This window comes from Streptococcus sp. NSSLK0004 (assembly GCF_059039125.1).
Genome location: NZ_CM180142.1, coordinates 1,757,525 through 1,872,867 on the forward strand (window position 1 = coordinate 1,757,525; position 115,343 = coordinate 1,872,867).

104 protein-coding genes, 2 tRNA genes, 1 other RNA gene and 5 pseudogenes (2 of these 112 running past the window's edge) are annotated in these 115,343 nt (G+C 42.6%); 19 read left to right on the forward strand and 93 right to left on the reverse strand.

The window, feature by feature from the left end; genetic code table 11:
* A protein-coding gene (locus AC4CS8_RS09050; RefSeq protein WP_024412870.1) for an aminopeptidase crosses the window boundary here: on the reverse strand, window positions 1–557 show its 5' end (the start). Its footprint begins 685 nt before the window's first position; only the first 557 of its 1,242 coding nucleotides appear in the window; its start codon is at window positions 555–557; its stop codon lies beyond the left edge, outside the window.
* A gap of 150 nt (window positions 558–707) precedes the next feature.
* Here AC4CS8_RS09050 and AC4CS8_RS09055 point away from each other — a divergent pair, with 150 nt between their 5' ends.
* Genes AC4CS8_RS09055 through AC4CS8_RS09075 form a run of 5 tightly spaced genes read left to right on the forward strand, consistent with a single transcriptional unit; the run spans window position 708 to window position 5,235 of the window.
* Window positions 708–1,409 carry a glycosyltransferase family 2 protein gene (locus tag AC4CS8_RS09055; protein ID WP_493892868.1) on the forward strand — a complete coding sequence of 234 codons (702 nt, stop codon included), beginning with the start codon at window positions 708–710 and terminating at the stop codon, window positions 1,407–1,409.
* The gene (locus tag AC4CS8_RS09060; protein WP_493892869.1) at window positions 1,406–1,744 is read left to right on the forward strand and encodes a DUF2304 domain-containing protein; all 339 of its coding nucleotides are present in this window, start codon (window positions 1,406–1,408) and stop codon (window positions 1,742–1,744) included. The genes AC4CS8_RS09055 and AC4CS8_RS09060 overlap by 4 nt, the downstream gene beginning before the upstream one ends.
* Window positions 1,737–2,990 (forward strand): lipopolysaccharide biosynthesis protein, encoded by a 1,254-nt coding sequence (locus AC4CS8_RS09065; RefSeq protein WP_493892870.1) that lies wholly within the window; start codon window positions 1,737–1,739, stop codon window positions 2,988–2,990. The genes AC4CS8_RS09060 and AC4CS8_RS09065 overlap by 8 nt, the downstream gene beginning before the upstream one ends.
* Window positions 2,983–3,768 (forward strand): glycosyltransferase family 2 protein, encoded by a 786-nt coding sequence (locus tag AC4CS8_RS09070; RefSeq protein WP_493892871.1) that lies wholly within the window; start codon window positions 2,983–2,985, stop codon window positions 3,766–3,768. Before AC4CS8_RS09065 ends, AC4CS8_RS09070 begins: the two co-directional genes overlap by 8 nt.
* 9 nt (window positions 3,769–3,777) lie before the next feature.
* On the forward strand, window positions 3,778–5,235 hold the full coding sequence (locus AC4CS8_RS09075; protein ID WP_493892872.1) for a DUF2142 domain-containing protein: 1,458 nt from the start codon (window positions 3,778–3,780) through the stop codon (window positions 5,233–5,235).
* Window positions 5,236–5,653: 418 nt separating this feature from the next.
* On the opposite strand, the gene AC4CS8_RS09080 is transcribed toward AC4CS8_RS09075, so the two are convergent.
* Together AC4CS8_RS09080 and AC4CS8_RS09085 are read right to left on the reverse strand one after the other, a co-directional pair.
* Complete coding sequence (locus AC4CS8_RS09080; RefSeq protein ID WP_493892873.1) at window positions 5,654–6,256, reverse strand: nitroreductase family protein; 603 nt, start codon at window positions 6,254–6,256, stop codon at window positions 5,654–5,656.
* 148 nt (window positions 6,257–6,404) lie between these two features.
* Window positions 6,405–10,796 carry a PolC-type DNA polymerase III gene (locus AC4CS8_RS09085; protein WP_493892874.1) on the reverse strand — a complete coding sequence of 1,464 codons (4,392 nt, stop codon included), beginning with the start codon at window positions 10,794–10,796 and terminating at the stop codon, window positions 6,405–6,407.
* A gap of 176 nt (window positions 10,797–10,972) precedes the next feature.
* On the opposite strand from AC4CS8_RS09085, the gene sohB reads away from it, so the two are divergent.
* Complete coding sequence (gene sohB / locus AC4CS8_RS09090) at window positions 10,973–11,983, forward strand: protease SohB (protein ID WP_493892875.1); 1,011 nt, start codon at window positions 10,973–10,975, stop codon at window positions 11,981–11,983.
* Between the two features lie 101 nt (window positions 11,984–12,084).
* On the opposite strand, the gene AC4CS8_RS09095 is transcribed toward sohB, so the two are convergent.
* The 17 genes from AC4CS8_RS09095 to AC4CS8_RS09175 all read right to left on the reverse strand — a co-directional run bounded on the left by AC4CS8_RS09095 (window position 12,085) and on the right by AC4CS8_RS09175 (window position 31,797).
* The gene (locus AC4CS8_RS09095) at window positions 12,085–13,944 is read right to left on the reverse strand and encodes a proline--tRNA ligase (RefSeq protein ID WP_493892876.1); all 1,860 of its coding nucleotides are present in this window, start codon (window positions 13,942–13,944) and stop codon (window positions 12,085–12,087) included.
* 529 nt (window positions 13,945–14,473) lie between these two features.
* The gene (gene rseP, locus AC4CS8_RS09100; RefSeq protein WP_493892877.1) at window positions 14,474–15,733 is read right to left on the reverse strand and encodes an RIP metalloprotease RseP; all 1,260 of its coding nucleotides are present in this window, start codon (window positions 15,731–15,733) and stop codon (window positions 14,474–14,476) included.
* Between the two features lie 9 nt (window positions 15,734–15,742).
* The gene (locus tag AC4CS8_RS09105) at window positions 15,743–16,549 is read right to left on the reverse strand and encodes a phosphatidate cytidylyltransferase (protein ID WP_493892878.1); all 807 of its coding nucleotides are present in this window, start codon (window positions 16,547–16,549) and stop codon (window positions 15,743–15,745) included.
* Window positions 16,550–16,561: 12 nt separating this feature from the next.
* The gene (uppS, locus tag AC4CS8_RS09110; protein WP_493892879.1) at window positions 16,562–17,317 is read right to left on the reverse strand and encodes an undecaprenyl pyrophosphate synthase; all 756 of its coding nucleotides are present in this window, start codon (window positions 17,315–17,317) and stop codon (window positions 16,562–16,564) included.
* A gap of 131 nt (window positions 17,318–17,448) precedes the next feature.
* Window positions 17,449–17,763 carry a preprotein translocase subunit YajC gene (gene yajC, locus AC4CS8_RS09115; RefSeq protein WP_493892880.1) on the reverse strand — a complete coding sequence of 105 codons (315 nt, stop codon included), beginning with the start codon at window positions 17,761–17,763 and terminating at the stop codon, window positions 17,449–17,451.
* Window positions 17,764–18,046: 283 nt separating this feature from the next.
* Window positions 18,047–19,339 carry an adenylosuccinate synthase gene (locus AC4CS8_RS09120; protein WP_493892881.1) on the reverse strand — a complete coding sequence of 431 codons (1,293 nt, stop codon included), beginning with the start codon at window positions 19,337–19,339 and terminating at the stop codon, window positions 18,047–18,049.
* A gap of 245 nt (window positions 19,340–19,584) precedes the next feature.
* An RNA gene (ffs, locus tag AC4CS8_RS09125) (signal recognition particle sRNA small type) lies at window positions 19,585–19,681 on the reverse strand.
* A gap of 42 nt (window positions 19,682–19,723) precedes the next feature.
* Window positions 19,724–20,215, reverse strand: a complete 492-nt coding sequence (gene tadA, locus AC4CS8_RS09130) for a tRNA adenosine(34) deaminase TadA (protein WP_493892882.1) — start codon at window positions 20,213–20,215, stop codon at window positions 19,724–19,726.
* Window positions 20,216–20,274: 59 nt separating this feature from the next.
* A complete protein-coding gene (locus tag AC4CS8_RS09135) occupies window positions 20,275–20,874 on the reverse strand; it encodes a CHAP domain-containing protein (RefSeq protein WP_493892883.1) in 600 nt (199 codons plus the stop codon).
* Window positions 20,875–21,130: 256 nt separating this feature from the next.
* Entirely contained in the window at window positions 21,131–23,632 is a 2,502-nt protein-coding gene (leuS, locus tag AC4CS8_RS09140; protein ID WP_493892884.1) for a leucine--tRNA ligase, read from the reverse strand.
* Window positions 23,633–23,773: 141 nt separating this feature from the next.
* Window positions 23,774–24,616 carry a patatin-like phospholipase family protein gene (locus tag AC4CS8_RS09145; protein WP_493892885.1) on the reverse strand — a complete coding sequence of 281 codons (843 nt, stop codon included), beginning with the start codon at window positions 24,614–24,616 and terminating at the stop codon, window positions 23,774–23,776.
* A 374-nt stretch (window positions 24,617–24,990) separates the two neighbouring features.
* The gene (locus AC4CS8_RS09150; protein WP_493892886.1) at window positions 24,991–26,259 is read right to left on the reverse strand and encodes a hypothetical protein; all 1,269 of its coding nucleotides are present in this window, start codon (window positions 26,257–26,259) and stop codon (window positions 24,991–24,993) included.
* A gap of 205 nt (window positions 26,260–26,464) precedes the next feature.
* Window positions 26,465–28,357: a M13 family metallopeptidase gene (locus tag AC4CS8_RS09155; RefSeq protein ID WP_493892887.1), complete on the reverse strand. Its 1,893-nt coding sequence runs from the start codon at window positions 28,355–28,357 to the stop codon at window positions 26,465–26,467.
* Window positions 28,358–28,423: 66 nt separating this feature from the next.
* Complete coding sequence (locus AC4CS8_RS09160; protein ID WP_493892888.1) at window positions 28,424–29,251, reverse strand: metal ABC transporter permease; 828 nt, start codon at window positions 29,249–29,251, stop codon at window positions 28,424–28,426.
* Window positions 29,244–30,104 carry a metal ABC transporter permease gene (locus tag AC4CS8_RS09165; protein ID WP_493892889.1) on the reverse strand — a complete coding sequence of 287 codons (861 nt, stop codon included), beginning with the start codon at window positions 30,102–30,104 and terminating at the stop codon, window positions 29,244–29,246. Before AC4CS8_RS09165 ends, AC4CS8_RS09160 begins: the two co-directional genes overlap by 8 nt.
* On the reverse strand, window positions 30,097–30,861 hold the full coding sequence (locus AC4CS8_RS09170) for a metal ABC transporter ATP-binding protein (RefSeq protein ID WP_493892890.1): 765 nt from the start codon (window positions 30,859–30,861) through the stop codon (window positions 30,097–30,099). The genes AC4CS8_RS09165 and AC4CS8_RS09170 overlap by 8 nt, the downstream gene beginning before the upstream one ends.
* Before the next feature lie 12 nt (window positions 30,862–30,873).
* Complete coding sequence (locus AC4CS8_RS09175) at window positions 30,874–31,797, reverse strand: metal ABC transporter solute-binding protein, Zn/Mn family (RefSeq protein WP_493892891.1); 924 nt, start codon at window positions 31,795–31,797, stop codon at window positions 30,874–30,876.
* A gap of 127 nt (window positions 31,798–31,924) precedes the next feature.
* On the opposite strand from AC4CS8_RS09175, the gene AC4CS8_RS09180 reads away from it, so the two are divergent.
* Complete coding sequence (locus AC4CS8_RS09180; protein ID WP_493892892.1) at window positions 31,925–32,584, forward strand: metal-dependent transcriptional regulator; 660 nt, start codon at window positions 31,925–31,927, stop codon at window positions 32,582–32,584.
* Window positions 32,585–32,790: 206 nt separating this feature from the next.
* Here the strand turns inward: AC4CS8_RS09180 and AC4CS8_RS09185 are convergent, their stop codons facing one another.
* The 13 genes and pseudogenes from AC4CS8_RS09185 to AC4CS8_RS09245 all read right to left on the reverse strand — a co-directional run bounded on the left by AC4CS8_RS09185 (window position 32,791) and on the right by AC4CS8_RS09245 (window position 45,082).
* Window positions 32,791–33,486, reverse strand: a complete 696-nt coding sequence (locus AC4CS8_RS09185; protein ID WP_493892893.1) for an ABC transporter permease — start codon at window positions 33,484–33,486, stop codon at window positions 32,791–32,793.
* Window positions 33,479–34,315, reverse strand: a complete 837-nt coding sequence (locus tag AC4CS8_RS09190; protein WP_493892894.1) for an ABC transporter ATP-binding protein — start codon at window positions 34,313–34,315, stop codon at window positions 33,479–33,481. The genes AC4CS8_RS09185 and AC4CS8_RS09190 overlap by 8 nt, the downstream gene beginning before the upstream one ends.
* A gap of 100 nt (window positions 34,316–34,415) precedes the next feature.
* A complete protein-coding gene (locus AC4CS8_RS09195) occupies window positions 34,416–35,306 on the reverse strand; it encodes a helix-turn-helix domain-containing protein (protein ID WP_493892895.1) in 891 nt (296 codons plus the stop codon).
* A 264-nt stretch (window positions 35,307–35,570) separates the two neighbouring features.
* On the reverse strand, window positions 35,571–35,753 hold the full coding sequence (locus tag AC4CS8_RS09200; protein WP_493892896.1) for a hypothetical protein: 183 nt from the start codon (window positions 35,751–35,753) through the stop codon (window positions 35,571–35,573).
* A 75-nt stretch (window positions 35,754–35,828) separates the two neighbouring features.
* Window positions 35,829–36,272, reverse strand: a complete 444-nt coding sequence (gene dtd / locus AC4CS8_RS09205) for a D-aminoacyl-tRNA deacylase (RefSeq protein WP_493892897.1) — start codon at window positions 36,270–36,272, stop codon at window positions 35,829–35,831.
* 1 nt (window position 36,273) lies between these two features.
* Window positions 36,274–38,475: a RelA/SpoT family protein gene (locus AC4CS8_RS09210; RefSeq protein WP_493892898.1), complete on the reverse strand. Its 2,202-nt coding sequence runs from the start codon at window positions 38,473–38,475 to the stop codon at window positions 36,274–36,276.
* A 157-nt stretch (window positions 38,476–38,632) separates the two neighbouring features.
* Complete coding sequence (locus AC4CS8_RS09215; protein WP_493892899.1) at window positions 38,633–39,406, reverse strand: NUDIX domain-containing protein; 774 nt, start codon at window positions 39,404–39,406, stop codon at window positions 38,633–38,635.
* Entirely contained in the window at window positions 39,399–40,220 is an 822-nt protein-coding gene (gene pnuC, locus AC4CS8_RS09220) for a nicotinamide riboside transporter PnuC (RefSeq protein WP_493892900.1), read from the reverse strand. The genes AC4CS8_RS09215 and pnuC overlap by 8 nt, the downstream gene beginning before the upstream one ends.
* Window positions 40,221–40,228: 8 nt before the next feature.
* Window positions 40,229–41,266: an AAA family ATPase gene (locus tag AC4CS8_RS09225; protein ID WP_493892901.1), complete on the reverse strand. Its 1,038-nt coding sequence runs from the start codon at window positions 41,264–41,266 to the stop codon at window positions 40,229–40,231.
* A 126-nt stretch (window positions 41,267–41,392) separates the two neighbouring features.
* Entirely contained in the window at window positions 41,393–41,893 is a 501-nt protein-coding gene (locus AC4CS8_RS09230; protein ID WP_493892902.1) for a GNAT family N-acetyltransferase, read from the reverse strand.
* Between the two features lies 1 nt (window position 41,894).
* A pseudogene (locus AC4CS8_RS09235) lies at window positions 41,895–42,137 on the reverse strand (sugar phosphate isomerase/epimerase); the annotation flags it as partial.
* Window positions 42,138–42,173: 36 nt separating this feature from the next.
* Entirely contained in the window at window positions 42,174–44,621 is a 2,448-nt protein-coding gene (locus tag AC4CS8_RS09240) for an ATP-dependent Clp protease ATP-binding subunit (RefSeq protein ID WP_493892903.1), read from the reverse strand.
* 2 nt (window positions 44,622–44,623) lie between these two features.
* Window positions 44,624–45,082, reverse strand: a complete 459-nt coding sequence (locus tag AC4CS8_RS09245) for a CtsR family transcriptional regulator (RefSeq protein WP_493892904.1) — start codon at window positions 45,080–45,082, stop codon at window positions 44,624–44,626.
* 282 nt (window positions 45,083–45,364) lie between these two features.
* On the opposite strand from AC4CS8_RS09245, the gene AC4CS8_RS09250 reads away from it, so the two are divergent.
* Window positions 45,365–45,703: a DUF6568 family protein gene (locus tag AC4CS8_RS09250; protein ID WP_493892905.1), complete on the forward strand. Its 339-nt coding sequence runs from the start codon at window positions 45,365–45,367 to the stop codon at window positions 45,701–45,703.
* A 436-nt stretch (window positions 45,704–46,139) separates the two neighbouring features.
* On the opposite strand, the gene tsf is transcribed toward AC4CS8_RS09250, so the two are convergent.
* From tsf to AC4CS8_RS09275, 5 genes are all read right to left on the reverse strand, one after another.
* A complete protein-coding gene (gene tsf / locus AC4CS8_RS09255) occupies window positions 46,140–47,180 on the reverse strand; it encodes a translation elongation factor Ts (RefSeq protein ID WP_493892906.1) in 1,041 nt (346 codons plus the stop codon).
* A gap of 243 nt (window positions 47,181–47,423) precedes the next feature.
* A complete protein-coding gene (gene rpsB / locus AC4CS8_RS09260; RefSeq protein ID WP_493892907.1) occupies window positions 47,424–48,200 on the reverse strand; it encodes a 30S ribosomal protein S2 in 777 nt (258 codons plus the stop codon).
* Window positions 48,201–48,527: 327 nt separating this feature from the next.
* Window positions 48,528–49,787 (reverse strand): transposase, encoded by a 1,260-nt coding sequence (locus tag AC4CS8_RS09265; RefSeq protein WP_493892440.1) that lies wholly within the window; start codon window positions 49,785–49,787, stop codon window positions 48,528–48,530.
* Window positions 49,788–49,960: 173 nt separating this feature from the next.
* On the reverse strand, window positions 49,961–52,471 hold the full coding sequence (locus AC4CS8_RS09270; RefSeq protein WP_493892908.1) for a DUF6287 domain-containing protein: 2,511 nt from the start codon (window positions 52,469–52,471) through the stop codon (window positions 49,961–49,963).
* 65 nt (window positions 52,472–52,536) lie between these two features.
* Entirely contained in the window at window positions 52,537–53,682 is a 1,146-nt protein-coding gene (locus AC4CS8_RS09275) for a hypothetical protein (RefSeq protein WP_493892909.1), read from the reverse strand.
* 432 nt (window positions 53,683–54,114) lie between these two features.
* Between AC4CS8_RS09275 and AC4CS8_RS09280 the strand changes: the two genes are divergently transcribed.
* A tRNA-Cys gene (locus AC4CS8_RS09280) sits at window positions 54,115–54,185 on the forward strand.
* 444 nt (window positions 54,186–54,629) lie between these two features.
* Here the strand turns inward: AC4CS8_RS09280 and AC4CS8_RS09285 are convergent.
* Window positions 54,630–54,824, reverse strand: a pseudogene (locus AC4CS8_RS09285) (transposase); the annotation flags it as partial.
* 181 nt (window positions 54,825–55,005) lie between these two features.
* Here AC4CS8_RS09285 and AC4CS8_RS09290 point away from each other — a divergent pair.
* On the forward strand, window positions 55,006–55,188 hold the full coding sequence (locus AC4CS8_RS09290) for a hypothetical protein (RefSeq protein ID WP_493892910.1): 183 nt from the start codon (window positions 55,006–55,008) through the stop codon (window positions 55,186–55,188).
* A 395-nt stretch (window positions 55,189–55,583) separates the two neighbouring features.
* Here AC4CS8_RS09290 and nusG read toward each other — a convergent pair whose 3' ends face one another.
* The 5 genes and pseudogenes from nusG to pbp2a form a co-directional block, all read right to left on the reverse strand.
* Window positions 55,584–56,123, reverse strand: a complete 540-nt coding sequence (nusG, locus tag AC4CS8_RS09295) for a transcription termination/antitermination protein NusG (protein WP_493892911.1) — start codon at window positions 56,121–56,123, stop codon at window positions 55,584–55,586.
* A gap of 88 nt (window positions 56,124–56,211) precedes the next feature.
* On the reverse strand, window positions 56,212–56,388 hold the full coding sequence (gene secE, locus AC4CS8_RS09300; RefSeq protein WP_493892912.1) for a preprotein translocase subunit SecE: 177 nt from the start codon (window positions 56,386–56,388) through the stop codon (window positions 56,212–56,214).
* Between the two features lie 9 nt (window positions 56,389–56,397).
* Window positions 56,398–56,550, reverse strand: coding sequence for a 50S ribosomal protein L33 (gene rpmG / locus AC4CS8_RS09305; protein ID WP_493892913.1), 153 nt, complete (start codon window positions 56,548–56,550; stop codon window positions 56,398–56,400).
* Between the two features lie 330 nt (window positions 56,551–56,880).
* Window positions 56,881–57,030, reverse strand: a pseudogene (locus AC4CS8_RS09310) (MFS transporter); the annotation flags it as partial.
* Between the two features lie 115 nt (window positions 57,031–57,145).
* On the reverse strand, window positions 57,146–59,341 hold the full coding sequence (gene pbp2a, locus AC4CS8_RS09315) for a penicillin-binding protein PBP2A (protein ID WP_493892914.1): 2,196 nt from the start codon (window positions 59,339–59,341) through the stop codon (window positions 57,146–57,148).
* Between the two features lie 151 nt (window positions 59,342–59,492).
* Between pbp2a and AC4CS8_RS09320 the strand changes: the two genes are divergently transcribed.
* Entirely contained in the window at window positions 59,493–60,461 is a 969-nt protein-coding gene (locus tag AC4CS8_RS09320) for an NAD(P)/FAD-dependent oxidoreductase (RefSeq protein ID WP_493892915.1), read from the forward strand.
* A 1-nt stretch (window position 60,462) separates the two neighbouring features.
* A complete protein-coding gene (locus AC4CS8_RS09325; protein WP_493892916.1) occupies window positions 60,463–61,329 on the forward strand; it encodes an RluA family pseudouridine synthase in 867 nt (288 codons plus the stop codon).
* A 97-nt stretch (window positions 61,330–61,426) separates the two neighbouring features.
* On the opposite strand, the gene purR is transcribed toward AC4CS8_RS09325, so the two are convergent.
* From purR to rsgA, 7 genes are all read right to left on the reverse strand, one after another.
* Entirely contained in the window at window positions 61,427–62,239 is an 813-nt protein-coding gene (gene purR, locus AC4CS8_RS09330; RefSeq protein WP_493892917.1) for a pur operon repressor, read from the reverse strand.
* A 345-nt stretch (window positions 62,240–62,584) separates the two neighbouring features.
* The gene (locus tag AC4CS8_RS09335) at window positions 62,585–63,457 is read right to left on the reverse strand and encodes an aminoglycoside phosphotransferase family protein (protein WP_493892918.1); all 873 of its coding nucleotides are present in this window, start codon (window positions 63,455–63,457) and stop codon (window positions 62,585–62,587) included.
* Window positions 63,457–64,398 (reverse strand): 3'-5' exoribonuclease YhaM family protein, encoded by a 942-nt coding sequence (locus tag AC4CS8_RS09340; protein WP_044674724.1) that lies wholly within the window; start codon window positions 64,396–64,398, stop codon window positions 63,457–63,459. The genes AC4CS8_RS09335 and AC4CS8_RS09340 overlap by 1 nt, the downstream gene beginning before the upstream one ends.
* The gene (locus AC4CS8_RS09345; RefSeq protein ID WP_493892919.1) at window positions 64,388–65,626 is read right to left on the reverse strand and encodes a DNA recombination protein RmuC; all 1,239 of its coding nucleotides are present in this window, start codon (window positions 65,624–65,626) and stop codon (window positions 64,388–64,390) included. The genes AC4CS8_RS09340 and AC4CS8_RS09345 overlap by 11 nt, the downstream gene beginning before the upstream one ends.
* Complete coding sequence (locus AC4CS8_RS09350) at window positions 65,627–66,259, reverse strand: thiamine diphosphokinase (protein WP_493892920.1); 633 nt, start codon at window positions 66,257–66,259, stop codon at window positions 65,627–65,629.
* On the reverse strand, window positions 66,252–66,911 hold the full coding sequence (gene rpe, locus AC4CS8_RS09355) for a ribulose-phosphate 3-epimerase (RefSeq protein WP_493892921.1): 660 nt from the start codon (window positions 66,909–66,911) through the stop codon (window positions 66,252–66,254). Before rpe ends, AC4CS8_RS09350 begins: the two co-directional genes overlap by 8 nt.
* Before the next feature lie 14 nt (window positions 66,912–66,925).
* Window positions 66,926–67,801, reverse strand: coding sequence for a ribosome small subunit-dependent GTPase A (rsgA, locus tag AC4CS8_RS09360; RefSeq protein ID WP_493892922.1), 876 nt, complete (start codon window positions 67,799–67,801; stop codon window positions 66,926–66,928).
* Window positions 67,802–68,249: 448 nt separating this feature from the next.
* Here rsgA and AC4CS8_RS09365 point away from each other — a divergent pair.
* Window positions 68,250–68,331 (forward strand) — tRNA-Leu (locus AC4CS8_RS09365).
* Window positions 68,332–68,381: 50 nt separating this feature from the next.
* Here the strand turns inward: AC4CS8_RS09365 and AC4CS8_RS09370 are convergent.
* From AC4CS8_RS09370 to AC4CS8_RS09445, 16 genes are all read right to left on the reverse strand, one after another.
* Window positions 68,382–69,962 carry an ATP-binding cassette domain-containing protein gene (locus AC4CS8_RS09370; protein ID WP_493892923.1) on the reverse strand — a complete coding sequence of 527 codons (1,581 nt, stop codon included), beginning with the start codon at window positions 69,960–69,962 and terminating at the stop codon, window positions 68,382–68,384.
* Window positions 69,963–70,104: 142 nt separating this feature from the next.
* Entirely contained in the window at window positions 70,105–72,549 is a 2,445-nt protein-coding gene (locus AC4CS8_RS09375; protein WP_493892924.1) for an LTA synthase family protein, read from the reverse strand.
* Between the two features lie 12 nt (window positions 72,550–72,561).
* Entirely contained in the window at window positions 72,562–74,292 is a 1,731-nt protein-coding gene (locus tag AC4CS8_RS09380; RefSeq protein ID WP_493892925.1) for a putative glycosyltransferase family protein, read from the reverse strand.
* 212 nt (window positions 74,293–74,504) lie between these two features.
* Window positions 74,505–75,377: a 16S rRNA (adenine(1518)-N(6)/adenine(1519)-N(6))-dimethyltransferase RsmA gene (gene rsmA / locus AC4CS8_RS09385; protein ID WP_493892926.1), complete on the reverse strand. Its 873-nt coding sequence runs from the start codon at window positions 75,375–75,377 to the stop codon at window positions 74,505–74,507.
* 11 nt (window positions 75,378–75,388) lie between these two features.
* Window positions 75,389–76,021, reverse strand: coding sequence for a tetratricopeptide repeat protein (locus AC4CS8_RS09390; protein ID WP_493892927.1), 633 nt, complete (start codon window positions 76,019–76,021; stop codon window positions 75,389–75,391).
* 10 nt (window positions 76,022–76,031) lie between these two features.
* Window positions 76,032–76,487 carry an 8-oxo-dGTP diphosphatase gene (locus AC4CS8_RS09395; protein WP_493892928.1) on the reverse strand — a complete coding sequence of 152 codons (456 nt, stop codon included), beginning with the start codon at window positions 76,485–76,487 and terminating at the stop codon, window positions 76,032–76,034.
* Between the two features lie 6 nt (window positions 76,488–76,493).
* Window positions 76,494–76,823 carry a type II toxin-antitoxin system RelE/ParE family toxin gene (locus AC4CS8_RS09400; protein ID WP_493892929.1) on the reverse strand — a complete coding sequence of 110 codons (330 nt, stop codon included), beginning with the start codon at window positions 76,821–76,823 and terminating at the stop codon, window positions 76,494–76,496.
* Window positions 76,813–77,100 carry a type II toxin-antitoxin system RelB/ParD family antitoxin gene (gene relB / locus AC4CS8_RS09405; protein WP_493892930.1) on the reverse strand — a complete coding sequence of 96 codons (288 nt, stop codon included), beginning with the start codon at window positions 77,098–77,100 and terminating at the stop codon, window positions 76,813–76,815. The genes AC4CS8_RS09400 and relB overlap by 11 nt, the downstream gene beginning before the upstream one ends.
* Before the next feature lie 89 nt (window positions 77,101–77,189).
* Window positions 77,190–77,756 (reverse strand): ribonuclease M5, encoded by a 567-nt coding sequence (rnmV, locus tag AC4CS8_RS09410; protein WP_493892931.1) that lies wholly within the window; start codon window positions 77,754–77,756, stop codon window positions 77,190–77,192.
* Window positions 77,749–78,522 (reverse strand): TatD family hydrolase, encoded by a 774-nt coding sequence (locus AC4CS8_RS09415; RefSeq protein ID WP_493892932.1) that lies wholly within the window; start codon window positions 78,520–78,522, stop codon window positions 77,749–77,751. The genes rnmV and AC4CS8_RS09415 overlap by 8 nt, the downstream gene beginning before the upstream one ends.
* A 103-nt stretch (window positions 78,523–78,625) precedes the next feature.
* Entirely contained in the window at window positions 78,626–78,763 is a 138-nt protein-coding gene (rpmH, locus tag AC4CS8_RS09420) for a 50S ribosomal protein L34 (protein WP_018368178.1), read from the reverse strand.
* Window positions 78,764–78,934: 171 nt separating this feature from the next.
* Window positions 78,935–79,894, reverse strand: a complete 960-nt coding sequence (jag, locus tag AC4CS8_RS09425; protein ID WP_493892933.1) for an RNA-binding cell elongation regulator Jag/EloR — start codon at window positions 79,892–79,894, stop codon at window positions 78,935–78,937.
* Between the two features lie 18 nt (window positions 79,895–79,912).
* Window positions 79,913–80,725 (reverse strand): membrane protein insertase YidC, encoded by an 813-nt coding sequence (locus tag AC4CS8_RS09430; RefSeq protein ID WP_493892934.1) that lies wholly within the window; start codon window positions 80,723–80,725, stop codon window positions 79,913–79,915.
* Window positions 80,709–81,068 carry a ribonuclease P protein component gene (gene rnpA / locus AC4CS8_RS09435; RefSeq protein WP_493892935.1) on the reverse strand — a complete coding sequence of 120 codons (360 nt, stop codon included), beginning with the start codon at window positions 81,066–81,068 and terminating at the stop codon, window positions 80,709–80,711. The genes AC4CS8_RS09430 and rnpA overlap by 17 nt, the downstream gene beginning before the upstream one ends.
* Window positions 81,069–81,138: 70 nt before the next feature.
* Window positions 81,139–82,533: an argininosuccinate lyase gene (gene argH / locus AC4CS8_RS09440; protein WP_493892936.1), complete on the reverse strand. Its 1,395-nt coding sequence runs from the start codon at window positions 82,531–82,533 to the stop codon at window positions 81,139–81,141.
* Window positions 82,534–82,546: 13 nt separating this feature from the next.
* Complete coding sequence (locus AC4CS8_RS09445; RefSeq protein ID WP_493892937.1) at window positions 82,547–83,740, reverse strand: argininosuccinate synthase; 1,194 nt, start codon at window positions 83,738–83,740, stop codon at window positions 82,547–82,549.
* A gap of 245 nt (window positions 83,741–83,985) precedes the next feature.
* Here AC4CS8_RS09445 and AC4CS8_RS09450 point away from each other — a divergent pair, with 245 nt between their 5' ends.
* On the forward strand, window positions 83,986–84,486 hold the full coding sequence (locus AC4CS8_RS09450; RefSeq protein WP_493893885.1) for an NUDIX hydrolase: 501 nt from the start codon (window positions 83,986–83,988) through the stop codon (window positions 84,484–84,486).
* 54 nt (window positions 84,487–84,540) lie between these two features.
* On the opposite strand, the gene gltX is transcribed toward AC4CS8_RS09450, so the two are convergent.
* The 15 genes and pseudogenes from gltX to AC4CS8_RS09525 all read right to left on the reverse strand — a co-directional run bounded on the left by gltX (window position 84,541) and on the right by AC4CS8_RS09525 (window position 100,530).
* Window positions 84,541–85,995, reverse strand: a complete 1,455-nt coding sequence (gene gltX, locus AC4CS8_RS09455) for a glutamate--tRNA ligase (RefSeq protein WP_493892938.1) — start codon at window positions 85,993–85,995, stop codon at window positions 84,541–84,543.
* 177 nt (window positions 85,996–86,172) lie between these two features.
* Entirely contained in the window at window positions 86,173–87,453 is a 1,281-nt protein-coding gene (locus AC4CS8_RS09460; RefSeq protein ID WP_493892939.1) for an MFS transporter, read from the reverse strand.
* A gap of 86 nt (window positions 87,454–87,539) precedes the next feature.
* Complete coding sequence (locus AC4CS8_RS09465) at window positions 87,540–88,205, reverse strand: LiaF transmembrane domain-containing protein (RefSeq protein WP_493892940.1); 666 nt, start codon at window positions 88,203–88,205, stop codon at window positions 87,540–87,542.
* 4 nt (window positions 88,206–88,209) lie between these two features.
* Complete coding sequence (locus AC4CS8_RS09470; RefSeq protein ID WP_493892941.1) at window positions 88,210–88,656, reverse strand: LytTR family DNA-binding domain-containing protein; 447 nt, start codon at window positions 88,654–88,656, stop codon at window positions 88,210–88,212.
* Between the two features lie 138 nt (window positions 88,657–88,794).
* Window positions 88,795–88,992 (reverse strand): LPXTG cell wall anchor domain-containing protein, encoded by a 198-nt coding sequence (locus AC4CS8_RS09475; RefSeq protein ID WP_493893886.1) that lies wholly within the window; start codon window positions 88,990–88,992, stop codon window positions 88,795–88,797.
* A gap of 57 nt (window positions 88,993–89,049) precedes the next feature.
* Window positions 89,050–91,932 (reverse strand): annotated as a pseudogene (locus AC4CS8_RS09480) (DUF445 family protein); the annotation flags it as partial.
* Window positions 91,933–93,088: 1,156 nt separating this feature from the next.
* Window positions 93,089–93,847 (reverse strand): TIGR00266 family protein, encoded by a 759-nt coding sequence (locus tag AC4CS8_RS09485; RefSeq protein ID WP_493892942.1) that lies wholly within the window; start codon window positions 93,845–93,847, stop codon window positions 93,089–93,091.
* Between the two features lie 121 nt (window positions 93,848–93,968).
* Window positions 93,969–94,463, reverse strand: coding sequence for a beta-class carbonic anhydrase (locus AC4CS8_RS09490; RefSeq protein ID WP_493892943.1), 495 nt, complete (start codon window positions 94,461–94,463; stop codon window positions 93,969–93,971).
* Window positions 94,464–94,587: 124 nt separating this feature from the next.
* Window positions 94,588–95,955 carry a DNA repair protein RadA gene (radA, locus tag AC4CS8_RS09495; RefSeq protein ID WP_493893887.1) on the reverse strand — a complete coding sequence of 456 codons (1,368 nt, stop codon included), beginning with the start codon at window positions 95,953–95,955 and terminating at the stop codon, window positions 94,588–94,590.
* Between the two features lie 6 nt (window positions 95,956–95,961).
* Entirely contained in the window at window positions 95,962–96,495 is a 534-nt protein-coding gene (locus AC4CS8_RS09500; protein ID WP_493892944.1) for a histidine phosphatase family protein, read from the reverse strand.
* A gap of 6 nt (window positions 96,496–96,501) precedes the next feature.
* On the reverse strand, window positions 96,502–96,945 hold the full coding sequence (locus AC4CS8_RS09505) for a dUTP diphosphatase (protein WP_493892945.1): 444 nt from the start codon (window positions 96,943–96,945) through the stop codon (window positions 96,502–96,504).
* 18 nt (window positions 96,946–96,963) lie between these two features.
* A pseudogene (gene rhuM, locus AC4CS8_RS09510) lies at window positions 96,964–97,958 on the reverse strand (RhuM family protein).
* A gap of 18 nt (window positions 97,959–97,976) precedes the next feature.
* Window positions 97,977–98,513 carry a hypothetical protein gene (locus tag AC4CS8_RS09515; protein WP_493892946.1) on the reverse strand — a complete coding sequence of 179 codons (537 nt, stop codon included), beginning with the start codon at window positions 98,511–98,513 and terminating at the stop codon, window positions 97,977–97,979.
* 49 nt (window positions 98,514–98,562) lie between these two features.
* The gene (locus tag AC4CS8_RS09520; RefSeq protein WP_493892947.1) at window positions 98,563–99,825 is read right to left on the reverse strand and encodes a S41 family peptidase; all 1,263 of its coding nucleotides are present in this window, start codon (window positions 99,823–99,825) and stop codon (window positions 98,563–98,565) included.
* 345 nt (window positions 99,826–100,170) lie between these two features.
* On the reverse strand, window positions 100,171–100,530 hold the full coding sequence (locus AC4CS8_RS09525; RefSeq protein WP_024384177.1) for a YbaN family protein: 360 nt from the start codon (window positions 100,528–100,530) through the stop codon (window positions 100,171–100,173).
* Between the two features lie 127 nt (window positions 100,531–100,657).
* Here AC4CS8_RS09525 and AC4CS8_RS09530 point away from each other — a divergent pair, with 127 nt between their 5' ends.
* From AC4CS8_RS09530 to AC4CS8_RS09540, 3 genes are all read left to right on the forward strand, one after another.
* On the forward strand, window positions 100,658–101,260 hold the full coding sequence (locus AC4CS8_RS09530; RefSeq protein WP_024391582.1) for an NADPH-dependent FMN reductase: 603 nt from the start codon (window positions 100,658–100,660) through the stop codon (window positions 101,258–101,260).
* A gap of 15 nt (window positions 101,261–101,275) precedes the next feature.
* Complete coding sequence (locus tag AC4CS8_RS09535; RefSeq protein WP_493892948.1) at window positions 101,276–102,511, forward strand: NAD(P)H-dependent oxidoreductase; 1,236 nt, start codon at window positions 101,276–101,278, stop codon at window positions 102,509–102,511.
* A gap of 83 nt (window positions 102,512–102,594) precedes the next feature.
* The gene (locus AC4CS8_RS09540; RefSeq protein ID WP_493892949.1) at window positions 102,595–103,389 is read left to right on the forward strand and encodes a formate/nitrite transporter family protein; all 795 of its coding nucleotides are present in this window, start codon (window positions 102,595–102,597) and stop codon (window positions 103,387–103,389) included.
* Between the two features lie 82 nt (window positions 103,390–103,471).
* On the opposite strand, the gene AC4CS8_RS09545 is transcribed toward AC4CS8_RS09540, so the two are convergent.
* The 3 genes from AC4CS8_RS09545 to AC4CS8_RS09555 are packed head-to-tail and all read right to left on the reverse strand — an operon-like array spanning window position 103,472 to window position 107,405.
* Entirely contained in the window at window positions 103,472–105,256 is a 1,785-nt protein-coding gene (locus AC4CS8_RS09545; RefSeq protein ID WP_493892950.1) for an ABC transporter ATP-binding protein, read from the reverse strand.
* Entirely contained in the window at window positions 105,257–106,963 is a 1,707-nt protein-coding gene (locus AC4CS8_RS09550) for an ABC transporter ATP-binding protein (RefSeq protein WP_493892951.1), read from the reverse strand.
* Window positions 106,956–107,405, reverse strand: a complete 450-nt coding sequence (locus tag AC4CS8_RS09555) for a MarR family winged helix-turn-helix transcriptional regulator (RefSeq protein WP_493892952.1) — start codon at window positions 107,403–107,405, stop codon at window positions 106,956–106,958. The genes AC4CS8_RS09550 and AC4CS8_RS09555 overlap by 8 nt, the downstream gene beginning before the upstream one ends.
* Window positions 107,406–107,549: 144 nt before the next feature.
* Between AC4CS8_RS09555 and AC4CS8_RS09560 the strand changes: the two genes are divergently transcribed.
* Window positions 107,550–108,566: an NAD(P)H-dependent glycerol-3-phosphate dehydrogenase gene (locus tag AC4CS8_RS09560; protein WP_493892953.1), complete on the forward strand. Its 1,017-nt coding sequence runs from the start codon at window positions 107,550–107,552 to the stop codon at window positions 108,564–108,566.
* A 22-nt stretch (window positions 108,567–108,588) separates the two neighbouring features.
* Window positions 108,589–109,491 (forward strand): UTP--glucose-1-phosphate uridylyltransferase GalU, encoded by a 903-nt coding sequence (gene galU / locus AC4CS8_RS09565; RefSeq protein WP_493892954.1) that lies wholly within the window; start codon window positions 108,589–108,591, stop codon window positions 109,489–109,491.
* Window positions 109,492–109,509: 18 nt separating this feature from the next.
* Here galU and AC4CS8_RS09570 read toward each other — a convergent pair whose 3' ends face one another.
* The 8 genes from AC4CS8_RS09570 to srlE all read right to left on the reverse strand — a co-directional run.
* On the reverse strand, window positions 109,510–110,187 hold the full coding sequence (locus AC4CS8_RS09570; RefSeq protein WP_493892955.1) for a rhomboid family intramembrane serine protease: 678 nt from the start codon (window positions 110,185–110,187) through the stop codon (window positions 109,510–109,512).
* Window positions 110,171–110,713: a 5-formyltetrahydrofolate cyclo-ligase gene (locus AC4CS8_RS09575; protein ID WP_493892956.1), complete on the reverse strand. Its 543-nt coding sequence runs from the start codon at window positions 110,711–110,713 to the stop codon at window positions 110,171–110,173. The genes AC4CS8_RS09570 and AC4CS8_RS09575 overlap by 17 nt, the downstream gene beginning before the upstream one ends.
* Window positions 110,714–110,753: 40 nt before the next feature.
* On the reverse strand, window positions 110,754–111,881 hold the full coding sequence (locus tag AC4CS8_RS09580) for an N-acetyldiaminopimelate deacetylase (RefSeq protein ID WP_493892957.1): 1,128 nt from the start codon (window positions 111,879–111,881) through the stop codon (window positions 110,754–110,756).
* Between the two features lie 9 nt (window positions 111,882–111,890).
* The gene (gene dapD, locus AC4CS8_RS09585; RefSeq protein ID WP_493892958.1) at window positions 111,891–112,589 is read right to left on the reverse strand and encodes a 2,3,4,5-tetrahydropyridine-2,6-dicarboxylate N-acetyltransferase; all 699 of its coding nucleotides are present in this window, start codon (window positions 112,587–112,589) and stop codon (window positions 111,891–111,893) included.
* A 108-nt stretch (window positions 112,590–112,697) separates the two neighbouring features.
* Complete coding sequence (locus AC4CS8_RS09590; RefSeq protein ID WP_493892959.1) at window positions 112,698–113,222, reverse strand: hypothetical protein; 525 nt, start codon at window positions 113,220–113,222, stop codon at window positions 112,698–112,700.
* 167 nt (window positions 113,223–113,389) lie between these two features.
* Window positions 113,390–113,923 carry a hypothetical protein gene (locus AC4CS8_RS09595; RefSeq protein WP_493892960.1) on the reverse strand — a complete coding sequence of 178 codons (534 nt, stop codon included), beginning with the start codon at window positions 113,921–113,923 and terminating at the stop codon, window positions 113,390–113,392.
* Window positions 113,924–114,063: 140 nt separating this feature from the next.
* Window positions 114,064–114,429, reverse strand: coding sequence for a PTS glucitol/sorbitol transporter subunit IIA (locus AC4CS8_RS09600; RefSeq protein ID WP_493892961.1), 366 nt, complete (start codon window positions 114,427–114,429; stop codon window positions 114,064–114,066).
* 34 nt (window positions 114,430–114,463) lie between these two features.
* On the reverse strand, window positions 114,464–115,343 hold the 3' portion of the coding sequence (srlE, locus tag AC4CS8_RS09605; RefSeq protein ID WP_105122274.1) for a PTS glucitol/sorbitol transporter subunit IIB. Its footprint extends 110 nt past the window's final position; 880 of the gene's 990 nt are visible here — the last part of the coding sequence; its start codon lies beyond the right edge, outside the window; the stop codon is at window positions 114,464–114,466.

The window sequence follows — 115,343 nt, forward strand, 5'->3', positions numbered from 1 at the left end:
TCTTCTTCGTAGATACGGCAGGTCTTGAAGATTTGGTCCCAAAGGAGGTCCACTGCCTCTTCGTCAGACGCTGCATTTGGAAAGACTTTTTTAGCCCATTCCAAACCAGAGGCTGCACCAAGTGTCCAACTAACCTTGTTAGCTTGCGTTGCTTGACGCATTGGCTGCAAAGCTTGACTGAGTGCACGAGCGTTGCGGGACAATTTCTCTGGATCCACACCGTCGTAAGCTCCTGGATCTTCAGACAAGACCACCAAACGGCTTGCCTTGCGCTCCAAGAGGTAGTTCATTTCAGTAACACGTTGTGGATGAACTTGTTCCAAGAGTTCCACATCTACATTGACCAGACGCTCACGCGCAATCACGTCGTCCAACCAGTTGACCAATACTTCCTTAGCACCATGAGCGTAAGCTTCTTTGACAATCAAACGTGCCAACTCAGCCTGTTCCACACCGATTGTCAATTGAACCGTGTGACCAGGTTGCACATTGATACCTGTTGAAACCAAAAGTTTAGCATATTTAGCGAGATTTTCTTTAAAATTTGGTAATACCATTTTTTTCTCCTTTGTACTTTGAGATACCCTATTATTGTATCATATTTTTTAAAATTTGCCTTTATCTTATTCAATAAATAGCCATATAAAGTTGCATTCCTTATAGAAAACTTGGTATAATAAGTAGGATAACATTTAGGAGAATTGCATGTGAAAAAGTCTGAACTACTTATTATCATCCCAGCCTATAATGAAGAGGAGTCTATTCAAAGAGTCATAGAAAACCTCATACAAAACTATCCCCAATTTGATTATCTTATCATTAATGATGGCTCAAAAGATAACACCTCTCTTATCTGCCATCAAAAAGGGTATTGTATCCTAGATTTACCTATCAATTTAGGATTAGCCGGCGCTTTTCAAACAGGTCTACGTTATGCTTACAAACATGGTTACAAAAAAGCTATTCAATTCGATGCAGACGGACAACACTTACCAGAGTATATCTCTGACCTCTCCCAGCAAATAGATCAAGGATATGACTTGGTAATCGGTTCTCGCTTTGTAAATCGCCAAAAGAATTGGTCTTTGAGAATGTTGGGTAATCGTCTCATCGCCTGTGCTATCAAACTGACGACAGGAAAGGACATAGCTGACCCTACTTCCGGTATGCGTATGTTTAGCGCACCTCTCATCAAAGAATTTGCCTTGAATATTAACTATGGCCCAGAACCAGATACCGTTTCCTACTTATTACGAAACGGCGTCAAGGTAAAGGAGGTTCAAGTAACCATGCAAGAGCGTCAAGGAGGACAAAGCTATCTCACACTTTCTCGTTCGATTCAGTACATGGTCCATATGTTTGCCTCTATCCTTATCATCCAAAACTTTAGAAAGCGAATGAACAAATGAGTCTATTATTTCAAACAATCCTCATCTCGACATCTCTGGTTACAGGAATTCTCATACTAAGGAGGATTCGAAAAGCCCAACTTCAAATATCTGATTCTTTATTCTGGCTTTTCTTTTCTGCACTCTTACTTATTTTAAGCTTATTTCCAGATTTAGCTGAAGCTGTAACTAAATTGTTGGGCATTGCTTTGCCAGTTAATTTCATTTTTCTCTTTATCATTTTTTTACTGATTATCCATCAATTCCAGCTGACTATTCGCCTCTCAAAATTGGATAACAAACTAAAGGAACTGACACAAACTATTGCAATCGAACGGTTTGATAAAAATGAATAATATGCAAAAATCAGTTTATTTTTGGAATATGATTGGCAATCTAGCTGCTGCTGCCGTATCTGTTCTTTATCTCCTCATTGTATCTAGATTTTCAAACGCCAAAACCGCTGATGATTTTAGCATGGCTTATGCTATCGGGAACCTTTGGGTAGTTATCGGTCTATTTCAAGTGAGGAACTATCACGGAACAGATGTCGAGGAACACCACTCTTTTTCTGCCTACCTCTTAGCACGTGGCTATTCTCTAACCCTTATGGTCGCAACCATTCTTCCTTATCTCAGGCTAACTCATTATCAGTCAAGCTATATCCTTGTTCTATTAATCATTCTTTATCGTTTGGGTGACGTGATTTCAGATTTATTTCAGGGCTTTTTTCAGCAACGTAACCGACTTGATATTGCTGGAAAAAATATGACCATTCGCTACAGCGCTAGTACCATAGTATTGGTAATCTCACTAGTGATAAGCAACCACCTCCCTTTAGCTCTGATACTCATGGCAATAACAAATTTAGTCTTAGTATTCCTGCTAGATAGTAGACAAGCACAAAAACTCCAGTCATTCCATCCTCGTGTTCTTTTTGAAAAAACAGTACACAAAGACGCTTATACTATTTTATGTAACTGTCTCCCTCTTTTTATCAATGGTTTTCTACTGACTTATATCTTCAATGAACCAAAACAAGTCATCGAAGCCGGCTTAGCAAAGGGAAATCTGATGTCAGGTATGCAACGTGATTTCAGCATTCTATTTATGCCTGTTTTCTTCATGAGCCTCTGTGTGCTAATCGTACGCCCTTTAATTACTAATTTAGCAAAACTATGGTATCAAAATGACTACCAGCAATTTCGCCAGATTTGCTATCGTTTGGTACTAGGTTTATTCATTGGAGGTGGTCTAATTAGTCTACTTGCTTTTTATATAGGAACACCTGTTTTGAGCCTTTTGTACGGAGTTGATTTAACAAGCCACAATGCCACACTAGGAATTCTGGTATTTTCTGGTATTCTTTATTCTCTTGCCATTGTCTTTGAAAATCTTATTACTATATTTCGTCAACAAAAAATCCTAGTATTTGTCTATCTCCTTCTATTTGTATTTTCACGAGTCATTACCACCCCACTTATCGCCAATCATCAACTACTAGGAGCTGCTATCAGTTTCTTACTAACAATGATGATATACACCCTAATCATGGGACTACTAACCATCTATCTCTATTTCAAAGGAAAAAAGAATGTCTAACTTATCGTCATTACACACCTTCATTATCTGCGCCTATGGAGACAGTCCTTTTTTGGAAGAGTGTATCCAATCATTGCAGTCTCAAACCGTCTCATCTTCTATTCGTCTTTACACATCCACTCCAAGTCAACATATTCAACAACTTTGTGAGCGATATTCTATCCCTATGTATTCCGCTGTAGGAGGAAGCATTGGAAAGGATTGGAACAATGCCCTCTCTTACGCTTCTACTCCTTATGTGACCATTGCCCATCAAGATGATATCTATCAGCCAACTTATGCTGAAGAAATTCTTACTACTTTCCAAAACAAACCTGAAAATCTCATTGTATTTTCAGACTATATGGAACTCAAGAATGGGCAAATTATCCCTCGCAACACCAACCTAACAATCAAGCGTTTCTTACTAAGAGGATTATCTCTATTTCCACATTCCAGAGCTTGGAGACAATTTATTCTCGGTTTCGGGAACTCCATTTGTTGCCCTGCGGTCACATATAATAGGGATAAATTAGAAGATTTTCAGTTTGATGAGCAAATGCGCACCAACTTAGACTGGTATGCTTGGTATCAAATAAGCCAGTATAACGGAGTGTTTTCCTATATACCAAAAACACTCATGTACCATCGCATTCACCAAGAATCCGAGACTTCACAGACCATTGCTGACAATACTCGGACCAAAGAAGACTTAATGATGTTTGAACTATTTTGGCCCAAACCTCTTGCCCGTCTACTCAATTCTTTTTATATCAAAGGACAAGATTCAAATCACTAGGAGGTTCTTGTGTTACATAAACTAAAACAAAATAAGTGGTACTTACTTACATGCTTTATCGCTTGTTGTTCGGTTTATACCATTTATATACGGGATTATCATGCATCTGCAGCTATTTACCCAGTAGCTTTATTCATGATTATCTTCCTTCTGATGCTCCCTCAAAAGAAAGACTTAGCTTGTTTAATTGTTTTACTAGTATCTGGGGTGGCCTTCTCTATCATTACTCCCGTGTTAAATACCCCAGATGAATATGTTCACCTTTCTCGTGCTATGCATATCGCACAAGGAGATATCAATTTAGACAATAACCCAGAAAATCTGCAAATATCCGAAGACTACTTTGTCATTATTGATGACTATACTATGCCGCCATTGGCTGTAGATGCCTTTGAACATCAGCCTAGCTCTACAGAGGTTCCCTTTAAAGGTCTAGCCGATTTCCGCACAACCAATGCCTATTGGTTTATCGGCTATATCCCCCAGGTTACCGGCATCACGCTTGGACGAATGTTGCATTTAAATGTTGGGGTTATCTATTACCTCGGACGTATTTTCAATGCTATTTGCTACGCTTTACTAGCTTATATAGCTATCAAATTAAGCGGGAACTTCAAGCAGGTAATGATGCTTGTTGTACTCATGCCTATGAATATCTTTCTAGCTGCTTCCTATAATCAAGACGGGATGGCATTGGGACTTATTTATGTTATTGTCGGACTCTTCATTCACTATCTAATAAGACAAAAAACTCTTGGCTATCGGGAACTTGCTATCTTTACTGCTCTTTGTTGCTTAATCATCACATTAAAATTGCCCTACATACTTCTGATGGGACTGCTCTATTTTATCCCTAGAGAACGATTTGCCATAAAGTCCCCTTTCATCACTATACTCTTAGCCACTTGTATAGTGCTTACTTTAACTACTAGCTGGTTTGTTGGTTATCAGCAAATAAAATCAGTAACCACTCTACAAGGAGTTGACTTAATAGGGCAAATCCAACATTTCTTATCCAATCCTATTATCGGATTATTGGCACTATCAAAAGAATTTTTCATGACTCCACACCGTTTAGTTATGTTATTTTACTTTGGAATACTAAACTTACCAATGCGTGAAACTTTAATTCCAATTTTTCCCTTCTACTTGTGTGTTATCGCTAGTAATTTAGGTCAAAAAAACATTGCTCTTAGAAGCCGAATTGGGAGTATTCTCGTTGGCTTAGGAATTATTTGTGGCATTATCCTAGTCATGTATCTAACCTGGACTAAAATTGGCTCTGGGCATGTAGATGGTATTCAAGGACGTTACTATCTGGGAGTTCTGCCTCTTTTTGCACTTACCGTTACTTCTCTCCCTATAAAATCCTTCACTCCCTTCCGTATTTCTGATGATTTTGTAATAAAAGGCAGTTGGATTATCTTAACAATGGTATTGATATTTATAATCTTGTCTACCTACTAAGATTCTTTGAAGATTGAACTCGCTTTATTAATTCAATTTACTGAGCGTCGTCTACGATAGATATTTATTTCCTGTTATAATCAACTGCATCAACCCGCCACGATTCACTGCTGTTTCATTAATTATAAGATACATTTATATAAAAAAACTAGATAATATATCATACTGAAAATGATTATTATCTAGTTTTTTAAGTTAACGGACCTAATTCCACCAATCTGAAGACGAGTGATTAAGTGAACATTCTTCGTATCAACAAGTCGAAGGTAGAATTCTGCTCCTCTCTTGTTTCAAGGGAGCAAGCTGTACTAAAGCTAGCCAAAGCGAGTTCAAACAATCCAGTGGAGTGTTTGAAGTTGGAAATAAGGAAACGAAGTTTCCTCATCTGCCGACGTAATAAAGCAAACTGTAAACTTTATTAGTTACCAAAAACTTTTACACGGTCCCCATCCGCCATGTATTCTTTATCTGCTGCTGGAGCTGCAATGCTACCGAATGGTGCTTGAGCACGAAGTTTCCAGTTAGCAGGGATTCCGTATTTTTCAGTAACTTGTGCATCCACCAATGGGTTGTAGTGTTGCACGTTCATACCGATATTTTTCTCAGCAAAAGCCAACCATACTGCGTACAAGTTGATACCGTGGGCCTGCTCAGACCAGATTGGGAAGTTCTCAGCGTAAAGTGGGAAGCTTTCTTGCAAGCCTTTCACTACATCTTGGTCTTCAAAGAACAAGATCGTACCTGCACCAGCCGCAAAGCCAGCCAAACGACCTTTTGTTCCTTCAAAAGCTTCTGCTGGAGTTACTTTTTCCAATTCGCTGTAAGCAATTTCGTTCCAGAAAGCTTCTGATTCAGCACCGAACAACACAACTGCACGACTTGATTGTGAGTTGAAGGCTGACGGAGATTCTTTCATGGCTTTCTCAACAAGTGCTACCACTTCTTCATTGGATACTGGCAATTCTTTACCAAGTGCGTAGATAGAACGGCGTTTTTCTTGTAATTCTGCAAAGTTTGACATATAAATTCCTCTTTTCTTATTGTTACTACATAGTAGCTTTTATCACTATGTAGAGATTATAACATTATTACTAAATAGTGTCAATTCTTTGGCTTATAAAATTTTCGAAAAAGAAACCACTGCTCCGAAATCGAAACAGTGATCGTATTTAAAACAAATCATCAAAGAGACTCAACTGGTTATCCTCTGGCATTTTTCCAAGAATACCCATTTCATCCATCTTTTCAACAAGCGTACTGGATAGACCGCCTCGTTTGCGGAGTTCAGTCTTAGAAAGGAATTCTCCTTCCGCACGCGCCGCCACAACCTGCTTAGCAACGTTTTCCCCCAAACCATCCATGGCAACGAATGGAGGTATGAGAGTATCATCCTCAATCAAAAATTCTGTAGCGTGAGATTTATAAAGATCTAACTTGCCAAATTTGAAACCACGCTCCAGCATCTCATTGACAATCTCTAGTGTAGTATAGAGATCCTGTTCCACGTTTGAAGCTTCATTGTTTTTCTTCTTAAGGGCGATTTCTTCCATTTTGGCCTTGACACGTTCCAAACCTCCTGACATGGCCGCCAAATCAAATGCCTTGGCACGAATAGAGAAGTAAGCACAGTAGTAATAAATCGGGTGGTGAACCTTGAAATAGGCTACCCGCAAGGCCATCATAACATAAGCAGCCGCGTGGGCTTTAGGGAACATATACTTGATTTTTCCACAGGATTCGATATACCAGTCAGGAACATTATTATCCTTCATGGCTTGGATGTAACCATTTCGCTCATCCTCTGAAATCTTAAGCCACATGCCCTTCCGCACCCGTTCCATAATGTTGAAGGCCATCTTAGGTGGCAGACCAGCGTGCATGAGGTAAACCATGATGTCATCCCGACAGCCGATAACGGTTGATAGGTCGGCAATCCCTGCCTTAATCAAGTCCTGAGCATTTCCCAACCAAACGTCCGTACCGTGTGATAGACCAGACAGCTGCAAGAGTTCCGCAAAGGTAGTCGGCTTTGTTTCCTCCACCATTCCCCGAACAAAGTTGGTTCCAAATTCAGGAATGCCCAACATGCCTGTTGGTGTGCCAATTTGCTCAGGTGTGACCCCTAAAATTTCCGTACCAGAGAAAAGAGCCATAACCCCCTTATCATCTGCAGGAATGGTCTGCGGATCAATGCCTGACAAATCCTGCAACTTCCGTACCATGGTCGGATCATCATGACCGAGGATATCAAGTTTCAACACGTTTTCATCAATATCGTGGAAGTTAAAGTGGGTCGTTTGCCAGCTGGCTGTCACATCATCTGCTGGATACTGTACAGGAGTAAAGTCATAGACATCCATGTAGTCAGGAAATACAATAATTCCCCCTGGGTGCTGACCAGTCGTCCGTTTGACACCAGCCGCGCCAGCAGCCAAGCGTTCTACTTCTACATCACGGTAGAATTTACCATAATCCCGCTCATATCCTCTAACAAAACCATAGGCGGTCTTAGCAGCCACTGTACCAACCGTTCCTGCACGGAAGGCATTTTCTTCACCAAAAATATCCCGAACATCCAAATGGGCAGACGGTTGGTCATCTCCTGAGAAGTTCAAGTCGATATCCGGAACCTTGTCCCCATCAAAACCAAGGAAGGTTTCGAAAGGAATATCCTGACCATCTTTTTTATACTTGGTACCACACTCCTCACAATCCTTATCCGGCAAGTCAAAGCCTGAACCGTAGGAACCATCTGTGATAAATTCACTGTGTTGACAGTTTGGACAGACATAATGAGGTGGCATAGGGTTTACTTCCGTAATCCCAATCATGGTCGCAACGAAACTGGAACCGACAGACCCCCGTGAACCAACCAGATAGCCCCGCTCATTAGACCGATGCACCAACATCTGCGAAGCTAGGTAAATCACGGCGAAGCCATTACCCAGAATAGAGGTCAATTCCTTCTCAATTCGCAGGTCGATAATATCTGGTAGTGGATTGCCGTAAATTTCAAAGGCTTTTTGATAGGTCAACTCAGCGACCGTTTCCTCGGCCTTTTCGATATAAGGCGTGTAGAGGTCTGTCTTGACCACTTGAACATCTTCAAAACGGTCTAACATGGCATTTGGATTGGTAATAACAATCTCACGTGCCAGACTTTCTCCCAAAAAGGCAAACTCGTCTAACATCTCACTAGTCGTTCTAAAGTGAGCTTTTGGCAAGGGAGCTGGTTGGGCATTTTCACCATTGCCGATAGTCCAGTTAATCGGAGCCCCTTGCCCTAGGGCGCGAACAATGATTTCACGATAGATTTCCTCTTCCGGGTCGATATAGTGGACATTCCCCGTCGCTAGAACAGGCAGACCTGCCCTACGTCCTACCTCAATCAACTGCTTGATAGTTTCTTCAATCTCTGCCATGTCCTTGAACTGCTCCTTGGCTATCATGGGAGCATAGAGGGCTGGAGGCATAACCTCGATAAAATCATAATAGGCTGCTGTTTTAACTGCTTCATCTATCCCTTTAGAAAGCAAGTCATCAAATACCTCACCCTCTTGACAGGCAGTTCCCAATATCAAGCCTTCACGGTGGGCATTGAGAACCGTTCTTGGAATCCGAGGAACCCCTTCGAAATACTTGGTGTTGGAAAGAGAGACCAGCTTGAACATATTTTTCAAACCAACCTGATTGACCACATAGAGCGTCGCGTGTTTGACACGGGCTTTCTTGTAGGAATCTTCCGCAATTAACTCCGTATTTAGCTGGTTAAGATTGATCAGATTGTGTTTCTCTAAGGCATCTTTTAGAAAGATGAAGAGCAGGCGACCTGTCGCCTCCGCATCGTAGTTGGCCATGTGGTGATGTTCAAGAGCAACGCCAAATCGCTTGGTCAGAGGACCCAGACCATGACGCTTAAAATCAGGATAGAGGTTTCGAGCAAATTCCAAGGTATCAATGACCGGTTGCTCAATAAGCGGCAAACCAGCACGCTCGTAGTTGACATTCATAAAACCAACGTCAAAGGTCGCATTATGGGCAACCATGACCGAATCTTGGCAGAAATCTTGAAACTCACGCAGGACTTGCTCCAAAGGTTTGGAACCTCGCACATGCTCATCCGTAATCCCTGTCAACTCAGTTGTAAATTGACTGAGCGGATGACCTGGATCGATAAACTCATCAAATTCTGCAATGATATTGCCCTTGTACATCTTGGATGCCGCAATCTGAATCAGGGCATTATTGACCGCAGAAAGACCTGTCGTTTCCACGTCGAAGACCACATAAGTCGCATCAGACAGAACGACATCCGCTTCATTGTAGGCGATTGGGACCGAATCTTCAACGATATTGGCCTCCATCCCAAAAAGTGGCTTAATACCAGCCTTACGAGCAGCGTGGTAGCCATGAGGAAAGGACTGAACATTTCCGTGGTCGGTAATGGCCACCGCCTTGTGACCCCAAGCTGCCGCACGCGCTACTAAGTCCTCAACAGCAGGCAAAGCATCCATAGTGGACATATTGGTATGGGCATGGAACTCGACACGCTTCTCGCCCTCAGGCATGAGGTCTTTACGAATTTCCTTCTTGACCTCTTGGACTTCCTGTACATTCATGGTCAAATCACGAGTGAAATTATTGGTTTCCACATTACCACGCACCCGCAACCAGTTGCCTTTTTTGACCATGTCAAACTTCTGGGCCTCTTCCTCATTCTTAGCCCATCTCTGCAAGGTAAAAGAGGAAGTATAGTCGGTCATCTTAAAATTGATAATGACCCGTCCTGTCTTAGTCGTCTTCTGCTCGACCTCAAAGACCAGTCCCTCAAAGACAATCCGATTCTCCTCGCTATCCACCTCGATCATCGGGGTAATCTCAGCTTTTTCGATATTGACTTTGGCTGGACGATTTTTCTTATATTCTGGGACAAATGGCTGAGCTGCCTCTGGTGGTGGGGCCATTTGAGCTAATTGTTCAAGGGCCGCCAAGTTTTCTTCATTAGCCTGCTGGTAAATTTCCTCATTCTGCGCATGGAAGGCCTCCGCCTGCTGCTGCGTCATCTCCTGACAGACTTCGAGGTCCACCGCAAGATTAGAAAATCCAAATCGCTTGTATTGCTCGACAAGATTTGGCAGATGATTCTTCCGAAAATGAGTCGTGTCAATGGTTTCAGGACCTTTTATCCACAATACACCATCTCGATAAGCCACTTCCAAAGACTGAAAGAGAGCCCTAAAGCCTGCACTCTGGCACAGGTCTTCTGTAAAGGCTTCTGGATAGTAGGCTTCCACCAAAGCAGCATCAAAGGCTTCTGCATTCGTCACAATCGAAAATTGAATCCTATTGCCCACCTTTTCAAACTCCGTTGTCAATCGAGCCTTGAAGAGCTGATAGTCCATAAGCGGCAAAGGATTGTCAAAACGGAAGGTAAATTCCCACAGTTTGCTGACCTTGTGCAAGACTACTTTCTCAATCGTTGCAGTCGAAAAAGCCCCTGATTGTCGTGCATCAAGAGGCATTCCGATTTGTTGTAGCAAGAGTTGAAACTTATCTGACATAATGACTTCCTTTGTAGTTAGTTAAACTTATTTTACCATAAATAGATAATTTTTTCTTGAGCAGAAGATATGGAAAACTATCCTTCCACTACAAATACTCTCAATTTATAGATCTCTATTGAATCAAGCAACCTAAGTGTGATACAATCAACTTATTCTATCAACGGAGGTTAACTATGTGGGAAACAATTTTTATTGAATACGGTGTATTTTTCCTCAAAATAGCAACCGTACTTTTTGCTATTTTACTTATTCTGGTTGCTTCAAGTAAAACACGCTCAAAAAAGATAGAGGGTGAAGTGACCATCACTAATTTATCCAAAAAATTACTAGACCAACAGCACCAGTTTGAAAAGGAAATACTTAGTAGTAGGACTTTTAAGAAACTCCAAGAAGAACGGAAGTTAGAAGTTGTAGCACAAGAAACTGATAGTAAGCCAAAACGATTGTTTGTAGTAGATTTTGAGGGTGATACATTGGCCAAACAAGTGGATGCTCTCCGCGAAGAAATCACTGCTATATTAACGTTGGCTAATACTGATGATGAAGTTCTAGTCCGATTAGAAAGTCCTGGAGGATCTGTCTATGGCTATGGACTTGGTGCCTCTCAACTCCTACGTATCAAAGATAGGCAGATTCCATTGACAATTTCTGTCGATAAAGTCGCAGCTAGTGGTGGTTATATGATGGCCTGTGTAGCCGATAAAATTATCGCCGCTCCCTTTGCCCTAGTTGGTTCGATAGGAGTTGTTGCAGAAATTCCAAATATTCATCGGCTATTGAAAAAACATGAGATTGATGTCGATGTCATGACAGCTGGTAAATACAAACGAACACTTACCGTCATGGGCGAAAACACTCCCGAAGGTAGAGAAAAATTTCAAGAAGAGCTAAATGATGTCCATACTCTCTTCAAAGACTTCGTCCAAGAAAACCGTCCTATTCTAGATATCGAACAAGTTAGCACTGGTGAAACATGGTATGGAACAAGTGCCAAGAATGTTCATCTTGTTGACGAAATTGCTACCAGTGATGACTTGATTTTAAGCCAGATTCAAGAAAAACAAGTTTTATTGGTCAAATACGAAGAAAAGAAATCCTTAGTAAATCGAATTGGCATCCAATTAGAAACTAGCATTTCCAATCTCATCCTAAGTTTAATGAATAAGTCCGGTTCAATTCAATAACTCATTCTTGCTATTCCAATCAAAAAGAGTTTGCAGGACCTCCTCATCCTAGACAAGATATCTAAGGTGAGATGGTCTACACTGCAAACTCTTTTTATTTTCTAATTTTCCTTAGTTAAAATCTGCAAGGTTTCAAGAAGTTGGTCCACATGGACTTCAACTGTATCACCTGTCCCCTTGATTTTTACTTCCACAATACCATCCGCCGCTTTTTTACCAACTGTCACACGAATTGGCAAACCAATCAAGTCGCTGTCAGAGAATTTAACACCGACACGCTCGTTACGGTCGTCAGTCAATACTTCATAGCCTGCACCAACTAAGCTAGTTTCGATGGATTGAGTTAAGGTCATGGCTGCTTCATCCTTGACATTGACTGGAATCAAGTGCACATCAAACGGTGCCAATTCTTTAGGGAAATTGATTCCCCAAGCGTAACGGTATTCACCTTTTGGTGCTTTATTGACAAAAAGACGAGCGTGTTGCTCAAGGACAGCTGACAAGAGGCGGCTAACACCGATACCGTAGCAACCCATGATAATCGGCATAGAACGACCATTTTCGTCTAGGATATTGGCATTCATGCTACCTGAATAGCGTGTACCAAGTTTGAAAATATGACCGATTTCGATACCACGAGCAAAGTTAAGAACCCCGTGTCCATCCGGAGAAGGCTCACCTTCTTTAACTTCACGAATATCGACATACTCTGTCACTTGGAAATCACGACCGGCATTGGCACCTGTATAGTGGAAACCATCTTCGTTGGCACCAACAACCGCATTCTTCACATCCTGCACCTTGCGGTCAGCAATAACTTTAATGTTCTCTGGCAAGCCTACTGGGCCGAGTGAGCCAAAGTTTGCACCAAAAAGTTTTTCAGCGTCTGTTGGACTAGCTGGGTCAAGGAAATCAGCTCCAAGGTGGTTTTTCAATTTAACATCGTTAACTTGGTCGTTGCCGACAAGGAGGGCCACAACCGGCTCACCATCTGCAATAAAGAGCATAGTCTTAATGGTTTGCTCTTCTGCAACATTCAAGAATGCAGCTACTTCATCAATGGTTTTAGCGTCTGGAGTAGCAACTTTGACCAAGTCTTCTTCAACCACAACAGCTGTACTTGGTTTGTATTCGCTAGTTGCCATTTCCAAGTTGGCAGCATAGCCAGACTCGCTAGAGTAGGCGATGGTATCTTCACCAGACACAGACCAAGCCAAGAGTTCTGCTTTAATAGCTTCAAGAACATCCTCTGGGATTTCCTCAAAAGAAGCTACTGATTTGTCCAAGACAACCCAACGGTCAAGATCGGTGCGGTCTGGGGTAATAGCCATAAATTCCTGACTATCCTTACCACCCATGGCACCACCGTCACCGATGATAGCCTTGAACTCCAAGCCTGCACGAGTGAAAATTGCCTCGTAGGCACGCTTGTAATCATCGTAGGTCTGGTCCAAACTCTCGTAGCTAGCGTGGAAGCTGTAGCCATCCTTCATGATGAACTCACGACCACGGAGAAGACCGTTCCGAGGGCGTTTTTCGTCGCGGTATTTTGGCTGGATTTGGTAAATATTGAGCGGTAACTGCTTGTAAGACTGGACCGCATCACGTGCCAAAAGAGTTACTGTTTCCTCGTGAGTTGGTCCCAAGATAAAGTCAGAACCCTCACGGTTTTTGAGTTTGTAAAGGTCATCACCATAGGTTTCGTAACGACCTGACTCACGCCAGATGTCCGCTGATAAGAGTGCTGGTGCTAAAAATTCAATAGCATCAATCTTGTCAAATTCCTCACGCATGATATTTTTTGCTTTTTCAATCACACGGTTAGCCAATGGCAAATAGCTGTAAATACCAGCAGAAATCTGACGGACATAACCCGCACGCAACATCAAAGCGTGGCTAATCACCGACGCATCTGAAGGCATCTCCCGCAAAGTCGGGATAATCATTTTAGACTGTTTCATAATGTAAGATACAAAGGGCGTGGAAACCAAAGCAAAAATAGGAAATCATTGCAGTGTGCTAACACACAAAATGATTTATCTTTTTTGCACAGGTTTCAGCCCGTGTTCAGTTCCTTTCTTAGTTTTTCAGAACGTCCTGCGTTTGCACGCATTCAATTCCTTTCTTAGTTTCATCATCAGGAAATCCAGAGATGTAGCTCTCGATCTATTTTCCGAGTTTTTAGACCGAGTTCAATTACAAACCTCCTCTATTCCTTTCATCGTTTGTTTGACAGGAAGACACAGGTTTCAGCCCGTGTGCAGTTCCTTTCTTAGTTTTTCAGAACGTCCTGCGTTTGCACGCATTCAATTCCTTTCTTAGTTTCATCATCAGGAAATCCAAAGATGTAGCTCTCGATCTATTTTCCGAGTTTTTAGACCGAGTTCAATTACAAACCTCCTCTATTCCTTTCATCGTTTGTTTGACAGGAAGACACAGGTTTCAGCCCGTGCCCTTTCTCTAGTAGCTTCTAATTTCTTTTCCTTCAATTTAGAAGAAAACTCGCATAATATCATTCCAAGTCACGACTAGCATGAGAACAACCATGATGGCAACTCCCGCTAGAGTGATATAGGATTCTGTTTCTGGTTTGAGTGGTTTTCTACGAATAGCTTCTAGAATATTCATAACAATCTTACCACCATCCAAGGCTGGAATTGGAATCAGGTTAAAGATACCGAGGTTGATAGATAACATGGCCATCAATTCCAAAACAGATACAAAGCCATTTTCTGCTGCCTGAGCACTTACCGAATACATGGCAACAGGACCTCCTAGTTGATCAACACTGAAGCTAGCAATTAAGTTACGGAGGGCAGTTACGATTAGCAAGGCCGTGTTCACTGTACGTCGAAAGCCACCAACCAATTTATCCATGAAACCTGTTTTAACGATCGGTGAAACACCTATTCGATAGGCGCCATCCACTTTGGTTGCTGTTACGTCGATTGTCTTTTCTTGGCCATCTTGGGAAACTTCTAAAACAAACGTCGGAGTTGAATTTGCAGAATCTGCTACCGATCCAATCGCAGCTGCAATCTCTGTATAACTATTTGTAGCCTGACCGTTAACAGACAGAATCTTATCTCCTGTTTCTACACCAACAGATTGTAAGGCACCACCATCAACAACCGTCACAGCATTAGACGAAGTATCCGCCACTCCACCTTGTAAGAAAGCAACCAAGATAAACGTCAGAAGGCCTAGTATGAAATTATTCATAGGGCCGGCAAAATTGGTCATCAAACGCCCCAAAACAGTTGCGTGCTGATACTGCACATCCAGAGGTGCAATTCTCACTTCTGTTCCGTCTTCTTCTACAATAGTTGCATCATGGTGCACTGCAAATGTCTTGGTTTCTGACATAACCTCCCCCGTGATTGTCAACTTCTCTTCAAAATCATAGGAAGTCACATTCATAGGTAGAGCAGTCATATCTAATTGTTTTTCAGAAAGATTAATCCGAGTGACAACCCCTTGTTCATCAACTGTCAAAGCTGCCGGACTGCCTGTCTTGATTTCGGTCTTGTCTTCACCCCAACCAGCCATTCGTACATAGCCACCCAGCGGTAAAATGCGAATGGTATAGGCCGTACCATCCGTCCCTATATGGGAAAATATTTTCGGACCCATACCAATTGAAAATTCCCTAACGAGAATGCCTGCCCGTTTGGCAAAGTAGAAGTGCCCAAACTCATGAACAACAACAATGATGCCAAATATAAAAATAAAGGCTAAAATTCCTGACATAGATTCTCCTTAGTAAAGTCCGAAAAAGTGCATAATCGGAAAGACAAAAATTAAACTATCAAAGCGGTCTAGAATACCTCCATGACCGGGTATAATCTTACCTGAATCTTTAAAACCAAAATGGCGTTTAATAGCACTTTCAACCAAATCTCCAAACTGAGCAAAGACGGAAAAGAGAGCCACCAAGAGCAACATAACCCAAAACGGGTATTGCGTATTAACAGTTTTATCAACTAAAAGAAAAATCGTGGCCACAACAACTGCTGATAGGATACCTCCAAAGAACCCCTCGACTGTCTTATTTGGTGAAACCTTCGGAATCAGCTTACGACGACCAATTTGACGACCAATCATATAGGCACCAATGTCTGTAGCCCAAACAATAAAGAGAGCAAAAAGAACCTTATTTAAGCCATCCATACGAGCTAAAACAAGATTATGAAAACCGATTCCCACATAAAAACTGGAAGCAATTGGAAAGACCACTTCAGAGTAAGAATAAGTCCCTAAATTAAAGACTGTTGATCCGAGAAGAATAAAAACAACAATCGCGAAGGCTGTATAGTTGCCATCCGTAGGTAAGAAGGGAAGATAATTTTCCAACGGTAAAGTCAGAACCAAGCTCGCTAACATAGCTAAGCCACCTTCAATTGAACTTGGAGAAAGTCTGTGCATTTTAATCAATTCTGCAGTAGCTATCATTGCCAATAAACCTGCAAGCAACTGAAAACTCACACCTCCTACCCATACAAATGGTAGAAAAATAGCCAGGGCGATGCCCCCAAAGATAACTCGCTTCTGTAAATCTGTTGTCATATTCTCTCCTTTTTAAACGCCACCAAATCTTCTATGGCGTCTATTGTATTCTTTTATAGCTTCTTGCAAAGCATTCCCATCAAAATCTGGCCAAGCGGTATCTGTAAAATACAATTCACTGTAGGCAGTCTGCCAAGGAAGGAAATTGCTGAGACGAAGTTCGCCACTGGTCCGAATAACCAGGTCTGGATCACGTAATTGAGGTGGTAAGAAACTGGTATATAAATAATCTGAAATCAGCTGTTCATCTATATCTCCAGGATTAAATTTCGCATCTAAAATGTCTTGAGAAATAGCTCTGACAGCATCCCTTAATTCTGCACGCCCACCATAATTTAATGCAAAATTCAAAATTAAGCCGGTATTACCTTTGGTCTTTTCTTCTGCTTTACGCAAGGCGCTCAAAGTCGCCTCTGGCAACCGACTATGCTCACCAATCATCTGGATTTTAACATTATTCTCATGGAGTTCCGGTACATACTTGTCATAGAATTCCACAGGAAGGTTCATAATAAAAGATACTTCCTTCTCTGGTCGAGACCAATTTTCTGTAGAAAAGGCATAGACAGTCAAAACCTTAACACCTATGTCAGATGCTACCTTCGTTACCTTTTGAAGGGCATCCATTCCTGCCTTATGCCCCATAACACGTGGCTGCATTCGTTTCTTAGCCCAACGACCATTCCCATCCATGATAATGGCAATGTGTTTCGGCACTTCGATAACTGTTTCTATCGTTTCTTTTTTCTTAAAACCGAAGTTAAACATTACTTTTCCCTCATTACTATAATCAGCTCATTATACCATATTTTGAAGGAATTGAAAAAGCAGGACCCCTATACTTTGACCAATATGCTGACAAAATCTCGCCCAATGGACGAGATTCCTACTAATTATTCTTATTCTGCCGATTCTTCAATAGCGGAATCAGTCACTTCGTTACTTTCTTTAGCAACTACATCAGTAGACGCTTGGCTGACACGATTGCGAATTGCACCACGCTCAAAAGTCAAGAAAACTCCATCTACATCCAAGACAACCTTTTGCTCGTCAATCTCATCAACGATTCCAAACAGACCTCCAATGGTCACAATTTCATCACCTTTTTGAATCTGATTAAGTGTTTCTTGACGCTGTTTCTGTTGTCTCCGCTGCGTAAACATCATAAAACCAATCATTGCCACCATTACCAATGGTAAAAACAAACCTTCCATACGGAACACCTCATTCAATTTTTGATAGGTCTGATTATACCAAATTATTCGCCAGAAAGCAAAAAGGAGCCAATTCCCTACGAAACCAACTCCCTTTTCCTAAAATTATTGTGTTCAATATTCTCAATGTGAGAAACAACATCATGGCAATGGCCGTTCTCTCTAACTATTTTCTACTTAGCTGTATTTAGTAGAACGAACTGGCCACAACCAAAAAGCCATATTGATCCAAAAGAATATATTCAAAATTGATAATCCGAAGCAAGAGGAAGGGCCCCTATGCCTACTTTGAACTCCACACGCTCTCAAGGATATTAGTCTGTTCACGACCTGGTCCTACTGAGAAGGTAGAAATACGTACACCAACTAATTCGCTGATACGACGAACATAGTTACGAGCTGCCTCTGGCAATTCATCCAAGCTACGCACACCTGTGATGTCTTCTGACCAACCTGGCATTTCTTCGTAGATTGGCTTGCAACGTTTGAGTTGCTCCAAGCTTGCTGGGTAGTGATCAATCCGCTCTCCATCCAAATCGTAAGCCACACAGATTTTCAAAGTCTCAAGCCCTGACAAGACGTCGATAGAGTTGAGGGACAGGTTTGTAATGCCTGATACACGGCGGCTATGACGCATGACAACAGAGTCAAACCAACCAACACGACGCGGACGACCTGTTGTTGTACCGTATTCTTTACCAACCTCACGGATACGGTCGCCAATTTCATCATGCAACTCTGTAGGGAATGGACCATCACCAACACGGCTAGTGTAGGCCTTACATACACCCACAACCTTGTCAATCTTGCTTGGACCGACACCACTACCGATGGTCACACCCCCAGCAACTGGATTTGAAGAAGTAACAAATGGATACGTACCTTGGTCAATATCCAACATAACCCCTTGCGCACCCTCAAACAAGACACGTTTACCTTGATCCAGAGCATCGTTCAGGATAACAGATGTGTCTGTCACATATTTCTTGATTTCCTGACCGTAAGCATAGTATTCTTCAAAGATTTCATCAAACTCAATCGGAGTGGATTCATACATTTTCTCAAACAAACGGTTTTTCTCAGCCAAGTTTGTCTTCAAACGCTCCGCAAAAATGTCCTTATCCAAAAGGTCTGCAATACGGATACCGACACGCGCAGCCTTGTCCATATAGGCAGGTCCTATTCCTTTATTCGTCGTACCAATCTTGTTTTCACCTTTGGCTTCTTCTTGCAACTGGTCCAATTTGATATGGTAAGGCAAGATAACGTGAGCACGGTCTGAAATCCGCAAATTATCAGTTGTCACACCAGAATCATGAAGATAGTTGATTTCTTTCACTAAGGATTTTGGATTAACAACCACACCATTACCGATGACCGAAATCTTCTCTGGGAAGAAAATTCCCGATGGAATCAAATGTAATTTGTACTTGGTACTATCAATTACGATGGTGTGACCTGCATTGTCGCCACCTTGGTAACGGGCAATTACTTCTGCATTTGCAGATAAGAAGTCGGTGATTTTTCCTTTTCCTTCATCTCCCCACTGGGTTCCAACTACTACTACTGAAGTCATACGTTCTATTTCTCCTTGGCCTTGATAGGCCCTTATAAACTATGGCAGGAATCTCACCTGCAAGTTTGTCTTACACCTTATTATAATGGAAAACGAACCTTTTATCAAGATATGACCTGTATATTATAAAATACGAATATTCCTTTCATTTTTTAGAACATTCTTCGTCTTTATAATGAAACACTAGCAATCCACCTTTTCAACAGAGAAAAACCCTCTGAAAGCTTGATTTCAAAGGGTTTTTAGACTGCACGCAAAAAGAGCACACAATCGACCTCGCTTAGGGCTGCTGGATTCCTCCCCTGACCCGCTTCACGCACGACTGTTGCTCCTTCACCATTATAACACAAACTGGTCAGATTGCAAGTAATGATTTTCACCTGTCTATTTTTGATTTTTTTCCATCTTATGTGTCACTCTACGTTTCCTGAAAAAATCTTGCATAATTCCCGCACAGTTATTTTCTAAGATTCCCCTTTCAACTTCTACTCGGTGATTGAGGCGTTCATCTGTCAGTATGTCATATAGACTCCCCGCAGCACCAAATTTTTGATTAGGAGCTCCATAAATAACACGAGGAATACGGGCCAAACCAATAGCTCCACTACACATGACACACGGTTCAATCGTCACAAATAAGGTAGTCTCCAAGAGTCGCCAGTTGCCAACAGTCTGATTCGCTTCCTGAATAGCCATGATTTCTGCGTGTAAAATCGCTTGCTGTTGCTCTTCTCTAGCATTGTGCCCACGGCCGATAATCACTCCTTCATGGACAATGACACAACCAATTGGAATCTCATCCTTTAACAAAGATTTTTTCGCCTCTTCCAGGGCTGCTCGCATAAAAAATTCTTTTTCTTCTTGAGTGTAGTTCATGTTTTCTATTATATCAAAAAATACCGAGAAGATTGAACTTCTCGGCCTACTTAGCCACCTTAAACTCCCTCTGGAGCATAGATGTAAGAAATTTGTGCCGACTCATTAGCTGGATTGAACCACCCACGGTAATCTGCCAACGCTGTATTCCCAGCATAATTGGATTCGACAACTTGGATTTCTCCCGTTTCAGATACTGCAGTTACCACAGCGACATGACCATAGCCACCATCTGTCCAAACCATAACTGCTCCCACTTTGGGGGTCGCTCCCACCTCATAGCCAAGAGATGCTGCCTTTACAGCCCAATCATTCGCATTGCCCCAATAGTTTCCAATCCAAGGCGCAGCTTCCTTCGCACCCCAGGTACATTGACCGACAGGATAGGTATTAGCAGTATACTCTACCGCTACTTCTGAAACCATATTGGTAGCCTTGGCAGCTTCCGCTGCAGCCTGTGCCGCAGCTTTTTCAGCTGCTTTTTCAGCCGCTTCCTTTTCTGCCTCATCCTCTAGTTTCTGCGCCAATTGTCCGATAGAAGGAAGGTCTAAACTATCTCCCGTATCCGCACTTGCAATCGGTTGATTCAAAAAGAATAAACCAGCCAATCCCATCAATAGAGTAAATTTTATTTTTCTAATAGAATATCTGTTCTGCATCTTTGCTCCTTCTGACATTTATAGTCTTTTTAATTTTAATACTAGGCAACAAGCCACAGGTGCAACTGAAGTTAGGCAAGGCGAGTTAACGAAGTAAAAAAATAACGATATCATGCTCTCTATCCTACTAGACTAAGCTTGCAAGAAACTTAAGGTTTTGTTACAACTATTACAGTTACCTTACAGTATGATGCCTTCTCATAAAAACAAACAAAAACGACCTCCTCTACAGAAGTCGTTTCTTGTTATTTAACAATTATTTCACAACGATATTGACGAGTTTGTTTGGAACTGTAATCACCTTCACAACTGTCAAACCTGCAATCTCAGCTTGGACTTTTTCGTCTGCTAGGGCCACTTTTTCAAGCTCGGCTGGTGCTAAATCTTTAGCTACGGTCAAGCGAGCTTTTACCTTACCTTTGATTTGGACAACGATTTCCACTTCGCTTTCTACCAACTTGCTTTCGTCATATCTTGGCCATGCTACATAGCTGATGGACTCGCCCGTATTTGCCAGACCTTGCCAGAGTTCTTCTGCCAAGTGTGGTGCAAATGGGGCAATCAATTGGACAAAGCCTTTGGCGTAGTCAACATAGAGCTTATCTTCTTTGTTAGCAGCGTTGACAAAAATCATGAGCTGGGCGATAGCCGTGTTGAATTTCAAGTCTTCAATATGCTCTGTCACCGTCTTCACAGTTTCATGGTACACTTTATCAAGCGCTCCGCTATTTCCCGAAGAAATTTCCTTCGTTGTAAGCAGGCGATAAACACGGTCCAGGAACTTACGGCTACCTTCGAGGCCTTCTTCTGACCAAGCGATTGACGCGTCAAGTGGGCCCATGAACATTTCATAAACGCGGAGGGTGTCCGCACCGAACTGCTCGACCACATCATCTGGGTTGACCACGTTTTTAAGAGACTTAGACATCTTAGCTGGTGCCTGCTCCAACTCCTCACCAGTTTCGATGTGGAAGAAAGAACCATCACGTTTTTCAACTTTATCTGTCGCTACAAGGGCACCACGGCTGTCACGGTAGCTTGTTCCCAAAATCATGCCCTGGTTAAAGAGTTTTTGGAAAGGCTCTTTGGTCGGCACAACGCCAAGGTCATAGAGGAACTTGTGCCAGAAGCGAGCGTAGAGCAGGTGAAGGACTGCATGCTCGGCACCACCGATGTAGATGTCCACTGGCAACCAAGCTTTGAGAAGTTCCTCGTCTGCCAATTTTTCATCGTTGTGTGGGTCGATATAGCGGAGGTAGTACCAGCTAGAACCCGCCCATTGTGGCATAGTGTTGGTCTCACGGCGACCTTTGACACCATCTTCACGTGTCACTTCCAACCAGTCTGTCAGGTTAGCAAGAGGTGACTCGCCTGTGCCTGAAGGCTTGATGTCTGAGGTTTTTGGCAATACCAGAGGTAACTCATTTTCTGGTACGGCTGTGGAAGTGCCGTCTTCCCAGTGGATGATTGGAATTGGCTCGCCCCAATAACGCTGGCGGCTGAAGAGCCAGTCACGGAGGCGGTAAGAAATTTTCTCTTGACCGACACCATTTTCTTCCAACCAAGCTACCATTTTGGCAATAGCTTCTTCCTTGTTAAGACCGTCTAAGAAGTCAGAGTTGATATGAATGCCGTCTTCTGTATAAGGGGCTTCTTCTACATTGCCACCTTCCAAAACTGGAACGATGTCCAAGTTAAACTGCTTAGCAAATTCCCAGTCACGCTCGTCATGGGCAGGAACCGCCATGATAGCACCTGTTCCGTAACTTGCAAGTACATAATCAGCAATCCAGATTGGTATTTCCTTGTTGTTCACAGGGTTGATGGCGTAGGCACCTGTCCAGACACCTGTCTTGTCTTTGGCAAGGTCTGTACGGGCAAGGTCTGATTTGAGAGAAGCTTGGCGTTTGTACTCTGCCACAGCTTCTGCCTGCTCAGGCGATGTGATGCTATCCACCAAATCATGCTCAGGAGCAAGAACTGCGTAGGTGGCACCGAAAAGGGTGTCAGGACGAGTTGTAAAGACTGTGAAGTCCTTGTCTGTGTCCTTAATCTTGAAAGTCACATTGGCACCTGTTGACTTGCCGATCCAGTTGCGTTGCATATCCTTGATCGACTCTGGCCAATCAACTTCTTCTAGGTCGTTGAGCAAACGCTCTGCATAGGCAGTGATTTTCAACATCCATTGACGCATTGGCTTGCGGACAACAGGGTAGCCACCACGTTCAGATGTTCCGTCAGGAAGGACCTCTTCGTTGGCGATAGCTGTTCCTAATTCCTCTACCCAGTTTACAGGCACTTCTGCCTCGTAGGCTAGGCCTTTTTCATACAACTTAGTGAAAATCCACTGGGTCCACTTGTAGTAGTTAGGGTCTGTCGTATTGACCTCGCGGTCCCAGTCGTAAGAAAAGCCAAGGGCGTTAATCTGACGTTTGAAGTTAGCAATGTTTTCCGCTGTAAAGTCTGCTGGATCGTTACCAGTATCCATAGCGTACTGCTCTGCTGGCAAACCAAAGGCATCCCATCCCATTGGGTGAAGAACGTTATAGCCAGCCGCACGCTTGTAACGGCTGAGAATATCTGTCGCAGTATAACCCTCTGGGTGACCAACGTGAAGGCCTGCACCAGATGGATAAGGGAACATATCTAGGGCATAAAAGTTTGGCTTAGCCGCATCTGTTCCCGTCTTAAAAGTGTGATTTTTCGCCCAAAATTCCTGCCATTTGGGCTCGATTTCCTTGTGATTGTAGAAGCTCATGTCATTTCTCCATGTCAATAAATTATCTTTACTATTATATCACGAAATAAGGAAAGAAAAAAGGTAGAATTTAAAGAGAGAATCTATAGTTTTGGGGAAGAATATTCTCAAATGACAAAGCAAGTTTAAAATAAACTTCCTCTACTTCTCCAAATACGCCTCTAAATCTTCAATTGCTCTTTCCCCATCTTGAAGCCCAAGCCGATAAATCTCGTCAAATTTATCTGGATTCTTTTCTAAACGACCAATTTGTAATGCCTGATGAGGTCTGATAACAAAAACTTGCTCTTCTTTTTCAAGTTGAATGATGTTTTCAACAGCCTGATTATAGTGTTGATACCGTTTTGAAGCTACTTCTACAAACTTAGGATATTTTCTATAGAGCATACGGTATATCCGTCCACTAGATGGTTTTTTACGGTAATCAATCGGCTGAGTCAGGATAACAATCAGCTTGTCAAAACCGAGGCTCTGTGCAAATGCAACAGGAATAGAATCTGAAAGTCCACCATCTAGGTATTTCTTGCCCTCAACTTCGACAATTTTCGATACAAGAGGTAAGGCTGAGCTGGCACGTAATAATTCCATTTGTTCAAAGACATGATCGATTTTGTGGTATTCTGGCAGACCAGTTTCAATGTTAGTCACCGTCACGTAAAAAGGTACCTGTGACTGAGCAAAGGTCTCTTGGTCAAATTTATCCAATTCCATCGGAACTTTATAATAAGTAAAATCCTTGTTTACCATATTTCCTGTTGTCAACCAAGACCGCAAGCCCATATAGCGCTTATCCTTGATAAATCGCTTATTATACCGTATTGCTCTGCCCCTTTGCTTGGAAAGATAATTCACTCCAAAAAGCGCACCTGCCGAGACACTGACAACACCATCAACCTTGATGCCTGCACCCAAAAATACATCCAAAATCCCAGAGGTATACAAGCCCCGCATACCACCGCCTTCTAAAACTAGACCAACTTTCATCTGCAGTACCTCCTAAAAATTAACTTCTATTGTAGCAAAAAATCCCGCCGAAACGAGATTTTTGCTATCTTATACTTAATGAAAATCAGACTAGACAAAGCAGGTTGAGGGCATTAGATTCGCAAAATTTGACACAAGAAAAACACTCCTGTTGAAATCTAGCAAACTAGAAACGGGAGTGTTTTGTTATAGCAAAAAGCGTATTCGGTAGAAACCAAGTCTAAGTTAGCCTGCATAGAGATAAACTAGGATATAAAAATTCAGCAAAAATTAAACAGCCAACATTCTGTCCAACGCAGAAACTACTTTCCTAAAAATATTTTTATTACTTCGTTGCTTTGGGAGGCAACACCAATCATTCGCTTTTATTATATTTAAGGATTGTAGAAGGCAAACTGCCCTTTAGTGTTATTTATCAACATATAGTGGGTCAAGACGCCTCTTGAATTGATATTATTGAAATCATAAACCCAGCTTTTCGCCAAGTCGGTTATATCTTTTGTAGGCCGTCCAGGTAAATAGAGTAGGAAGTTTTTACCACCATACATTCCATATGGAGTTGCTGTCGTATATTTGTAATAACCCTTATAATATACCTTGTCAACAGCAGGATATGTTAATTTTTCAACTGTAAAATGATATTCGTAAGAACTTGCTTTAGTCGGTGCTGAAAACGTACCTGTAAAATCTGAAATATAAACATCGCGATAGTCATAGTCTGTATATTGGCCAGAGAAAGTTCCATCCGGTTTCACCCTTAAATAGGTTCGCCACCCTCCAACACCAACAGAGAAAATCATTTCTTGCTGGCTAAGCAGTTCAAATGCATAATATTGGGTCCGTATAGGACTACCATTTTTCACACCAGCAAACTTCACACCTTCTTGGGCCCAACCGTGTTTTGGCAAAGTATTGTATTCATTCACATCTGTAGTCCAATGGTGAAGGCCCCGAAGTTTGGCATTATAGACGCGGTAAATCTTGACATTTCCTCCTGAATAAAAGACAGGACGACCATTGTTATCCGAGGTCCAACCGTGGCGACTAGTCAAGACACGCACTTCATTGGTATCGGTAGTATAAAGATGATTCTGTAGCTTGGCATTGTAAAGTCGATAGACAGCTGTCCCTTTAGAAGGGGCGTACCAACCAATACCTTCGTAGCCCCAATTATGTTTGGTGTATAAAACTTTTGCTTCATTCAGATCAATTGTATACAGATGCTCCCCATTACTAGGATTGTAGAGGCGGTAAATAGCTACCTGACCACTCGCTGATTCAGCTACACCAACAGCCGTACTTGGTTGGGTCTGGCTTTCTTCTGTCGACTCACTTGTAGAAGTCCCTGAGGGCTCATCTCCAACAACTGACGAGCTGGAAGTTGAGGAAGCATTTGATGATGATGTACTGGAATCTTGACTTGGCTCAGTTCCTCCAGGTGTTTCTGTACTGGACGGGAGGGACGTTGTACTAGACGAAGGAATGACTTCCTCTGATGAGCTGGAGGAAGAGATAACCTCGCTAGAACTAGCCATGACCTCTTCTGAAGAGGAAGTAGGGGACTGAGCAGCAATATGTATCAAATCTAGTTGTCCAAAGCATAAGATTAGAAAAATAGGAAAAATAAGAGACTTCTTTTTCATTACAACCTCCAGATAGCGCTTTCCTTTATTGTATCGTCTTTTCTTAAATTTGTCTATCTTATTATATAAATAGACAAGAAGCGTTCGGATATCGACTTTCAATCTAAAAAAACGAATTTATAGGACACAAAAAAGCAGATAATCGTTAAACCAACAATTATCCGCAAAATGAATTTTAAAACTTAGCTTTAAGAATCATCATATGTTACCAAATAATCACACGGTCTTCTTTTGCCCGCCACATGCCGTCGCCTTCTTGAACTCCAAAGGTTTCATGGAATTCATCAAAGTTTGGCAACTGGATATTGGTGCGAAGATGACCTGGTGCATGGACATCCACACTTGCCAACATCTGCATAAACTCAGGACGGGCCTTCATCCGCCAAATACGAGCAAAGTTGGTGAAGAATTCTTCCGCAGAGAAATCTGCTTCTGACTTGGCTGCTTCAAGAGCTGCTGCAATACCACCAAGGTCAGCGATATTTTCTGACACGGTTAACTTACCATTGATTTTCGCACCATAAGAATCCTGACCTTCAAACTGGTCAATGACCTGTTGAGTACGGGCTTCAAAGGCAGCATAATCTTCTTCCGTCCACCAGTTATTAAGACTACCATGCTCATCAAAGGCTGCCCCATTTGAGTCAAAGGCATGAGAAATCTCGTGGGCAATAACCGCACCAATACCACCGTAGTTGGCTGATGAAGATTGTTCCAAAGAGTAAAATGGTGCCTGCAAAATCGCTGCAGGAAAGACAATCAGATTCTTCTGCGGATTATAGTAGGCATTGACCATATGGGCTGGCATGCCCCATTCCTTGATATCGACTGGCTTGTTCCACTTGCTCCAAACATGAGCAATATCAATCTTGTTGAGCTCAATCGCATTTTCTACCAAGGACTTGCTTGGGTCTACAATTTTTTTATAATAACGTTCAGGCAAGGCTTCTGGATAGCCAATGTAAGGCTTGATGACATTGAGTTTGATAATAGCCTTGTCACGTGTTTCTTGAGCCAACCAGTCCGCTGTTTCCAAGCGAGATTTATAGACTTCAATCATCTTGGCAACTTTTGTTTCCACATCCGCCTTGGCTTCTGGTGAGAATTTCTCTCCAGCATACCAAAGACCGAGGGCTTGGTTAAAGTAGCCTTGAGCCAAGTTGTAGGCTGCTTTTTCTTGGTTTTGAGCCTGCGGTGTACCAGAAAGGGCACGGCTGTAGGCACCTGCAAGAATACGGATTTCATCTGACAAGAAGGCTGTATAGGAACGAGCCGCAGCAAAAATCAAACTAGCCTTGAGTAAATCCCAGTTTTCAGGGCTGTAAATCTCATTAGCAGCCTGCCAAAAACGCTCCTCTGGTACGATAATCTTGTCTGGCACTTGCCCCAAAATCTCCTTGAAGAAATCTGTCAAAGGCAGGTTTGGTACCAAAGCTACAAAATCTTCCCATTTGTAAGGGTGATAAAGTTTAGCATACTCAGATCCTTCCTCGTTAGAAAGAACATACTTGGCAACGATAGCATCCAAGGCCAATACCTTATCCAAAAGCTCTGCAATTTCCTCATCGCTAAAGTCAAACTTAGCCAAGAGAGCTTCCTGACACTCCCGCCAAGTCTTGAGCAATTCTGCTCCCTTCTCATGCCCTTCTTCATAATAGGTCGTATCTGGCAAAATGGTTGCAATACCAAAAGCCCAAAGGACATTGGTTGTCGCATCCATATAGTCAGGCGACACTCCAAATGGCATCAGGTTTGGTTTACCTGCCAATTCATATTCAGCCAACTTGCTGGTAAATTCTTCAAAAGATCCCAAAGCCTTGTACTCTGCAATCAAGGCCTGGGCAGGTTCTGCTCCCAAACGATCACGGGTTTCAAAATCAGCTACTTGCTTGTGGAACTTAACAAAGTTTTGCAAAACGCTATCTTCTGGGACATTCTCCCCTGCCAACCAAGCATTCGTTGTATCAATCATGAGTTTTTCAATCTCATCAGCCAAGTCTGAAAAACCACCTGTTCTTGGCTTGTCAGCGGGAATTACGGCTGTTTTTGCCCATTCACCGTTGACGTATTCGTAAAAATCATCTTGTAAACGTGTCATTGTTTTCTCCTTTACATTTCTTAATGACTATCATAACAAAAAAGTCTGACAATTTCATTTGCCAAACTAAATTTTTAGGGTATTTTTTACCAAGGTACTCAGACAGACCATGACCAAACTAAGAACGGCACAGGTGCCAGACATGGTCAAGTCAAACCAACTAGCACATAAAAAGCCTAGAAAAACGGTCAGAATGGCGAAGCATTGCCCAAAAACCAAAAACTGAAAGAAATGCTTAGACCAGGGCAGAGCTGCCATACTCGGTGCCAATAAAAAGACAATAACCGTCATCGAACCAACGACCTCAAAGGAGAGAACCGTGGTTAGCGAAACGAGAAAAAGAAGACTCAACTCCAACGGTCTGGTCCGAATTCCCTGTAGCTTGGCTTGTTCCTTATCCAAAAGATAGAACTTGAGAGGCTGAAAGTTAAGGAAAAAGAAGACGACCAAGACCAACAAAAGCCCGACAGACTTGACCAAGGCAAGTGGTAGAGAAATACCAAGCAAATCGATACGATTCAAGGGTGCAAAGAGCACCTCACCCATCAAGACCATATCCATGTCCAAATGGACATTACGGGCAAAGAGGGAAATCAGAATGACTGCGATGGCAAAGAAAAACGTGAACAACAAGCCCGTTGCAGCATCCTGAGCCAATTTACGAGTATGTAAGCCGTCAATCGCTACAATGGTCAGCAAGCCAAAAATCGCAGCTCCAAGCAGGAGCAGGGGCGAATCCAAATTCTGACTAATCAAAAATCCTAGGACAATCCCCAAAAGAACCGAGTGCGACAGGGCATCTGCCAGCATAGACTGATTGCGAACCACCAAGACAGACCCAATAAATCCACAGGAGCATCCGACTACGAATAAAATCACTAAGACTTCAAGCACGCGCATTCTCCTTTCGAACATAGGTCACATAGGCAAAAGCCACTAGGGCAAACAGGCTCAGGTAGACAATGATGGTCGGTCCAGTCGACAAACCTGTCACTACCGAACTCAAGTAAGTCCCCACAAAAGCTGAAAATGTTGCGACCACAGCCGCCAAGCCCAAGGTCTGCACATAGGATTTTCCTAAAAGCAAGCCGAAAACGGCTGGTGCTATCAAGAAACTACTCATTAGAACAGCTCCAACCACTTTCAAACCAACAGCTATCAGACTAATCATCAAAAACATGGTCAATCGGTCTAACCTTTCCACCGGAATTCCGACTAGCTTGGCAAATTGCCGATCAAAGAGATAGAGTTTAAAAGACTGGTATTTCCATAAAAAAATCCCAAATGCTAGCATAGAAACCAAACCAATCAAGACCGCATCATCCAACTGAATAAAGGCGGCCTGACCAAAGACATAATTCTCCAAACCAGCCTGAGCTGACCCTTGAAAGGCTTCATTTCCTTGAACATACTGTTTCAAGACTAGACCAAGCCCAAAGAAAGAAGCTGAAACAAGGGTTAAGGCATTGACAAGACTATGGCGACCTTTTTGACTGAGCCAGATGACCAAACCATAAGACAGGTAGCCCGATACAACTGCACCTAAAAGTAAGAGGAGGGGGTGACGAGATTGAAAAACCATGTAAGACAAAATAATACCTGGATAGGCAGCATGCCCCAAACTATCACCAATCAAACTCTGCTTGGTTAAGACACTAATGGTTCCAATCTGGCTACTGGCAAGGGCTAGAACCACTGTTCCAAGAGCAACTGTCCAAAAGGAATAATCTTGCAAAATATCACTCATGCCCTGCCCCCTCACCGTAAAAGGAAGACAATTCTTGACCATAAGCCATCCGATAGGAGCTAGCACTATCTACCTGATCTATGGGACCAGCCGCCACCAGCCGCTTGTTCAGCCAAATAACATGGTCAAAATACCGCTCCAATGTCAGCAAATCATGATGGATGACCAAGGAAGTCTTTCCTTGTTTTTGAAAGGTCTTCAAGCAATCCATAATCAAGTGTTCTGTGGCCTGGTCAATACCTGCCAAGGGCTCGTCCATCAAGTAGAGTTCAGCTTCCTGCGCCAAGGCTCTGGCGAGAAAGACCCGTTGTCTTTGACCTCCTGATAACTGATCAATCTGCCGATGCCTTAAATCACTGATGTTCATCTCCTCCAAGGCTTGCTCTACCATTTCTCTATCATGAGAACTCGGTTTACGGAAGAAACCACTGGTGTGGGCAAAACGTCCCATCAGAACAATGTCAAAGACAGTCGCAGGAAATTGCCAGTTGACCTGACTCGCTTGAGGGATATAGGCTATTTTTTTCTGAATGACTTGGTCTAAAGGCTGAGTTTGGCCTAGCACCGTAACCTTTCCTGTCACTCCCTTTTCCAATCCCAGAATCGCCTTCATCAAACTTGATTTTCCAGCACCGTTTGGACCCACCAAGGCAGCTCTACACCCCTTTGGTAGAGAAAAACTGACTTGGTCTAGAGCCTTGACTTGACTTGCACCATAGCTCAAGGACAAGTCTTCGACTCTCAGTGTTTCTTCCATCTTATTACCTCTCTACTTCAAATATTGAACCATCAAATTGATATTATGCTTATACATATCAATAAAGGTTGCTCCATCTTCACCTTCTGGTGCTAAGGAATCTGAGAACAACTCCTTGCCCTCACCCGTCACAACCTCAACCTGACCACCCTTGGCTTTGACTGCTTCCTGCAATTTCTCCATCCGTTCTGGGCTGGTCGTTGACTCTGTGAAGATGGCCTTGATACCATGCTCTAAAATCATATTCACTGTTTCAATCATATCGCTATTGGCCACTTCAGACTCTGTGCTAATGCCTTGCGGTGCATAGAGAGTAAAGTCATAGCTAGATGCGAAATAGTTAAAGGCATCATGTGGCGTTACTAGGTAACGACTCTCCGCAGGAAGGACGCTCAATTCTTTCTCAATCCAAGTATGCAAGTCATCCAACTGAGCTAAATAAGAGTCCGTATTCTTCTGAATCTGCTCTGCTTTTTCTGGAAGGATCTTTTGCAATTCCTCTGACGCCACAGCTACAGCAGATTTATAAAGCGGAATCGAAAACCAGAAATGCGGATCCACGATTTGCTCACCATCCTCATCCATAGTGGTCAATTCCGATGGCGAAAAATTTTTGGATACTGCGACACCAGTTTTTTCCAGGGCTTCTACCATCTTACCCTCAAAGTGCAATCCGTGATAAAGAACCAGGTCAGCGGACTGTAATTTGGACAAATCACTCGATTTAGCCACATATAGATGAGGGTCCTCACCAGCAGGAATCAAGAGTTCCCTCTCCACTTCATCCCCTGCCAACTGGTAAACCATATCATTGAGGAAGGAAGTGGTCACTGCCACTTTTGGCTTGCTGGTAGCCTCTTGGCTTTGCGATGAACGACAAGCTACTAGTCCGAAGAGGGACAATAGCAGAGCGAAACTAAGTACTAGTTTTTTCATATAGGTTCTCCTTTTTGTTTTGTTAGGTATGCTTAACTTTTATTTTAATATATATTAAAAATATCTTTCTGTCAATCATTTTTATAATTTTTTGGTATAATGTTCTTAATTTAGAAAGAGAGAGAATATGACACCGAACAAAGAAGATTACCTGAAAGTCATCTACGAACTGGGGCAGACCGAACAAAAAATCACCAACAAACAAATTGCTGAAAAGATGAATTTTTCTGCCCCAGCCGTTTCAGAAATGGTAAAAAAGATGGTGGCAGAAGGGTTGATTGAAAAAGACAAGACCGCAGGCTACCTCCTCAGTCAAGTCGCTTTGGAAATGGTGGCCAACCTCTACCGCAAACACCGCTTAATCGAGGTATTTCTGGTAGAACAACTAGGTTATTCTCCGGAAGAAGTCCATGAAGAAGCTGAAATCTTGGAACATACTGTTTCAGACCACTTTATCGACCGCTTGGACAAACTCCTCGGTCAGCCTCAAACCTGTCCGCACGGAGGCACCATTCCAAAAGCTGGACAAGCCTTGGTCGAACGCTACCAGACACGCCTTTCCCAACTGACAGAAACCGGCAGCTACCAACTGGTCCGTATCCATGACTTCTACCAACTCCTCCAATACCTTGAACAACACGACCTTGCTGTCGGTGACCTGTTGACCGTTACTGACTTTGACCACTTTGCCCAAACCATCACCATCCAGTACAAAGACAAGGAACTAGCCATCCCGACAACCATCGCCCAAGAATTATTCATAGAAAAAACCAATCGCCCAGCCTAAACAAGCTGAGCGATTGGTTTTTCTATATTTTGTACTCAATGAAAATAAGACCAACTTTAACTATCTGGGAAATAGAGCGAACTTGCATTCATCAAATCAAGTTAAACTCTTCGAAAATCAAAATCAGACGTTGTTGACTTGATTCGATGAACTTCAGTTCTATCAGCATCTGCGTCGCCTAGTCTGTTTTTGATTTTCATTGAATATTAGTTCTTACCGATTCGTTTGTTCTTCTTTAGTGCAAGCCAGGTAAGCACGATGAGGACAAGGTTCCAAAGTAGCAAAATTTTAATCGACTGACTTGTTAGGGAAAAGTTTGTTCCAGTGAAAAACTCAGTATAAGCTCCCATAAAAGAATAATTGACAACTTCTTGTACTCCATCTTTCATTCCTGCAAACATAGGTAACAAGGCTACGATAAAGGTAATTGGCAAGCCATTTATCTGAGCTTTCGATTGAGTATCAGAGAGTAGACCGACACACATATTTATCAACATGACAACAAATGAAGTTAGGAACATCACAACCATATATTCAACATACATCCCTTCCAAATTTGTCTCAGTCATGATTGGAAATAAAATCAAGGTAAGCACCGTAATCACCAGTGGATGAACAAGAACAGATAAGATATATTCATTATAGCGAACACCGCTCAAGAGCAAGGTTTTGAGCATATTTTTCTCTTTTTCTTCCGCAATAATAGTAGAAATCATCATTCCAATAGACAGTGAAATAGCCATGGATAAACAGATAAACAATAGAGTCATGCCCGATGCATCCATGAAATTTTTGTAAAGCAAGACCAGCATATAGGGCAATAGGATTTGAACAGCTAGGTTTTTGTTGCTCATCAATAGTTGACTTCTTAGCCAAATCAAGGCATTTACTCTTCTAAACATTTAACTTCTCCCCTGTTAATTTTATGAAAATATCTTCTAGCGTTGGCTCACAAGAATGTACCGCAATCGCATCTATTAAGTCGTGTTGCCCAAAGTTTGAAAATGGAATGAGTTCTTGACTAAAATCCGAGTAGGTCACTTTTACTGTTTTATCCAAATTATATTTTTGGATAATATCTCTCGGAACACCTTTCTCAACTAGATTCCCCTTGTTCAGTAGAACCAATTCATCACAGAGGAGGGTTGCCTCATTCATATCATGAGTGGTCAGGAAAATGGTTGTTCCTTGTTTTTTCAAATCAATCAGTAAAGCATGAATCGATTGAGAAGTGGTTGGGTCTAGTCCACTTGTTGGCTCATCCAGAAAGAGGATTTTCGGAGCATTGATTAAGGCTCTTGCCAGCAACATTCTCTGCTTCATACCTGTTGACAGTTTCTCAGCAGGTGTTTTTTTACTGTCAAACAAACCAACTCTGGTCAACAGTTCATCAATTTTCTCTTCACTAACACCGAATAATCTTCCGTAAAGCTGGAGATTTTTTTCCAATGATAATTTTTCATAAAAACCACTTTGATCACTCACGATGCCAATTTCTTCCAAATCTGAAGACGATAAATCTGTGGAATCTTTTCCTAATAGTTTTCCTCGTCCTTGGTCTGCATCCATCTGACCTGTCAAAATGTTAATCATGGTTGTTTTACCAGAACCTGACGGTCCTAAGAATCCAAAGATGTTCCCCTCACGAATTTCAAAACTAATACTATTTAATGCAACTTTATTCCCAAACGACTTGGTAATCTTATCTGCTACAATCATGGTTTCTTTCATAACTCTTCTCCTTAATTCATCGTGTCATTCTTTATAGTCCTAGTATAAGAAAAAAATAAAAAAAGCAACATGACATGTACGTCAGGTTGCATGGTTATTTTCATAGATATGCTAAATCAGTTTGTTTCTCTCTCTCAAGATTTTGAACTAAAATATCATCATTAAGCATTTTTGCAAACATAATTGCCTTATCATATAATTCTTCAGCTTTTTCTCTATCTTTGGCTATTTCTAAATAGTATTTTGCCTCAAAAGTGTAGACAACAGGTTTGTGTTGATAGTTAGTCGATTCTTCAATTATCTCCCTCAAAACCCGTGTATAAGTAAGGTAAGCCCTCGGATTGGCTTGAACCAATATGTTAATCAGAATCCGCTCTAACAGGTACATACGTTCAGGATCTCCATAGTCAATCTGAAGTAATACTTTGTTTGATAATTCTTCAACATATGACTTATCTTCTAATCCCATAATACAGCACATTAAATAGACATTGATTATTAACAAATCATTGTAACTGTATTTATTCTTTTTCAAAATTTGATGAAAATATTCCTCTAACAGTCCTATACCAAATCCTGTGTCTTGGCTACTAAACACATTTGCTTGAGCATGTAATAGTTCAATAAGGAGCTGTTCCTCTTCGGGTAGAATGTCATAATAATCAGTATATATCTCATCAAACATTGCTTCCTGCTGAGCAATGCGATTCTCATCACCATAAGTATGAAATCTTATTAATTTATTCTTTAATACTAAATAACGTTTAGGAATCTCAACCCTAGAAATATCTACTAAATCTTGAATTCTCATCTCCAGCTTTTGAGATAAAAATAACAATTTTGGTATAGTAGCCATTGCCTGTCCATTTTCAATTCTAGCCAGTTGTCGAATAGTCAGTTCAGTTTCATCGTCACAAACATCAGCTTGTGTCAAGTTTCTATTTATTCGAGCATTTCGGATTTTCTTTCCGATTTCAATTTTTATGTCCAAAACAATCTCCCACAAAAATATATTTGAAAATATTATCTCAATTTTACCATAAACAATACTAACATGGCCCAATCCTCTTGTTTTACGATCGTTTCTTACTATTGTAACATATTTTTACAACCATTTTATATATACAATACAAAAACTTCCCTTCTTCCTTATTTTACATCACAAGCCAATCTGCAAATTTTCAGCAAACTTCTATTCATTCTAACGATATTCCTGCGTTATCCCCCCCTACCTTTAAACGTAAAAAGACCGACATTACTGCCGGTCTTCACTTAATTTTTCTCTCAATCTGCGACGATACAGAATCTGCGAGGGAATGAAGTAAAGAAAGCTTGCTAGAATAATCCAGCGTTTATCTAGGTCGCTAAAGTAAATCACCATAATCAGCAAAAACGCAAGAATCAAGTAGAAGAAATGATGGGTTAGTAATTTTTTCATAGCAAACCTCCATACCTATTTTTCAATATTAGTATATCAAAATATTCAGATAGAGTACAGACTATTTCTATAATATTACTTATTCTTCGTATCCAAGATGATGGTCACTGGACCATCATTGACCAGACTGACCTGCATATCCGCCCCAAACACACCTACCTCAACTGGCACAAAGGCTGACAAGGCTTGGTTAAAGGCATCGTAAAGTTGACTGGCTAGGGCAGGAGCTGCCGCTCCTGTAAAAGCAGGGCGATTGCCTTTTTTGGTATCCGCAAAGAGAGTAAATTGAGAAATAGATAAAATCTTGCCCGCCACATCTTGAACAGACTTGTTCATCTTTCCATTCTCATCTGAAAATATCCGCATGTTGACGATTTTTCGAACAGCATAGTCCAAATCTTCTTGACTATCGTCTGGACCAAGACCGACCAAGAGCAGAAGACCTTGATCGATTTGCCCATGAATCCGTCCTTCGATGGTCACACTAGCTTGCGACACACGTTGTAAAACAATTTTCATCTTATCCGTTGGTCCTTTTCACTGAGTAAACTTCTGGCACAGACTTAATCTTATCAACAAGACTGGTCAAGGTTGCAAGGTTGGAAATCCCAAAGGAAACATGGATCGTCGCAAACTTCATATCCTTGGTTGGTTGGGCATTAACCGAGGAAATATTCTTGCTGGCATTAGTCAAGACCTTGAGGACGTCGTTGAGGAGACCTGAGCGGTTAAGACCGTAGATGTCAATGTTTGCCATGTATTCCTTAGTTGAGTTTTCATCTTCCCAGCCGACATCAATCAGGCGTACATCGTAGTTTTCCTGGCTCTTGAGGTTCATACAGTCCACACGGTGAACAGCCACCCCACGACCTTTAGTAATATAGCCGACAATTTCATCTCCAGGAACAGGATTACAACATTTTGCAATCCGAATCAGCAGACCTGACGCACCTTCGATGACCACGCCACCTTCGTGACGGATTTTCAAGCTATCTTTGTTGTCGTGCTTGACTTCGCCACCGTTGACCAATTCATCCGCGACAGCTTTGGCCCTTGCGCGTTCGGCCTCTCGGCGTTCTTTTTCTGTCAGACGATTAAAGACAGACACGGCAGATATTTCCCCAAAACCAACTGCTGCAAATAAAGCTTCATCCGTCTTATAGCTGGTCTTTTGCAACACTTCGTCCATGTGTTTACGATCAAAATACTGGTTAGCCACATAGCCATTTTCTTGGAGGAGAGTCTGAATCATCTCGCGCCCCTTAGAAACCGAAAGTTCCTTGTCCTGATTTTTGAAAAATTGTTTTATTTTATTACGAGCCTTATGAGTTTTAACGATATTCACCCAGTCTCGACTTGGACCAAAGGAATTGGCAGAAGTGACAATTTCCACCTGATCGCCAGTCTTGAGTTTTGTCGTTAATGGAACCATACGCCCGTTGACCTTGGCACCTGTCGCTCGCTCACCAACCTTGGTATGAATTTCATAGGCAAAGTCGATTGGAACCGAATCTTTTGGCAATTCCCGTACCGCGCCATCAGGGGTAAAGACATAGATTCGCTCGGTGAAGATATCTTCTTTGACCGAATCCATGAAGGTCTGGGCATCGCCCGCTCCCTCCTGCAATTCAATCAAGTTATTGATCCATTTAAGCTCGCTGGCAGAGGCTGTAGCATTTCCACCACGCTTATAAGCCCAGTGAGCTGCTACCCCATACTCTGCAACCTGATGCATCTCAGCTGTACGAATCTGAAACTCGATTGGACCCTTTGGACCGTAAACAGTTGTATGGATAGATTGATAACCATTTGCCTTAGGATTCGCAATATAATCTTTGAAACGTCCAGGCATCGGGCGCCACAATTCATGAATATACCCCAACATAGCATAAACATCGCTCGGTGTATCCATAATACAACGAATAGCAATCAAATCATAGAGTTGATCAAAACGCTTTTTCTTATCGTGCATTTTACGGTAAATAGAATAAATATGTTTTGGGCGACCGTAGATTTGACCATGTAGATTTCGTTCAGCTGCGTAGGCGCTAATTTTTTCTACCACCTCATTGACCAAATCCTCACGTTCACGACGCTTCTCGCTCATCATGTGGGTAATCTTGTAAAATTCCACTTCATTTAGATAGCGGAAAGACATGTCCTCTAGCTCCCACTTGACGGAAGAAATACCCAGACGATGAGCTAAAGGTGCATAAATTTCCATCGTCTCACGAGAAATGCGTTCCTGCTTGTCTTTACGTAAGTGTTTAAGAGTACGCATATTGTGGAGACGGTCAGCTAGTTTTACCAAGATAACTCGCATATCCTTGGACATGGCAATCAACATTTTACGATGGTTTTCTGCGAGTTGTTCCTCATGGGACTTGTATTCTACCTTACCCAGCTTGGTTACCCCATCCACAATCAAGCGAACTTCTGAACCAAATTCCGCTTCCATCTCATCGAGAGTGATATCCGTATCTTCCACTACATCATGCAAAAAACCACAGGCCACTGTCACTGCATCTAGTTTGAGTCCTGCTAAGATTCCAGCTACTTGAATAGGATGGATAATATAAGGTTCGCCAGACTTTCGAAATTGTTCTTTATGGGCATCAACCGCATATTCTAAAGCCTTTTGAACAAAATGTACATCTTCTTCTGGCAGGTATTGAGCGGTTAATGCAACCACTTCTTCTCCTGTCAAATTGACTTCTTTCATAAATTACCTCATTCCAAACTGTTTCTCTTATTTTACCATTTTCAGATGAAAAGAAAAAGGAAGAAGAGATGTCCCAAAACATCACCTTCTTGATTCGCTCGATAGATTGTTTAATGTATATGACACGGAACAACAAGATTTAGTAAAATAAATCAAGCTAGGGCACTGCCTTTAAACAATAGGTCTTTCTTGGTTTGCGTTTGGGCAATCGTTCCGCCCCAACTTCTTCAACAAAATCTCCATATTTTGATAAAAAGTTATTATGAACAATTGTTTTATCTGGCGAAATCAGATTTACCAACTCTGTTGCTGCATAGATATTAAACGGTTGCCGCAAAAGATTGAGAAAGGTGGGATTCCATTTCATCCGCCCCTGTATCCGCTGAATAGAAGTGCGAACAATCTCATAATGGTCAAAAGCAAAATCATCTGCTGTCAGGATTCTATCTTGGTAAGAAACTGTCGCCGTCTTAAAATCCACATCAACTATAATCGGCTCTCGTCCATCCGGTCCTGGTTTAACCAAATCTAAGGCCTGGCTAGGTAGATAAACCAAGTGTGCAATGGTCATCATCCAGCCCCGCGGATCTCGCTCAGGATTGGACACTGTCAACAATTGTTCAATATGGTTGCGAGGTAAATCAAGCCCTGCCTCTTTTTTTATCTCACGCTGACAGGTTTGGTAAGCATCCTCGCCCCTAGCAATAAAACCACCAACGAGGGATAGCTTGTTTTGACAAGGATGGGCCGCTCGGCGAATAAGCAAGAGTTTGATTTTTCCTTCCACAAAGCTGTAAACAACCATATCTGCTGTCACACTTGGTTTTTCAAATCGCGGAGAATCCTGTTTTTTATACCAATCTAAAAACTCTGCCTCTGTCGCAAATTTTTCATAATATTCCTTGTCCGATAGACCATCAGGCCTAGCCATTTTGATCCACCCGCCCTTCTTTTACAGACTTAGACCATTGATACCAACCAACAATCGAGTTAATCGTCCACACAAAATACATAACAGACATTTGTAAGTTACCACTATCTGGCCCTACCCACCATAGATAGATAGAAAAAACATTGGTTCCAATCCAGAACAGCCATTGCTCACGGTAGAGATAGCTCTGCAAGAATTGACCAGTCCAGTTGGTCCCATCTGTAATTGAGTCACGGAAAGGACGAGCTGCTCCGATAGATTTGTAAATCAATCCAAAACTACCCCAAACTAAAACAGCAAAAGCCAACCACTTGACCCAACCCCAGAAACTCAACTTGCGCGCTTCAAACTGAGTCTTTTCTTGTTCTTCCACCCCATTGACACGCGCTGATAACCAGAAATAAAGCCCGACAGGTTGCATGACAATGAAAAAGATTGCCGTCATGACTTCCCCATAAAACATATTTTGATAAGAAAGTACAAAGTAGATGAGATTACTGATAAAGCCAAAGAAATAGTTGCTAGACCGCCCTTCTGCTACTAAAATGACACACAAAATGCCTGTCCATGATGCAAATAATCCCATCCAATCCTCGCTAGCCGACCAGATGTGTAAGATAATTGGGACACACGATAGAACGAGCAAATATAGCCATTGATTACGTGAACGATTCCGGAATAAATCCGCAATAATCGCATCCAAGACTCCAACAAACCCCAGTTTTTTTGCCCTCCCTGCGATAGCTGCCATGTTTTCTGGTACTTGTTTCAAAGATGCCCGAAAGTAATCAACACGTTTAGTTAGTTGTTCCATATATTCTCCTAAAATTCCTGATAAATAGTATCAATTAACGCAATTGCCTTAGCATAGTTTTCTGCATAAGATCCACCGATAAATGCTAGTGAAGTATGCGGATGATTCTTCGCAACCAATTCCTTCAAATGTTCGGTGAAGGCATTCCGGATTGCTGCGTCAGCCATTGTCATATCCCTAAAGCCATCATCTACATAAGAACCTGTCGGTAAAACAAAGATGATGAGATCCCACTTTTCATTCTTGACCGTATCGGCACAGAGCGAGTGGAAAGAGCTAGAAGTCTCACCAATATAGTAATCATAGTAGGCTTCTGTCACTGTCGCATTGGTATCTGCAATGACCAGACCGCGGTTGGTATCTGAATCAATCAGGTCTGAGGTCTGACGGAACTGTCCTGTCAAGAGATAGTTGTAATCTTTCCCTGTCAATTCATCATCGCGTACATTGTATCGCTGTTGATAATAGCGAGCATACTCCAATGATACAGGACAAGAATAGTAGCGCCCCAGATCCCGTACCAATGTCGTTTTTCCATTTGAAGCAGACCCAACAATCAAAACATTCTTAGAAAAGTGACGTCGAAACGGTTTGGCAATCATATTCCAATACTTCGCTGCATTTTCGCGAATCTTTGTTGCAGAGATATTGAAATTTCTCTCCGTAAACGATGCTTTGAATCCTCTAGAACGCAATTCCTCTGCGTACTCTTTCTCCGAAGCATAGAAGACTAACTCTTCATCCTCCTTAACAGCCACCAAATCTTGTAAGGCCGTTAGCCAGGGTTCCCAACCTTCTGGATAGGGAGGCATGCCTTCCTCATCTAGCTTAAAAACCGACACTAAAGGCTCATCATTAAAAGTTTCACGGATATAGCGAAAACGCTTCTGCAATCCAAGACCGATTTGATGACCACGGTCATTCTTATAACCTGATACTATAACCACTGCTCGCTCACACTCTCGCTTGGCTCGTTGGATGAGATCAATGTGGCCCTTATGCATCGGAGCAAAGGTTCCAAAAATGACTGCAACTGTTTTTTTCATAGCTCACCTTTTTATTATTTTTTATATTTTACATCATACCCTTTTTAGCAATGACTGTCAATATCTTTTTATATTTTTCTATAAAAAGGTATAAAAAAGTAAAGAGCGAACTCGCCACTCTCTACTCTACTTTTTCATCCATTTTTCAAAACGGAAAAATAATTCTGCATCTGGAAAGTCGGGAACATGTTCCATTGGATGCGCAGGATTGAAAAATTCCACGATCTGAAAACCACATTTATTGACATAAAAATGGATATTTCGAATTTCAAAATGCGGGGTGTGCGTCTCCCAAACTTCCGTTTCTGGATAGGCTTGTTCAATAGCTTGCCAGATTCTTAAGCCCAAGCCCTGCCCTTTATGACCTCCGTCAATAAATAGAAGATCCAAAAAATTGCGTTTGGTCTCTGGGTCAATCTGTACGACAACACCGCCTACCAAATCATCCTGCCAGTAAACTTGAAATGCCTGAGCCTGTGGTGCCTGAAGACTTTCTAAAACTTCCTCACGGCTAATCACCTCTTGACCCTCTGGCATTTCTTCTGCTAAAGCCTCTAAAAAAGCTGCTTGGTTGCGACGGATAAATTCCTCTTGGTCTTCTGCCAATAAGGTTCGAAATGTAATCATCTTACCCTAGTCCTCTCAATTGTTCTAGATAGACATGACTCTCTAACTGCTCTCTAGGATCCAATAGATCTGCCAGATGTATCTCATAGATACTGCTGGCACTTGGATTCAAGAGGGGAAGAATCGGTGAACAATCTATTTTCCCCTGTCCCAAGGTCAGGCTATCATGTTCTTTCCCCATTGAATCTACCAAATGATAGTGAACAATGTTATTCTTCAGATAAGCCAGAGACTTCTCTAGTGCCACTTGATTTTAATCCTAGCTCTACCATTTCTCCTCCTACTGAACGACATCAAACTTGAACTCTTCTCCCTTCACTCCAACCTTCAAGGTTGAACCAGTAGGCAATTCCCCACGAAGAAGCATTTCTGCCAACGGATCTTCCAGCTTGGTCTGTAAAAGTCTACGAAGTGGACGTGCACCCATTTCTGGGTCGTAACCTTGTTTGGCCAATAGCTTAAGGGCAGACGGCTGCAATTTAAGGGTAATCCCCTTAGCTACTGTCACTTCAAGCAATGGTTTTACCATGACCTTGATAACGTCCTGCATATGACTTTCTGTCAGACTATGGAAGACAACTTTTTCATCAATACGGTTGATAAACTCTGGACGATAGGCCTTTTTGAGTTCTTCAAAAATACGTTTTTCCACTTCCTTGTGGTTCTTAGACAAATCAACTGCACCAAAACCAACTGTCTTATCATCGCGAAGAGCCGTTGCCCCAAGGTTTGATGTCATGATAATAATGGTATTTGAAAAGTCAACCTTGCGTCCCTTACTGTCCGTCAAGACACCATCATCCAAGACCTGCAAGAGTACGTTGAAAATATCTGGATGGGCTTTTTCGACCTCATCAAAGAGTAGGACAGAGTAAGGCTTGTTACGAACCTTCTCAGTCAACTCACCACCTTCTTCATAGCCGACGTAACCTGGAGGGGCACCATTCAAACGGCTGGCAGCGAATTTCTCCATGTACTCAGACATGTCAAAGCGAATGAGGGCCGATTCATCATCAAATAAAACCTCTGCTAGAGCCTTAGCTAACTCTGTCTTACCGACTCCTGTTGGCCCTAAGAACATGAAGGAACCGATCGGTCTACGACCTGTACGGATACCAGACTGGTTACGGCGAATCGCTCTGCTAACGGCAGAAATAGCTTCTTCTTGACCAATCACACGCTTGTGCAACTCTTGTTCAAGATTGAGGTATTTCTTAGTATCTGTCTGACTCAACTTAGCGACTGGAATACCAGATAAGCGACTGAGGGTTTCTAAAATATCTTCTTCTGTCACTTCCAAAGCATCGTTGGCAACTTGACGCCCTGACTCCTGATCCTTGAGCAAGAGTTGACTAACTGTCTTATACTTCCCAGCCATTAAAGCTTGGTCCAAGGCGGTCAACTCTTCATCCTCAACCTGTCCTTTGACGCGGTTTTGCACTGTTGCACTAGCTTCATCTAGCAAATCAATAGCCGAATCCGGCAGGTTTTTGCTGGTCAAATACCGCTTGGCATAGGTCACCGCAACCTCCACAGCTGTATCTTCAATACGGACCCTATGGTATTTTTCAAAAGTCCCTTTTAATCCTTTCAAAATAGTAACGCTGTCTGCAACAGTCGGTTCTTCAATAAGGACCTTTGCAAAACGGCGAACCAAAGCCGCATCTTTTTCGATATGCTTCTGATACTCCGTCTGAGTCGTCGCTCCAACTGTCCGAAGAGTCCCACGTGCCAGGGCTGGTTTGAGGATATTGGCCGCATCCAAGGTCGAGTCAATCCCTGATCCAGAACCCATGATAGTATGCAATTCATCAATGAAGAGGATAACTTGACCGTCTTCTTCAATATCATTGATGATATTGTTCATCCGCTCCTCAAAATCACCACGGAAACGAGTACCTGCAACAACATTCATCAAGTCGAGTTCCAAGACACGCATCTTAGCCAGACTAACTGGCACATCCCCAGCCGCAACACGCTGAGCCAGACCCAAGGCAAGTGCTGTTTTTCCGACACCAGCATCACCAACCAAAACTGGATTGTTCTTAGTTTTACGTGATAGGATTTGAATCATCCGTGAAATCTCAGCATCTCGACCAAGCACAGGCTCCATCTTTCCTTCACGCGCCAAGGCTGTTAAATCGCGTGTGTAATCCTCCAAACCACCACTTTGTGGTTGAGGCATTCCCATCATATTACCAACCGTTGCTTGCTTAGGTTTTCCACCTTTCATCAAGGTCCGAATAGCCTTCAGATGTTCCTTAGTAAAACCGGCCTTTGCCTCCAGATTTTTTCGTAAATCCAAGAACCGAATCTTGTCATCAGAATCTTCAAAGTGAAAACCAGCCTTATCCAAAATCTGTGAAGCTGTTGACCGCTTGTCCAACAGCATCCCCATGAAGACATGTTCAGTTCCTAATTCTTTACTTTTGACAATCTCAGCAATCTTTTCAGCAAAAACCTGTAATTCTCCCGTCCGCTTAGATGAAGGTAGAATGACAAAATCTTCCAATTCCTCACGATAAACCTTGTCCGTAACCACATAGGTCGCGTGTTCGTAGTCCGATACATCTGCTGGATATTCTGCCAAGACAGATCCCGCAATCGTATCAGGATTAATTACAAAAGCCAGCAATAAATGCCAGGTTTCCAAGTAATCACTATTATAACGCTGTGCTATCAATTGAGCATCTTCATAGACGGCCTGTAAACCTCTTGAAATCTTCATTTTTATTCCTCTTTCCTATCCAAACGGCGTAAAATCTGATACATCATCCGTGCTCGAATTTCACCAGCTTCTTTTCCTAAAACCTCATCCGAACTGGTTGCAAGCAAAAGATTGCCTTCACGCTCTGTCATTAACTGTTCATCAAAGAGTAATTGTAAAATATCTGCAAAGACCGTTGCCGATAAACTGTCTCCCATATTTTTCAACAGATCACGAACCAATTCATGCTTGTCCGAAAAGGTAATCCGTCCGATACGAATGTAGCCTCCGCCACCACGCTTGCTTTCCACAATATAGCCACGGCTGGCTGTAAAACGGGTCTTAATCACATAGTTAATCTGACTGGGTACCACTTCAAACCGACTGGCCAATTCACTTCGACGTAACTCCGCTACACTGACCTGGTCTAGGATGGCTTTGATATGCTCTTCGATATAATCTGATGTATTTTTCATCGCCATAGTATCGCCTCTTTCTTTGACTATCTTTGACCATTATTATACCTTAAAAAAACAAATTTTGAAAGCAAAAGCCCAGCTAACCTCGTAGCAGAATTTTGAAATCTTTTCCAAAATTTTCTATAATGAAAAGAAAAAACAGAAAGGACTATGGCTTCCGTATTTAGTTGAACTGAATACGGGCTACGGACTGGGCCAAAAAGATAAACGAGAACTGGACGCTTGCATCGTCGTTCTGTTTCCTATTTTGTCTGTGTCCGCTTACAGCCCTTTATATCTTACACCATGAACTTTCAAGACTACATTCAAGATTTTACAAACGTAACTGTGGAGCAAGCACAGAGCCTTCTAGCTGCCAAAGATGGCGGTATTCTCTTCATCGGACGTGTCACTTGCCCTTACTGCAACCGCTTCGCACCAAAACTTCATAAGGTCGCTCAAGACAAACAGATGACTGTTCATTTCCTTGACTCTAGCCAAGTCAGCCCTCAACTCCAAGCTCTCCGCGACCACTACCAAGTACCTACCGTCCCTGGCCTCTTGGTTGCCAAAGAAACTGGTGTCCAAGTCCGCTGCGATTCGAGCATGACCGAAGAAGAAATTGCGGAGTTTATTCAAGACTAAACCAGAACAAACAAAAAGCACTGACCACAAGGCCAGTGCTTTTTAAGGAGATTATGAAAAATATTTAGGATTGATATTAGTATAACCCAAACAGCTATATCCGACATCCGACCTAAGACTGATTTATCAAAAAGAACTCCTCTTCGGAAGTTCTTGAATTGTTGGATAGTCTTTCTGTTTACTTTCACTCACTTCAAAGGTCTGGGAAACCTCTGAAGGCTGGAGATAGTGAACCAAGTTCGTAAACAAGTCCAGCTGGGATACTTATATTTTAGAAAGCTAGCAAAAAGCATCGACCATAAGTCGGTGCTTTTTTAAGGAGATTATGAAAAATATTTAGGATTGATACTAGTATAACTGAATCAAACATAGCCGACATCCGCCCTAAGACCGAATTATCAAAAAGAACTCCCTTTCGGAAGTTCTTCGTTATATCTTATTTACCAAGAGCTGCTGCCATTGTCGCTGCAACTTCTGCTTCAAAGTCGTTTGAAGCTTTCTCGATACCTTCACCCACTTCAAAGCGAGCAAATTCTACAACTGAAGCGTTCACTGAGTTCAAGTAAGCTTCAACTGTTTTGCTGTCGTCCATGATGTAAACTTGAGCAAGAAGTGTGTAAGCTTGGTCAACTTGAGTGTTGTCAAGCATGAAGCGGTCCATTTTACCTGGGATGATTTTGTCCCAGATTTTTTCTGGTTTGCCTTCTGCTGCCAATTCAGCTTTGATAGCTTCTTCAGCTGCTGCAATCACTTCATCAGTCAATTGAGCTTTTGAACCGTATTTCAACAATGGTAATGCTGGTTTGTCAACCATTGCACGGCTTTCGTTGTCTTGTTCGATCTTGTGGTTGATTTGTGCCAACTCATCTTTAACGAATTGCTCATCTAACTCTGTGTAAGAAAGAACAGTTGGTTTCATCGCAGCGATATGCATTGAGATTTGTTTTGCAAGAGCTTCGTCGCCACCTTCAACAACTGAGATAACACCGATGCGGCCGCCGTTGTGTTGGTAAGCACCAAATGCTTGTGCATCTGTTTTTTCTACCAAAGCAAAGCGACGGAATGAGATTTTCTCACCGATAGTTGCAGTAGCGTTCACGTATGCTTCTTCAAGAGTTTCACCTGAAGGCATTGTCAATTTAAGAGCTGCTTCGTTGTCAGCTGGTTTACCTTCTGCAATTACTTTAGCAGTAGTGTTTACCAATTCAACGAATTGAGCATTTTTCGCAACGAAGTCTGTTTCAGCGTTAACTTCAACAACTGCTGCTACGTTACCATCAACGTAAACACCTGTCAAACCTTCAGCTGCTACACGGTCAGCTTTCTTAGCTGCCTTAGCCATACCTTTTTCGCGAAGCAATTCAATCGCTTTTTCGATATCGCCTTCTACTTCAACCAATGCTTTTTTCGCGTCCATAACGCCAGCACCTGATTTTTCACGCAATTCTTTAACGAGAGCTGCTGTAATTTCTGCCATGTCTATTCTCCTTGTTTGTTTTTATAAAATAGAGGAGCGGGCTCAGCCCTGCCCCTCTAGGATTGTTTTTTTGATGTTTAAAATTGTACACGAGCTAAAATCCTATAGATTTTAAATCGCCTTCGTTACTTAATTGTACTCGGACTAAAAAGCTAGGATTTAGACAAATCTCCTTGCAGTTCTCAAACTGCTACGTCCATTTTCTAAAATCTAACGCTTTTCTTAACGTCCTCGTTACTTAGATTATTTACCTTCTACCACTTCAACCAATTCTTCGATTGATTCTGTAGATGCTGGTTCAGCTGCCAATTCAGCTTCAACTGCTGCTACGCTGTCCTCACCTTGGTTACCTTCGATGATAGCGTCAGCCATTTTAGCTGTGATCAATTTAACAGCGCGGATAGCGTCATCGTTAGCTGGGATGATTACATCGATATCATCTGGATCTGTGTTTGTGTCAACCATCGCTACAACTGGGATACCCAATTTTTTAGCTTCTTTAACAGCGATTTGCTCTTTATGTGGGTCAACTACGAACATTACGTCTGGAATGCGTGGCATATCAGCAATACCGCCCAAGAATTTTTCAAGACGAGCACGTTGTTTGTTCAACAATGCTACTTCTTTCTTAGGAAGCACTTCGAAAGTCCCGTCTTCTTCCATGCGGTTGATTTCTTTCAAACGAGCGATACGTTTTTGGATTGTACCCCAGTTTGTAAGAGTTCCACCTAACCAACGGTGGTTGATGAAGTATTGACCAGCACGGAGTGCTTCGTCTTTAACAGCTTCAGCAGCTTGTTTTTTAGTACCTACGAACAAGATAACTGCATCGTTTGCTGCTGCGTCACGGATAAAGTCGTAAGCTTGATCAGCCAATTTTACAGTTTGTTGCAAGTCGATAACGTGGATACCGTTACGCTCTGTGAAGATGTACTTAGCCATCTTAGGGTTCCAGCGACGAGTTTGGTGACCAAAGTGAACACCAGCCTCAAGAAGTTGTTTCATTGAAATTACTGCCATGAGTATTTCTCCTTTTTGTTTTTTCTCCTCTCCTAGACGTCAGCTCGCAGGCCAACCCGTAGGCAACCGGACCACGATTGGTCTAGGATGAGTATTTGTTGCACAGCAACTCTAATAGTATATCAGATATTGTCTATTTTCGCAAGAGTTATTGTTTTAGAATCATTCCCTTTGTTGTATTTTTCAAAACCCGTTCGCTTTTCTGACAAAAATATTTGGTTTAACTCTCTTAAACTCAAGAATTTTCCTCCACTGATGGATTGAGATGGCTCGAAAACTGAAAAAAAGGGCGTACTACCCCCTTGGTTTTTGAACTATTTTTTATTTTTAGACTACCCAGCTGGCTAAATGAGTATTCTGGCCTTGTTTGAGTTTGGCTAAGGCAAATCCAACCATCACTAAAAAACTCATGGCAATAGCTAGACTCATCTTCTTAAGCCCTCGGATAGTGTGCTTCTCGAATCGAAAGTCGCGGTCTATACGCCCATTCACCCTCTCCACAGCTGTCCGCTTCTTGTAGAGTCGTTTAAACTTCTGACTATCTCTAGCTACTTGATTAAAGATAATAGGTTCTACCGACCGTTTTAAACGGAAGATGCGATTGTCCTGATAACGGGGATGAAAACCATACCGCAAACTGTCACAAGACTTATCGTACCCCTTATAGATAAGCTGAATCGCTTTGCCCTTGTCATCCACCCAAAAGACTTCTCCAGATTGATTGTAAATCACATCCGTATCAAGGTATTGCCTGGTTTCATCTTCTTTCCACTTATGAGGATGATCAATGATAGGAATAATCGTGGCTTCTTCTATGAGATTCTGAAGAGGAATTCCACTATAACCACGGTCTGCCATCAAATATTCCGCTCTCTGCATGGTCGTTTGACGCATGTTTCGAATCAGCCTTTTGGCAACAGTAGGTTCCCCTTCTGAGGCCGTCGTCACTTCCCAAGCAACAGGCAGTTCATAGGTCGCATCAACCACAAGATGACAACGATAGCCATAGTGTTTCTCCATAGAGACCGTTCCATTTTTATGATGACGTTTTTTTATAGCCATATCGGCATCACAGTCAGAGCGTCTATCCTTTCTTTGTTTCTTACCATATGGTGTTGCATAACTATCAATGAACTTGCCATCTAGGGCTAAGTCAACACCAAATTCCGGAAGAAGGTTGTATAGTTCAGATATGCCAGATAAAACCCACTCGTCAATGTCTGGACAGACCTCTTCCAAATCCTGAATAAAACGAGAATAAGCAGACTTAGAGGGAGCATGAACAAGTTTAATAGTACCATTTTTGAGCTTAACACCGTGAGTTTCAAAGCCACAGATTTGACGGAGCTGGCTATTCATATTAAGCTGACGAATCAACTGTTGATCGGTTTCCAATTGAAGAACTATTTTAGCAATATAGGCAATGAAGTAAGATTGAACAGAATAATCCTTACGCCCGTGTTTGCGTTTGGCTTCTAACTCATCAAATAGACCCGTTTCTGGAAGACCATCTAATACCATCAAAATTTTTTCTAAATCACCTAGTTCCTGATCCTCAAAAAGGTTAAGCTGTGTTATAATTTTCATAGTGAGACCTCGCTAATAGAGATTTTTGACTTAAAACTATTATAACGCTTTGACGTTGCATTGAGGCTCACAAAAGGGAAAAATCGCTACTTAACGTGGCGATTTTTCTTTTTATAGCGTGCTAATCTGGTGATAGGACGGGAATAAATAACTACGGGAATGATTCGATTATATTAATTCCCAACACGATAATAGATTGACTGATTGAGTTCATCTGACGTAAACATTCCTTGATGTATTAATATTCTATCCAAGGTTTTATTAGTAGTATCAACTTCTCCATCTACCAAGGACTTAACCGTAACACCGGTTGGATACATCCTCAATAACGCTCCTCCTACCGGAGAATCTACCGGAGAAATATAAGTTTTTAGCGATCCATCTGCTTCTTTTGTCCTAGTTTCACTTAACTTTTGGCTTGTTGAGACTAGCCCGCTACTGTCAAAGATTAGTTCAGCCCCACTTGCATTCCGCCAAGTTCCAGCAACACTACTAAAGTCACCGTTAACTATAGCATCCACATTCATGCCTGTCAGGTTCGTCGCTTTTATCGAAGTATTTTCCTCAAACTGTTGCCACTCGAGCGTTTTTAAATCTAGAACTTCCGAACTTGTTTTTCCAAATGTAGCATTTACATCATCATTTATCACATTTAAGTCTGAGATGGTCTTCGCCTCTTTAGCCTCAGTATTATTTTTCTGTAGCTCATAGAGTGTTCCTCCGCCGTCACCAGTGCCAGAAGACCAGCCGTATCCTAGTATGGCACCATCTGTATAAATGGTAATCGCTGATCGTGCCGCAGTACCACCAACAAAGCCCTCTGTTAGTAGCGTCGGTGTACCTCCATTGATATAGTAGACTCCATATAAGAACATTGACCCATCATTATTTTGGGTTGCAGTGAGTAATTCCATCGTGCCGTTGCTATCAATGTCATAGAAGGCATAGCGCAACGAATCCTTACTTCCCCAGATAGATTCACCAACCCATGAGTGAACTGGGAATTTCATTTCATTAACAGCTGTCAGCACTTCAGCAGAAGTTAACTCACTGCCTGAGCTAATTTTTGATAAAAAAGCGATATAATCATCTAATACCGGTTTGTACAGCTGTTTCGCACTCGACAGACCGGCTTCCGATGAGTTGCTATCTGATGATTTCTTACTGGAAGAGCTAGTTTCATCATCTGCAGGATATTCCCATTCGTAGCTCAACAATTCCCTTTCAGCAACCTCATCTTCTATTTCCCACAAATCAGTTTCAACTCCCACATTTAAGCCAATACGGGCTGAAAACTCCCCAGTCAAGTCAATCATTTCAACTGGTTCAAAATTTTCTTGTGTCAATTCAAAACCCAATTCACCTTCTAATTCAAGAAGAGGAGCTTTAGCATAGACTTCTAAAATTTCAATTTGTGCAATGGAAAGATCTGTAGACTCTTTAAGACCAGTCGCCAACTCTCCCGCTAGTTTTAGTCCAAGACTACGTTTCCCCTTATAATCATGGTCAAACTCAACCTCTCCCTTATCATAGGACATTGTCAAAGTCAACTCTTCCACTTCCGTTACCGATACGCTAACAGTTCCATTGGTTTCAAAAATAAAATGGATGTCTAATGGTAGTGATAAGCCAGTGCCAGCTGGAATATAAATGGTGGCAATCCAAATCTCTGCTTCCTTTTCCCATAATTCGCTCACTTCACTACTCACTTCGTGACTAAACTTCAACTTGCTTTGGACAGAGCCTTTTCCTCCAATATAATCAAATTTGGCTTGCATTGTACCTTCAAGCCCCAAATCAATCATCAACTTATCGCCGGTGTCCTTGTCCTCTATTTCATAAGTTAATTCCACCGCTCGACCATTTTTAACTTTTTTCCAATTAGCCTCTACCCCATCTGCTATTTTATCTTCAGCAAGAAGGGTTGGAGAAGAGGATGAACCGAAGTATGGAAGCGACACATTTGTTTGACTACCGGGGAGGAAAGCAACATTTTCAACACTATCCTCCGCAATAGAAACATTTTCATTCGTCAGAATATAACCATCAGACAAATCAAACTCCCCATCCAAAGTCGCATCCTGAAGCACTTCCTTAGCAGAGACATCATCTGTAACAGTTACAAGACTTCCATCTTCTTCATAAGAAACAGATACTACCCTTAAAATATACCCCGTAATATAGTCCTTCGTCGGAGGAAGTGAAATGATGTCGCCCTCTTGCAAGTCTTGTCGACCATCTAGACGGACAGTTCCTTGACTAGGTGAATAAGTGTAAGCAGTCTGTTCCTTTAAGTAAAAAACAGACGGTTTATAAACTACCTTACTAATCTCATCTTCCAATCGCTTACCAAGGAGCAAGTAGCCTTTGTTATGATCTATACGGTATTCGTTTTCATTTTTGGCTGTTATTTGTACAGAAAATTTATCTCCCTGAATCTGATAGGTTTCATTTGCTTGCAACCGAACATAAAAATATCCATCATCATCTGTCTTTAGCGTCTCCACTTCCTTACCCGACTCATTCAGCAGGGAAAAAGTTCCCTCCGTAAGATAATCTCCATTCTCAGCAGTCATTGCATAGCCGGATAGGCGGACAATTTCCTTAGGCTGAGAAAGATACCAAACAAGACCAGCCACTCCCACTGCAAGCACAGTTAGCAGACCAATTATCCATCTTTTCATTTTTCATACTCTCTATTTCATTCTATACAAAGAAAACTCCTTATACGGAGTTTTCTTTGTAGTGTTTATTCAGACGTTGCTGTGTATTCAGCAAATCCTTCTGTTTCCAAATCAGCAATTAAGTTTTCTAGGTCTTGTGTTTCATAACCTGAAACTTTATTCGCTGTTTCTAAATCCAATGTGTTATCTGAGTTAATGTAGTAACGATAACCATAGTATACATACTCAACAGTAGTGTCAGAATACTTAGAAACTGTTGTCACTTTATAGACTGACACGAGGTAAATCTGATTAGAAGATGAATCGTAGTAACCTGTTTTGTAAGCAATGTAGCTCTTTTGCTTTTCGAGAGTATAAGTTGTAGAACTTGTGTTCTCATAGCTTGACTTAATGTAGGTGTCATTTTTAGCAAGAGCTTCAGTAAGATTACTGATTTCTGTAATAGCTGTCAAACCTGAAACTTCTACTTCAATCGTATCTGATTCTAATTTCTTGCCTTCTTGTTGCAACTCATAGAGGAAGGTAGATGAAACTTCCAATTCAACAGTATCTCCATTTTTCAATTTGCTTGGTTCGCTACCATCAGCGTAACTCAAAATACTGTAGTCATATTCATCCACAGGCAATTCCACGCTACCATAACCATCAAATCCAACAAATTCGACAGGATACACTTTTAAGAATTCTTCTGTTGAAATCTTTTCAACCTTATCTAATCCCTTAACTGTGAATTTCTTCGTTTCTTTTTTGACAGGTGATTTACTTGATGTAGTTTTTATTGTTAAGACTACTGTATCGCCGTTGCTCAAGTCCGTTGTCTTATCAAATTCGTAGCTAACACTACCAATCATGGCAGTTGCACGAGAAAATTTACGACTCAATTCTGAATCCGTGTTTACTTCAGCAAAGATAAGTGAGTCTTCTTGAATCAAATCCTCCGCCTGATCCTTTGAAAAACCTGCTTTCAGGTAAGCAACACGTTCGATTTCTTCAGTCAAATCTTCATAGTTGTACTCTAAGACGCCGTAACCGTCGTAACCGCTGAACGATACTTCAACAACGGAAGTAACGCTTTTTGGTTGCGCTTGATACCACGTCCAACCACCGATAGCAACAACCAAAGCTGCTACAGCACCAATGACCGCAAACTTGTACTTCAAGACAAATTCCTTGGCTTGATTCACATATCCCAAAACTTTTTCTTTGTCCATGAGACATCTCCTTTATTAATATATACTCTTTTATTATACATAATCTGATAAGTTTTGTCAAAAACTTACTAACCTCACTAAAAAAGAAAAAACAATATAGACGGCCAGGTGAATAATCTATGGTTTTAACATTTTGAGCAAAGATAGTTAAACAATGAGAATAATGGCATTATAATAGTAGTCTACATGAACAATCCTAGCTAAAGAGTATTGGCGTTAGCCCTTATGTAGCACATGATAACACTGTTTATTTCGTTGTCCATATCCTTACCTTGAAGTAAGAAATGAAACAACAGCTCTCTACACCATAGTAATTCGTCCATTCTAATCCCCGTGAACTCCCTTGTCAAGTAACATACCGTACGAATGAGACATTTTCTATATCTACCGCTTGACCTCTGCATCTTTTTACGGTATAATTTTATGTATTGTGGCGGTATAGCCAAGTGGTAAGGCACGGCTCTGCAAAAGCTTGATCGTCGGTTCAAATCCGTCTACCGCCTTTTTGTACCTGAATGAACAGGAATTAACCGAACACAAAGCCCGTAAAATCGGGCTTTTTTGATTTTCTGTCAGGCTAAATTCGGTTAACTTTGAAAATAACTTGGGGCGAATTTGGGGCAGACACAATTCCCTCATCACATCTACCAACTTCTCTTCCCTGACAATCTCCCACAGCCGGACCTCCTCGCCTCCGTTCCATTGATTTTTCCCATTAAAAGTTATAAAATAAAGGGAAAAGGAGGTCTAACAATGCTTACACCTAAAAATGTAAAATTGCCATGGTATTACAGCGAAACCACTGTTATATTTTTATCAACAATAACAGTTTGTTTGTTGTGCCTTCCTCTTCCTCTTTTATTCACCTATGCTATACTTCGCTATCTTTACATAAGAAAGGAATTAGCAAAAAAAGGTATCAAGTATTAAAATGAATCAAAAAACTGGATTGGAATTTTAATAAGCAGAACAGGGTCTCGGCTAGGGCATCCCGCATCGTCACTATAGCTATAGTCACAGATAAACGAGAAGTCAATGGTTTCCTCTATTTGACGGAGAAGATAATCTTGAGGAACAAGGTCATCTAGACTGTAAAAACCAAATTGACCACGATTGTAATCTGGATTTTCTTTGTGTAACATAGTGATTCTTCCTCTGCTTATTAGCTGCACTCCGACTTCCTATTATACTACTTTACATATGAAAAAGCCGTTAGAAATAAAATTCTAACGACTTTGTCTTCATTCTGAGAACACTTCATCTCCGTTCGATTGATTTTTCCTATTAAAAGTTATAAAATGAGGGAAAAAGGAGGTCTCAATCATGTTACCGTCAAATATTAAAGTTCCTTGGTATTACAATGAAGCAACACTCATCTTTTTATTGTATATGACAGTATTTCTATTAGGACTTCCATTACCTTTCCTGATTGTTTACATAATCCGTCGTCATCGTTATATTGACAAACGCCTAGAGCAACTAAAGCTAAAACGAATCAAAATCTGACTGAGTAGCCTGACGGCTGCTCTTTTTAGTTTCTGTCCGCATATTCACATAGTCTGTTTGATAATCTAAAGCCATCCCAAGGGAAATATGCTTTAGATCATCAATAGACAGACCAGTCTCCTTACAGCAAGCCAAGTAGGACTCTACTGTAAAGACTTCATCGCTTGCAGATTCTGATTCGTCCGGGATTTTTTGTCTGCGTATTTGCTTCCAACATCTCAAATAGCACAGGCATAATATCCATGATGGGAAATTATTTTTTATAAGCAATCGGAGTATAAGCGCTTTTGATCGGTTAAACTTGGAAACACTTCGGGCCAGGTAGCATCACTTCACCAATCGCCTGAATTTATATGGTTATTTATAATCAAAAAACGGGTTTCCCCGTTCATTTTTTATAATTCAGCAATCTGGTTTAGGTTGACTTCCGCCACAGTATCGTTTCCGAACATAGAGATAATCATCTTCACCTTATTGTTATCAATCTCTGCAACTTTCCCTTCATAGCCTGAGAAAGCTCCTTCGATGATACGAACAACATCACCAACTTTAACATCCAAGTTAAACTCTTGAACCGTTTGACCCATCGAGATTAAGATTTGACGAATCTCTTCTTCCAAGAGTGGAGTTGGTTTAGAGCGGTTTCCGTGTGATCCAACAAACCCTGTTACATTCGGTGTATTCCGCACGACAAACCAAGCTTCATCTGTCATGACCATCTCTACCAAGACATAGCCAGGGAAACGGTTTTCCTCTACCTCTTTTTTCTCACCGTTTTTCTCCACCTGAACAGTTTGAGTCGGAATCTCTACGCGCAAGATATTCTCTAGCATATTGTAGGTATGAGCCCGTTGCAAAAGATTCTCCTTAACTTTATTTTCATAGCCTGAATACGTTTGGAGAACAAACCAACCTTTGTCAAAACTATCTAGCATTTTTTTGATTTCCTTTCGTAAAAAAAAGCCCGAAGGCTTTCGCTTTTCTTTATTATATCACTTCCATTTTCCAAATGGCAAGTATTTTCTAGAAAAGATTGATTAAGGCGACAATTCCATTTGACAACACAAGGTCAAAGATATAAATAACAGCAACAAAGAAAGCTGTATATTCGATAACAGAGGTAAAATCTGTCCAGCTCTGCTTACGACTTGGCCATGTGGTATCTTTTAAAATCTGAATAGTGTCTTTGAAAAATTTCACGTTATTCTCCTATCTGGTCTCTTTGTGGTTCGTATACTGTCCACAATGTTTACAATATTTATTTACTTCTAACCGTGTTGGTTTAGGGTTACTTGAGAGGTTGATGGAATAATTTCTCGAACCACAAACCGTACAGGCTAGGCTTGCTTTTTTTAATGCCATATGCCCTCCATTTTTTCCATTCTATCACGTTTTAGTGATTTTGACAACTAACCTTATCGCTTGCTATTTAATTCGCACCCTCTTAAGTTCTTGAAATAAGCAATAGAACATGAAAAAGATACAAAGCACACAGACAAGTTGAAGGGTAAACACGCGCTGAACACCTACTGTTAAGTTTGAACTAGTACCAGCAATCACAGACGCAATAGCAGTCCCTAAAGCCCCCGCAAATTGTTGCATCATTTGAAAAATAGCCGTCGCATCTGCTTTTCTTTCTACAGGAAGTCTAGAAACAGAAACCGCCAACAGATAGACTGTCGTTATCCATTAAAGGCTAGATAAGGGAAGCTGAAACACCTTCTGAAGGGTTGGAAAAGTGACGTTCATACTAGTCTCAGACAAGATTCCTGCAAAGCCTAACAAGGCCGTTGAGACAATTGATAGTGTTGTATGCTTAGATACCGTCTCTTTTTGTAACATTTTTTCTCCTAAAATCGTTAAAGGTGGTAGCACGGAGTTGGCTACCACCTTGTAATTGTATTATTGTTAGTATAACATAGAATTACAGGCACGTCAAACGAAGATTCTAATTGACCTACTGTCCAAACCAACCAGTTACAGTGTCCCACAAAGTCTTCGCACGTGCTGGTAAATTGGCATCCGTAATGCTTTGCTTTGTTTGGTCAATAAGATTTTGTGCCCGATCTGTAAAATCGGCAACATAATCTTGTGTCTGAGTATCCGATTGATTCGTATCCTCTGAAACAGCTACGATACCATTTTGTACATAGGCATTTTCAACAGTAAATTGAGTCCCTTCTGTATTTGGTAAAATAGTGCCTGCGACTGTCTGGAAAACTACTGGTGACATCCACGAATTGCTGGTGTCGATATAGTGTTGCTCATCGGTCACTTCAAAGCCAATCCACTGGCTAATAACTAAGTCAGGTGTGTAGCCGATAATCCACTGGTCATTTGTTAAATCGGCGTTAAAACTAGTCTCTGTCGTTCCCGTCTTACCGGCAATATTGTAACCATAGACATCGGCACTGACTCCTGTACCGTTGGTAAAAGTACCCAGCATCATCGAGGTCATCTTATCTGCAACGGACTTGTCAATCACCCGTGTACTTGAACTCTTATGCTCTACCAAGACCTTGCCGCTGGCGGTTTCAATTCGGGTAATCAGGTGGGCATCTTTCATCACCCCTCCGTTTGCAAAAGTTGCATAGGCCTGAGCCATTTCCAGAGGATTGGTAGACACTCCGCTACCGATTGACATTCCTAGAACTCGATCGGTATTGTCCAAGTTCAAGCCAAATTTTTCTCCATACTCAAAGGCTGTATTCAACCCGAGTTTATTGACAGTATAGGCAACTGGGAGATTGTAAGAAAGAGCAAGAGCCTGATACATAGGAATGGTATCTGAAGTCGAATAATCCGTATTATGAAGGGTGTAACCTCCGTAGGTTTCCGTATGGTTGTCTAGCTCTGTATCGATAGCCCAACCTGCTGCAACGGCTGGCGAATAGGCCACCAGAGGTTTAATAGTCGAGCCTGGACTACGGGCTGATTGGGTCGCAAAGTTAAAACTGCGGAAGGTCACATCCTCGGAGCTGTTGACCCGACCGACTAAAGCACGTACACCACCCGTTGTTGGGTCTAAAGCTACACTGGCAGATTGAGCATATGTCCCATCGTAACTAGATTGTGGGAACATACTTTCCTCATTATAAATCAATTGTATGATTGCTTGCGAGGCTTGATCCATTTCCGTATAAATCCGGTAGCCGTTATTGATGATGTCACTTTCTGTCAGACCATAGCGGTCGATTGCTTCTGCAATAACAGCATCAAAATAAGATGGATAAGCATAATTCTGTTGCTTACCTGCATAGGTATCTGACAACTGACTAGCCAAATCAACTTGGAAACCTGCATCAGCAGTCGCCTGATCAATATAACCTGCATCAACCATAGCTTGTAAGACCGTATTTCGACGGTTCGTTGCATTATCAATCGAATAATAGGGATTGTAAATTTCTGGTCCTTTCAGCATCCCCGCAATCACAGCTGACTGCTCGACCGTCAGTTGACTGGCCGGAATACCAAAGTATTTCTGACTAGCATCTTCTACGCCCCATACCCCGTTACCAAAATAAGCATTATTAAGGTACATGGTCAAGATTTCTTGCTTGCTGTACTTTTTATTGATTTCAAGGGCAAGAAAATACTCTCTAGCCTTACGACTAATCGTCTGTTCTTGGGTCAGGAAGGCATTTTTTGCCAACTGTTGCGTAATGGTCGAACCTCCACCTGATTTCCCCAGAGTCAAGACCGCTAAAATAGTTCGCTTATAGTTGATTCCTGAGTTTTCATAGAAGGTCCGATCTTCTGTCGCGATGACAGCATTTTCTAAATTATCCGAGATAGCGTCCAGTTCAACGTAAGTCCCTTTTTGACCTGATAACGTCCCTGCCTCTACACCGTCCTTGTCATAGATAACCGTTGTTGCCTTCAAAGCCGCCTGCAAGTCGCCAACATTGGCAGTTTTTGCTAGATAAAACAAGTATCCACCTACTGTTAAAATCGTGATCCCTATAATAATCATCAAGATTTTTGTCAGCTGATAACGACGCCAAAACTTGCGAATCGGCTCCGGAATCCGAGATTTCTTCTTTGGCTTTTCGGAACTTTTACCATTTCCCCTGCGACTTCGACGGAGAGTTTCTTTCTGTTCAGCTTGAAAATCCTCTGGAACTTCGATTGGCTGATGTTGCAAATCGTCCATAACACACCTCTTTCTAGTGAATTTTGTACCATTATACAATATTTCGCTAAATCTAGCAGAAAAAAGCCTGCTCCAATTTGTGACAACAGACAGGGAATTTTTCCATAAAATATGATAAAATAAGGTCATTCTGATTAAAAAGAGGATTTCTATGACACAAGTTTACGACATTACCATTATCGGTGGCGGGCCTGCCGGTTTATTCGCTGCCTTCTACGCTCACCTCCGTCAAGCCAAGGTCAAAATCATTGACTCCCTGCCCCAACTGGGTGGCCAGCCTGCCATTCTCTATCCCGAAAAGGACATTCTGGACATTCCAGCCTTTCCCAGCCTGACAGGACAGGAGTTGACCGACAACCTCCTTGCCCAGCTGGCACCATTTGACACCACCATCTGCCTCAATGAAACCCTGACTGCTATCGAACCTGGGGAAACCATTACCCTAACAACCAATAAGGGCAACCACCAAACCAAGACCCTGATTATTGCCATGGGTGGCGGTGCTTTCAAGCCACGTCCGCTGGAAATTGACGGTGCCGACAGCTTTGACAACGTCCACTACCACGTGTCCAACATCCAGCAGTATGCCGACAAGGACATCGTCGTCTTGGGTGGCGGTGACTCTGCGGTCGACTGGTCCCTGGCCTTTGAAAAAATCGCTAAGACCACTCATATCGTCCACCGTCGCGACAACTTCCGAGCCCTCGAGCATAGCGTGGAGGAGCTCAAGCAGTCCAGCGTCAGCATCCACACCCCTTTTGTTCCTAAAGGGCTTTCTGGGGAAAATGGCAGAGCTTCTAGCATTCACTTTGACAAGGTTAAAAGCAAGGACAAACTCAGCCTGTCTTTCGATCACCTCTTTGTCAACTACGGCTTCAAATCATCTGTCGGCACGCTGAAAGAATGGGGACTGGAACTCAATCGCCACCGCATCGTGGTCAACAGCAAGCAAGAAACCTCTGTCCCTGGTATCTATGCTATCGGTGACTGTTGTTTCTATGAAGGAAAGGTTGATCTGATTGCGACTGGACTGGGCGAAGCCCCAACCGCTGTTAACAATGCCATGAACTACCTCAATCCCAACGAAAAAGTGCAACCAAAGCACTCTACTAGCCTATAAGATGAAAATTGACATTCGCATTCCCCAAGCCTTTCCTCAACTGACCGTCAAGGAGGTTTTGGAAGATTATTTTCTCATTCCTAGAAAAATCCGCCATTTCCTCCGCACCAAGAAGCATGTCCGCGTCAACGGTGAACTGATTAACTGGCAGAGCCCCATTCTCGCAGGTGATTGGCTGGAATTGACCTTTGATGAGGAAGATTACCCTGAAAAAACCATTCCACTAGGACAGGCAGACTTGGTTGAGGAACTCTACCAAGATGAACACCTGATTATCGTGAACAAGCCCGAAGGTATGAAAACCCATGGCAATGAGCCAACTGAAATCGCCTTGCTCAACCATGTATCTGCCTATGTCGGGCAGACCTGCTACGTGGTCCACAGGCTCGATATGGAGACCAGCGGAGCCATTCTCTTTGCAAAAAATCCCTTTATCCTGCCCATTCTCAATCGGCTTTTGGAAAACAAGGTTATCTACCGTGACTATCTTGCCCTCTGCCAAGGGCGGCTAAAAAAGACTGACTGGACTATTACAGATAAGATTGGACGGGACAGGCATGATCGCAGAAAACGGGTGGTTGACAATCGTAAGGGACAAACTGCTCTTACCCAGGTCCGCCTCTTGAAAATGATTGGTAAAAATAGTCTAGTTTCTTGTCGCCTCCAGACTGGTCGGACCCATCAGATTCGAGTGCATTTAGCCCACCACGGCCATGCTCTTATCGGTGATCCTCTTTACAGTAGAATCCCTGCTCCACGCCTTATGCTCCACGCCCAAAAACTCAGCCTGACCCACCCGCTAACCTTGGAAAAGATTAGTGTGGAAGCACGGTCGGAGAGTTTTGAAGAGGTGTTGAGAAAATGTTAAAAAAGAAAAAGCTGAACACTCAGCTTTTTTCTTTATGCACAAATAATGGTCTAAGCTATACTTAGATTGAACATTTAAAGGTTCAAGTTAAAGAAATTTATTCAAAAATATTTCCCAACTCCACATCAACACGATTTTCTTTCACGTTGATGTCAGTCACAGCAAGCAGTGATTTGTAGTTGGCTACGTTACGATCTCCCTTTTGGTTTTCCGCAAAGACAGCTACACCTACCAAAGTGGAGTCAAATTCAGCTAAGAGACTGATCATACCGTTTATCGTTCCACCATTTTTCAAGAAATCATCGACAATCAGTACGCGGCTACCGGCTTTCAAGCTACGTTTAGATAAGAACATTTTCTCAATACGATCGCTAGAACCTGACACATAGTTGACCGAAACAGTTGACCCCTCTGTGATTTTCAAATCACGACGGACAATCACAAAGGGTACATTGAGCACATTGGCAACTGCATTAGCCAAGGGAACACCCTTGGTTGCGACCGTCATAACAGCGTCAATCTGCGCATTCTTGAAACTATTGGCAATGATACGACCGACATTTTTTAAAATCTGAGGCGTTGATAGTAAGTCAGAAGAATAGATGTAACCACCTGGCAAAATACGGCTACTTTCAGCCATCTGTGCTCGTAGCTGTTCCGCAATTACAAGAGACTCTTCCTTGGAAATAGAAGGTGTAAAGACCACTCCACCGCTGGCACCTGTAATGGTTTCAATTTGACCAATCGAACTTTCTTCAAATGCTTTCTTTATGATAGCAATATCTTCCGAAATAGAGGATTTAGCGGATTCATACTTTTCAGCAAAAGTATTTAGGCTAGTTAATTTGTAAGGATGGTTGATAAGGTAATTTGAAATTACAACCATGCGCTCGCTTCTTCTCAATTTCATGATCATCTCCTCGCTTCCAAGTACTATTTTATATCATTATACCATAAAAGGAAAAAAAGCGAACAATTTTCACGGAAACTGGTCACTTTTTTCGTTTATTTATTAATATTCGACCGACAGAAGACCTAAATTCCTATGGAAATTCAGACTGTTACTCCCCTTTTTAATTTACTTCCTCTCAGGATACATGGAATCATAGATATCTTTTAACATGACTTTGAGTTCGTTATCAGCAACTTCTCTTAGTTGTTCTTCCTCACTTAGTTCAATTCTTTTCGTATCTTGCCCAGAGTCATCAAGCAAGGTAGAACCAACATCTGAGGAGCTCGCTTTTCGTTTTTTCTCTTATTTTGGATCATACCAAGTCGGAATGATGTTAGTAAAATCTGCATACCATTCCGATATTTTTACCGCCTGTTCCGTCATCAATGGAATTTGTTCGAGATCTACTCTTTCTGCCCAAGCTAAAGCTCCCAAACTATTTACCGTTACATAAAGAGCTAAGAGCTTCCAAAAATCATCAGGAATGACTCCCTCAAAATAGGCATCTAGCTGACCACGCGCAAAGGCTGGGGATAAGTCTGCTGTGAATATGAGTCGATTAAATTCCTCCCAAGGATCTCCTATATCATAGCGATCAAAGTCTAAGATTTTTAATTTTCCATCTCTTCCCAGTAGAAAATTCCCTGTATGAAAATCACCATGATGGTGGGCAATCGGTCGCCTTTCAAGCAAGTGACGATTGGCCTGAACAAAGTCTATCATAGCTTGACCATTTGGATAGGAATGACTAGCTACCTGATAGGCCTTGATTTTACTGTCAATCTTAGCCTGATAAAAACTATTCCAGTCCCGTTGACTTTGGTCAATCGGTAGGGCATGCAGGGCTCGTAAGAACTGCCCTGACTGGCAGCCCAAATCATATAAGACTGACTCAGACATGCTGGAAGCCACTTCATTCATATCCTGACCTTCTACCCATTCATAGAGGATATAGACCGACTCTTCATCCGCCCAAAAGGCGATTGGCTCTGCCACAGGCAAGTCTTGTCCAAACAAGCTTTGAACCAATCGAAATTCTGCTTGCTTGGTCTCATAGGCTGTCCGCTCTGCTATTCTCAAAAGACCAAAACGACCATCTTCTAGCTGGACCTTGTACTTTTGGTCCGTGGACCAGCCTTTGGTGAGGGGCTGACGAGATAATATCTTAACTGCCATCAGTCAATATTAGGTTTGTAAAAGGCACGGTTATCCATGGCAAAAATACGATTAGTCATCTCGCCTGGGCCGACCTTATCCAAGGCCGATAGCATCATCATCATTTCCGCATCGATGTTGTCAATCATGTGGAGGATTTCCGCCTCCATAATCTGCGGACGGACTGGGCTTCCATACTCCAAGAGGCCGTGATGGCTGAGGATAACGTGGCGCAGAACAGTCACTTCTTCCTTGCTATCGTCGATACCCAATTCCATCAAGACCTTGGTAATCTCTTCATCAATCAAGGAAATGTGCCCAATCAAATTGCCACGGACAGTGTAGCCTGTGTTATCAGGTCCTGTCAGTTCAATCACCTTGGCTAGGTCATGCAGCATGATTCCTGCAAAGAGCAGGCTCTTGTTGAGCTGGGGATAGATGTCGCCAATTTTATCAGCCAAGCGGACCATGGTCGCTGTATGGAAGGACAAACCTGAATAGAAGGCATGGTGATTGGTCTTGGCCGCTGGATAGGAATAAAATTCCTTGTCGTACTTGCTGTAAAGGGCACGGACAATCCGCTGCCATGTCGCATTTTCAATCCGGAAAATCATCTGGCTTAGGTAATCTTTTGTGTCCTTGACATCCACTGGTGGTTTTTCCTTGAAATCTGCAGGGTCGTTTGGTTCACCAGCTTTGGGCAGACGGAGAACTAATTGATTGACTTGAGGGGTATTGTTATAGACCTCACGACGACCTTGCATGTGAACAACTGTTCCTGCTGTAAAGTCCTTGATTTTTCCTGGCTGAGCATCCCAGACCTTGCCCTCAATCTCTCCTGTATCATCTTGGAAAGTCAAAGCTAGATAGTCTTTTCCAGCCCGTGTCTGACGGACTTCTGCCGTTTTTATGAGATAGAATCCTTCAAAGAATTCATCTTTTTTCATTTGGTTAATCTTCATTATCTTCCTCTTCTAGTGGGGATAAACCAAGTAAGCTCTTGGTTTGGTCATCTTCGTACAGGTCAATGGTGCGAAGACTACGCTCGATAGCATTGGTTCGAGTGGTTAGGAGTTTGTCAATATTGCTGCTGGCCTGATTGAGTTGTTTCTGAGCCTTAAGCAAGAGGTCAGAAAACTTGCCAAATTCCAGCTTGACATTGCCCAAGACCTTGGAAATATCATCGGCCGACCGTTGAATATTGAGGGTTTTAAAGCCGACAGAGAGGGAATTAAGCAGGGCAGAAAGGGTGGTCGGTCCTGCTACCACGATATTTTCCTGACGGCGTAGGTCATCAAAGAAAATGGGATTGCGGACCACTTCTGAATACAGCCCTTCGGTTGGCAGAAAGAGCACGCCAAAGTTAGTCGTTTCAGGCGGATTGAGGTACTTGCTCTGAATATCCTTGGCAAAACGTTTGATAGCAGCCAAGAGATTTTTCCGATGGAGGTCTATCTGATCCTTGTCCCCACTTTCGTAAGCATCTTCCAAGCGGTAGTAATCTGCCAGCGGAAACTTGGAATCGATTGGCAAGTAGATATAGTCGCCTTCCGTCCGTCCTGGTAGCTTGACCGCATACTCCACGCGCTCACTAGAGCCTGAAACCGTGGCAAACTCTCGCTCATATTGGCTAGGTGTCAAAATATCCTCGATAATCTGTCCCAGCTGCAATTCACCCATGATGCCACGGGTTTTGGTCCCAGACAGTACCTTGTTAAGACTACCCACATCACGCGCCACCGTCTGCATTTCTCCCAGACCACGATTGACCGATTCCAATTGCTTGGACACCGTTTCAAAGGAGGCTTGTAGGCGGGTTTGCAGGGTTTTCTCCAGCTTTTCCTCAACCGTCTGCCGCATTTCTTCCAGGCGTTTTTCATTGGACTCCTGAATGGCCTGCAAACGTCGGTCGGTGGCATCTCGCGTTTCCAAGTGACTCTTATTTAACTCTTGTCGAATCTCGGTCAGTTGTTGATAAAGCTCCGTGCGCAGTCTTTCCACTTCCTGATGAATGGCCTGCTGCTGTTTGAGGGTTGCATTTTCTAGTTGATAGCTGAGCTGATCAGACAAGTTGTCTGCTGTGTCTTCTGCTTGTTCTTGCAAAAGCAGGGCCAAGCTCTGCCATTTTCCATAAAGAAAAACCAAGGCAAGCAAGACCAGTATCAGCAAAATAAGTAATACAATATCCATCTAATTCTTGTCCTTACTGTAGATAAGGACCACGTAGCCCTTATCCAGTTGAATGTCTATGTCTCTATCTATAAATTCGTTAGAGGAATAGCATTTTTTGAAAAAATAATTGCTGGCATCCAGCGGGTACTTGGCATGACGAATGGTCAGGCGGCTTTGGTCCGACGGCATAAAGGAAACATAAGTCATGTCTTGAACAGGTCGGATGATATGACTGCCTGCTGGACGGAAACAGATAATGTTTTGACTATCTACCAATTCAATCTGCTCCATATGAGCCGCCAAGTCTGGTTCTGCTGGTAAAAAGAGATTGCTCAACATGTGATCCATGCGACCGCCCAAAGCACCGTAGATACGGACCTGTGCCTGCGGATAGGCCTTGAAGATTTCCTTTAAAGCCAGCTCCAAATCTGTGTCATCTTTTTCAGCAGGAGCTTGCAAAAAACGCTCTGCTTGAGCCTTTATCCGCCATAACTCTTCAGGTGTCACCGAGTCAAAATCACCGATGGCCCAGTCAAGAGACAGAGAATGGTCCAGAAGACGAAGAGAGCCTGCATCTACCCCCACATAGAGGTCGGCAGGCTCAGGAAGGCAGTCAATGGAACCGCCTGCAATGACAGCAATCTTAGTCATGGAGGGCAGCTCTCAATTTAGCAACGTTGGCATCCAAGTCTCCTTTGAAGAGGTAGGAACCAGCCACAAAGACATTGGCACCCGCATTTTTGGCTGAATGAATGGTCTTGTCGTCAATTCCGCCATCCACTTCGATGTCAAAGGTCAAGCCCTTGGCTTCACGCAGTTTGGCCAAGGCCTCAATCTTCTCAGCCACTTCTGGAATGTAGGCTTGTCCACCAAAACCTGGGTTGACCGTCATGAGCAGAACCTGATCCACCAAGTCGAGCACAGGCTCAATGGTCACAAGGGGTGTACCTGGATTGATGACCACACCCACCTTCATACCAGCAGCACGGATTTTTTGTAGTGTTCCATGTAGATGAACCGTTGCTTCTGCATGAATGGTTAAAATATCTGCACCCGCACGGGCAAAACTCTCAATATGGTGTTCAGGATTGGACACCATGAGATGGCAATCAAAAACCAGCTTGCTATGAGGACGCATAGCCGCAACCACATCCGCCCCAAAGCTGATATTTGGCACGAAATGACCGTCCATGACATCGATGTGTACATACTCCACACCTGTCTTTTCTAGACGCTTGAGCTCTTTTTCAAAATTTGCATAATCTGCCGCCAAAATAGACGGGGCAATCTTATAGTGTGACATAGGGAACCAACTTTCTATTTAAATTTTTTGGATACTTTAGTATAAGTTTCACGCAGATTCTGGATTTCACTCAAAAACTGCAGGTAATTATCAAAGCGACTTTGGGAAATGGCAGAGCTGGCAACAGCTTCCTTGACCGCACAATCCGGCTCATGGGTGTGGGTACAGGTCCTAAATTTGCAGTTCTGGCTGCTTTCCGCAATCTCTGGGAAACAATCTGTCAGAGCCTCAGCCTCCTTGACTTCATAGTCTAGGGATGAAAAACCTGGCGTATCCGCAATTTTCCCACCGAAGACATTGTAGAAGCTGACCGCACGAGTGGTATGGCGACCACGTCCCAGACTATCTGAAATAGCCCCTGTTTCCAAGGCTAATTCTGGTGCAATGCGATTGAGAAGAGTCGATTTGCCAACCCCTGTCTGCCCCATAAAGACCGTCACCTTATCCTGCAGTAAGGGAGTCAATTCCTCTAAACTATAGACAAAAGGATAGCCAATTTTCTCATAGATGGCTTTGAAGGCATCCATTTCCGTCCGATCTTCTACCAAGTCCATCTTAGAGATATAAATAATAGGATCCATATCCTTCTGTTCCAAAAGCACTAGGAAACGGTCTAGTAGATTGGCATTAAAATCAGGCTCCTTGGCCGACATGATGACCACCGCCTGATCGATATTGACAATGGGCGGACGAACCAGACTATTTTTTCGCTCATGAATCTTTAAAATATAGCCTTCTGAGTTTTCCTCCGCAGAAAAGTCCACAAAATCACCCACGTAGGGCGTTTGGCCTTTCTTACGAAAATTTCCTCTGGCTCTGGTTTGATAAATCTGTCCATCCGCCTCGACATAGTAAAAACCAGCCAAGGCCTTGATAATTCTTCCTTGCAATGAAGACTCCTTTGTGTGTACTTGTTCCTATTATACCAAATTTCCTAGGAAAAAAGGAGCAGGAAAGAACTCGAACCTTAATAAAAGAGCGCGTCACCCATTTCACGTTTCAAGTTGTTGAGCTGAAACAGTCTATTCCCAGACTGTTTCAGTCCCGCCCCCGCACAGCTCAAACTGTCCGGGAGACAGTTTGAGGTTGGAGATAAGGCGAACTTTGTTCGCAACAGTCGTAATGGTCAGATTTGGAGTGTAAAACACGAACTGCTGAGATTTGCTTTGCAAATCTTATCTCCAACCTCCAACAATCAATCTGATTGTTGGAACAATCAACCACTGCGCTGAGATGTTGACACTAACCTTATGAAGTGGGATAGTCTTTTACCCAGACTCTGAGATTTTACACTTTACCCTAGTCAAGACAGTTGAAAAAGAGTATAATAAACCATAAGCGGAGGTGGTGGAACGGCAGACACGCATGCTTCAGGCGCATGTGCCCATTGGGTGTGAGGGTTCAAATCCCTTCCTCCGCATTATTTATAAAGGATAACCCCAAGTCAAAGTTGATGGCTTGGGGTTAATTTTAGGTATTGTCCCCAATCCGTACCACCCCATCATAACGGCTAAGGACATCATCGGACACACGGTGGGAAATATGAATGAGCGTCTTATCAGCTAGTGAGGTGAGGTAATCTTCAATCACTGCATAGGTTTCCTGATCCAAGGCAGACAAACTTTCATCCAGCAACAAGATGTCCTTATCTTGCAGCAAGGCACGAATCAAGAGCAGGCGTTGCTTTTGCCCGCCAGACAGTCCGCTATCATCACTAATTTCCTCGATCAAAGAAGCATAACTTGGAAAACGGTTGTCGAGGTTCATAGTTTTAATGAGGGACATGACCTTATCTTCTGAAACCTCCTGCCCCATGGCCAAGTTGTAAAGAACTGTATCGTGGAAAAGGGCTCCCTCTTGTGGCAAATAAGCAATCCTGTCTTGAATAGCTTGATAAGACAAATCTTGAATAGCAGTTTGGTCAAAGAGAACATTCCCTTTTTGCAGTTGGCTATTCTTGGTCAAAATAAGAGCCAAGGAAGATTTGCCAGAACCACTTTCCCCAAGAATTAAATACTTTTCGCCAGGCTCGAAAGTTATTGTCAGATTTTCAAAGACTTGTTTTTCACCGATGGCATAACTAGCGTCAACCAGTTGAATAGTCTGAAAAGCCGGTGCTTGTTTCAACGGCTTCACGACTTCCTGTGCAAGACCATCCACTTCAAACTCCTGTTTTAATTCCCCAATAGCATGTCTGTCCAAAAAGGCTGCCGCAATGCTGTTAATCGGATCCACCAACTGCTCTGAAATGGTCAGAATAGCAGTCAAACCACCGATGGTCAGAGCTCCTGAAAATACTTGAAAACCACCGATAAAAATAATTGACAGGGTTGTCAGATAAAAGACAAAACCAACTAATAGATGCATGGTTACGGTTGTGCGATTGGCCTGATTAACCTTGTCATTGACTTCTTGGTAGCGATCGTTCAGCCCATCCAGAACCTGCTGTTTCTGACGGCTATTTTTCACCTGCAAATAGCCCTGAAAGACATCTGAAACTCTCGTATTATAAACCTGCTGACTGTCTGAAATCGCCTCCTGATTTAGTCTTCTTCGCTTTTTAAAGAGATAGGGAATGACTACTGGTAAAAAGGAAATCAGAATCAAGAAAATGGCTGTCAGACCATCCAAACTCAGCAAGGCTAGACTGGCAATCGCAAAGGTACACACCCCTTGGAAAATCGTAAAGAAAGCATCGTAATAGTCTTCTTTTACTGTTTCCAAATCGTTGTTCAGTTGCGAAATATAGGCCCCAGCCCCACGCTCCACAAAGCGATCAAAAGGCAAATCAAAAACCTTGCCAATAAAGGTTGCTTGCAATTGAAAACCAACCTGATTGAGATAAGTGACATTGGCAATTTGGCGAATGTATTCAAAGACCAACATGACAAGAACTGTTATACCCATCATCACAAAATAAGAGATAAAAGCCTGTCTATCTCCATCTGCGATAGCATCGATAATGTAGCGATACTGATACAAAAAGCCAACATTTAATAAAGCGACTGCAAAAATACAAAATAAGGTTAGCCAAAAATTCCTAGTTTTCATTTCTTATCCTTTGTTTTATTATTTCTTGGAAAAAGCAATAAAAAATCTGCATTAAACAAAGTTATTATACCACAATTCCCCATGTTTGTGTCCTTTTTCACATAAAGAAAAACCAAGCCAGCATTCTGACTTGGTATCTACTTTATTGGCTTGTTTCTGTCGCTATCTTGAAAAAATCTTTGTATTTCAAGAGGTAGCCTTTTCCTGTGGATAGGTCATATTGGACTAACTTGAGTTCTTCTGCAACACTTGCGTCACGCTCTGCCTGTCCCACACGGTCCTTGTGCAACACTTCTGTCAAGAGGGCATAGTAAGGACTGACCTTGTTGTTAGTTGTTTCAAGCATGAGGGCATTCAAATCGCTAGAATTGATTAATTCATAATTGTATTTTTCCGTATCGAAATTACTCCAAACAAAATAGTCCGTCTTATACTGTAAACTTGGATCAGTCGCAAAAGCTGACTCCGGATACAAACCCGGCAGATGGTCGCCATAAAAGACCACCGTCACTTTTTTATCCAACTGTTTCAGTTGATTTAGAAAATCCCTTGTAGCCTGATCCGTAAAGGATAGGAGGCGGACATAGCTGGTCAAGTTTTCATTTTCTTCAGCCGTAAATCCTTCTCCTGTCGCCGTGATACCAGCCGGTTCAATGGAATTCCACTGAACGTGGTTTTGCATGGTAATAGCTGACACAAAGGTATTTGTGCCTGAACGGACTTGCTCCAAGATCAAATCATAGGTCTTTTTATCACTGACAAAATTCCCCTGATAATCCTCGTCTGTCACCATAAGAGGATAATTGGCACTATTAAGAGTATAGAATTGCTCAATTCCTAACTGCTTATAGATAGAATTACGATTGTAACTCGTATCAAAATAAGGGTGAATAGCTACTCGGTCATCTGCTGGATAGAGGTCGCTAATACTTGGTAGCTTCTTCATATTCGGTGCTACATCCAGATAAACAGAGGAAATGGATGAGCTGTAATTATAGAAAGGCAAGCCACTATAAACCTGAAACTCAATGTTGGCTGTACCACCACCATAGTGATCACTCTTCATCAAGCCACTAGTAGTCTGGCTCATGATGTACTCAATATTTGGCAGAACATTCTGGCTCAAGGTCACACCAGGGATCCGACGTGGGTCAGCCAAACTCTCACTGAGAATATAGATAACCGTTTGGTCTGTCAACTGGCCTGTCCGCTCCGCATTAATTTCCTCAGCCAAGGCTGTGTATTTTTTAACAATAGCTTTCATGGTCTTTTCAGAGTAATTCTCAGGCATTTCCATGCTGGTCTTGCTGAGTTGCTGCAACCAAAGGAAAGAAAGGGTACGATAGCGAGCTACAAAGGCATAGCCCTTCCAGTCTACGTTACGCCAATTATTGACCTGAGAAAGAATAGGGATCCAGCTAGGAATTTTATGGTCTTTTTCATTGCGAATAGCCCAGCCCATTCCTAAAATTAGGGATACGATGACTGAAACACCTGCTAGTCGTTTCCAGATAGACTTGACAATCTGTCCTTGGAAGTACTTCTTATTAATTTTCCTATAAACAAAGGCAAGAATGACCAAAAAGACCAGAGAAACAATTACGATACGCAGACTGATAAAACTGAGAATCATCCCCATATTCCCAATCCACTTAAAATCATTTGGCGTTATGGGTTCCGAACGATAGCGGAATTTTAGGAAATTAGCCGTTATCAAAATGACATTTAAACTGGCGATCACAGCAACAGATAGAATCTGACGGTTGATAACCAAGCTAATGATGACATTGAGGAAAAAGAGGCAGACAATTTGAAAAATAATAGCTCCAGGAAAGAGGTGGCGAGTGAAGTAAGAGCCTGTCCCACCTGCCATTGAAACCTGATAGCCAATATGGGACAATATCGCCAAGATGAGGCTGATAAAGAACATACTGTGGACATTGGTTCGATTGGCCTTAAACTCCACAAATGCCTTATGAAGATAGCGAAGAAAAATGTAGGTCCCTATAAAATGAATAGGAGCAAACAGCGGTGTCTGACTAAAAAACTCTACGTAAGAACCTTTCTCCACCAGAGTCTCAAAATGACTATCCTTCCAGTAGGATACTGCTAATGGGCTGAGGGAAAGCAAGCTGGTCAAAAGTAAATACACATCCGGCACAAGATGACCGGCTGACCATTTGCTTAGTTTTTCTCGAACCCTTGTATTCTTTCGCCATAAAAAAGCTACTAAAACAGGGAGAACCAACATCAAAAGAAGTTCAAACTGAAAGAGATTGTTCCTGAAAATATTCCAAGGTTGGTACTTCTTAGCGTTGATACGATAAACTAGGTTGACAATATAGAGAAAACCTAGAAAGTAGCCGATATACTTAGCGAAAGTTTTGGTCTTTACAAATTCCTCGTATTTCTCGAGCAGGACCAAAATATAAAACGTAAAAATGAGATAGGCAATTAGAAGCGGGGGAATAAACCAGTGCGGAAAAGATATCCCGCTAAGCAAAAGAGCTCGTCCCATCGCCAGCAAAACGGTCATCACCATGACCAGAATAAACTGCTTGGTTGCCTTAGGATTGATTTGTTTCATAACTTTTCTCTCTTAGGAAAGATTTGATTTTCGGTAGGCAAAGACATAGTACATCAACCAGAGTAGCCATCCAGTCAAACTGATAAGGATAACTGGACATAACCACCACTGTTGCTTGTAGGATAGGATAAGGGTATTCTGCCCTTTTTGGCTGGTAACCGTTGGAACACCGATAGTGGAAAGATAGTAATCCGACTTCCCTAACTGTTTTCCATTGAGTGTCAATTCACTATCCCGATAAACAACAATCGGTACACGGACCTCCTCAGATTGACTTGCTGACCAACTTATTTCTAGTTTATCTCCCAGAACTTTCTTAGCAAATTGCTGGTTGGGCAAAATAATCTGATCACGATAGCGATCATAACGAGATTTAGGCTCATTTACTGCTCGAACATTCCCTTCTTTATCCGACAACACTGGCACATAATCAGGAGTTGATTTCTGAGCTAGTTGGACAAATTCACCTACATTTTCTGAATGCAGAGATGCACGCAATTCTTCCGTTGTTCCATAAAGAGTCGTATGAAGCATGTCTTGTAAAAACGCTACATCATTGTACTGATTATTGACCGCCTGATTAAATTGATTCCAAGTAAAACCTACACCAATCACGGTAGATAATATCGTCATACCTAAAAACAACTTTTTGCGCATATTGAACTCTGTCAATTGGAGGCCAACAATCGTTAACAGCAAGGTCATAGCATACAAAAAGAATCTAAAAGGGAATTGGATCAAATCTACTAGCCCAATCCCTTTACCAGCAAATAATTGCCATGGAAAAAGATTTGTTGAAAAAATAAAAAATACCAGAAAAGTTAAAGTCAGACTTCTCAATACCTCCGATTGCTTCCTCCACTTCTTCAACATAAAATATAGAGAGGTTGCAAAAACGATAGGAAGAGAGTATGGAAAGTATAAGAAATAAGCCTTAGACCAGGTAACAGTTGACTGAATAAATTTTTTATTAACAAATGGTGCGGCTAATTCATTGGTTGCATTTACATATAGTAAGGGGAACCAGATATTTACCGTTAAAACCAGAAAAATTCCAACCGAAAATAGTACATCTTTCACTACATTCCATTTGTCTTGCGATTTTAACCACCCAATCAAGAAAAGAATTGCATAGGCTAAAATGAGAAATAGAGCCGACAGCATGTGTATCTGGAGCATTATTCCTACAGCACCCGCCATCAGAAAAATAGGGACTTTCCCAGTTTTTAGGAATCGAACAGCTGGGATCAAACAAAGAGGAAACAAAGCCGCTCCCCAGCTTGAAAATCCTTGTTCCACCCACCAATATTGAATGGAGTAAGTAGTCACGAAAAACATAGATAGAGCAACAGATAGAGAGTATCGGACTTTCACTTCTCGCATAAAAAAATAAAGCGAACTTGCACTCAACACTCCTAGAAGAAGATTAGACAGTAATTGATATCGGTACCAAGTTCCAGCTATCAAGAGCAAGCCCCCCTGTAGATAGGCAAAATAAGGCCCATAAAGAGCATTAACAATCCTTCCAGACTGCTGGTAGCCATGCAAGCTCATCATATAGGAAAAATCTCCTGTTTTAATTTGCATAGCAGTATCATAAAAACGGTTATAATGGAAAACAATATCATCTCCTGTCACCACTGATTTTGTCCAAATCTGTGGCAATAAAAGGATAATCGAAAAAAGAAAAAATGCGGTTACTGCAACAATATTGGGATATTTTTTGCTTAAATTTTTCAACATGATTCTACCTTCATAAAAAAAGAGGGGAACCCTCTCTTGTTTTTGTAAATACTCTGCCAATTTGCAGACAATATTTTTCAAAAGTTAGTCACATTTCAGTATAGCAAGCTTTCCACCCACTGTCAACGAACAAGGCAAATAGAAAAACGATTTTAGGTAAAATAAGTGAGAGTGGGAAAGGAACCAATAATGGTTTTCCCACTCTCACTTGCTTATAAACCAACTTCCTGAAGGCTGTCAGACAGACGCGCGAAGTCAGCCATAGAAAGCGCTTCTCCACGGACACTGGCTTCCAGCTCTGCCATGCCAAGTGCCCGCGTCAGCTTATCCTTGACCTCTTCGGACTTGCCAAAATGGTTGGTCAGGTTGTTCCACAGGGTCTTGCGGCGGTGAACAAAGCTGGCCTTGGACACCCGGAAGAAGAAATCTTCGTCTTTGACACTAACCAAGGGTTGGTCACGACGGACCATTTTGAGAATGGCGGAATCCACGTTTGGAGCGGGCACAAAGACAGTGCGAGGCACGATGAAGGCCACCTTGGCAGTCATGTAGTACTGGACCGCAATGGACAGGCTACCATAGGCCTTGGTGTTTGGCTCGGCAGAGATGCGGTCGGCCACCTCCCGCTGCATCATAACCACGAACTCGCTGAAGGGGATCTTGCTCTCAATCAGGTGCATGAGGATGGGGGTGGTGATGTAGTAAGGCAGATTGGCCACGACCTTGATGGGCAGGTCAGGATTTTTGAAATTCTGAATCTGGGTCTGCAGGTCGGTCTTCAGGATGTCTTGGTTGACCACGGTCACATTGTCAAAGCGGCCCAAGGTGTCCGCCAAAATCGGAATCAGGCGGTCATCAATCTCAAAAGCCATGACTTCAGCGGCATTTTCCGCCAAAAACTCGGTCAATGCCCCGATTCCAGGACCAATCTCGATGACATTGACATTCTGGTCAATCTCTGCCGTGTCCACAATCTTCTGCAAAATATTGGTATCAGTCAAAAAGTTCTGACCGAAAGATTTCTTAAAGGTAAACCCGTGGCGTTCAAGGACGGCACGAGTAACGTTTTTGTCTGCGATTCTCATGTGTGTTCTTTCTAAATAATTTGATAGGTAGCCAGCAATTCTCTAACTTCTTCTGCTCCAATAGCATCACCCGCTTTTTCAAAAGCAGAAATGGATTGTTTAAAAGCTGGTTCAGCTAAATCGGCCGCTCCATTTGTCGCATAAATTTCGCCCAAACCTCTATAGGCACAAGCTTGTGCAATGAGGTCATCTGTCATTAAAGCATTCTCTAAACTTCGTTTCATAAAATGCAGAGCAGATTCTAACTCTCCTAGTTGCAATCGCAAATAGCCTTGCTCGTACTCATTCACCGACCATTTTAATTTGTCTTCTGCAAAATCAGTTGCTAGCAACGTAGCCTCTTCCTCGATTAACTCCAAAGCCTTGGTAAAATCACCGCGACTACGATAGACCATGGCCAGTTGGTGCAAACCGATATGTTCTTGTTCAGCGTTCTGCTCCTCTCGAGCTAATTGAATATAGCGTTGGCAGGCTAGTAAGGCTTTATCAAAGTTTTCTTCCTCAAGATAAAGGTAAGCAAATAGATTGAGACCAGCATAATCCAAACAAGTTTCAACTCGGTACTCTTTCTCAAGTAACTGCTTAGATTCTGCCACCTTCCCTTCAAAAAAGAATTCCCATGCCTTGTCTATAGTATTACTCATATATCTTTCCTCACTTATTCTCCACCTTCCACTGACCGTCTTCAAACCAGTAAAAATTCTCCGTCAGCTGTGGCTGTTCAAAGATTTCCAGCATGGATTCAAAACCGTCTGACGGCTGAACATTCCTCAGCTCCGCACGGTCAATCCAGAAGACCTCCCCCTCATCTGAAGATTGGAGAGAGCCTGAAAACTGGTTTGTTTTGTAGCAAAAGACCAGATAACGATAGTTTTCATTCGGATCTGTCCAGTTTTGGATGCCACATAGTTCTAAATTAGAAACCGTCAAACCCGTTTCCTCTTTGACTTCACGAATGACGGAGTCAACAATTGATTCATTAGGCTCGACATGGCCCCCAGGGAAAGTCACACCAGGCCACTTTTCAGATTTTCTATCCTGGACCAATACCTGCTGACCGTCGGTAATCATACACATATTGGTCAGGATGACGTGTTCTGTTCTACTCATAATCTCTCACTTCAACAACTTGATATAATCACTCTTAGTCGCAAAGAGATGGCCAACTCGAACTTCGTTTTCCACCACACGATAGAGGGCAATGTAATCTTTTCCAATGACATAGCCTCGGGTTATATGAGGCGGATCTATCTGCTTGCCAAAACGATTATCAGCATGAAAGCCACGTTCGGGGAAAATTTGCAGGCTCTCCAAAACTTCCACAATCATCCCAATTCTTTTTTTGGCAGTTTCTTCTGAGAAGTGTTCCGAGAAGTAGGCATAAATCTCTGCCAATTCCTTCTCGACTGCTGGAGCAAGTATCACTGAATAAGACTCAAATGCCATACTTCTCTTTGACACTTTCTAGGCTGATCCCTTGACCCGCCTCAATAGCTTTTTGGTTTTCTTGAATCTCTTTTTGAAGTTGCAAAAACAACTCTTCTCTTTCCAACTCTTCTTCTGTCAGAATGGGCAACTCATTTTTAACCGCAATATTTTGCAAAAACAAATTGAAACCAGAGGTCAAATCCAACTGATTCATAGCAAATACTTCCTTGGCTATTTCCAACAATCTGGAATCGGTTTTGAAATTTACTTGAGCATCTTTGTTTATAGTTATCAATCTAGTTTACCTCCTAGTTTTCTATATTGTAACACAAATAGACATTGCTAACAATCTAAAAAAGCAGAAACCAACTGACTGTTTCCGCCTCATTCATACTCCCCCATGGCCTCCTCAACCTCGTCCAAACTTATCCCAAACAGTTCTAGACGTTTAAGTAGTTGCTTGCCGTTGCAGTAGCCGATGCGGAGCTTTTCTCCCAGATGCTCCCTCCGCTTGCGACTGTCACCGCCCATTAGTAGCCCAAGGCGAATCAGGTCCTTCTGGCTAATATCAAAGTTGTTTTCATCATCGTAATGACCACGCACGCCTGCTAGGGCCTTTTCCAAGTCTTCAAAGCTGGCGTGCTCAATGCCCAAGGACCGCCCTTTTGTCTTGGACTTTGGCCGAGCCTCGTCCCGCTGTAAAAAGGCATGTTTGACCGTGGGAATGGCCTGCATAATCATCTTCCGAATCCGCTCCCCATTGTAGTCTGGGTCGGTAAAGACAATGACGCCCCGCAGGTCATGGAGTTTCTCGATGCGTTCTAAGTCATCGTCTGATATGGCAGAGCCCCTGGTTTCGTAGGTATCTACCTCGTAAAATCGCTTCAAGTTTGCTGTGTCGTCTTTTCCCTCGACAACGAGGACTTCTTGTATCTTGATTTTCTTAGTCAATTCTGAACAAGCTCCTTGCATTCTCGTAGGTCGCTTTCGCTACTTCCTCGACCGACTGATTGCGAAGCGCAGCAAGCTGATCGACCACATATCGAGTATAGCCCGTCCGATTTTCTCGACCTCGCTTGGGTACCGGCGCTAGATATGGCGCATCTGTTTCGACCAAGATTTTTTCTAGGGGCAATGCTTGCGCCGCTTCTTGCAGTTCGACAGCTTTTTTGAAGGTCACAACTCCCGAGAAAGAGATGTGCATGCCCAAGTCCATAAAGGCTTGTGCCTCTTCCAGCGTACCAGAAAAGGAGTGCATAATGCCACCGCGAGGACCAACACCGACTTCCTTGATAATCTGATAGGTATCTTCTAGGGCATCACGGGTATGGACCACAAAGGGCAGGTCTAGTTGCTTAGCCAATTCCATCTGTCGTTTGAAGACACGGGCCTGGGTTTCCTTATCCGCGGTCATCCAGTAATAATCCAAACCGATTTCCCCTAGGGCAATGACCTTGGGATGTTTGAGCGCATCAAGCAGGTAGGCCTCAACCTCTTCGTCATAGGTCCCTGCTTCCGTCGGATGCCAGCCCAGCGTCAGATAGATTTCAGGATGCTGATTAGCTAGTTCAATCGCCTTGTCAATGGTTGCTCTGTCAAAACCAACCACATTATGGAGGGTGACCCCCATTTCCTTGGCAAAGTCTAATTCTTCTTGGACCCGACCATCAAACTGCTCTACGTTGAGGTGGGTATGGGTGTCAAAAATTTCTATCATCGTTTCTTCACTTTCTTTCCTACTTATTGTACCATACTTTCGAATCCACCGAGGCAACAAAAAAACCAATAGACTCGAGTTTCTACTGGTTATCTTGTTATTCTTACGCTACCGCAAGCACTTTGCGTCCTTTACGACGACGAGCTGCTAAGACACGACGGCCGTTTTTAGTTGACATACGGTTACGGAATCCGTGTTTACGAGCACGACGGATTTTACTTGGTTGAAAAGTACGTTTCACGATGAATACCTCCTCTTAGATTCTTGTATTCGTTTAGCCGGCTAGTTTTGATCAGTTACTAAACATACCAAACTATTTTATCTGAATTTGACGGCTTTGTCAAGTTCAGCTCTGCTATTTTTCTAAAGAAAACTCTTTCATTCGAAGAAAAAGAGGCTGAAGCCCCTTTTGTTAATCATGGAGACTATCGATATCAACCACAACATAGCGGTTCGGTTCACTACCTTCTGAGTAGCTTGTTAAACCATCCATTTTGGAAATAATGCGGTGGATAATCTTGCGTTCACTACTAGACATTGGGTCTGTGTGGTAGGCTTCTTGTTCTGCCAATACGCGCTCTGCCAATTTCTGTGCATAACCTTGAAGAACCTCTGCTCGGTGCTCTACATAATCATTCACATTGATTGTGATATAGAAATTACGCTCGTAACGGTTATATAGGAAGTTCTGTGCCAAAAGTTGCAACGACTTCAATACTTTTCCATGATAGCCAATGACACGTCCCGGCTCATTGGTATCTACTTGAATGTTGATTGTTCGGCGGTTATGACTGCTTTCGATACTAGCTTCCACATCCATGTCATCCAAGATTGTTTGGATGTAGCCAGAAACTTCTTGAACCACTTGCTCAATCTCATAGGTTGGTTCAATCTTGATATTCAAGCTCGAAAACTCATCTGGATTTTCAACAGCTGTAGAAACCGAATCTTGCACCAAATCATCTTTAAGAATCTCAATACGGCCTGTTTCTTCTAGAATCGTCTTAGCTTCTTTATCATTTTTCAGAATCTGAGCCTTGATTCGCTCATCCAAGACTTCTCCTGATTTTTCATATTCTTTTACTGCAGCAACAACCTTCCCTAAATCTATAGTTGCTTCAGATACTGACTTAACCGGCTCATTCAGTTCGTTAATTTCAGTTGGGACGCCACGAACCGCTTTCTGGTTTGCTTTTACGACCGTCGCTTCATTGATTACATCAATATCCACTTTAGCCAATTTTTTCCCAAAGCCTAGAAATCCTTTTTTCTCCCGTGCCAAAACAGTAATATGAGCCTTCTTGCGTGGAATATTTAATTCTGCCAAACCATTCTGAATGGCTTCTTCAACAGTTGCTCCTGTAAATTTCATTTTTTCTCTCCTACATTCCTATTTCTTTTTACGTGCTTTCTTCTGCGCTTTTCTAATCTTAGTCCGGCGTTCCTTTTCAGCATCGAGCTTCGCTTGGCGCTCTGCTATGATTTTAAAAGGATTATTCAGAAGCAAGGTCTGTGCAACCTGATAGGCATTTGATACTGTCCAATACAGTGCCACACCACTTGCAGCTGTAACTGCAAAACTAAAAATTAACAAAGGTATAGCATACGTCATGATTGTCATAGCAATATTCCGCTCTGGGGCAGCCTTATTGGCCAACCAGCTACTCAAGAATGTGAATATGGCTGCTAAAACCGGTAAAACAAAATAAGGATCTGCTTCTCCAAGATTCAGCCAAAGGAAGTGACCGACCTTAAGAGCTTCCACTCTGGTTAAAGCTTGAAATAACGCCAATAAGATAGGCATCTGAATGAAAATTGGCCACATAGAAGATGTCATGCTGACACCATTTTCTTTATACAGTTTTTGTGTTGCCTCATAGAGACTTTGGCGACTTTCCATGTCCTTTCCAGCATATTGCTCCTGTAATTGCTTGAGTTGAGGTTGTAACTCTTGCATCTTACGACTGGACTTCATCTGGATTTGATACAAAGGTAAAAGAATGGTCCGTATCAAAAGGGTAAAGAGAATAATTCCGATTCCTATCTGACCATTGATGGACAAGAACTGAATGATACTGGCAAACCAGTAAATTAGCTGATCCCAGGCTCCTGTTGATTGACTCGTCACCTCTCCTGTCCCACAAGCAGTGAGAATAAGTAGGCTCATTAACAGCAGACCAGTCCACTTAATTTTCTTTTTCAAGAGAAATACCTTCCTGAAATATTTTTGCTAACTTCAAAACATGGAGGAGATTTTGTTTTAACTCTTGATAGGTTAACTCTTCCACTCCCTTACGGGCAATTACAACAAAATCATCAGTTACAAGTTGAGGCTTCAAATCGAGCAAGACATGACGAATTCTTCGTTTAATTCGATTTCGTGTCACTGCATTTCCTAGTTTCTTACTGACAGACAAACCTACTCGGAAGTGACGCTGCTCTCTATGCAAATGATAAATGACAAATCGACGATTAGCCACGTTCTCTCCCTGAGTAAAAATTGCATTGAAATCCTGCTCACGTTTGACACGATAACTTTTCTTCAAAATGCCTCTCCATCTTCCAAAATTACTTCTATTATACCATAAAATTCAAAAAAGCCAATAAACATACCGTTTAGAGGCCTTTTGAAGCTATTATTTGTGCTTTTGCTTGCTGAATTTGCCAACGAACCGATTCAAAACCAGTTCCTCCTAACGAATTCCTGCGTGAAACTGCCGTTTCAGACTCTAAAGCTGTATAAATATCCGGTCCAATGACGGGCGACAACTCTTGATAACCTTCCAAAGGAATATCTTGCAAATAATATCCTGCCTTACTACATTCTAAGACCAATTTCCCAACAATCTCATGCGCTTGGCGGAAAGGTACACCTTTACTAGCCAAATAATCAGCCAACTCAGTAGCGTTTGAAAAGTCCTTCTCAGTCGATTGGGCCATCATCTCTTTATGAACTGTCATCGTTTTTAACATCCCAGCCAGAATATCAATTGACACCAAAATCGTTTCTGCTGTGTCAAACATGCCTTCCTTATCTTCCTGCAAATCTTTGTTATAAGTTAAGGGCAGGGATTTCATAACTGTCAATAACCCAACTAAGTTCCCATAAACTCTACCTGTTTTCCCTCGAATCAGCTCAGCCATATCTGGATTTTTCTTCTGAGGCATGATGGAGGAACCTGTTGAAAAGGTATCGGATAGGGTGACAAATTGGTATTCTTGCGAACACCAGTTGATGATTTCCTCACAGAGACGGGACATGTGCATCATGAGAATACTGGCGTTTGAGAGAAATTCCAAGATAAAATCACGGTCAGACACAGCATCAAGGGAATTACTGTAGGGCTTGGAAAATCCCATCAAATCCGACGTCATCTGGCGATTAATCGGAAAGGTAGTTCCTGCCAATGCCGCTGCACCAAGTGGTGACACATCTGTGTGCTTAATATTAAACACAAATCGCTCGCTATCACGGCTGAACATGTTGTAATAAGCCAACAAGTGCTGAGCAAAACTAATAGGCTGGGCATGCTGCAAATGTGTATAGCCCGGCATAATCGTCTCCACATGCTCTTGTGCAAGGTCAACCAAGGTCTGACGTAGGTTGGTCAATTTGTCTACAACTTGAATCAGGGTATCCTTCAAATAGAGGTGCATATCGGTCGCAACTTGGTCATTACGAGAACGTGCCGTATGCAATTTCCCCGCTACTGGACCAATCTTATCCGTCAAGAGACTTTCGATATTCATGTGAATGTCTTCGTTACGAATATCAAATACTAGCTTCCCAGCCTCATATTCTGCTAACAATTCTTCCAGACCAGTTTGAATAGCCTGGGCTTCTTCTGGAGCGATAATCCCTGTGGCTCCAAGCATCTGTACATGCGCCAGTGAACCTTGAATATCATACTTGGCCAATTTTTGGTCAAAGCGAATGGAGGCTCCGAATTCTTCAACCCATTCTTCTAGACTGGCTTCAAAGCGACCACCCCATAATTTCTTTGCTTCCATAAGCTCCTACTTTCTAGCAATTTTTATGAATTTCCGCATTAACCTTGGTTGGTAATCCCCAAAGCTTGATGAAACCAACTGCTGCATCTTGGTCAAAAGTATCTGCACTGGTATAGGTTGCCAAATCTTCGTCATAAAGGGAATTTGGAGATTTCCGAGCAACCACTTTGGCTGACCCCTTATACAACTTCACTTTTGCGGTGCCATTAACAACTGCCTGGGTCTGAGCAAGATAGGCCTTCAGGGCAGCTGTTGCAGGATTGAACCACAAACCATTGTAAATGTGATTAGACAGCTCATTAGAGACAATTGGTTTGAAATGCGATACTTCCCGCACAAGGGTCAAATCTTCGATTTCCTTGTGGGCTGTCAGAAGGGTAATAGCACCTGGACACTCATAAATTTCCCGTGACTTGATTCCGACCAAACGATTTTCCACATGGTCAATCCGACCCACACCATGTTTACCGGCAATGACATTGAGTTTTTGAATGAGATCAGCAAGACTTAGTTCTTCACCGTTGACCGCAACAGGAACACCTGCCTTAAATTCAATATCAACGTACTCAGGAGTATCTGGTGCATCTTCTGGGGCAGTTGTAATGCCATAAGCATCTTCTGGTGCTTCATTCCATGGATTTTCTAAGACACCACACTCATTGGCACGACCCCAGAGATTCTGATCGACTGAGTAAGGGCTGTCCAAGTCAGCCGGGACTGGAACACCGTTTTCTTTGGCAAATATGATTTCTTCCTCACGCGCCCACTTCCATTCACGGACAGGAGCTACGACTTTCAAGGTTGGGTCCAGGGCTGCAATAGCTACCTCAAACCGCACCTGGTCATTTCCCTTACCAGTACAGCCGTGGGCGATAGTGGTTGCTCCTGTCTTATGAGCCATTTCCACCAACTTTTTAGAAATCAAAGGCCGGCTGAGAGCCGATACCAGCGGATATTTTTGCTCGTAATAAGCATGGGCTTGTAGAGCAGGGAGAACATACTCTTGCGCAAATTCCTCTTTTACATCCAGTACATAAGACTCGATAGCACCAATTGATAGGGCCTTATCATGAATAAAGTCGAGGTCCTTGCCCTCTCCTACATCCATACAGACCGCAATGATGTCATAGTCTTTTTTCAACCAAGCAATTGCAACAGAAGTGTCGAGACCACCCGAATAGGCTAGGATTAATTTTTCTTTTGTCATAAGCTTTCTCATTTCTTATTTTGATGAGTTTTTATAAAACTTAGTGACTATTATAGTGTATATTTATACTTTTTGCAACATATTTATACAAATTTATTCGATTTTTTGTATAATTTTGCATATGCATGAAATTTTTTCATTCAATCATTCTTGATCAATTCCAATACACACTATCTCCAGAATACTTGTCTAGCAATTCCTTATATGCTATACTGAATAGCCAAGATATGAAAAAGGAGAATAACATGGAAATTTGGAACGCCTACACAGCCGACGGTCACCTGACCGACCACATCCTCACACGCGGAGAAGCCATTCCCGACGGCCTTTACCACCTGGTCGTCGAGTGCATCATCCGCCACCGCGACGACAGCACCCTCTTCATGAAACGCGACAGCACCAAGCCCTCCTACCCCGACTATTATGAAGCGACAGCAGGAGGTTCGGCTTTATTTGGGGAAATAGCAGAGCAGGCTATTTTGCGTGAAATCCGCGAGGAAACAGGGATTGAACTGACTGCCGACCAACTCCGCCACCATACACACTTTGTCGCCCATGACGACCAATGTATCTTCCACTGCTACTGGGCAGAAACTGACTGGGACAAATCTGCTGTCCAACTCCAAGCCAACGAAACCAGCAACTACATCTGGGTCCCACAAGAAAAACTGAAAGATTTCCTGGAAAATGAACAGGTTATCCCAAGGCAGAAAGGCTATGTGGAAAGGCTGTTTTTAGAAAACTAAGTCCGTATAAGAACAATAATCCCCGCCGTCACGCGACAGCGGGGATTATTGTTCTTACAAACTCTTCAACATATTATCAATATGCTGGATTGATTTTTCACGACCGAGGAGGTAAATGGTGTTTGGTAGCTCTGGTCCGTGCATTTCACCTGAGACGGCGATACGGATTGGCATGAAGAGGTTTTTGCCCTTGATACCTGTTTCTTTTTGAACAGCCTTGATTTGTGGGAAGATATTGTCCGGTTGGAAGTCTTCGTCTGTCATGGCTTCTAACTTTTCCTTGAGGGCATTCAAGACAGTCGGAACTGTTTCACCTGCCATGACTTCTTTTTCTTCGTCTGTCAACTCTGGGAAGTCAGAGAAGAAAAGATCCGTCAGGGGAACAATCTCATCTGCAGAAGATAATTGTGGTTTGTAAAGTTCCACCAATTTTTCTGCCTTATCTGTCAAGCGACCCGCTTCTTCCAAGAATGGCTTAGCAAGGTTGAAAATAGTTTCCAAATCAGCATTTTTGATGTACTCATTGCTCATCCAGTCCATTTTCTTCTGGTCAAAAGCTGCTGGTGACTTGCTGAGACGATTTTCATCGAAGAGTTGGATAAATTGCTCACGGGAGAAGATTTCCTCTTCACCACCAGGGTTCCAACCCAAGAGACCGATAAAGTTGAAAACAGCTTCAGGCATGTAACCTTTACGACGGTAATCTTCGATGAACTGAAGGGTGTTGGTATCACGTTTGGACAGCTTTTTCCCAGTCTCAGAGTTGATAATCAAAGTCATGTGACCAAATTCTGGCGCTTCCCAACCCAGTGCTTCATAGACCATGAGTTGCTTCGGTGTATTGGCAATGTGATCGTCCCCACGGATAACGTGCGAGATTTCCATCAGATGATCGTCAATAACCACGGCAAAGTTGTAGGTTGGATAGCCGTCACGTTTCTGGATAACCCAGTCGCCACCGATGTTGCCACCTTCAAACTCGATGTCGCCCTTAACCATGTCATTCCACTTGTAGATGCCCGTTTCATTGACAGCCAAGCGAACCGTTGGGACAATGCCAGCCGCCTCACGCTCTGCCATGTAGGCTGCTTTTTCATCTTCAGACATACCCAGGTATTCGTTGATGTAGCGAGGTGTTTCGCCCGCAGCTTCCTGACGCTCACGCTCCGCCGCCAATTCCTCTTCTGTCACGTAAGATTTGTAGGCCTTACCTTCTGCCAAAAGTTGATCAACATACTTTTGGTAAATATCCAAACGCTCTGATTGACGGTATTGCTCATGAGTTTCTGGACTCTCATCCCAGTCAATACCCAACCAACGCAGGTTTTCAAGCTGAGAACGCTCGCCATCTTCCACATGGCGTTTGCGGTCTGTGTCTTCGATACGAATAAGGAAAGTACCGCCGTGATGACGGGCAAAAAGATAGTTGAACAATGCTGTACGGGCATTTCCGATATGCAAAAGTCCCGTTGGACTTGGTGCGTAACGCACACGAATTGGTTTAGTCATGTTTCTCTCCTGTAAAATTTTCATACTCAATGAAAATCGAATTCAGACTAGGCGACGTAGAAGCAGATAGAACTGAAGTTCATCAAGTCAAGTCAACGACGCCTGAATTTGATTTTCGAAGAGTAGCAATCAAGAACATTATAGCATAGATAGGCCTAAGAAAACAGAAAAATCAGCCTAGTTGGGCTGATTTTGAGGTGTTTTTTGGTTGCGTACTAGCCAGTAGAGGACATAAAGGACCAAGAAGCTAGTTGCCGTTAGGAAAAGACCGCTAATCTGATCTACTGTTAGCACCAAGACCAGACCTGATACCAGTAGTCGAGTAAAGGCTTGACCTAGCATAAAATAGGTTGATACCGCTCCGCCAATGGTCGCCAACTGCTCCTCTGGCATAGAATTGACAAACTTAGCATTAAACTTAGGTCCACTAGCTCCAGAACTAATTCCCATTGTAGTAAGGAAGAAGAAAATAATTGGCAGTTGATGTAGCAACATTCCGACAAAAACACCAAGAAGAGAGAAAGTGGCAGCCACTTCAAGCGTCACCATGCTGGTCTTTTTGAAAAGGGTAAAGACCAAGGTCGAGCCTAAGATGTTTCCGACAAAGAAAATCAGAATAGTCAGGGCAAGGGTGGTTTCAACATTGAGGAAGACAAGGCCTGGGTCTTCGCTAATCAAGAGGACCAGAATAGGATAGAGAATCGCTCCACAGGCGTTGATTATAGGGCTGGTAATCAGGACCAGGCGGAACTCGGGAATCTTGCGCAGCTCCACGATGGCTTGCTTGAAAGAAGCTAGAATGCCCGGACCCTTGGTTGCTTGCTCAGGCTGGCTCGGCTGCTCTGCTATTTTCAAAGGCTGCTCCGTCAGGAGTTTGCGAAAGGCTGGCGTCAGCAGCTGCATGATAAGGAGGGCGGCTAAAAAGGTGCCGGCGTTGAGAAAGGCTAGGTTTTGGTAGGAGAGGAGGCCGACCAAGAGGGCAGAGAGGGCCTGAGAGGCGATATTGAGGAGGCTGGTCACGGTCTGGCGAAAGGCCGAGTACTGCTCCCGTTCTTCCTTTGGCGCTACGCGTAATCCCAGAGGTGCATAGAGGCCGTTTTCATAGAAGCCAGCGAAGTCTGCAAAGACATTGAAGCTTGCAGCCACCACGACAATCCAGAGGGCTGGCTCAAAGCCCATGCAGAAACCGAGGATGAGGTAGAGTATAACGCGAAAGAGAAGAGTCAGCTTGATAGTGCCGATTTTGTTGACCGTCTTATCTGCCAGATAGCCTGTAAAGAGGCCCATAAAACTAGGGAAAATTTCCGAGAAGGTCACGATTGCCAGAGCCAGACGACTGTTGGGAACCAGCAAGACATAGTTCATTAAGGCCAGATAATAGACCACATCGCCAAAATTGGACAGCATATCCGCAGTCAGTACCCATAGGTAGGTAGCATTTTTCAAAATCTTTTTCATGATAATCCCTTTCTTTCGAATAATTTCCAGAATATTCCGACTTTTTATCTTACAGAGGAGCCTGGATAGACTGCTCTCTGTTCACTCTAGGTGTAATAGATATTCAGAGTAGAGAAGGCCATATCTCCTGTGATACACAGTATCTTTTCCCCCATACCAGTTGCGTAGTTATTGACAGCAGACATAGAACTATCCAGTTCCACGACCGCCAGCCAATTTGACGGCAGATAAAGATCAACTGACGCGAAGGCCGCATCGATATGAAATTCAGCCTTATCTCCCAGAATAATCGCCTGATCAAAGTAAACCGTACTAGAGCCGAAGGCCACTTCCACACTATCATGGAGAAAATTATCGTCGTGAATATAGCGAGTTGAAGAGCCAAAAGCCGTTTCCCTCCCCTTGTCGCCAATCACGCCTGTTCCAAAACTTTTTGTATCAATCATATCCCTGTTCCTCCTAGGTTTTATCAGTAACTTCAATCCTGCACAAGCTAGTATCGATCCTAGAATTACTGTCCAGGTATCAATGTCCACCCAGTCAAAGTGATTGTTCAAAATAATAAAGACCAAAGTTCCCCACACAAAGCTTGTAACTAACTGTCTTCTAATTATTGCTTTTAGAAGAAGATAACTCCAACCAACTACCAATACTAATTTCCAAAGAGGAAGCTCAACAGCCGGCAAGTAGTCTTGAAACAAGACCAAGCCTGCCAAGACCAGCAGAGCAATTCCTAAACCATATTTTTTCATCTTCTTACCTCATTTCCTGTAACTTTTCTTTGAGCAAGTGGTAATAATGCCGCGACACATGAACTTCCTTGTGGGTTTTGTAAAAGGAAATCCGACTGGTGCCTGAGAAGGACTTATCCAGCGAATAGATCGCCTTGCTATTGGCAATCGTTGACTTGGAAACCCGACAAAAATAAAACGGCAAGTACTCTTCTAGCTCATAAAGTTTCATCTTCACTTCGTAAGCATCGTCGCCTGTATGGGCGAAAATCTTGGTTCCATCCGTCTCGAAGAAGAGCACCTGACTCAAGGATAGGAAATACTCACTCGTTCCTTTGTAAAAGACAAGTGAGGGGCGACTTATCTGTTGCAAGGCCTGTTGAATCTGTTCAATTTCCGGTCCCAACTGACTGGTTCGAATAAGAACTTCAACCTGATCCAAGCTATCATCTAATTCAATCCGAACTTTCATAGCTCCCTCCTTTTTGATAGCTCTATTATACCAGTTCAGCTCCCAATTACAAGGGCATTTCAGTAAGTGGTAAAAATGGGTGGGTAAGTGGTGAATTTCCATCATTAAAACCGTTAGAACTCTCTAACGGCTTTATGATTATTTCCGAGGAGTTCGCTTGTCCTCTTCTTTTTTACGACGTTTGTAAAATGCACCCAGAAGGAGACCTGCTCCAAGAATACCTGCCCAAGCTGATGATTCTTCACCGGTATTTGGTAATGCACCTTGTTTACGAGGTGTTTGAGAATGACGTGGAACTACTGATTCTGATACGGATTCTGAGATGGACTCGGACACAGACTCGGAAATTGACTCAGACACAGATTCCGAAATGGATTCTGAAACTGATTCTGAAATTGACTCTGAAACTGATTCTGAAATGGACTCGGAGATTGACTCTGAAACTGATTCTGAAATGGACTCAGAAACTGACTCGGAAATAGATTCTGAGACTGACTCTGAAATGGATTCTGAAACTGATTCTGAAACTGACTCGGAAATGGACTCTGATACAGATTCTGAGATGGACTCTGATACGGATTCTGAAATAGATTCAGAGACTGACTCGGAAATGGACTCGGATACAGATTCTGAGATGGACTCTGATACGGATTCTGAAATAGATTCAGAGACTGACTCGGAAATGGACTCGGATACAGATTCTGAGATGGACTCTGATACGGATTCTGAAATAGATTCAGAGACGGACTCGGAAACTGATTCTGAAATGGACTCGGAAATTGATTCTGAAACGGATTCTGATACTGATTCTGAAATCGATTCTGAGACGGACTCAGAGATAGACTCAGACACAGATTCTGAGACTGACTCTGATACTGATTCTGAAATGGACTCGGATACTGACTCTGAGATAGATTCTGAGACGGACTCAGAGATGGACTCGGATACTGACTCGGAAAGGGATTCTGAAAGTGACTCGGAAAGGGATTCTGAAACTGATTCAGAGATTGATTCTGAGACTGACTCAGATATAGATTCTGAGACGGATTCTGAAAGGGATTCTGAGACGGACTCGGAGACGGATTCTGAGATAGACTCAGAAATTGATTCTGAAACTGATTCTGAAACTGATTCTGAGATAGACTCTGATACGGATTCAGAAATTGACTCAGATACTGACTCTGATACTGATTCTGACACTGACTCTGATACGGATTCAGATACTGACTCTGAAATGGACTCTGATACTGACTCAGAAATTGACTCAGATACTGACTCGGAGACGGATTCTGATACTGATTCAGAAATTGATTCTGAAACTGATTCTGAGATTGATTCTGAGATTGATTCTGAGACTGACTCAGATATAGATTCTGAGACGGATTCTGAAAGGGATTCTGAGACGGACTCGGAGACGGATTCTGAGATTGACTCAGAAACTGACTCAGAAATTGATTCTGAAACTGATTCTGAAACTGATTCTGAGATGGACTCGGAAACTGACTCGGATACCGATTCTGAGATGGACTCGGAAACTGATTCTGAGACTGACTCAGAGATGGACTCGGAAACTGACTCGGAGATCGATTCTGAGATGGATTCTGAAATCGACTCTGATACTGACTCACTTACTGATTCGGAAATTGACTCTGACACAGATTCCGAAATGGATTCTGATACAGATTCTGAAATGGATTCTGAGACTGATTCAGAGATGGACTCAGAAACTGATTCTGAAATGGACTCAGACACAGATTCAGAAATTGATTCTGAGACTGACTCAGAGATGGACTCTGAAACTGATTCTGAAATGGATTCTGAGACTGACTCTGAAATGGATTCTGAAATGGACTCAGAGATGGACTCGGAAACTGATTCTGAAACTGATTCGGAGATGGATTCTGAAATGGACTCTGAGACTGATTCTGAGATGGACTCTGAAACTGATTCGGAGACAGACTCGGAAATTGACTCAGACACTGATTCGCTGACTGACTCGGAAACTGATTCTGAAATGGACTCGGATACTGACTCAGAAAGGGATTCTGAAACTGACTCGGAAATTGATTCTGAAACTGATTCAGAGATTGATTCTGAGACTGACTCAGAGATAGATTCTGAGACGGATTCGGAAAGGGATTCTGATACGGATTCAGAGATGGACTCTGAAACTGATTCTGAAATAGATTCTGAGACTGACTCAGAGATGGACTCTGAAACTGATTCTGAAATCGACTCAGAGACTGATTCTGAAATGGACTCTGAAACTGATTCTGAAATGGACTCGGAGATTGACTCTGAAACTGATTCTGAAATGGACTCGGAAACTGACTCGGATACCGATTCTGAGATGGACTCTGAAACTGATTCTGAGACTGACTCAGAGATGGACTCTGAAACTGACTCGGAGATCGATTCTGAGATGGATTCTGAGATGGATTCTGAAATCGACTCTGATACTGACTCACTTACTGATTCGGAAATTGACTCTGACACAGATTCCGAAATGGATTCTGATACAGATTCTGAAATGGATTCTGAGACTGATTCAGAGATGGACTCAGAAACTGATTCTGAAATGGACTCAGACACAGATTCAGAAATTGATTCTGAGACTGACTCAGAGATGGACTCAGAAACTGATTCTGATACAGATTCCGAGATTGATTCACTTACTGACTCGCTTACTGACTCTGAAATTGACTCAGATACAGACTCTGAAACTGATTCTGAGACTGACTCTGAAATGGACTCTGAAACTGATTCTGAAATGGATTCTGAGATGGACTCTGATACTGATTCTGAAATGGACTCTGATACTGACTCAGAAATTGATTCTGAAATGGATTCTGAAACTGACTCGGAAATTGACTCAGAGATAGATTCTGATACAGATTCTGAAATGGATTCTGAAACTGATTCAGAAATGGATTCTGAAATTGACTCTGAAAGGGATTCGAAAGCAGACTCGCTGACCGACTCTGAAAGAGATTCAGAAACGGATTCGCTGACTGATTCCGAGAGAGAGCCAGAAATGGATTCGCTTACTGATTCCGAGAGAGAGCCAGAAACGGATTCGCTTACTGACTCTGAGAGAGATTCTGATACGGATTCGCTCACTGAATCTGAAAGGGATTCAGAGACAGAGGTGGAAATGGACGTGCTCACTGACTCCGAAAGCGACGACGATACAGAGATCGACGACGATACTGATTGAGATTCTGAGTAAGATACCAGTAAGGATTCAGATGATGATAAAGATTGGCTATTGGACACTGACAGGGATTGGGAGGTGGACTGACTTAACGACAATCGATTATCCAATGAGTTTTGAATAGACTCAGACGTAGATTGTAAAAAACTATCCATCTCATCTGCAACAAAAGATGTCCGATAACCAATTAACATTCCACTCAAATTTTGGCGACTTCTCGGTTCATTTACAGTAGCATGGACCACATTAGAAGTTGGGTGAATAGCAGCCTGAACATACATAGCTATATTAGCTAAGCTAGAGCCTACACTAGTTGTAAATGTATAAGTCACCGGTCCAGAGGTTGATACCTGACTGGCTGCCAAACTGTAATTTTTTCCATAGTACCTTCCGGAGTAGTCAACTGTCCGAAGGGTTACTCCCAAGGTTTCACGACTATTGAAACTATTATCCAACTGCAGCGGGATACCGTTTACCAAAATATTTTGAGGTTCTCCCATCTCAGTTACTGCTGCAATGTAGAGTCCGGCAAAAGCCTGAGATAATGAAGTAGTCGGCTGATAGACCACTTTCCAATCAATCAAATTCGTCGCTGTATTTAATCGACCTTCAATAAGAGAAATTTGGGTCCCATTCAATTTAGCACTAGCATCAGACTCTGAAAAAACAAGAATAGAAGATGACTGAGTGTCTGACTCAGAATACTGAGTAGCCACACTATCACTTCCACTTAGTTGAACCGTATCAGCAGTAACTAATAATTCTTGATTAGTTTCTTGAGTCTGAACCAGAGTATCATCTGCTGAAATAATATCCGTTGCAGAATACCCTCCAACGAAAGTACCTGTTGCCATCACCACTTTTAACAACGCGCTACTGGAACGATATTGCTTAACAGGGGATGCTGAAACTTTGACCGTTCCTAAACTATTCTTTCCATATAGTTTTTTAAGTCCAACCTGAGATAGTACCGTCCTGACCCAATGTTTACCTGATTTATGCATCCTCACTTGTGTCTTACGAGATACTTCCACCGATGTCTGTTTAATCTGTTCTTTACTCACAATTCAGCCTTTTAACCTTTAGTTTTACATGTTTAATGCTTTAATATTACAGATTACATATACTTTTGTCAATAGTTATATATTATTTAATACTCCACGCACTTAAATAAAGTAAAAAAGGTACAGTCAGACTGCACCTCACTATTCAACATTTTTAAAAAATCGCATCAAGAAGTGATGTACTTCCTCCACCGCCATCACCACCTGTACCAACGATATGATTGCCGATAACTTGAGCAAAGGTTTCAATATTCAAACTTTGCACATAGATTTCTCCATAACCTGAGAAGGTATTGACAATCCCTTCACCCGTACCAATAGACTGGAGGAAACCATTTTCAAGATGGATGTCGTAATTGAGGTCACGGCTCCAAGCAACAACGTGAGCATTATCAATGGTGATGCTTCCACCATTCAGCTCAATTTTCTTAATCGAACCGAAGGCATTGGCCAAGAGCGTTCCATGTCCTTCCGTAGTCATAACGAAGAGCCCGCCTTGACCGCCAAAGAAAGCACGACCTACACTTTGACGCTCCATCTTGTATTGGGCAGAACCGTCAAGGGCAAGGAAAGCACCATCATTGAGGCGGTATTGTTTGGCACCCAATTCTAGAGCAATGACTTGACCAGGAGTGGAAGGCGCAAGTGCAATTTTGCCATCGTCGTTGTTGGAAATAGCCTGAGTGACAAACATAGACTCGCCTGATACCATAGAGCGACCAATGGCACCCATGAGCTTTCCAAATCCCGAACCACCACGCGCATTGAGCTTGGTATTCAAGGTCACGCTCGGTGTGTGGTAAACCATACTTCCCTGTTGAATATAAGCTGACTCCCCAGCTTCCAGGGCAATCTCCACCAAGGGAAATTGCATATTACTGTCGATAGTGTATTTCATCCGATTGTCTGACATAGGAGTTCCTCGTTTCTTTTGTGTTGTTGTTGTAATACAATTTTATATTATTCAAACAAACTTGTCAAGGATTTATAGATTATTTAGATAAAGATTACAAAAAAACCGAGCCATGCCCAGTCTATTTCACTTCTGTCATGCGACCCGTATCCACATCATAGACCGCACCAAAAATCTCAACATCTTTAGGTATGAGAGGAGATTGTTTCAAAAGGGCAATATCCTCCCGCACGCTTTCCTCAACATCCGTAAAGGGTAGGAAGTCCTGACCACTGACATCTACCTGTAAATCTCGCTTGAGTTGGGCCGCAAAATCTTCGTTAGTAAACGTCTGGGCACCGCAATCTGTATGGTGTAAGACTACGATTTCCCGCGTGCCAAGTTGCTGTTGGGAAATAACCAGCGAGCGAATCATGTCCTCCGTCACGCGCCCACCCGCATTCCGCAAGATATGGGCATCCCCAAGTGCCAAGCCCAAGGCTTGCGCAACGTGAAGCCGAGAGTCCATACAGGTCACAATAGCCACTTTTGTTTTAGGCTTGAGGGGTAAATGATAGGTGCCGTGCAGGTCAACATAAACCTTGTTGGCCTTCATAAAATTTTGAAAATAAGACATAGGACCTCCTTGTCTGATGAAACTTTCCAGAACTTTCATAAAATAGATTAGACCTAGCTTACCATATTCCCGACTATTTGTCGCAAAAAAGAGAGCGACAATTTGTCACTCCCGAATGTTATCCTCATTTAAATACTTTTTGTAGCACTTCCCCAATGGTTGTCACGCCGATAACGGTGATTTCCTTAGGCACCTTGATACCTGTCAGGGAATTTTTTGGCGCATAGACCTTGGTAAAACCTAATTTAGCGGCTTCGTTAATCCGTTGCTCAATACGATTGACACGGCGGATTTCACCTGTCAGACCAATCTCGCCTATAAAGCACTCTTGTGGGGTGGTTGGCTTATCCTTGTAACTGGAGGCAAGGGCAACTGCGACCGCTAGGTCAATAGCCGGTTCATCCAGCTTGACACCGCCTGCTGACTTGAGGTAGGCATCTTGGTTTTGGAGGAGCAGGCCTGCCCGTTTTTCCAAAACCGCCATAATCAAGCTAGCACGGTTGAAGTCCAAGCCTGTCGTGGTCCGCTTAGCATTGCCAAACATGGTCGGCGTCACCAGGGCCTGCACTTCTGCAAGGATTGGGCGGGTGCCCTCCATGGTCACGACAATAGCAGAGCCAGTCGCTCCGTCCAAACGCTCTTCCAAAAAGACCTCACTAGGATTGAGGACTTCGACCAAGCCCTGCGACTGCATCTCAAAAATGCCGATTTCGTTGGTGGAGCCAAAGCGGTTTTTGACCGCCCGCAAGATACGAAAGGTGTGCTGTCTCTCGCCCTCAAAATAGAGAACGGTATCCACCATGTGCTCCAAGGTCCGCGGTCCAGCCAGGGTGCCTTCCTTGGTCATGTGACCAACGATGAAGGTTGCGATGTTGTTGGTCTTGGCAATCTGCATGAGTTCATTAGTCACTTCACGGACCTGACTGACAGAGCCTTGCACGCTGGAGATGTCCGGGCTCATAATGGTCTGGATAGAGTCGATAATCAGGAAATCTGGTTTTATCTTCTCAATCTCGGTCCGAATGCTCTGCATATTGGTTTCCGCATAGAGATAGAACTCGCTGTCGATGTCGCCCAATCGTTCCGCACGGAGCTTAATCTGCTGGGCAGACTCTTCCCCTGACACATAGAGGACGGTGCCAATGGTCGAAAGCTGGGTCGATACCTGTAAGAGCAGAGTGGATTTTCCAATTCCTGGATCGCCTCCGATCAGGACCAGACTACCTGGCACCACACCGCCACCGAGGACACGGTTGAACTCCTCCATATTGGTCTTGGTGCGGGCCACTTGAATGGAGGAAACTTCATTGAGTTTCATGGGGCGCGTCTTCTCACCTGTCAGACTGACCCGCTCGTTCTTGACTTCAGCGACTTCCACTTCCTCGACAAAGCTAGACCAGGAGCCACAGTTGGGGCAACGCCCCAGATACTTGGGCGAGTGGTACTCACAGGATTGACAGACAAAGGTTGTTTTTTTCTTAGCGATGATGATTTCCTCCTATATAGTATATTCTAGGATTTCGCAGTAGGCTATGGTTTCTTTGGGGACAAACTGGCGTATCAGCATACCATGACAGACGATAACAAGCCGGTCATAGGCTTGGTATTTTTCGAGGGCCTGTAAAAATCTCTCTTTCATCTCCGCAGCAGTTTCATAACGAACTGGAGAAGACTCAGGTACCGCTCCGCCATTTTCCAAAAATAATCGATGAGCTAAGACTGCCTCATCTTGACTGGCATTCTGCCCCGTCAAGTCTGGTCGCCACTCATGAAAAAAGGGCTCCACCAGCAGAGGCAGTTGGTTGGCATGAGCAATGTAAGTTGCTGTTTCCAAAGCCCGTGTGACACTAGATGCAATAACCACCTGAGCCTGAGCCAAAACAGGACTGCTGGCAACTTCCTGCGCCAAGGCCCTTCCTTTTTCAGTTAAGGGAGCCAGATCCCGTCCAAAACCTGCATACAGACGAGGATTGTCATGCTGGTCAAACATACTGTAGTCTGGCTCTGAATGCCTCACAAAGAGAATATGCATAGCGGTCTATTTCCCCGTCGAGCCAAAGCCACCTGTCCGAACGCCGTCGGCTTGGTCGCCGTCAGCCAAAAGGAAAGGTGCAAAAACAGCCTGCACGATTCGCTCGCCAGCTTCTACCACGACGGTTTCATCTGTGATGTTCCGCATCTGGGCAAATATGTGGCCTTCGTTAGCTGGATTGCCGTAGTAGTCACCGTCAATAACTCCAACCGAGTTAATTAAGACCAAGCCCTTCTTGCGAGGATTGGATGAGCGGTCATAGAGATAGAGGACCTCGTTTGCTTGCATATAAGCTTTGACACCTGTAGGCACCAGCTTAATCTCGCCCGGGTCTAAGCTAACTGTCTCCGCAGCTTTTAGGTCATAGCCTGCTGCATGGGCTGTTTCACGTTTTGGCAATAAATTTTCATCAGTAAACTGGCTAACCAGTTCGAATCCACGGATTTTCATGTTTTTCCTTTCGAGTACTTATTTTGAAGATAAATCTTGAAGTAATTTTTCAAAATCAGAATTTATCTTTTGGGTCTTATTAAAAATTGCATATTCTGTACGAGCTTTCTCCTTGGCTACTTGCCTTGCAACTTGACCGTGCTCCTCCAAGAGTTCATATTCTTGAAAGGCTAAAAATCGGTCAATGCTATCTGCCAAATCTTTCATGGTCTGGGTCTTACCTTGCTCAATTTGTCGCTCCAGATAGTCAAAGTAGCCCGAAACACTGCGTTCTAGCGAACGAATTTCCTTTTCGGTCAAATAATTTTTAGCAACAAGAGCATCAGATTGCAAAATACGTCCATCAGGGGAGTTCTTCCATGTTACCAAACCCATGTTTGCTTTGGTATGGTCTGCCTTTTCATAAATAATTTCTGCAGCTATTTTACCTGTAATCGCATAATGAAATTTATTTTGCACATGAGCATAGAATTGCTTAGTCAGCAAGCTATTGGCATCGCAATCTCTGCAAAAATATCTGTGATTTGTAACCAGATTCGTCGTTCACTAGCACGGATAGAACGAACTCGTTCTAAAAGCTCACGGAAATAATCTTTTTCCAAGAGGTTTTCACCTTGCTTCAAACGCTCGTCGTCCATGACAAACCCTTTAATCATGTACTCTCGAAGTACAGTTGTTGCCCATTGTCTAAACTTAGTAGCCTTTTGAGAATTGACTCGGTAACCGACGGAAATGATGGCATCGAGATTGTAATAGGTCACCTCTTTGGTTTGAAATTTCCCTGCAATTGCACCGTGTTGAGTGGTTGTTTCCATTTTGGAAATAACCACTTTTTCCTCTAGTTCCCCTTCTTCGAAAATATTTTTCAAATGTTTGCTGATAGCTGGTACACCAACATCAAACAACCTTGCCATTTCCTTTTGACTGGCCCAAATCGTCTCATCACTGACAATGATGCTAGCCTTTTCTTGGTCATTTTCTGCTTGGTAAATTAAAAATTGTAATTCCTTCATATTTACCTCTTTAGTTATTTAGGGCTTACTCCCTACTATAAATTCATTCGCACTTTTCGTCACAAATGCAAAAATTGTGGATAGGGGGAAGGCATATTCGTCATCAAAACGAGCTGCTCGTAACCACAAGTCTTGGTCAACCTTGCGGAGATAGACACTGCGAGGGAAGGTGAATTCTTCTTCCAACTGAGGCGACAGTAGGCAAAGAGCTCCGTCTGGTGATTTCCCTTGGGAGAGTATAGCATCTTGACTGACTTCCTGTTCCAACAAGGCCAGGCGAAGATAGACTCCCAGATGAGCTGGTGGCAGTTGATAACCAAGTTCCATAGCCCTCGCTTCTATCTGAGGAGCTGTCGCCTCCCTCTCCAATCCCATATCTGCAAGGCTGACAATCTCAACCAAGCACTCTTGCTGCTCCTCCACCACTTGATATGCCGAGTGGGCTAGGTAGGTCTTGAAATAGTCATTCACTAAAACACCCTTGTCATCTAGGTAGGCAAAGATTTCTTCTTTTTTTAGGGGAAACAATTCAACTCGAACGCTCTGTCTTTTCATAGGTCTATTATACAGGAAACACAGGGTAAAGCAAAGACCTGCTAGTAAACTAGATGACCTTGCTTGTCTGAATCAGCTCTAAGACATAGTCCAAATCCACATCTCTTTCCAAATGCTCAGGTGTCCAGGGGATGTAAATATCTGGCTCAACGCCTCTATCTGTCATCCCATTTCCCTTGTCAATTTCCAAACTGCGTGAGGTCGGATACATCAGGTAATCGTCGCCAAATTCTGCAAAACAGCAGTTGGAATAATCTAAGATGCCCAAGGTTGCCCGCCCAACCACTGTGACTTTGGGAAGTGGCTTGAAGGTTTGGACAAAATTATCTCCTGAAGAGGCACAACGAACATCTGACAGGATATAGATCTTATCTGGTCCAGCTTCCAGTCCTCGGTAATCTGCCAAGTAATCTTCCTCGTCATCTGCACAGACATAGCCAGCATCCCGATGTGTTTCTAATTCTACCAACAAACTTTCTATAAAGGCTCTACTCTCTTCTGAAAGATAAGGATCAAGTAATTGCCTCTCAAATATTTTACGCCGATGAGCAATATTAGTTGGGGTATAGAGAATCTCCATTTCATACTCATCCATCACGATGTCCTTGTAAGACTTACCTACTGGCAAGGCGTATTTGAGCAAGGGCCAATAGAGTGAATCACTGCCACCACTATTGATACGGACATCAATAATCAAGTTTTTTACCGTGGGTAACAGGGGCTCTATCTGAGTATAGAGCTGTCCAATTTTCTCTTCGTCATGAAAATTCTCCATTTTCATGTAGAGAGTATGGTCATCTAGCCAGTTCCAAGCAAATGCTTCCTGCTCTGCTGAATCTTGACAATCTCCAATCTCTACTTGCAAGAACTGACCCTTACGAAAAAGACTGACCTGCCCTGCTTTTTTGACCAAATAAGCCCACTCCATGTACTGTCGCTCAGGAGTCGGACTGATAAAAAAGGCTTGGCGCTCTTGATAAACTTGGTCAAGAGGTTGACCACCTATAGCGATAATGCGGTCGCCTACCTCAAGACCGTTGCCACTATCACTGTCTAGTACGTAGAGGGAATCTTCGTGCCGACGCAGGAAGGCTCCCAATCTTGGAGCAACAGGGGAATGATACCAGATATGCCCCAACACCCCAAAGCTAGCCAAGTATGTCCGAATCAGATAGATAAAGTCTTCTTTGGGCAAGTCTATCAGTAGCTGATTACGAAAAGGAGTCGGATCTGTTCCCGTCTTGTCCTTCTTAGTAGCCGAATCTTCCTGCATGATGCCTACAATCGTGTCAAATATCTCTAACTGGGTCATGAGTAGCTCCTTCGATTAAAAATATATAGTCGAATGAATAAGCTTTCAGACAAGGAACTGAGTGCAAGCAATACTAGAGTATGGCAAGCCGACAGTGACGATGTATCAGAGCTAATTCAAATGACTCTATTTCAGTATAATCTGTCGTCAGGTTAGTGTCAAGATTAGAAAAGACAGATAGAAAAAGGCCTATTGAGACCTTTTTTCTATCTTCCCTATTCAAACACAAACTGATTGTGGTAGTGTTCGGCATAGAAGCCATTGAGTTTAAGAAGCTGGCTGTGGTTGCATTGCTCGATTACTTTTCCATCTTTGAGGACGTTGATTTCATCCGCAAGTCTGGATCTATTTCTCTGGTATAACCCAAAAAAGGTAGTAAGTAATAAAGACTGTCAGCAAGCCCAGTCCAATTTTGACAAATAGTACAGGAGCCAACCAAATGGATATCCCCATGAGTATGTAGATTTGCCAGATAATTTGTTTTTTCCGTTTACGGGAAATGGCTTTGGTTTCAGCATAATCCGCTACATAAAATTGATAAATTTTTGTATTACGTAGCCATTTTTCAAAATTTTTAGAGCTTCTAGCAAAACAAAATCCAGCCAAAAGTAAAAGAGGCGTTGTTGGAATTATAGGTAGAACAATCCCAATCATGCCAATAGCAAGACTAACAAAACCAGCTACTAGATAAACAATTTTTTTCATAATACTATTATACCAAAAGAGTTCGTGATTTTTTGAACATTTTCTGTATGTTTTAGGAAAGCGCTTGCTTTCCACCCTGTAAACTGGTATGATAAGGATATTACATTTAGAAAAGAGAGAAGATGCTATGAAACTTCTAGGACTTGTCGGAACCAACTCCGCTCGCTCAACCAACCGCAAACTCTTGCAGTACATCAAACAGCATTTTGCTGACAAGGCAGATATTGAATTGGTTGAAATCAAGGACCTTCCCGTCTTCAATAAACCGGCTAATCGTGAACTGCCAGAAAGTGTTAAAGAATTAGTTGCAAAGATTGAAAGTGCTGATGGTGTCATCATCGGAACACCTGAGTATGACCACTCTATCCCCGCTGTTCTTATGAATGCACTAGCTTGGGTATCATATGGAGTCTACCCTATGCTTAACAAGCCGGTTATGATTACAGGTGCCTCATACGGAACGCTCGGTTCTTCCCGTGCTCAATTGCAACTACGCCAAATTCTCAATGCTCCTGAACTCAAAGCCACTGTTTTGCCAGATGAGTTCTTACTATCTAATTCCATGAAAGCCTTTGATACAAACGGTGAGCTCATTGATTTAGAAATCAGTCAAAAACTGGATGCCATCTTTGATGACTTCCGTCTCTTTGTCAAGATGACAAGTAAACTGTCTAGCGCCAAAGAGTTACTTCAAAAAGAAGCTGAAAACTTTGACTGGGAAAACTTGTAAGAGAGGAGAACAATCATGAAATTTGTCGGAATCGTCGGGTCTAATGCAGACCAATCTTATAACCGCATGCTATTGCAATTTATTCAACGCCACTTTAAAGTAAAATTTGAATTAGAGCTTTTGGAAATCAAAGATGTCCCAATGTTCAATCAGGACGAAGACCAGTCTAATAGTTTTGCGATCCAATACCTTTACAACAAAATCACACGTGCTGATGGTGTCATCATTGCTACACCTGAGCACAACCACACCATCACACCTGCTCTTAAGAGTACTCTAGAGTGGCTCAGTTTCAATTTACATCCATTTGAAAATAAACCAGTTATGATTATCGGTGCTTCTTACTACGACCAAGGAACGTCTCGTGCTCAAGTACACTTGAGAAAAATTTTGGACGCTCCAGGTGTCAATGCCTACACGTTACCAGGTAATGAATTCCTCCTTGGTAAAGCGAAAGAAGCTTTTGATGATAAAGGGAACATTATCAATGAAGGGACTGTGAAATTCTTGGAAAGCTGTCTAGACAACTTTATCAAGTATGTCGGCGTTGTATCTAAATTGAAACAACCCAAGCCAATTGCACCCGAAGATTTGGACTGTGGAAAGCCGATTGCGACGACCATCCACGGCATCGATCCAGATGATCCAGACTGGTTGGAAAAAGCTGCCAAACAGGTCAATGCCGTTGACGGAAATACCTATGTGAAATTGGATAACGGTCTCCTCACCGTAGACCAACTCAATATGTTTCTCAATGCGATGCCATTTGAATTGACCTATGCAGATGATAATAACCAATTCCTCTACTACAACAACAAGCACCAGGAGCCAAATACCATGTTGGGTAAACGGGTACTTGCTCAAGTAGGAAACCGCTTGTCAACCGTTCACGGCACTTTACCACCTGCTCGTATGAAAAATGTCGAATGGGTTGTTGGAACCTTACGCAATGGTAACCAAGAGTACGTTCGAACAATCGTCCCAGGCACACCACCTGAAATTATCAATACTCATAACTACCAAGCTATGTACTATCCTGACGGGTCCTACGCTGGTATCAATGAAATTATCTTTAATTTTAAGCCATGGTTAGATTGGTATCTTGAAACCACTGGACAACGCTTGGTGGGGGGTGCAGGAAACACCGCATCTCCTGCCCATGTTGATGCAACCTCTGGCGCTTCAGATACAGGTAGTACCCATACAGCTTCCACACCGACAGATGCCAATTCTGGTGCATCTGCTCACTAACAAATAAAAACTAGTGGGAAGGGGCTCCCTTTCCACTATATTTTTTCAATAAATTTTTGATGATTATGTCACAAGGAGGCCCCATGTCCCCATTTCAAGAAAAAATTTCGGTTGCAGTTTCAAAAAAAGAATCCCTTTTTGATGAAAGTCTAAGCCGTTACGCCTTACGCTCCATGTATGCAGGAGCTTATTTGACCATGTCAACAGCTGTTGGTATTATTGGAGCTGATGTCATCTCCAGTCAATTCCCAAGTCTATCGCGTTTTGTTTTTACCTTTATCTTTGCTATCGGACTGATTTTTGTTCTTATTTTTGGTGGCGAATTGGCTACATCTAATATGATGTATCTAACGACTGGTGCCTATTATAAGCAAATTACTTGGAAAAAAGTAACGCTGATGTTACTTTACTGCACCTTCTTCAACTTTGTAGGTGCTACCATTCTGGCTTGGCTTTTCAATCAGTCCTTCTCCTACCTTAACTTATCTAACGAAAGTTTTGTTGTCAACGCTGTCACCATCAAACTAGGAAAATCCGACTGGAGTAACTTCTTTGAGGGAATTACTGCCAATATGTTTGTGAATATGGCTATCCTTGGGTATATGCTACTCAAGGAACAATCCGCCAAATTCTTTGTTATTGTATCAGCTATTTTTATGTTTGTTTTCCTTATCAACGAACACTTAGTTGCTAATTTCGCATCATTCATGCTCTTAGCCTTTAATGCTGCTCGTACTAATGTAGATACCTTTACCATCGCGAATATTCTTCGTCAGTGGATTGTTGTTTTCTTTGGAAATTGGCTTGGAGCCGGCCTCTTTATTGGAATTGCTTATGCTTGGCTCAATCAGACCAAAACCAACCATCTTGAACAGTAATGATACTACAAAAACAGCCAAGATAAACCACATCCTAAAAGTTTAAGGATTGTGGCCTGCTTATCTTGGCTGTTATTTTTTACTATTCAAACACAAACTGGTTGTGGTAGAGCTCAGCGTAGAAGCCGTTAAGTTTAAGAAGCTGGCTGTGGTTGCCCTGCTCGATAACTTTTCCGTCTTTGAGGACGATGATTTCATCCGCATTGAGAATGGTTTTGAGGCGGTGGGCAATGACGAAGCTGGTCCGACCTGCGATAATAGCCTCCATAGCCTTTTGGATTTTGGCTTCCGTTACGGTATCAACGTTTGAGGTTGCTTCGTCCAAAATCAAGACCTGTGGATCTGTCAAGAGCGTACGGGCAATAGAAATCAGCTGTTTCTGACCTGTAGAGAAGACATTCTCATCATCAGTCACAAAGGTTTCATAGCCCTCTGGCAAGCTCATGATAAAGTCATGGATATGGGTGGCACGAGCTGCGGTTTCCACCATTTCCTGCGAAATACTCTCATCGCCAAAGCGGATATTGTCCGCAATAGTACCAGAGAAGAGGACCGACTCCTGCAAGACAATACCGACCTTATCTCGCAAACTATCCAGGTCATATTCCCGAATATCGCGACCGTCAAAGGCCACGCTACCACCATTGACATCATAGAAGCGGTTGATCAAGTTCATAATGGTAGTCTTACCGGATCCCGTCGGACCAACGACCGCCACCATTTTGCCCTTAGGAGCTGAAATGGACACCTTGTCCAAGACCTTCTGACCTGGCAGGTAGCCAAAGTCGATGTCCTTGATTTCAACACCTTCTTTTAATTCGGTAAATAGCGGAGCGTTTTGAGGGCGGACTTCCTCAGGCTCATCAAACATTTCCTGGATACGGTGAGCACCTGTGAAAGCCAACTGCAATTCTGCCCAGCTAGATGCAATCTGCATGATAGGCTGGTAATACTGTTGCGAATACTGAACAAAAGTCACGACCAGACCAAGTGCGGCAGCTGTTGTAAGTGAGCTATCATTGAGCACAATGCTGGAGCCTGCAAAGATAACAATGGCCGTATTAACCAAGCTCATTCCGTTCATAAATGGAAAGAGGATCCCACCAAACAAACGTCCCTTGAAAGTCGTGCGACGAACTTCTTCATTGAGCTCCAAGAAACCATCAATCGTCTCTTCCTGCACACCCTGTACAATAATCGCTTTTTGTCCTGAAATCTTCTCATCCATGTAGGCATTGAGTTTAGACACCGCAGCCTGTTGCTTATCCGTATATTTCCGTGACAGGCGAATGATAATCACTAGGGCAATCAAAGCAACTGGCGTAGATGCGATAGTTACCAAAGCCAAGCGAGTATCCTGACGGAACATCATGATAACCATACCGATGTAAAGAGCGATATTGGTCACTACCTGAGTCAAGGACTGGTTAAAAGCATTTTGGATATTATCCAAATCACTGGTAAAACGAGAAAGAATATCCCCATCCTTGTGGCTATCAAAGAAGGCAACTGTCAAGCGTTCCAACTTGCCAAACAGACCTTTTCGCATACGGTTGGTTGAATGAGCAACGATGCGTGTAAAGAGCAGGGTATAAATCAAAGTTGATACCACAGTCGCCACATAGGCCAACAAGAGATGGAGCATGACCCCATTAAAATCAGCTAGGTCAGGCTTGAAATCCGACTGACCCATTTGCACCGAAGCAAAATAAGCCTGACCAATTTTCCCCATCTCTGCAATCGCATTACCCAGGAAAACAGGTGTCTTAACCTGCAAATAAGTCGCCGTCACAATGGCTAGAAAAATCACAGCAAAGGACAGCTTATAGCGTTTAAAATAAAACCAGAAAAAACGTAAAGTTTTCATTTATTCTTCCTTTCCTTTCTGTGTTTCGTAAATTTCACGGTAGACGTCATTTGTCGCTACCAATTCTGCGTGTGTTCCCTGACCAATCAAGCGACCTTCATCAAGAACCAAAATCTTATCAGCTTTGACAACAGAAGAAATCTTCTGGGCAACGATGACCGTCGTTGTCCCCTTCAAATCATGGTTGAGGGCTTCTTGCACCAACTTCTCAGACTTGGCATCCAGGGCTGAGGTCGAATCATCTAGTACCAAGACCTTAGGCTCGCTAATCACACCACGCGCAATGGACATCCGCTGTTTCTGACCACCTGAGAAGTTATTTCCACGTTCTTCTACTTGACTCTCATAGGTATCATCCAAGCGGTCGATAAATTCTTTGGCTTGGGCAATACCTGCGGCCCGCTCCAAACGTTGCAAATCAGCACCAGGTGCCCCTTGACGCAGGTTGTCCGCAATGGTCCCTGAGAAGAGAATAGCTTTTTGCAAGACAATCGATACCGTGTCACGCAGGGTGCTCTTGCTGACTTCTTTCAAGTCCCGACCGCCGATAGATACTGTTCCTTCCTGTGGATCAAACAAACGCGGAATCAGCTGGGCAAGAGTAGATTTACCCGCACCCGTTGCACCGACCACGCCGACCATTTGACCTGGCTCAATCTCAAAGGAGATATTTTTCAAAGTTGGCTCGGTATCATGCGGATAGGTAAAGCTAACATTGTCAAAGACAATCCGACCTGTCAGGTCCTCATCTGCCACATCCTTGAAGGTCATCGCTGGCTCTGTATCCAAGACCTCGCTGATACGCTTAATAGAAATCGCTGCACGAGAAGCTTGCATCCCCATAAAGCTAGCCATGATAATGGCAAACATGATTTGCATGAGGTAACTCATAAAGGAAGTAAAGCCACCAACTGCTTCCATATTGGTTTCCAGCATACCAGACACCAAGTAGAGCGATGCAAAAATCGCCATGTAGGAAATAAACATCATCAGAGGTTGCAAGATAGAGAAACCGTAACCGATGAAAAGGTTGAGGTCCAAGAGTTCATTGGACACATCCTTGAATTTCTTGTACTGGTTTTTCTCCTGCACAAAGGACTTGACCACGCGAATCCCACGCAGGTTTTCCTTGGCAATGCTGTTCATCTTATCCATGAGGGACTGGAATTTCCCAAAACGAGGCCCCATTTGCCCCATGACAACCGCCATGATGACCATGATTAAGATCACCATGAGAATAATCATCCACCAGAGTTCTGGCAAGGTCCGCACCGCCATGATAAAGGCGCCGATAAAGAGGAGGGGAACCCGTAGCAAGATGGTAAAGAGCATCATGGTCAAGTTTTGAATCTGGGTTACATCGTTGGTCATCCGAACGACCAAGTTCCCCGCATTGAATTCTTCAACGTTAGCATAAGAAAAACTCTGAATCTTGCGGAAGGTTTGCTCACGAATATCCGCAGATACCCCTTGTGAAATTTTCGCTGCAGCAATGGTATTAGCCAGACCAGCCAAAAGACCAATCCCCGCAATCACCAAGAGCAACTGGCCCACACGGACAATCTCTTCCTTGTCATTAGCCAAGACTGCTGCCAAGACATCCTTTAAGTAGTTGGGCTGCAAGAGGGTCGTAATAACGACAATCGATGTCAAGGTGATACAGGCCAAGGCATACCATTTATAGCGTAGGATTGCTTGTTTAAACATGGTCATTCTCCTTATAATTCCTAATGTTTTCTTTTAATTGATCGGCCACCTGCTTAATCAGTTGAAAGTCTTCCTTCTGAATTCCCTGAAAAAGCGAGCGGTGCATCTCCTCATGAAAAGCTTCTAATCGGCTAATCTTACTCCGACCTTTCTCCGTCAAAATCAACTGTTTATAGCGTTTATCAATCTGAGAAGGCAGGACTTGTATGAAGCCGTTTTTCTCCATACGTTTGACTAGATTACTGGCAACCGATTTGGAAATGCGGAGCTCTGATTCAATATCTTTTACAAAGGTTTCAAGCTCTAATCTATTCGATAAAAATCGCAAAGCCCATCCTTGTGGCCCCGCTAAATGCTCCACATCGTATTCCTTAGCAATCGCTTCACTAATCTGTTCAATCTGATTTAATAAATTTCGAAAATCTGCAATTGTGTGCCCCACAAGAACCCCTTTCTATTTAACCAACTAGTAAACATAAAGCTCATTATAGTTTTCTTGAGAACTATTGTCAAGTTTCCGCTCTGCTATTTTCAAAAAAAAATCATCTATGTTATAATAGAGAAAATACTATCACAGAGGAATCTTATGGAGAAACAAACAATTGCTGTTTTGGGGCCTGGTTCTTGGGGAACAGCCCTTGCACAAGTTCTCAATGATAATGGACATACTGTTCGCATTTGGGGAAATATTCCGGAGCAAATTGATGAAATCAACGAAAAACATACTAACACACGTTATTTCAAAGATATTGTTCTTGATGAAAACATTAAAGGCTACAAGGATTTAGCTGAAACTCTAGACGGTGTCGACGCTGTCCTCTTTGTTGTGCCAACCAAGGTAACCCGTCTAGTCGCAAAACAAGTTGCAGAGACCCTCAAACATAAAGTAGTCATCATGCACGCCTCAAAAGGATTGGAGCCAGACAGTCACAAACGTCTCTCACAAGTCTTGGAGGAAGAGATTCCTGCAGAACTTCGTTCAGAAATTGTTGTAGTTTCAGGGCCTAGCCACGCAGAAGAAACTATCGTCCGTGATTTAACCTTAATTTCTGCCGCTTCAAAAGACTTGGGAACAGCTAGCTATGTTCAAAACCTTTTCAGTAACAACTACTTCCGCCTTTACACCAACAATGATGTTATTGGTGTGGAAACAGCTGGGGCTCTTAAAAACATCATTGCGGTTGGAGCTGGTGCCCTGCATGGACTTGGATACGGCGACAATGCCAAAGCTGCCATTATTGCACGTGGCTTGACTGAAATTACCCGACTCGGTGTGGAAATGGGAGCCAATCCCTTAACCTACAGTGGTTTGTCTGGAGTTGGTGACCTGATTGTGACAGGAACTTCTGTCCACTCTCGTAACTGGCGAGCAGGGGATCTGCTTGGTAAGGGAGAAAAACTCGAAGATATCGAAGCCAACATGGGTATGGTCATCGAAGGAATTTCTACCACAAAAGCCGCCTATGAATTAGCAAAGGAACTAGGTGTTTACATGCCCATTACCAATGCCATTTATAGCGTGATTTATCAAGGTGCTAGTATTCAAGATGCCATTCGGGAAATCATGTCTGGCGAATTCCGTCAAGAAAACGAATGGTCTTAATATAGAAAACGGAGAATACACTATGGCACAAAAAGTTAGAAAAGCTGTTATTCCAGCGGCAGGCTTAGGGACTAGATTCTTACCTGCTACCAAAGCACTTGCAAAAGAAATGTTACCAATTGTTGATAAACCAACCATCCAATTCATCGTTGAAGAAGCCCTCCGCTCTGGTATCGAAGATATCTTAGTAGTAACTGGTAAGTCAAAACGCTCTATCGAAGATCACTTTGACTCCAACTTTGAATTGGAATATAACCTTAAAGAAAAAGGCAAAAATGATTTGTTGAAACTCGTTGATGAGACAACAGGTATTCGCCTACACTTCATTCGTCAAAGTCACCCACGTGGACTCGGTGATGCCGTACTCCAAGCCAAGGCCTTTGTCGGAAATGAACCTTTTGTCGTTATGCTTGGTGATGATCTTATGGATATTACAGACACAAAGGCTGTTCCATTGACTAAGCAACTCATGAACGACTACGAAAAGACACATGCTTCAACAATTGCTGTTATGCCAGTTCCTCATGAAGAAGTTTCTGCATATGGTGTTATTGCCCCTCAAGGTGAAGGTATTAATGGGCTTTATAGTGTAGAAACTTTTGTGGAAAAACCAAAACCTGAAGACGCTCCTTCTGACCTTGCTATCATCGGACGCTACCTTCTCACTCCTGAAATTTTCAGCATTTTGGAAAATCAAGAACCAGGTGCAGGTAATGAAATTCAATTGACAGATGCCATTGACACCCTTAATAAAACGCAACGCGTCTTTGCTCGTGAGTTCAAGGGAAATCGCTATGATGTAGGGGATAAGTTCGGTTTCATGAAAACCTCTATCGACTACGCTCTCCAGCATCCTCAAGTAAAAGATGATTTGAAACAATACTTGATTAATCTTGGTAAAAAATTAGATACAAAGAAAAACTAGCAATCGCTAGTTTTTTTCTTATCCCATATAGAATATTCCAAGTAGCAGGACAATCAATCCTAAATAGCCAAGCAAACCATAAAAAATCTGCTTACCAGAAAAGAGATTTTTTTCCACTAATGGCGGAAGAAAGATAACGACCAAACATCCTCCAACAGCTCCTCCAATATGCCCTGCCATACTGATAGCTGGATTAAACAATCCCAAAGCTAGGTTAATCAGCAGCAAAGCTGTGTAACGCTGCCCTAAGAGTTGAAGATAAGTACTTCGACTGTAATACCGTAAGAAGGCCATGGCAGCAAACAATCCAAATAAAGAAGTAGAAGCTCCTGCCCCAACTACGTCTGGTGTAAAAAAGAGGACAAATAAATTACCCATTATACCAGATAAAAGATAAAGCAGAAAGAAGCGCCGTGACCCAAACAACCCTTCTAATTGGTAGCCCAAACCAAGTAAAGTAATACTGTTAAAGATAAAATGTTCCCAGCCGATGTGGACAAATATTGGCGTTACTAGGCGCCATAACTGAGTCGGATCATAGCGTACCACTTCACCATACATGCCACCAAATTCAAAAATCGTGTAAGCTGCGGTCGTCTGCCCAAATCGAAAAACTTGTATCAACAGAAAAACAAGAGCCGTCACTGCCAGCAGGCCATTTGTCACAGGATAGCGCTTATCAAAAAGATTCTTCAAAAATCAACAACTCCTTTACTGGAATATCAAATGTCTGTGGTTCAAAATCGTAGACTTGAAAGCCCGCCAAGGTCGATACCGTTCTCCCCTGATAATCTGCTAGGTAGCGATCATAAAAACCACCTCCATAGCCCACTCGAAAACCCGCTTGATTCCAAGCTAAACCAGGAACATGGATCAACTTAACCACAGACTTATCCACAGGTTGTGAATAAGTACCAGGTTCCCAAACCCCAAACCTAGATTTTACCAAATCATCAGAATTATATTCTACAAAATCCATACGCCCTTGTGAATAGGTCTTAGGGATGAAAATCTGCTTGCCGTCCTTTTGAGCCTGTTCAATCAGGTAAGAAGTGTCAAACTCATGGGGCATGGAAAGGTAGGTCCCAAGCGACTTTGAGCACTTATAGGTGTCAGATGAAAGGAGCCTTTCTGTTAGTTGCTGGCTCCATCTTGCTCGCTGGCTACTAGTCAGGGCTTTCAATCTCTGCAAGACCTCTTGCCGAATTTCTTTTTTATCCACAGAAACTCCTTTCTTTTCAGAAAAAGACTGGAAAACCAGTCTAGTTTGCTTTTATTTTCAAAAAATCGCTCAACTTATCCACAGCAAAGGGAAGTACTTCCTCTTTGGGACTGAGACGAGGATTGTGAAGGGGATAAGGCGTATCCACACCCAACCAGAACATAACACCTGGAACCTTGTTGAGCAGGTAGCCAAAGTCTTCACCCGTCATGGCAGGTGGACAGTCAATCATTTCCACACCATCAACCTGTTCAAAATAGGTCATCAGTTCATCTGCCAGTTGAGGATTGTTCTCCACAGGCAGATAGCCGCTTGGATTGAGCTCAATCTCCAAGTCCACTCCAAAGGACAGGGCGATTCCCTCTGCCACTTCCCGCACCCGCTTTTGTACCAAGAGGCTCATGTTCTGTGTCAAGGCCCGAATGGTCCCGTGCAAAAAGGCCGTTTCAGCAATGACATTGTTGGTCGTGCCCGCGTGCATTGAGCCGAAGGTTACCACAGCCCCCTCTATTGGGTCGACATTACGGCTGACCACTGACTGAACCTGGGTCACAAAGTAGCTGGCCGCCACTAAGGCGTCATTGGCGGTATGGGGAAATGCTGCGTGGCCACCCTTTCCTGTAAACCGTATCTTGACTTCACAGGTCCCAGCAAAGAGGGTCGCACGGTTAGTGGCCATTTGACCGACTTTGAGGTCTGGTCGGACATGGAGCCCATAAAATTCATCTGGCAACCAATCCCCAAAAGCACCCGCTTCATACATAAGCATGCCACCTGCTAGATTTTCCTCCGCAGGCTGAAATAAGAAGAGAAGATTGTTTCTTGGTTGCTGCTCTGCCAGTTTCTCCAAAAGCCCCAAGGCAATGGTCATGTGGAAATCATGTCCACAGGCGTGCATCCGGTCTGGGTGGAGGGACTTGAAGTCCAGGTCCGTTTCTTCCACGATAGGCAGGCCGTCAATATCTGCCCGCCAGCCAATGGTCTTTTCAGGTGCAGAACCTGTCAGATAGACCAAAATCCCAGTCTTCCAAGTACGCACTTGAGCAAAAGAACAGTCTTGAAGTAAACCTTCAATGGTCTCCATAAGAAAGGCGTGGGTCTTGAACTCCTCCATGCCCAATTCTGGTATTTGGTGAAGGGCACGGCGTGTTGCGATTAAATCTAGCATAACTACCTCTTAGAGTGTTCGCAAAGCCTCTTCCAAGGCTGTTTTTTGTTGGGTTTGAGCGTCGATTTCCTTGATAATGCGAGCTGGCACACCTGCCACCACAACATTTTCAGGGACGTCTTGGGTCACAATAGCGCCCGCTGCGACAACAGAGCCACTACCGATTTGCACGCCTTCGATAACAACGGCATTGGCACCGACCAAAACATTGTCGCCAACACGTACTGGCTCAGCCGAAGCTGGCTCGATAACACCTGCAAGAACCGCACCTGCACCGATATGACTGTTTTTACCAACCGTCGCACGACCACCTAGGATAGCACCCATGTCAATCATGGTACCTGGACCGATTTCCGCACCGATATTAATCACTGCACCCATCATGATAACGGCATTATCACCGATTGTCACTTGATCACGGATAATGGCACCTGGCTCGATACGGGCATTGATATTGCGTTTATCCAACAAGGGCACAGCCGAATTGCGGCCGTCTTGCTCAACCACGTAATCTACATTTTCAGTCAAGTTTGCCAAAAGTGGCTCGACGTCCCTCCAGTCACCGAAGAGGACATTGCCAAGCTTTGTCACCTCAGCAGGAACAGGACCAGCCAATTCACCTTCAAAAGTCACTTTAACAGTCGTTTTTTTCACCGCATTACCGATAAAGGCAATGATTTCTTGCGCAGTCATTTTTTGTGCAGTCATAATAATTCCAATCTAAAAATAATATTTTTTCTATTATATCAAAATTTTCTGAAAATTTGGGAAAGAAATATTAAAAAATGAAAAAGAGGCTAAGATAGCCTCCTAAAGTTATTGTGGTAAATCGAATTTTACAATAGCTGGTTTTATATCTGTACTAAACTGGAATCCTGGTTTAATCTCTAACTCAGAAGTTCCCTCTTCATTTACTGCAAAGGCAGTTGTCGCTCCCTCCATACTTCTACCAGGTGCAATTGTTGCGAGAATTGTTCCAACTGGGTAGCTTTCAGTCACCTTATTATTCACATATAAATCTATATCCTCGCCAACAACATAATCCTCATCAGTCAAGTTGGTGACATTATAGGTTACCAAAAGTACTTTATTCGCAACAATATCACTCGCTTCATTTCTTTCGTCTGTCCATGCAATATTCGTAATTGTAATTTCTGCCACATCTTTAAATACAATGGTATCTCCTACCTTATAGCTTGTACTGGTTGCTTGTTCAGAACTAGACTGTGCAGCACTGCTAGAGGTATCGGTAGTTTCTTTTTTACTTGGCTCAGTGGTTGAGCATGCAGCAAGTGCAAACACTGACAGAGTAGTTAACGTTAGGAAAGTAAGTTTTTTCATATAAACCTCCAAAATTTTTTATAATTCCATTATATATATATATATATATATTGTCAAGTAGAAAATCAAAAAAAATAGAAGTTTTGTCTCCTAATTTTCATATTCCATGGGAAACTATATTAACGTAAAACAACAAAAAGACTTGGCTAGCGCCAAATCTTTTTCTGTTATTGATTCAACAATGTTTGTGCTTGTTCACGAACAGTTGTCATTGTTTGCTTGAGTTGATCACGAGCTGTTTTCAAGCTATCCAAAACAGAAACTCGTACTTCTTCTGGAATGACAGTAGAATCATCACCTACTGCTGCAAATTGCGAATCCATTGTTGACTTTTGTTGCTCAAGCATCTCTACAACCTGCTCACGATATGGTTTTAAAGAGGTTTGTGCAGCTTCTGGTAGCTGGGCAATTAACTCGTCAAAATCGGCTACATATGAATCCATCAACGAACTCATTGCTGTCTTGTATTCTCCAATGGTTTGAATAGAGTCAATTTCTGCATCTGTCAAATATGCCACTGTGGATTCTTTTAAAGTTGTCGTAGAAGATTCGGTCGTGGATTCTTCAGTAGATGACTCCGAAGTGGACGTTTGCTCAGTTGAAGAACTTTTTGCCGTTGTTTCTTCCTTATTACTAGAACAAGCCGCCAAAGCAGTAACTGCTAGAAGAGCAGAGAAAATCATCAACCATTTCTTTTTCATTATAAAACTCCTTTTGTTAATTACTCCTACATAGTATAATATAATTTTTTTGCGATAAAGTCAAGCGCTCATAGAAAACGCTATCTTTTTCGAGATATACTCAAAAAGGGTGAATTAATACTTCACCCTCTCAATGTATATTACGAAAATAGTTGAATTATGCTACCTGCATTTAAACTTGGTAATTGTTCGGCATTCACATGAAGAGTTCCGGGAAGTGATCCTTCAACTGAACCATCTAAAGCAATGGTGATATGTCCCAGAGCAGCTAGATTTTGATCGACAACCGATCCGACAGCTGTAATGGGATAGTCAACTCCATCAATGACCAAACGCCCACCAACTTGGATAGAGCCTGACAAATCCTTGTTGCTAATCTTGTAGCAGTAGTCTGCCAAATCTGCAGGAGCTTCCATTCCGAATAATATCAACATATTCGCTTCTGCAATCATGCTGGGAGCCTGATCTCCGATACTTACAATGTTTGCTTCAAAAATTTTTGTCATTCTTCTATCCTATCCTATTCAATAATATTTTTATCTAGCTGTACAAACCGAAACTTGCCAACCAAGCGACGATGACACGTGGGACACCGTTCAAGAAACGTGAGTAGAGTACCGCTGGTACACCAACTTCAACTGTTTCAGATTCTGCTTCTGATAGACCGAGGGCTACCGGAATAAAGTCACAACCATTTTGTGTATTAATAGCAAAGAGAGCTGGAAGAGCCATTTGTGGTGGGATGTTTCCTTTACCAATTTCCACACCAATCAAAGTACCGATAATCTGACTGATAACAGCACCTGGGCCTAAGAGTGGTGAAAGGAATGGAAGCGAACAAATGAAACCAATCAGAATGAGTCCCCAAACATTCCCAGCTAGTGGCACCATAAGTTTTGCCAACCAGTTTCCGACACCGGAACCTTGAATAATCCCAATCAAGAGAGACACAAAGGCCATGAACGGAATAATGGTGTTCAACATGGTTTGAATAGCTTCACGCGCAGCTTGGTTAAAGGTTGCAACAACCTTACCAGCTCCCATACCAATACGAGCAATCAAGCTAGATTCCGCACGTTGTTCGGTGATTTTTTTGCTGGTATCATAAGTCGGTTTTTTCTCAGTTGCCACACTTGTTGCTGCAGCGACCTCTGAACCATCAGCCAAGGTAATTTGATCCACGCCAACATTTGACACGTAAATGTCCTCTGTGATGTACTGTGCCAATGGACCACTCTTACCTGTTGGAATCACGTTAATAGTTGGGATCCCTTTTTTCGGATAAATTCCACAGCGAAGCGTTCCACCGCAATCAACAATTGCAAGAGCAATCTCTTCGTCTGGAATAGAAGTTTTGAAACCATTGACTGGCTCCATACCTGTCAACTCAGCAATTTTATCAACAATAGCTGGTTTTTCA

What these genes read in the sequence shown, in the direction of transcription:
- AC4CS8_RS09520 (WP_493892947.1), bottom strand. Translation starts at nt 99,825, where the DNA reads ATGACCCAGTTAGAGATATTTGACACGATTGTAGGCATCATGCAGGAA.
- AC4CS8_RS09080 (WP_493892873.1), bottom strand. Translation starts at nt 6,256, where the DNA reads ATGTCAAACTTTGCAGAATTACAAGAAAAACGCCGTTCTATCTACGCA.
- AC4CS8_RS09060 (WP_493892869.1), top strand. Translation starts at nt 1,406, where the DNA reads ATGAGTCTATTATTTCAAACAATCCTCATCTCGACATCTCTGGTTACA.
- AC4CS8_RS09515 (WP_493892946.1), bottom strand. Translation starts at nt 98,513, where the DNA reads ATGAAAAGACAGAGCGTTCGAGTTGAATTGTTTCCCCTAAAAAAAGAA.
- AC4CS8_RS09340 (WP_044674724.1), bottom strand. Translation starts at nt 64,398, where the DNA reads ATGAAGATTAACCAAATGAAAAAAGATGAATTCTTTGAAGGATTCTAT.
- AC4CS8_RS09350 (WP_493892920.1), bottom strand. Translation starts at nt 66,259, where the DNA reads ATGACTAAGATTGCTGTCATTGCAGGCGGTTCCATTGACTGCCTTCCT.
- uppS (WP_493892879.1), bottom strand. Translation starts at nt 17,317, where the DNA reads ATGTTTAACTTCGGTTTTAAGAAAAAAGAAACGATAGAAACAGTTATC.
- AC4CS8_RS09545 (WP_493892950.1), bottom strand. Translation starts at nt 105,256, where the DNA reads ATGAAAACTTTACGTTTTTTCTGGTTTTATTTTAAACGCTATAAGCTG.
- AC4CS8_RS09200 (WP_493892896.1), bottom strand. Translation starts at nt 35,753, where the DNA reads ATGAAAAAATTACTAACCCATCATTTCTTCTACTTGATTCTTGCGTTT.
- AC4CS8_RS09560 (WP_493892953.1), top strand. Translation starts at nt 107,550, where the DNA reads ATGGAGAAACAAACAATTGCTGTTTTGGGGCCTGGTTCTTGGGGAACA.
- dapD (WP_493892958.1), bottom strand. Translation starts at nt 112,589, where the DNA reads ATGACTGCACAAAAAATGACTGCGCAAGAAATCATTGCCTTTATCGGT.
- AC4CS8_RS09265 (WP_493892440.1), bottom strand. Translation starts at nt 49,787, where the DNA reads ATGAAAATTATAACACAGCTTAACCTTTTTGAGGATCAGGAACTAGGT.
- AC4CS8_RS09325 (WP_493892916.1), top strand. Translation starts at nt 60,463, where the DNA reads ATGAAAATTGACATTCGCATTCCCCAAGCCTTTCCTCAACTGACCGTC.
- AC4CS8_RS09105 (WP_493892878.1), bottom strand. Translation starts at nt 16,549, where the DNA reads ATGACAACAGATTTACAGAAGCGAGTTATCTTTGGGGGCATCGCCCTG.
- gltX (WP_493892938.1), bottom strand. Translation starts at nt 85,995, where the DNA reads ATGACTAAACCAATTCGTGTGCGTTACGCACCAAGTCCAACGGGACTT.
- AC4CS8_RS09230 (WP_493892902.1), bottom strand. Translation starts at nt 41,893, where the DNA reads ATGATTACATTTCGAACCTTATTGGCAGAAGACCAAGAGGAATTTATC.
- galU (WP_493892954.1), top strand. Translation starts at nt 108,589, where the DNA reads ATGGCACAAAAAGTTAGAAAAGCTGTTATTCCAGCGGCAGGCTTAGGG.
- AC4CS8_RS09450 (WP_493893885.1), top strand. Translation starts at nt 83,986, where the DNA reads ATGGAAATTTGGAACGCCTACACAGCCGACGGTCACCTGACCGACCAC.
- AC4CS8_RS09095 (WP_493892876.1), bottom strand. Translation starts at nt 13,944, where the DNA reads ATGAAACAGTCTAAAATGATTATCCCGACTTTGCGGGAGATGCCTTCA.
- yajC (WP_493892880.1), bottom strand. Translation starts at nt 17,763, where the DNA reads ATGGAAGGTTTGTTTTTACCATTGGTAATGGTGGCAATGATTGGTTTT.
- AC4CS8_RS09275 (WP_493892909.1), bottom strand. Translation starts at nt 53,682, where the DNA reads ATGGACAAAGAAAAAGTTTTGGGATATGTGAATCAAGCCAAGGAATTT.
- sohB (WP_493892875.1), top strand. Translation starts at nt 10,973, where the DNA reads ATGTGGGAAACAATTTTTATTGAATACGGTGTATTTTTCCTCAAAATA.
- rpmG (WP_493892913.1), bottom strand. Translation starts at nt 56,550, where the DNA reads ATGGCATTAAAAAAAGCAAGCCTAGCCTGTACGGTTTGTGGTTCGAGA.
- AC4CS8_RS09375 (WP_493892924.1), bottom strand. Translation starts at nt 72,549, where the DNA reads ATGAAACAAATCAATCCTAAGGCAACCAAGCAGTTTATTCTGGTCATG.
- AC4CS8_RS09460 (WP_493892939.1), bottom strand. Translation starts at nt 87,453, where the DNA reads ATGAAAAAGATTTTGAAAAATGCTACCTACCTATGGGTACTGACTGCG.
- jag (WP_493892933.1), bottom strand. Translation starts at nt 79,894, where the DNA reads ATGAAATTTACAGGAGCAACTGTTGAAGAAGCCATTCAGAATGGTTTG.
- AC4CS8_RS09580 (WP_493892957.1), bottom strand. Translation starts at nt 111,881, where the DNA reads ATGCTAGATTTAATCGCAACACGCCGTGCCCTTCACCAAATACCAGAA.
- AC4CS8_RS09240 (WP_493892903.1), bottom strand. Translation starts at nt 44,621, where the DNA reads ATGAAGATTTCAAGAGGTTTACAGGCCGTCTATGAAGATGCTCAATTG.
- AC4CS8_RS09070 (WP_493892871.1), top strand. Translation starts at nt 2,983, where the DNA reads ATGTCTAACTTATCGTCATTACACACCTTCATTATCTGCGCCTATGGA.
- AC4CS8_RS09525 (WP_024384177.1), bottom strand. Translation starts at nt 100,530, where the DNA reads ATGAAAAAAATTGTTTATCTAGTAGCTGGTTTTGTTAGTCTTGCTATT.
- AC4CS8_RS09470 (WP_493892941.1), bottom strand. Translation starts at nt 88,656, where the DNA reads ATGAAAGTTCGGATTGAATTAGATGATAGCTTGGATCAGGTTGAAGTT.
- rseP (WP_493892877.1), bottom strand. Translation starts at nt 15,733, where the DNA reads ATGTCAGGAATTTTAGCCTTTATTTTTATATTTGGCATCATTGTTGTT.
- AC4CS8_RS09400 (WP_493892929.1), bottom strand. Translation starts at nt 76,823, where the DNA reads ATGGCATTTGAGTCTTATTCAGTGATACTTGCTCCAGCAGTCGAGAAG.
- AC4CS8_RS09165 (WP_493892889.1), bottom strand. Translation starts at nt 30,104, where the DNA reads ATGAGTGATATTTTGCAAGATTATTCCTTTTGGACAGTTGCTCTTGGA.
- AC4CS8_RS09465 (WP_493892940.1), bottom strand. Translation starts at nt 88,205, where the DNA reads ATGAAAAAATATGGTTTAGGAATTGCTCTGCTGGTCTTGGCAGGCTTG.
- AC4CS8_RS09590 (WP_493892959.1), bottom strand. Translation starts at nt 113,222, where the DNA reads ATGAAAAAACTTACTTTCCTAACGTTAACTACTCTGTCAGTGTTTGCA.
- AC4CS8_RS09535 (WP_493892948.1), top strand. Translation starts at nt 101,276, where the DNA reads ATGAAATTTGTCGGAATCGTCGGGTCTAATGCAGACCAATCTTATAAC.
- AC4CS8_RS09225 (WP_493892901.1), bottom strand. Translation starts at nt 41,266, where the DNA reads ATGAAAAAAACAGTTGCAGTCATTTTTGGAACCTTTGCTCCGATGCAT.
- tsf (WP_493892906.1), bottom strand. Translation starts at nt 47,180, where the DNA reads ATGGCAGAAATTACAGCAGCTCTCGTTAAAGAATTGCGTGAAAAATCA.
- AC4CS8_RS09445 (WP_493892937.1), bottom strand. Translation starts at nt 83,740, where the DNA reads ATGACAAAAGAAAAATTAATCCTAGCCTATTCGGGTGGTCTCGACACT.
- AC4CS8_RS09065 (WP_493892870.1), top strand. Translation starts at nt 1,737, where the DNA reads ATGAATAATATGCAAAAATCAGTTTATTTTTGGAATATGATTGGCAAT.
- AC4CS8_RS09180 (WP_493892892.1), top strand. Translation starts at nt 31,925, where the DNA reads ATGACACCGAACAAAGAAGATTACCTGAAAGTCATCTACGAACTGGGG.
- rpe (WP_493892921.1), bottom strand. Translation starts at nt 66,911, where the DNA reads ATGTCACACTATAAGATTGCCCCGTCTATTTTGGCGGCAGATTATGCA.
- AC4CS8_RS09490 (WP_493892943.1), bottom strand. Translation starts at nt 94,463, where the DNA reads ATGTCTTATTTTCAAAATTTTATGAAGGCCAACAAGGTTTATGTTGAC.
- leuS (WP_493892884.1), bottom strand. Translation starts at nt 23,632, where the DNA reads ATGAGCTTCTACAATCACAAGGAAATCGAGCCCAAATGGCAGGAATTT.
- AC4CS8_RS09320 (WP_493892915.1), top strand. Translation starts at nt 59,493, where the DNA reads ATGACACAAGTTTACGACATTACCATTATCGGTGGCGGGCCTGCCGGT.
- AC4CS8_RS09170 (WP_493892890.1), bottom strand. Translation starts at nt 30,861, where the DNA reads ATGGAAGAAACACTGAGAGTCGAAGACTTGTCCTTGAGCTATGGTGCA.
- AC4CS8_RS09270 (WP_493892908.1), bottom strand. Translation starts at nt 52,471, where the DNA reads ATGAAAAGATGGATAATTGGTCTGCTAACTGTGCTTGCAGTGGGAGTG.
- AC4CS8_RS09250 (WP_493892905.1), top strand. Translation starts at nt 45,365, where the DNA reads ATGAACTTTCAAGACTACATTCAAGATTTTACAAACGTAACTGTGGAG.
- AC4CS8_RS09540 (WP_493892949.1), top strand. Translation starts at nt 102,595, where the DNA reads ATGTCCCCATTTCAAGAAAAAATTTCGGTTGCAGTTTCAAAAAAAGAA.
- AC4CS8_RS09530 (WP_024391582.1), top strand. Translation starts at nt 100,658, where the DNA reads ATGAAACTTCTAGGACTTGTCGGAACCAACTCCGCTCGCTCAACCAAC.
- AC4CS8_RS09185 (WP_493892893.1), bottom strand. Translation starts at nt 33,486, where the DNA reads ATGTTTAGAAGAGTAAATGCCTTGATTTGGCTAAGAAGTCAACTATTG.
- AC4CS8_RS09215 (WP_493892899.1), bottom strand. Translation starts at nt 39,406, where the DNA reads ATGGCTAGGCCTGATGGTCTATCGGACAAGGAATATTATGAAAAATTT.
- argH (WP_493892936.1), bottom strand. Translation starts at nt 82,533, where the DNA reads ATGGAAGCAAAGAAATTATGGGGTGGTCGCTTTGAAGCCAGTCTAGAA.
- pnuC (WP_493892900.1), bottom strand. Translation starts at nt 40,220, where the DNA reads ATGGAACAACTAACTAAACGTGTTGATTACTTTCGGGCATCTTTGAAA.
- AC4CS8_RS09150 (WP_493892886.1), bottom strand. Translation starts at nt 26,259, where the DNA reads ATGAAAAAGAAGTCTCTTATTTTTCCTATTTTTCTAATCTTATGCTTT.
- AC4CS8_RS09135 (WP_493892883.1), bottom strand. Translation starts at nt 20,874, where the DNA reads ATGCAGAACAGATATTCTATTAGAAAAATAAAATTTACTCTATTGATG.
- nusG (WP_493892911.1), bottom strand. Translation starts at nt 56,123, where the DNA reads ATGCTAGATAGTTTTGACAAAGGTTGGTTTGTTCTCCAAACGTATTCA.
- AC4CS8_RS09145 (WP_493892885.1), bottom strand. Translation starts at nt 24,616, where the DNA reads ATGAAAGTTGGTCTAGTTTTAGAAGGCGGTGGTATGCGGGGCTTGTAT.
- AC4CS8_RS09245 (WP_493892904.1), bottom strand. Translation starts at nt 45,082, where the DNA reads ATGGCGATGAAAAATACATCAGATTATATCGAAGAGCATATCAAAGCC.
- AC4CS8_RS09345 (WP_493892919.1), bottom strand. Translation starts at nt 65,626, where the DNA reads ATGGATATTGTATTACTTATTTTGCTGATACTGGTCTTGCTTGCCTTG.
- AC4CS8_RS09335 (WP_493892918.1), bottom strand. Translation starts at nt 63,457, where the DNA reads ATGGCAGTTAAGATATTATCTCGTCAGCCCCTCACCAAAGGCTGGTCC.
- AC4CS8_RS09550 (WP_493892951.1), bottom strand. Translation starts at nt 106,963, where the DNA reads ATGTTTAAACAAGCAATCCTACGCTATAAATGGTATGCCTTGGCCTGT.
- AC4CS8_RS09190 (WP_493892894.1), bottom strand. Translation starts at nt 34,315, where the DNA reads ATGAAAGAAACCATGATTGTAGCAGATAAGATTACCAAGTCGTTTGGG.
- AC4CS8_RS09505 (WP_493892945.1), bottom strand. Translation starts at nt 96,945, where the DNA reads ATGAAAATCCGTGGATTCGAACTGGTTAGCCAGTTTACTGATGAAAAT.
- pbp2a (WP_493892914.1), bottom strand. Translation starts at nt 59,341, where the DNA reads ATGGACGATTTGCAACATCAGCCAATCGAAGTTCCAGAGGATTTTCAA.
- AC4CS8_RS09155 (WP_493892887.1), bottom strand. Translation starts at nt 28,357, where the DNA reads ATGACACGTTTACAAGATGATTTTTACGAATACGTCAACGGTGAATGG.
- AC4CS8_RS09370 (WP_493892923.1), bottom strand. Translation starts at nt 69,962, where the DNA reads ATGAAAACTAGGAATTTTTGGCTAACCTTATTTTGTATTTTTGCAGTC.
- AC4CS8_RS09390 (WP_493892927.1), bottom strand. Translation starts at nt 76,021, where the DNA reads ATGAGTAATACTATAGACAAGGCATGGGAATTCTTTTTTGAAGGGAAG.
- AC4CS8_RS09415 (WP_493892932.1), bottom strand. Translation starts at nt 78,522, where the DNA reads ATGATAGAAATTTTTGACACCCATACCCACCTCAACGTAGAGCAGTTT.
- dtd (WP_493892897.1), bottom strand. Translation starts at nt 36,272, where the DNA reads ATGAAAATTGTTTTACAACGTGTGTCGCAAGCTAGTGTGACCATCGAA.
- AC4CS8_RS09395 (WP_493892928.1), bottom strand. Translation starts at nt 76,487, where the DNA reads ATGAGTAGAACAGAACACGTCATCCTGACCAATATGTGTATGATTACC.
- AC4CS8_RS09595 (WP_493892960.1), bottom strand. Translation starts at nt 113,923, where the DNA reads ATGAAAAAGAAATGGTTGATGATTTTCTCTGCTCTTCTAGCAGTTACT.
- AC4CS8_RS09500 (WP_493892944.1), bottom strand. Translation starts at nt 96,495, where the DNA reads ATGCATATTCTCTTTGTGAGGCATTCAGAGCCAGACTACAGTATGTTT.
- AC4CS8_RS09485 (WP_493892942.1), bottom strand. Translation starts at nt 93,847, where the DNA reads ATGTCAGACAATCGGATGAAATACACTATCGACAGTAATATGCAATTT.
- AC4CS8_RS09210 (WP_493892898.1), bottom strand. Translation starts at nt 38,475, where the DNA reads ATGAAAGAAGTCAATTTGACAGGAGAAGAAGTGGTTGCATTAACCGCT.
- purR (WP_493892917.1), bottom strand. Translation starts at nt 62,239, where the DNA reads ATGAAATTGAGAAGAAGCGAGCGCATGGTTGTAATTTCAAATTACCTT.
- rsmA (WP_493892926.1), bottom strand. Translation starts at nt 75,377, where the DNA reads ATGAGAATCGCAGACAAAAACGTTACTCGTGCCGTCCTTGAACGCCAC.
- rpsB (WP_493892907.1), bottom strand. Translation starts at nt 48,200, where the DNA reads ATGGCAGTAATTTCAATGAAACAACTTCTTGAGGCTGGTGTTCACTTT.
- AC4CS8_RS09290 (WP_493892910.1), top strand. Translation starts at nt 55,006, where the DNA reads ATGTTACCGTCAAATATTAAAGTTCCTTGGTATTACAATGAAGCAACA.
- AC4CS8_RS09085 (WP_493892874.1), bottom strand. Translation starts at nt 10,796, where the DNA reads ATGTCAGATAAGTTTCAACTCTTGCTACAACAAATCGGAATGCCTCTT.
- AC4CS8_RS09380 (WP_493892925.1), bottom strand. Translation starts at nt 74,292, where the DNA reads ATGTTGAAAAATTTAAGCAAAAAATATCCCAATATTGTTGCAGTAACC.
- AC4CS8_RS09120 (WP_493892881.1), bottom strand. Translation starts at nt 19,339, where the DNA reads ATGACTTCAGTAGTAGTAGTTGGAACCCAGTGGGGAGATGAAGGAAAA.
- AC4CS8_RS09175 (WP_493892891.1), bottom strand. Translation starts at nt 31,797, where the DNA reads ATGAAAAAACTAGTACTTAGTTTCGCTCTGCTATTGTCCCTCTTCGGA.
- tadA (WP_493892882.1), bottom strand. Translation starts at nt 20,215, where the DNA reads ATGAACTACACTCAAGAAGAAAAAGAATTTTTTATGCGAGCAGCCCTG.
- AC4CS8_RS09600 (WP_493892961.1), bottom strand. Translation starts at nt 114,429, where the DNA reads ATGACAAAAATTTTTGAAGCAAACATTGTAAGTATCGGAGATCAGGCT.